This window comes from Burkholderia pyrrocinia (genome assembly GCF_003330765.1).
GTDB lineage: Bacteria > Pseudomonadota > Gammaproteobacteria > Burkholderiales > Burkholderiaceae > Burkholderia > Burkholderia pyrrocinia_B.
The window spans coordinates 624,689-736,391 of sequence record NZ_CP024902.1; the positions used below are offsets into that span (position 1 = coordinate 624,689).

At 67.6% G+C, this 111,703-nt stretch carries 108 protein-coding genes, 1 other RNA gene and 1 pseudogene (1 of these 110 only partly in view); 70 read left to right on the plus strand and 40 right to left on the minus strand.

Annotation, left to right across the window (positions count from 1 at the left end; all coding sequences use genetic code 11):
• Positions 1-64 precede the first annotated feature (64 nt).
• The 18 genes from mpl to CUJ89_RS03060 all read left to right on the plus strand — a co-directional run bounded on the left by mpl (position 65) and on the right by CUJ89_RS03060 (position 19,906).
• A complete protein-coding gene (mpl, locus tag CUJ89_RS02970) occupies positions 65-1,450 on the plus strand; it encodes a UDP-N-acetylmuramate:L-alanyl-gamma-D-glutamyl-meso-diaminopimelate ligase (RefSeq protein WP_114176059.1) in 1,386 nt (461 codons plus the stop codon).
• Positions 1,447-2,016: a YqiA/YcfP family alpha/beta fold hydrolase gene (locus CUJ89_RS02975; protein ID WP_114176060.1), complete on the plus strand. Its 570-nt coding sequence runs from the start codon at positions 1,447-1,449 to the stop codon at positions 2,014-2,016. Before mpl ends, CUJ89_RS02975 begins: the two co-directional genes overlap by 4 nt.
• Before the next feature lie 80 nt (positions 2,017-2,096).
• Positions 2,097-4,184: an RNB domain-containing ribonuclease gene (locus CUJ89_RS02980; protein WP_114176061.1), complete on the plus strand. Its 2,088-nt coding sequence runs from the start codon at positions 2,097-2,099 to the stop codon at positions 4,182-4,184.
• Positions 4,181-5,047 (plus strand): shikimate dehydrogenase, encoded by an 867-nt coding sequence (aroE, locus tag CUJ89_RS02985; protein ID WP_114176062.1) that lies wholly within the window; start codon positions 4,181-4,183, stop codon positions 5,045-5,047. Before CUJ89_RS02980 ends, aroE begins: the two co-directional genes overlap by 4 nt.
• A gap of 14 nt (positions 5,048-5,061) precedes the next feature.
• Entirely contained in the window at positions 5,062-5,799 is a 738-nt protein-coding gene (gene mtgA / locus CUJ89_RS02990; protein WP_114176063.1) for a monofunctional biosynthetic peptidoglycan transglycosylase, read from the plus strand.
• A gap of 426 nt (positions 5,800-6,225) precedes the next feature.
• Complete coding sequence (locus CUJ89_RS02995; RefSeq protein WP_201752262.1) at positions 6,226-7,836, plus strand: S10 family peptidase; 1,611 nt, start codon at positions 6,226-6,228, stop codon at positions 7,834-7,836.
• A gap of 84 nt (positions 7,837-7,920) precedes the next feature.
• Complete coding sequence (locus tag CUJ89_RS03000) at positions 7,921-8,319, plus strand: EF-hand domain-containing protein (protein ID WP_114176064.1); 399 nt, start codon at positions 7,921-7,923, stop codon at positions 8,317-8,319.
• A gap of 350 nt (positions 8,320-8,669) precedes the next feature.
• Positions 8,670-9,569 carry an IclR family transcriptional regulator gene (locus CUJ89_RS03010; RefSeq protein ID WP_114176066.1) on the plus strand — a complete coding sequence of 300 codons (900 nt, stop codon included), beginning with the start codon at positions 8,670-8,672 and terminating at the stop codon, positions 9,567-9,569.
• Positions 9,566-10,591, plus strand: a complete 1,026-nt coding sequence (locus CUJ89_RS03015) for a 2-dehydro-3-deoxygalactonokinase (protein ID WP_114176067.1) — start codon at positions 9,566-9,568, stop codon at positions 10,589-10,591. Before CUJ89_RS03010 ends, CUJ89_RS03015 begins: the two co-directional genes overlap by 4 nt.
• Before the next feature lie 23 nt (positions 10,592-10,614).
• Entirely contained in the window at positions 10,615-11,292 is a 678-nt protein-coding gene (locus tag CUJ89_RS03020) for a 2-dehydro-3-deoxy-6-phosphogalactonate aldolase (RefSeq protein ID WP_114176068.1), read from the plus strand.
• The gene (locus CUJ89_RS03025) at positions 11,292-12,071 is read left to right on the plus strand and encodes an SDR family oxidoreductase (protein ID WP_114176069.1); all 780 of its coding nucleotides are present in this window, start codon (positions 11,292-11,294) and stop codon (positions 12,069-12,071) included. Before CUJ89_RS03020 ends, CUJ89_RS03025 begins: the two co-directional genes overlap by 1 nt.
• Before the next feature lie 102 nt (positions 12,072-12,173).
• Positions 12,174-13,169, plus strand: a complete 996-nt coding sequence (locus tag CUJ89_RS03030; RefSeq protein WP_114176070.1) for an arabinose ABC transporter substrate-binding protein — start codon at positions 12,174-12,176, stop codon at positions 13,167-13,169.
• Between the two features lie 68 nt (positions 13,170-13,237).
• The gene (araG, locus tag CUJ89_RS03035) at positions 13,238-14,749 is read left to right on the plus strand and encodes an L-arabinose ABC transporter ATP-binding protein AraG (protein WP_114176071.1); all 1,512 of its coding nucleotides are present in this window, start codon (positions 13,238-13,240) and stop codon (positions 14,747-14,749) included.
• Between the two features lie 71 nt (positions 14,750-14,820).
• Positions 14,821-15,834, plus strand: a complete 1,014-nt coding sequence (gene araH / locus CUJ89_RS03040; RefSeq protein WP_114176072.1) for an L-arabinose ABC transporter permease AraH — start codon at positions 14,821-14,823, stop codon at positions 15,832-15,834.
• Between the two features lie 29 nt (positions 15,835-15,863).
• Positions 15,864-16,670 carry an SDR family NAD(P)-dependent oxidoreductase gene (locus CUJ89_RS03045; protein ID WP_114176073.1) on the plus strand — a complete coding sequence of 269 codons (807 nt, stop codon included), beginning with the start codon at positions 15,864-15,866 and terminating at the stop codon, positions 16,668-16,670.
• 51 nt (positions 16,671-16,721) lie between these two features.
• Positions 16,722-17,783, plus strand: coding sequence for an aldose 1-epimerase (locus CUJ89_RS03050; protein ID WP_114176074.1), 1,062 nt, complete (start codon positions 16,722-16,724; stop codon positions 17,781-17,783).
• Between the two features lie 39 nt (positions 17,784-17,822).
• Positions 17,823-18,650 carry an orotidine-5'-phosphate decarboxylase gene (gene pyrF, locus CUJ89_RS03055; RefSeq protein ID WP_114176075.1) on the plus strand — a complete coding sequence of 276 codons (828 nt, stop codon included), beginning with the start codon at positions 17,823-17,825 and terminating at the stop codon, positions 18,648-18,650.
• Between the two features lie 197 nt (positions 18,651-18,847).
• Positions 18,848-19,906: a haloacid dehalogenase-like hydrolase gene (locus CUJ89_RS03060; RefSeq protein ID WP_114176076.1), complete on the plus strand. Its 1,059-nt coding sequence runs from the start codon at positions 18,848-18,850 to the stop codon at positions 19,904-19,906.
• 32 nt (positions 19,907-19,938) lie between these two features.
• Here the strand turns inward: CUJ89_RS03060 and CUJ89_RS03065 are convergent, their stop codons facing one another.
• The 3 genes from CUJ89_RS03065 to thiL are packed head-to-tail and all read right to left on the minus strand — an operon-like array spanning position 19,939 to position 22,004.
• Positions 19,939-20,439: a CinA family protein gene (locus CUJ89_RS03065; RefSeq protein WP_034182697.1), complete on the minus strand. Its 501-nt coding sequence runs from the start codon at positions 20,437-20,439 to the stop codon at positions 19,939-19,941.
• Between the two features lie 31 nt (positions 20,440-20,470).
• Complete coding sequence (locus tag CUJ89_RS03070; protein ID WP_114176077.1) at positions 20,471-21,016, minus strand: phosphatidylglycerophosphatase A; 546 nt, start codon at positions 21,014-21,016, stop codon at positions 20,471-20,473.
• Positions 21,006-22,004 carry a thiamine-phosphate kinase gene (gene thiL / locus CUJ89_RS03075; RefSeq protein WP_114176078.1) on the minus strand — a complete coding sequence of 333 codons (999 nt, stop codon included), beginning with the start codon at positions 22,002-22,004 and terminating at the stop codon, positions 21,006-21,008. Before thiL ends, CUJ89_RS03070 begins: the two co-directional genes overlap by 11 nt.
• Positions 22,005-22,181: 177 nt before the next feature.
• Here thiL and CUJ89_RS03080 point away from each other — a divergent pair, with 177 nt between their 5' ends.
• From CUJ89_RS03080 to CUJ89_RS37960, 4 genes are all read left to right on the plus strand, one after another.
• Positions 22,182-24,479, plus strand: a complete 2,298-nt coding sequence (locus CUJ89_RS03080; protein WP_114176079.1) for an NADP-dependent malic enzyme — start codon at positions 22,182-22,184, stop codon at positions 24,477-24,479.
• 376 nt (positions 24,480-24,855) lie between these two features.
• Complete coding sequence (locus CUJ89_RS03085) at positions 24,856-25,287, plus strand: ribonuclease (protein WP_114176080.1); 432 nt, start codon at positions 24,856-24,858, stop codon at positions 25,285-25,287.
• A gap of 15 nt (positions 25,288-25,302) precedes the next feature.
• Positions 25,303-25,866: a barstar family protein gene (locus tag CUJ89_RS03090; RefSeq protein ID WP_114176081.1), complete on the plus strand. Its 564-nt coding sequence runs from the start codon at positions 25,303-25,305 to the stop codon at positions 25,864-25,866.
• 80 nt (positions 25,867-25,946) lie between these two features.
• Complete coding sequence (locus tag CUJ89_RS37960; RefSeq protein ID WP_201752322.1) at positions 25,947-26,096, plus strand: hypothetical protein; 150 nt, start codon at positions 25,947-25,949, stop codon at positions 26,094-26,096.
• A 107-nt stretch (positions 26,097-26,203) separates the two neighbouring features.
• On the opposite strand, the gene CUJ89_RS03095 is transcribed toward CUJ89_RS37960, so the two are convergent.
• The 3 genes from CUJ89_RS03095 to speE all read right to left on the minus strand — a co-directional run bounded on the left by CUJ89_RS03095 (position 26,204) and on the right by speE (position 28,580).
• Positions 26,204-26,971, minus strand: coding sequence for a 16S rRNA (uracil(1498)-N(3))-methyltransferase (locus CUJ89_RS03095; RefSeq protein WP_114178466.1), 768 nt, complete (start codon positions 26,969-26,971; stop codon positions 26,204-26,206).
• Positions 26,972-26,988: 17 nt separating this feature from the next.
• Positions 26,989-27,405 (minus strand): VOC family protein, encoded by a 417-nt coding sequence (locus CUJ89_RS03100; protein WP_114176082.1) that lies wholly within the window; start codon positions 27,403-27,405, stop codon positions 26,989-26,991.
• A gap of 317 nt (positions 27,406-27,722) precedes the next feature.
• Positions 27,723-28,580, minus strand: coding sequence for a polyamine aminopropyltransferase (gene speE / locus CUJ89_RS03115; RefSeq protein ID WP_114178467.1), 858 nt, complete (start codon positions 28,578-28,580; stop codon positions 27,723-27,725).
• 217 nt (positions 28,581-28,797) lie between these two features.
• On the opposite strand from speE, the gene tkt reads away from it, so the two are divergent.
• Both tkt and gap read left to right on the plus strand, forming a co-directional pair.
• Entirely contained in the window at positions 28,798-30,870 is a 2,073-nt protein-coding gene (gene tkt / locus CUJ89_RS03120; RefSeq protein WP_114176083.1) for a transketolase, read from the plus strand.
• Positions 30,871-30,957: 87 nt separating this feature from the next.
• Positions 30,958-31,968 carry a type I glyceraldehyde-3-phosphate dehydrogenase gene (gene gap, locus CUJ89_RS03125; protein WP_114176084.1) on the plus strand — a complete coding sequence of 337 codons (1,011 nt, stop codon included), beginning with the start codon at positions 30,958-30,960 and terminating at the stop codon, positions 31,966-31,968.
• 93 nt (positions 31,969-32,061) lie between these two features.
• Here gap and CUJ89_RS03130 read toward each other — a convergent pair whose 3' ends face one another.
• Positions 32,062-32,949, minus strand: coding sequence for a LysR family transcriptional regulator (locus CUJ89_RS03130; RefSeq protein ID WP_114176085.1), 888 nt, complete (start codon positions 32,947-32,949; stop codon positions 32,062-32,064).
• Between the two features lie 151 nt (positions 32,950-33,100).
• Here CUJ89_RS03130 and CUJ89_RS03135 point away from each other — a divergent pair, with 151 nt between their 5' ends.
• From CUJ89_RS03135 to CUJ89_RS03150, 4 genes are all read left to right on the plus strand, one after another.
• A complete protein-coding gene (locus CUJ89_RS03135) occupies positions 33,101-33,874 on the plus strand; it encodes an SDR family NAD(P)-dependent oxidoreductase (protein WP_114178468.1) in 774 nt (257 codons plus the stop codon).
• Between the two features lie 126 nt (positions 33,875-34,000).
• Positions 34,001-35,449, plus strand: coding sequence for an MFS transporter (locus CUJ89_RS03140; RefSeq protein WP_114176086.1), 1,449 nt, complete (start codon positions 34,001-34,003; stop codon positions 35,447-35,449).
• A gap of 69 nt (positions 35,450-35,518) precedes the next feature.
• Positions 35,519-36,475 (plus strand): 2-hydroxyacid dehydrogenase, encoded by a 957-nt coding sequence (locus tag CUJ89_RS03145; protein ID WP_114176087.1) that lies wholly within the window; start codon positions 35,519-35,521, stop codon positions 36,473-36,475.
• A 10-nt stretch (positions 36,476-36,485) separates the two neighbouring features.
• Positions 36,486-37,544 (plus strand): L-idonate 5-dehydrogenase, encoded by a 1,059-nt coding sequence (locus CUJ89_RS03150; protein WP_114176088.1) that lies wholly within the window; start codon positions 36,486-36,488, stop codon positions 37,542-37,544.
• 94 nt (positions 37,545-37,638) lie between these two features.
• On the opposite strand, the gene CUJ89_RS03155 is transcribed toward CUJ89_RS03150, so the two are convergent.
• Positions 37,639-38,838, minus strand: a complete 1,200-nt coding sequence (locus CUJ89_RS03155; protein WP_114176089.1) for an MFS transporter — start codon at positions 38,836-38,838, stop codon at positions 37,639-37,641.
• Between the two features lie 310 nt (positions 38,839-39,148).
• Here CUJ89_RS03155 and cynR point away from each other — a divergent pair, with 310 nt between their 5' ends.
• Positions 39,149-40,039 carry a transcriptional regulator CynR gene (gene cynR / locus CUJ89_RS03160; protein WP_114176090.1) on the plus strand — a complete coding sequence of 297 codons (891 nt, stop codon included), beginning with the start codon at positions 39,149-39,151 and terminating at the stop codon, positions 40,037-40,039.
• Positions 40,040-40,068: 29 nt separating this feature from the next.
• On the opposite strand, the gene CUJ89_RS03165 is transcribed toward cynR, so the two are convergent.
• A complete protein-coding gene (locus tag CUJ89_RS03165; RefSeq protein ID WP_114176091.1) occupies positions 40,069-40,791 on the minus strand; it encodes a FadR/GntR family transcriptional regulator in 723 nt (240 codons plus the stop codon).
• A 212-nt stretch (positions 40,792-41,003) separates the two neighbouring features.
• Between CUJ89_RS03165 and CUJ89_RS03170 the strand changes: the two genes are divergently transcribed.
• The 3 genes from CUJ89_RS03170 (at position 41,004) to CUJ89_RS03180 (ending at position 44,027) form a co-directional block, all read left to right on the plus strand.
• Positions 41,004-42,326, plus strand: a complete 1,323-nt coding sequence (locus tag CUJ89_RS03170; protein WP_114176092.1) for a C4-dicarboxylate transporter DctA — start codon at positions 41,004-41,006, stop codon at positions 42,324-42,326.
• A gap of 154 nt (positions 42,327-42,480) precedes the next feature.
• Positions 42,481-43,488 (plus strand): allantoicase, encoded by a 1,008-nt coding sequence (alc, locus tag CUJ89_RS03175; RefSeq protein ID WP_114176093.1) that lies wholly within the window; start codon positions 42,481-42,483, stop codon positions 43,486-43,488.
• 14 nt (positions 43,489-43,502) lie between these two features.
• Positions 43,503-44,027: an ureidoglycolate lyase gene (locus CUJ89_RS03180; protein WP_114178469.1), complete on the plus strand. Its 525-nt coding sequence runs from the start codon at positions 43,503-43,505 to the stop codon at positions 44,025-44,027.
• A gap of 155 nt (positions 44,028-44,182) precedes the next feature.
• Here CUJ89_RS03180 and fur read toward each other — a convergent pair whose 3' ends face one another.
• Positions 44,183-44,611, minus strand: coding sequence for a ferric iron uptake transcriptional regulator (gene fur / locus CUJ89_RS03185; protein ID WP_114176094.1), 429 nt, complete (start codon positions 44,609-44,611; stop codon positions 44,183-44,185).
• A 142-nt stretch (positions 44,612-44,753) separates the two neighbouring features.
• On the opposite strand from fur, the gene CUJ89_RS03190 reads away from it, so the two are divergent.
• The 9 genes from CUJ89_RS03190 (at position 44,754) to CUJ89_RS03230 (ending at position 54,029) form a co-directional block, all read left to right on the plus strand.
• Positions 44,754-45,572: an outer membrane protein assembly factor BamE gene (locus tag CUJ89_RS03190; RefSeq protein ID WP_114176095.1), complete on the plus strand. Its 819-nt coding sequence runs from the start codon at positions 44,754-44,756 to the stop codon at positions 45,570-45,572.
• A gap of 65 nt (positions 45,573-45,637) precedes the next feature.
• Positions 45,638-46,435 (plus strand): 4-hydroxy-tetrahydrodipicolinate reductase, encoded by a 798-nt coding sequence (gene dapB / locus CUJ89_RS03195; protein ID WP_114176096.1) that lies wholly within the window; start codon positions 45,638-45,640, stop codon positions 46,433-46,435.
• Between the two features lie 18 nt (positions 46,436-46,453).
• Complete coding sequence (locus CUJ89_RS03200; protein WP_114176097.1) at positions 46,454-47,122, plus strand: MotA/TolQ/ExbB proton channel family protein; 669 nt, start codon at positions 46,454-46,456, stop codon at positions 47,120-47,122.
• Positions 47,123-47,146: 24 nt separating this feature from the next.
• Positions 47,147-47,605, plus strand: coding sequence for an ExbD/TolR family protein (locus CUJ89_RS03205; RefSeq protein ID WP_114176098.1), 459 nt, complete (start codon positions 47,147-47,149; stop codon positions 47,603-47,605).
• 250 nt (positions 47,606-47,855) lie between these two features.
• Entirely contained in the window at positions 47,856-50,450 is a 2,595-nt protein-coding gene (gene leuS / locus CUJ89_RS03210) for a leucine--tRNA ligase (RefSeq protein ID WP_114176099.1), read from the plus strand.
• A gap of 38 nt (positions 50,451-50,488) precedes the next feature.
• Positions 50,489-51,040 (plus strand): LPS assembly lipoprotein LptE, encoded by a 552-nt coding sequence (gene lptE, locus CUJ89_RS03215; RefSeq protein WP_114176100.1) that lies wholly within the window; start codon positions 50,489-50,491, stop codon positions 51,038-51,040.
• An 18-nt stretch (positions 51,041-51,058) separates the two neighbouring features.
• Positions 51,059-52,153: a DNA polymerase III subunit delta gene (gene holA, locus CUJ89_RS03220; RefSeq protein WP_114176101.1), complete on the plus strand. Its 1,095-nt coding sequence runs from the start codon at positions 51,059-51,061 to the stop codon at positions 52,151-52,153.
• 164 nt (positions 52,154-52,317) lie between these two features.
• Positions 52,318-53,589: a glutamate-5-semialdehyde dehydrogenase gene (locus CUJ89_RS03225; RefSeq protein ID WP_114176102.1), complete on the plus strand. Its 1,272-nt coding sequence runs from the start codon at positions 52,318-52,320 to the stop codon at positions 53,587-53,589.
• Positions 53,590-53,606: 17 nt separating this feature from the next.
• Complete coding sequence (locus CUJ89_RS03230; protein WP_114176103.1) at positions 53,607-54,029, plus strand: CopD family protein; 423 nt, start codon at positions 53,607-53,609, stop codon at positions 54,027-54,029.
• Positions 54,030-54,146: 117 nt separating this feature from the next.
• Here CUJ89_RS03230 and CUJ89_RS03235 read toward each other — a convergent pair whose 3' ends face one another.
• On the minus strand, positions 54,147-54,995 hold the full coding sequence (locus CUJ89_RS03235; RefSeq protein ID WP_027783542.1) for a MurR/RpiR family transcriptional regulator: 849 nt from the start codon (positions 54,993-54,995) through the stop codon (positions 54,147-54,149).
• A gap of 294 nt (positions 54,996-55,289) precedes the next feature.
• Between CUJ89_RS03235 and edd the strand changes: the two genes are divergently transcribed.
• The 4 genes from edd to CUJ89_RS03265 all read left to right on the plus strand — a co-directional run bounded on the left by edd (position 55,290) and on the right by CUJ89_RS03265 (position 59,894).
• A complete protein-coding gene (gene edd, locus CUJ89_RS03245; RefSeq protein WP_114176104.1) occupies positions 55,290-57,146 on the plus strand; it encodes a phosphogluconate dehydratase in 1,857 nt (618 codons plus the stop codon).
• 19 nt (positions 57,147-57,165) lie between these two features.
• Entirely contained in the window at positions 57,166-57,792 is a 627-nt protein-coding gene (gene eda, locus CUJ89_RS03250; protein ID WP_114176105.1) for a bifunctional 4-hydroxy-2-oxoglutarate aldolase/2-dehydro-3-deoxy-phosphogluconate aldolase, read from the plus strand.
• Between the two features lie 223 nt (positions 57,793-58,015).
• Positions 58,016-59,377, plus strand: a complete 1,362-nt coding sequence (locus tag CUJ89_RS03260) for a GntP family permease (RefSeq protein WP_114176106.1) — start codon at positions 58,016-58,018, stop codon at positions 59,375-59,377.
• Positions 59,378-59,390: 13 nt separating this feature from the next.
• Positions 59,391-59,894, plus strand: coding sequence for a gluconokinase (locus CUJ89_RS03265; protein ID WP_114176107.1), 504 nt, complete (start codon positions 59,391-59,393; stop codon positions 59,892-59,894).
• Between the two features lie 72 nt (positions 59,895-59,966).
• On the opposite strand, the gene CUJ89_RS03270 is transcribed toward CUJ89_RS03265, so the two are convergent.
• A complete protein-coding gene (locus CUJ89_RS03270; RefSeq protein WP_114176108.1) occupies positions 59,967-60,614 on the minus strand; it encodes a TetR/AcrR family transcriptional regulator in 648 nt (215 codons plus the stop codon).
• 275 nt (positions 60,615-60,889) lie between these two features.
• On the opposite strand from CUJ89_RS03270, the gene CUJ89_RS03275 reads away from it, so the two are divergent.
• On the plus strand, positions 60,890-62,311 hold the full coding sequence (locus CUJ89_RS03275) for an NAD(P)/FAD-dependent oxidoreductase (RefSeq protein WP_114176109.1): 1,422 nt from the start codon (positions 60,890-60,892) through the stop codon (positions 62,309-62,311).
• Between the two features lie 68 nt (positions 62,312-62,379).
• Here CUJ89_RS03275 and purB read toward each other — a convergent pair whose 3' ends face one another.
• Positions 62,380-63,768 carry an adenylosuccinate lyase gene (gene purB, locus CUJ89_RS03280; RefSeq protein ID WP_114176110.1) on the minus strand — a complete coding sequence of 463 codons (1,389 nt, stop codon included), beginning with the start codon at positions 63,766-63,768 and terminating at the stop codon, positions 62,380-62,382.
• Between the two features lie 230 nt (positions 63,769-63,998).
• On the opposite strand from purB, the gene CUJ89_RS03285 reads away from it, so the two are divergent.
• From CUJ89_RS03285 to CUJ89_RS03310, 6 genes are all read left to right on the plus strand, one after another.
• Positions 63,999-64,952 carry a LysR substrate-binding domain-containing protein gene (locus tag CUJ89_RS03285; RefSeq protein ID WP_114176111.1) on the plus strand — a complete coding sequence of 318 codons (954 nt, stop codon included), beginning with the start codon at positions 63,999-64,001 and terminating at the stop codon, positions 64,950-64,952.
• 262 nt (positions 64,953-65,214) lie between these two features.
• The gene (locus CUJ89_RS03290; RefSeq protein WP_114176112.1) at positions 65,215-66,501 is read left to right on the plus strand and encodes a Glu/Leu/Phe/Val family dehydrogenase; all 1,287 of its coding nucleotides are present in this window, start codon (positions 65,215-65,217) and stop codon (positions 66,499-66,501) included.
• A gap of 219 nt (positions 66,502-66,720) precedes the next feature.
• Positions 66,721-67,614 carry a glutamate/aspartate ABC transporter substrate-binding protein gene (locus tag CUJ89_RS03295; RefSeq protein ID WP_201752264.1) on the plus strand — a complete coding sequence of 298 codons (894 nt, stop codon included), beginning with the start codon at positions 66,721-66,723 and terminating at the stop codon, positions 67,612-67,614.
• A gap of 84 nt (positions 67,615-67,698) precedes the next feature.
• Entirely contained in the window at positions 67,699-68,439 is a 741-nt protein-coding gene (locus CUJ89_RS03300) for an amino acid ABC transporter permease (RefSeq protein ID WP_114176114.1), read from the plus strand.
• Positions 68,439-69,116: a glutamate/aspartate ABC transporter permease GltK gene (gltK, locus tag CUJ89_RS03305; RefSeq protein WP_114176115.1), complete on the plus strand. Its 678-nt coding sequence runs from the start codon at positions 68,439-68,441 to the stop codon at positions 69,114-69,116. Before CUJ89_RS03300 ends, gltK begins: the two co-directional genes overlap by 1 nt.
• Entirely contained in the window at positions 69,113-69,838 is a 726-nt protein-coding gene (locus tag CUJ89_RS03310; RefSeq protein ID WP_114176116.1) for an amino acid ABC transporter ATP-binding protein, read from the plus strand. The genes gltK and CUJ89_RS03310 overlap by 4 nt, the downstream gene beginning before the upstream one ends.
• Before the next feature lie 136 nt (positions 69,839-69,974).
• On the opposite strand, the gene CUJ89_RS03315 is transcribed toward CUJ89_RS03310, so the two are convergent.
• Positions 69,975-70,886, minus strand: coding sequence for a class II glutamine amidotransferase (locus tag CUJ89_RS03315; RefSeq protein ID WP_114176117.1), 912 nt, complete (start codon positions 70,884-70,886; stop codon positions 69,975-69,977).
• Between the two features lie 203 nt (positions 70,887-71,089).
• On the opposite strand from CUJ89_RS03315, the gene pyrC reads away from it, so the two are divergent.
• Both pyrC and rnpB read left to right on the plus strand, forming a co-directional pair.
• Entirely contained in the window at positions 71,090-72,154 is a 1,065-nt protein-coding gene (gene pyrC / locus CUJ89_RS03320) for a dihydroorotase (RefSeq protein WP_114176118.1), read from the plus strand.
• A gap of 57 nt (positions 72,155-72,211) precedes the next feature.
• Positions 72,212-72,623, plus strand: an RNA gene (gene rnpB, locus CUJ89_RS03325) — RNase P RNA component class A.
• A 74-nt stretch (positions 72,624-72,697) separates the two neighbouring features.
• Here the strand turns inward: rnpB and CUJ89_RS03330 are convergent.
• Complete coding sequence (locus CUJ89_RS03330; protein WP_012492957.1) at positions 72,698-73,162, minus strand: OsmC family protein; 465 nt, start codon at positions 73,160-73,162, stop codon at positions 72,698-72,700.
• Positions 73,163-73,572: 410 nt separating this feature from the next.
• The gene (locus CUJ89_RS03335; RefSeq protein ID WP_114176119.1) at positions 73,573-73,878 is read right to left on the minus strand and encodes a DUF1090 family protein; all 306 of its coding nucleotides are present in this window, start codon (positions 73,876-73,878) and stop codon (positions 73,573-73,575) included.
• A gap of 311 nt (positions 73,879-74,189) precedes the next feature.
• On the opposite strand from CUJ89_RS03335, the gene rplM reads away from it, so the two are divergent.
• The 3 genes from rplM to erpA all read left to right on the plus strand — a co-directional run bounded on the left by rplM (position 74,190) and on the right by erpA (position 75,600).
• A complete protein-coding gene (gene rplM, locus CUJ89_RS03340; RefSeq protein WP_009687896.1) occupies positions 74,190-74,618 on the plus strand; it encodes a 50S ribosomal protein L13 in 429 nt (142 codons plus the stop codon).
• Between the two features lie 10 nt (positions 74,619-74,628).
• Complete coding sequence (gene rpsI / locus CUJ89_RS03345) at positions 74,629-75,021, plus strand: 30S ribosomal protein S9 (RefSeq protein ID WP_114176120.1); 393 nt, start codon at positions 74,629-74,631, stop codon at positions 75,019-75,021.
• Between the two features lie 207 nt (positions 75,022-75,228).
• Positions 75,229-75,600: an iron-sulfur cluster insertion protein ErpA gene (erpA, locus tag CUJ89_RS03350; RefSeq protein WP_072436314.1), complete on the plus strand. Its 372-nt coding sequence runs from the start codon at positions 75,229-75,231 to the stop codon at positions 75,598-75,600.
• A 101-nt stretch (positions 75,601-75,701) separates the two neighbouring features.
• Here the strand turns inward: erpA and CUJ89_RS03355 are convergent, their stop codons facing one another.
• Positions 75,702-76,850 carry an anhydro-N-acetylmuramic acid kinase gene (locus CUJ89_RS03355; RefSeq protein ID WP_114176121.1) on the minus strand — a complete coding sequence of 383 codons (1,149 nt, stop codon included), beginning with the start codon at positions 76,848-76,850 and terminating at the stop codon, positions 75,702-75,704.
• A gap of 142 nt (positions 76,851-76,992) precedes the next feature.
• Between CUJ89_RS03355 and tyrS the strand changes: the two genes are divergently transcribed.
• From tyrS to CUJ89_RS03370, 3 genes are read left to right on the plus strand one after another with little or no spacing between them, the layout of a single operon-like run.
• Positions 76,993-78,234, plus strand: a complete 1,242-nt coding sequence (tyrS, locus tag CUJ89_RS03360) for a tyrosine--tRNA ligase (RefSeq protein WP_114176122.1) — start codon at positions 76,993-76,995, stop codon at positions 78,232-78,234.
• Positions 78,231-78,689 carry a D-aminoacyl-tRNA deacylase gene (gene dtd / locus CUJ89_RS03365; RefSeq protein WP_114176123.1) on the plus strand — a complete coding sequence of 153 codons (459 nt, stop codon included), beginning with the start codon at positions 78,231-78,233 and terminating at the stop codon, positions 78,687-78,689. Before tyrS ends, dtd begins: the two co-directional genes overlap by 4 nt.
• 23 nt (positions 78,690-78,712) lie before the next feature.
• Positions 78,713-79,378, plus strand: coding sequence for a histidine phosphatase family protein (locus tag CUJ89_RS03370; protein WP_114176124.1), 666 nt, complete (start codon positions 78,713-78,715; stop codon positions 79,376-79,378).
• Positions 79,379-79,407: 29 nt separating this feature from the next.
• On the opposite strand, the gene CUJ89_RS03375 is transcribed toward CUJ89_RS03370, so the two are convergent.
• The 10 genes from CUJ89_RS03375 to CUJ89_RS03420 all read right to left on the minus strand — a co-directional run bounded on the left by CUJ89_RS03375 (position 79,408) and on the right by CUJ89_RS03420 (position 89,935).
• On the minus strand, positions 79,408-80,544 hold the full coding sequence (locus CUJ89_RS03375) for a ParB/Srx family N-terminal domain-containing protein (protein WP_415859033.1): 1,137 nt from the start codon (positions 80,542-80,544) through the stop codon (positions 79,408-79,410).
• Positions 80,545-80,687: 143 nt separating this feature from the next.
• Entirely contained in the window at positions 80,688-81,638 is a 951-nt protein-coding gene (locus CUJ89_RS03380) for an oxygenase MpaB family protein (protein ID WP_114176125.1), read from the minus strand.
• A 24-nt stretch (positions 81,639-81,662) separates the two neighbouring features.
• On the minus strand, positions 81,663-82,733 hold the full coding sequence (gene ruvB, locus CUJ89_RS03385) for a Holliday junction branch migration DNA helicase RuvB (protein WP_114176126.1): 1,071 nt from the start codon (positions 82,731-82,733) through the stop codon (positions 81,663-81,665).
• Positions 82,734-82,841: 108 nt separating this feature from the next.
• Positions 82,842-83,423, minus strand: a complete 582-nt coding sequence (gene ruvA / locus CUJ89_RS03390; RefSeq protein ID WP_114176127.1) for a Holliday junction branch migration protein RuvA — start codon at positions 83,421-83,423, stop codon at positions 82,842-82,844.
• Between the two features lie 157 nt (positions 83,424-83,580).
• Positions 83,581-84,123 (minus strand): crossover junction endodeoxyribonuclease RuvC, encoded by a 543-nt coding sequence (ruvC, locus tag CUJ89_RS03395; RefSeq protein WP_034182746.1) that lies wholly within the window; start codon positions 84,121-84,123, stop codon positions 83,581-83,583.
• Between the two features lie 142 nt (positions 84,124-84,265).
• The gene (gene purH / locus CUJ89_RS03400; protein WP_114176128.1) at positions 84,266-85,831 is read right to left on the minus strand and encodes a bifunctional phosphoribosylaminoimidazolecarboxamide formyltransferase/IMP cyclohydrolase; all 1,566 of its coding nucleotides are present in this window, start codon (positions 85,829-85,831) and stop codon (positions 84,266-84,268) included.
• A gap of 44 nt (positions 85,832-85,875) precedes the next feature.
• Positions 85,876-86,109: a Fis family transcriptional regulator gene (locus CUJ89_RS03405; RefSeq protein ID WP_006476892.1), complete on the minus strand. Its 234-nt coding sequence runs from the start codon at positions 86,107-86,109 to the stop codon at positions 85,876-85,878.
• Entirely contained in the window at positions 86,106-87,173 is a 1,068-nt protein-coding gene (gene dusB, locus CUJ89_RS03410) for a tRNA dihydrouridine synthase DusB (RefSeq protein WP_011350967.1), read from the minus strand. The genes CUJ89_RS03405 and dusB overlap by 4 nt, the downstream gene beginning before the upstream one ends.
• A 137-nt stretch (positions 87,174-87,310) precedes the next feature.
• The gene (locus CUJ89_RS03415; RefSeq protein ID WP_114176129.1) at positions 87,311-88,498 is read right to left on the minus strand and encodes a UbiH/UbiF/VisC/COQ6 family ubiquinone biosynthesis hydroxylase; all 1,188 of its coding nucleotides are present in this window, start codon (positions 88,496-88,498) and stop codon (positions 87,311-87,313) included.
• 51 nt (positions 88,499-88,549) lie between these two features.
• Positions 88,550-89,935 carry an aminopeptidase P N-terminal domain-containing protein gene (locus CUJ89_RS03420; protein WP_114176130.1) on the minus strand — a complete coding sequence of 462 codons (1,386 nt, stop codon included), beginning with the start codon at positions 89,933-89,935 and terminating at the stop codon, positions 88,550-88,552.
• 182 nt (positions 89,936-90,117) lie between these two features.
• Here CUJ89_RS03420 and CUJ89_RS03430 point away from each other — a divergent pair, with 182 nt between their 5' ends.
• Positions 90,118-90,732 carry a glutathione S-transferase family protein gene (locus tag CUJ89_RS03430; RefSeq protein ID WP_114176131.1) on the plus strand — a complete coding sequence of 205 codons (615 nt, stop codon included), beginning with the start codon at positions 90,118-90,120 and terminating at the stop codon, positions 90,730-90,732.
• A 96-nt stretch (positions 90,733-90,828) separates the two neighbouring features.
• Here the strand turns inward: CUJ89_RS03430 and CUJ89_RS03435 are convergent, their stop codons facing one another.
• The 3 genes from CUJ89_RS03435 to CUJ89_RS03445 all read right to left on the minus strand — a co-directional run bounded on the left by CUJ89_RS03435 (position 90,829) and on the right by CUJ89_RS03445 (position 94,212).
• A complete protein-coding gene (locus CUJ89_RS03435) occupies positions 90,829-92,448 on the minus strand; it encodes an FMN-binding glutamate synthase family protein (protein WP_114176132.1) in 1,620 nt (539 codons plus the stop codon).
• A 118-nt stretch (positions 92,449-92,566) separates the two neighbouring features.
• Positions 92,567-93,706, minus strand: coding sequence for a tRNA 2-thiouridine(34) synthase MnmA (gene mnmA, locus CUJ89_RS03440; RefSeq protein WP_114176133.1), 1,140 nt, complete (start codon positions 93,704-93,706; stop codon positions 92,567-92,569).
• A complete protein-coding gene (locus CUJ89_RS03445; RefSeq protein WP_114176134.1) occupies positions 93,703-94,212 on the minus strand; it encodes an NUDIX hydrolase in 510 nt (169 codons plus the stop codon). The genes mnmA and CUJ89_RS03445 overlap by 4 nt, the downstream gene beginning before the upstream one ends.
• 279 nt (positions 94,213-94,491) lie before the next feature.
• On the opposite strand from CUJ89_RS03445, the gene CUJ89_RS03450 reads away from it, so the two are divergent.
• The 3 genes from CUJ89_RS03450 to CUJ89_RS03460 are packed head-to-tail and all read left to right on the plus strand — an operon-like array spanning position 94,492 to position 97,411.
• Positions 94,492-95,631 carry a Re/Si-specific NAD(P)(+) transhydrogenase subunit alpha gene (locus tag CUJ89_RS03450; protein WP_114176135.1) on the plus strand — a complete coding sequence of 380 codons (1,140 nt, stop codon included), beginning with the start codon at positions 94,492-94,494 and terminating at the stop codon, positions 95,629-95,631.
• A gap of 11 nt (positions 95,632-95,642) precedes the next feature.
• Positions 95,643-95,960, plus strand: coding sequence for an NAD(P) transhydrogenase subunit alpha (locus tag CUJ89_RS03455; protein ID WP_069746178.1), 318 nt, complete (start codon positions 95,643-95,645; stop codon positions 95,958-95,960).
• Complete coding sequence (locus CUJ89_RS03460) at positions 95,957-97,411, plus strand: NAD(P)(+) transhydrogenase (Re/Si-specific) subunit beta (RefSeq protein ID WP_114176136.1); 1,455 nt, start codon at positions 95,957-95,959, stop codon at positions 97,409-97,411. The genes CUJ89_RS03455 and CUJ89_RS03460 overlap by 4 nt, the downstream gene beginning before the upstream one ends.
• Positions 97,412-97,498: 87 nt before the next feature.
• Here the strand turns inward: CUJ89_RS03460 and CUJ89_RS03465 are convergent.
• The 3 genes and pseudogenes from CUJ89_RS03465 to CUJ89_RS03475 all read right to left on the minus strand — a co-directional run.
• Positions 97,499-97,990, minus strand: a pseudogene (locus CUJ89_RS03465) (LysR substrate-binding domain-containing protein); the annotation flags it as partial.
• Positions 97,975-98,661 (minus strand): helix-turn-helix transcriptional regulator, encoded by a 687-nt coding sequence (locus CUJ89_RS03470; protein WP_114176137.1) that lies wholly within the window; start codon positions 98,659-98,661, stop codon positions 97,975-97,977. The gene CUJ89_RS03470 and the pseudogene CUJ89_RS03465, both read right to left, overlap by 16 nt.
• 73 nt (positions 98,662-98,734) lie before the next feature.
• Positions 98,735-99,139, minus strand: coding sequence for a VOC family protein (locus CUJ89_RS03475; RefSeq protein WP_027783582.1), 405 nt, complete (start codon positions 99,137-99,139; stop codon positions 98,735-98,737).
• 161 nt (positions 99,140-99,300) lie between these two features.
• Here CUJ89_RS03475 and CUJ89_RS03480 point away from each other — a divergent pair, with 161 nt between their 5' ends.
• Together CUJ89_RS03480 and CUJ89_RS03485 are read left to right on the plus strand one after the other, a co-directional pair.
• Positions 99,301-99,633 carry an ArsR/SmtB family transcription factor gene (locus CUJ89_RS03480; protein ID WP_114176138.1) on the plus strand — a complete coding sequence of 111 codons (333 nt, stop codon included), beginning with the start codon at positions 99,301-99,303 and terminating at the stop codon, positions 99,631-99,633.
• Positions 99,626-100,090, plus strand: coding sequence for an SRPBCC family protein (locus CUJ89_RS03485; protein ID WP_114176139.1), 465 nt, complete (start codon positions 99,626-99,628; stop codon positions 100,088-100,090). The genes CUJ89_RS03480 and CUJ89_RS03485 overlap by 8 nt, the downstream gene beginning before the upstream one ends.
• Before the next feature lie 60 nt (positions 100,091-100,150).
• Here the strand turns inward: CUJ89_RS03485 and CUJ89_RS03490 are convergent, their stop codons facing one another.
• The 6 genes from CUJ89_RS03490 to CUJ89_RS03520 form a co-directional block, all read right to left on the minus strand.
• Positions 100,151-101,449 carry a THUMP domain-containing class I SAM-dependent RNA methyltransferase gene (locus CUJ89_RS03490; RefSeq protein WP_114176140.1) on the minus strand — a complete coding sequence of 433 codons (1,299 nt, stop codon included), beginning with the start codon at positions 101,447-101,449 and terminating at the stop codon, positions 100,151-100,153.
• A gap of 156 nt (positions 101,450-101,605) precedes the next feature.
• Complete coding sequence (locus CUJ89_RS03495; RefSeq protein ID WP_114176141.1) at positions 101,606-103,729, minus strand: site-specific recombinase; 2,124 nt, start codon at positions 103,727-103,729, stop codon at positions 101,606-101,608.
• A gap of 471 nt (positions 103,730-104,200) precedes the next feature.
• Positions 104,201-104,926 (minus strand): membrane integrity-associated transporter subunit PqiC, encoded by a 726-nt coding sequence (locus tag CUJ89_RS03505; protein ID WP_114176142.1) that lies wholly within the window; start codon positions 104,924-104,926, stop codon positions 104,201-104,203.
• Positions 104,923-106,542: an intermembrane transport protein PqiB gene (locus tag CUJ89_RS03510; protein ID WP_114176143.1), complete on the minus strand. Its 1,620-nt coding sequence runs from the start codon at positions 106,540-106,542 to the stop codon at positions 104,923-104,925. Before CUJ89_RS03510 ends, CUJ89_RS03505 begins: the two co-directional genes overlap by 4 nt.
• The gene (locus tag CUJ89_RS03515; RefSeq protein ID WP_114176144.1) at positions 106,535-107,164 is read right to left on the minus strand and encodes a paraquat-inducible protein A; all 630 of its coding nucleotides are present in this window, start codon (positions 107,162-107,164) and stop codon (positions 106,535-106,537) included. Before CUJ89_RS03515 ends, CUJ89_RS03510 begins: the two co-directional genes overlap by 8 nt.
• The gene (locus tag CUJ89_RS03520) at positions 107,161-107,826 is read right to left on the minus strand and encodes a paraquat-inducible protein A (RefSeq protein WP_114176145.1); all 666 of its coding nucleotides are present in this window, start codon (positions 107,824-107,826) and stop codon (positions 107,161-107,163) included. Before CUJ89_RS03520 ends, CUJ89_RS03515 begins: the two co-directional genes overlap by 4 nt.
• 256 nt (positions 107,827-108,082) lie before the next feature.
• Here CUJ89_RS03520 and CUJ89_RS03525 point away from each other — a divergent pair, with 256 nt between their 5' ends.
• From CUJ89_RS03525 to CUJ89_RS03540, 4 genes are all read left to right on the plus strand, one after another.
• Positions 108,083-108,643, plus strand: a complete 561-nt coding sequence (locus CUJ89_RS03525; RefSeq protein WP_114176146.1) for a cytochrome b — start codon at positions 108,083-108,085, stop codon at positions 108,641-108,643.
• A gap of 8 nt (positions 108,644-108,651) precedes the next feature.
• Positions 108,652-109,212, plus strand: a complete 561-nt coding sequence (locus CUJ89_RS03530; protein ID WP_114178471.1) for a YceI family protein — start codon at positions 108,652-108,654, stop codon at positions 109,210-109,212.
• Between the two features lie 64 nt (positions 109,213-109,276).
• Positions 109,277-109,858, plus strand: a complete 582-nt coding sequence (locus tag CUJ89_RS03535) for a YceI family protein (RefSeq protein ID WP_114176147.1) — start codon at positions 109,277-109,279, stop codon at positions 109,856-109,858.
• A 186-nt stretch (positions 109,859-110,044) separates the two neighbouring features.
• Positions 110,045-111,322, plus strand: coding sequence for an MFS transporter (locus CUJ89_RS03540; RefSeq protein ID WP_114176148.1), 1,278 nt, complete (start codon positions 110,045-110,047; stop codon positions 111,320-111,322).
• Between the two features lie 15 nt (positions 111,323-111,337).
• Here CUJ89_RS03540 and CUJ89_RS03545 read toward each other — a convergent pair whose 3' ends face one another.
• Positions 111,338-111,703, minus strand: partial view of a S41 family peptidase gene (locus CUJ89_RS03545; protein WP_201752266.1) — the final stretch only. 1,200 nt of this gene lie beyond the right edge of the window; the window shows 366 of its 1,566 coding nt (coding positions 1,201-1,566); the start codon falls outside the window, past its right edge — the gene reads right to left on this strand; its stop codon occupies positions 111,338-111,340.

A 111,703-nucleotide genomic window follows, 5' to 3' on the forward strand; every position in this document is an offset into this window, starting at 1 on the left:
CCGGCGCGCCGCAGACGCATCTTTTCCGAATCGACGGCGCCCGGCGGCGCGAAAGCATTCATCTATGCACATCCACATTCTTGGCATCTGCGGCACCTTCATGGGCGGTCTCGCCGTACTCGCGCGCGAGGCGGGCCACACGGTGACGGGTTGCGACGCGGGCGTCTATCCGCCGATGAGCACGCAGCTCGAGGCGCAGGGCATCACCTTGATCGAAGGCTACGGCGCCGAACAGATCGACCTGAAACCGGACCTGTTCGTGATCGGCAACGTCGTCACGCGCGGCAATCCGCTGATGGAGGCGATCCTCGATCGCGGCCTGCCGTACGTGTCGGGCCCGCAGTGGCTCGGCGAGCACGTGCTGGCCGGCAAATGGGTACTGGCGGTCGCGGGCACGCACGGCAAGACGACCACGTCGTCGATGCTCGCGTGGCTGCTCGAGGACGCGGGCCTGAACCCGGGCTTCCTGATCGGCGGCGTGCCGCTGAACTTCGGCGTGTCGGCGCGGCTCACCGATTCGAGCTTCTTCGTGATCGAGGCCGACGAATACGATACGGCGTTCTTCGACAAGCGCTCGAAGTTCGTCCATTACCGGCCGCGCACCGCGGTGCTGAACAACCTTGAATTCGATCACGCCGACATCTTCCCGGATCTCGCTGCGATCGAGACGCAATTCCACCATCTCGTGCGCACCGTGCCCGGTGTCGGCCGGATCGTCACGAACGGCCGCTCGGACGCGCTCGAGCGCGTGCTGGCGCGCGGCTGCTGGAGCGAGGTCGAGCGATTCGGCGTCGACGGCGGCTGGCAGGCGCTGCCGGCCGAGGACGGCGTGCCGGTCGACGAGCGCTTCGCGGTGTATTCGCAAGCCGGGCGCGTCGGCGAAGTCGCGTGGCAGGTGCAGGGCGATCACAACCGGATGAACGCGCTCGCGGCGATCGCCGCCGCGTGCCACGTCGGCGTGCCGCCCGCGCAGGCCGCCGCTTCCCTCGCGTCGTTCCGCAACGTGAAGCGCCGCATGGAAGTGCGCGGCAGCGTGGACGGCGTGACCGTCTACGACGACTTCGCGCACCATCCGACGGCGATCGAAACCACGATCGCCGGCCTTCGCGCGCGCATCGGTCGCCAGCATGCCCGCATCCTCGCCGTGCTCGAGCCGCGCTCGAACACGATGAAGCTCGGCGTGATGAAGTCGCAATTGCCGGCGAGCCTGGCCGATGCCGATCTCGTGTTCGGCTACGGCGCGCCGGCGGGGCGCGATGCGCTCGGCTGGAATCTCGCCGAGGCGCTTGCGCCGCTCGGCGGCAACGCGCGCGCGTTCGGCGATCTCCACCTGCTGGTGAAGTCCGTCGTCGAGGCCGCGCGCCCGGGCGATCACGTGCTCGTGATGAGCAACGGCGGCTTCGGCGGCGTGCACCAGAAACTGCTCGATGCGCTCGGGAGCCGCACGTGATCCTGTATCTGCACGGCTTCCGGTCGTCGCCGGAATCGCAGAAGTCGCGGTTGCTTACCGCGCGCATGGCCGAACTCGGCCGCACCGACGAGTGGCGTTGCCCGTCGCTGTCGGTGTCGCCGCTCGACGCGATCGCCGTCGCGGAAGCCGAGGTCGCGGGCGCCCGCGACGTGACCGTCATCGGCAGCTCGCTCGGCGGCTATTACGCCACCTGGCTTGCCGAAAAGCACGGCTGGAAGGCCGTGCTGCTGAATCCCGCCATCGTGCCGCAGCGCGATCTCGAGCAGCATCTGGGCGAACAGCCGCTGTGGCACGGCGGCGGCACGATCGTCGTCGAGCGCCATCACCTGCATGAGCTCGACGCGCTGCGCGTGCCGGCGATCACGCGTGCCGAACGCTACTATCTGTTAGCGGCGACCGGCGACGAAGTGCTCGACTACCGCGAGATGCTTGCCCATTACCCGGGCGCGAAAACGCAAGTGATCGAAGGCAGCGATCACGGGATCAGCGAATTTGCCGACTATGTCGACGACGTTCTCGCGTTTTGCGACGGAAAAACGCGATAAACCGGCCGCGTGCCGATCGAATCCCCATCATCATGCGGCGCCGCCGATGCGGCGCCCGGCAGTCTGAACGAGAGTACTGAGTGAACGTTTTCTTCGAGGAATCGGGCAGTTTCAAGGCGGGCAGCGTGCTGTCGCGCCAGGGCGACGCATTTCAGGTCGAGTTGCCCGGCGGGCGGCGGGCGAAGGTGCGCGCGAAAGACGTGCTGATCGAATTCGACAAGCCGGCCGCGAGCGATCTGATGCAGGAGGCCGACACGGCCGCGCAGCAGATCGATCTGGATTTCCTGTGGGAATGCGCGCCGTCCGACGAGTTCGCGTATACGGCGCTGGCCGAGGAGTACTTCGGCGCGGCGTACGGCCCGGTCGAGCGCGCGGCGCTGGTGTTGCGGCTGCACGGCTCGCCCGTCTACTTCCGCCGCAAGGGGCGCGGCCAGTACCAGCGCGCGCCGGAAGAGCAGCTCAAGATGGCGCTCGCGGGGCTCGAGCGCAAGCGCCAGCAGGCACTGGTCCAGGTGCAGTATGAAGAGGAACTGAAGGCCGGCAAGCTGCCGGAAGCGTTCGCGGGCAAGGTGCTCGGGCTGCTGACGCGGCCGGACAAGAACGCGATCGAATACAAGGCGATGGAAGCGGCGGCCGGCGCGCGCGGCGTGTCGCCGGCGCGGCTGATGCTCGACTGCGGCGGCATCGCGTCGCCGCGTGCGCTGCACGAGGCGCGGTTCCTCGCGGAGTTCTTCCCGCACGGCACGGGCTTTCAGCCCGTTACGGTCGGCGCGCTGCCGGACGACCTGCCGCGCGCGGACGTCGAGGCCTTCTCGATCGACGACATCACGACCACCGAAATCGACGACGCGTTCTCGGTCGAGCACCTGTCCGACGGCCGGGTGCGGATCGGCGTGCACATCGCGGCGCCGGCGCTCGGCATCGTGCGCGGCGACGCGGTCGACGCGATCGCGCGCACGCGCCTGTCGACCGTCTACATGCCGGGCGACAAGATCACGATGCTGCCGGACGACGTCGTCGACGTGTTCACGCTGAAGGAAGGCGATTACCGTCCGGCGCTGTCGTTGTACATCATCGTCAACCGCGAAACGCAGGACATCGTCGCGAACGAGACGCGCGCCGAACTCGTGTTCGTGAAGAACAACCTGCGTCACAACACGCTCGACGAGCTCGTCAACGAAGAGACGCTCGCGGCCGGCACCGGCGACTATCCGCACAAGGACGACATCGCCGTGCTGTGGCCGCTCGCGCAGGCGCTGTTCGAGAAGCGCCAGCTCGCGCGCGCGGGCTACGGCCTGAAGCGCGAGGTGCAGCGCAACACCGACTACAACTTCTACGTCGAAGGCGAGCGCGTGTCGATCACGCCGCGCCGCCGCGGTTCGCCGCTCGACCTGATCGTGTCGGAGCTCGCGATCCTCGCGAACTCGACCTGGGGCGCGTTCCTGCACGACCACACGGTGCCCGGCATCTACCGCTCGCAGCGCGGCTTCGGCGCGCCGGGCCCGAAGCGCACGCGGATGCAGACGTCGGCCGCGCCGCACGAAGGCCTCGGCGTGCCGCAGTACGCGTGGAGCACGTCGCCGCTGCGCCGCTACGTCGACCTCGTGAACCAGTGGCAACTGCTCGCGTGCGTGCAACATGGCGTCACCGCGAAGCTCGCCGCGCCGTTCAAGCCGAAGGACGCCGACCTGTACGCGGTCGTGCAGGGCTTCGACGATACCTACACGGCCTACGCCGACTACCAGCGCCGGATGGAGTACTTCTGGTGCCTGCGCTGGCTCGCTCAGGAGCAGAAGAAGCAGGTCGTCGCGAGCGTCGTGAAGGGCGATCTCGTGCGCCTCGAGGAAATTCCGCTGCTGCTGCATGTGCCGGGGCTCGGCGTGCATGCACGCGGCACGCGCGTGCTGCTCGACGTGATGTCGCTCGACGAGCTGACGATCGAGGCGTCGGTGCGGTTGCTGAACGTGCTCGACGCGCCGACCGTGACGAGCGGCGATGCGGCCGAGGAAGAGGATGACGCCGAAGGCGGCGACGACACGCTGATCGACGCTGAAGACGCCACGGCGGAAACCGAGGCGGAAGCGCTGGCCGAAGCGGACGGTTCGGCAGCTGCCGCCGCCGGCGAAGCGGCGAACGACAACAACAGCGAAGAGGGGCGCGCATCATGAATGCGGTCGCGTCGACGAGCGGCGCCGACCGCTACGTGGTGTTCGGCAACCCGGTGGCGCACAGCAAGTCGCCGTTCATCCACGCGCAGTTCGCCGCGCAGACGGGCGAGTCGATCGCCTACGCGCACCGGCTCGCGCCGGTCGACGGCTTCGAGGCGGCCGTGCGGGCGTTCGTCGCCGAAGGCGGTCGCGGCGCGAACGTGACGGTGCCGTTCAAGCTCGAAGCGCATGCGCTCGCCGACACGCTGTCGCCGCGCGCGGCGGCGGCGGGCGCGGTGAACACGCTGCGCATCGACGCCGACGGCCGCATCCACGGCGACAACACCGATGGCGTCGGCCTCGTGCGCGACATCGAAGCGAATCTCGGCGTGTCGCTCGCGGGCGCGCGCATCCTGCTGCTCGGCGCGGGCGGCGCCGCGCGTGGCGTCGTGCTGCCGCTGCTCGACCGCGCGCCGCTGTCGATCACGATCGTGAACCGCACCGCGAGCAAGGCCGAGGCGCTCGTCGGCCAGTTCATGCAGGCCGCGCACGATGCGGGCTGCACGCTCGCGGGCGGCGGCCCCGACGTGGTGTGCGCGGAGCCGTACGACCTGATCGTCAATGCGACGGCCGGCAGCCTCGACGCCGCGCTGCCGGTGTGCGACGCGGCCGCGTTCGGCGCGGGCACGCTGGCGTACGACATGATGTACGGCGCGCAGCCGACCGTATTCATGCAGCATGCGGCGTCGCTCGGCGCGCGCACGGCCGACGGGCTCGGGATGCTCGTCGAGCAGGCGGCCGAATCGTTCTTCATCTGGCGCGGCGTGCGGCCGGACGGCGCACCCGTGCTTGCCGCGCTGCGCCAGGCGCTCGCGGCGAGCTGAACGGAGCGCGGCACGTGGTGGCGGTAAGCGGCACGCAGCGCACGCGGACGGTCAGCCCGGCCCGCTGGATCGTCTATGCGGGAGCGGTGTTCGCGGGCGCGTGGCTCGCGACGCAACTGTTCTATCTCGTGCAGATCGCGCTGTGGTCGTTCGTGAACCCGGGTTCGACCGCGTTCATGCGCACCGACGCGTGGTGGCTGTCGCGCGACAAGCCGCCCGCACAGATCCAGCATCAGTGGGTGCCGTACGACCAGATCTCGCGCAACCTGAAGCGCGCGCTGATCGCGTCGGAAGACTCGACCTTCGCGACCAACAACGGCTACGACGTCGACGCGATCCTGCAGGCGTGGGAGAAGAACAAGGCGCGCGGCCGGATCGTCGCGGGCGGTTCGACGATCACGCAGCAGCTTGCGCGCAACCTGTTCCTGTCGCGCGAGAAGAGCTACATCCGCAAGGGGCAGGAGCTCATCATCACGTGGATGCTCGAAACGGTGCTCGACAAGGAGCGGATCTTCGAGATCTACCTGAATTCCGTCGAATGGGGGCGCGGCGTGTACGGCGCCGAGGCGGCCGCGCGCTATTACTACAAGATCCCCGCGAGCCGGCTCGGCGCGTGGCAGTCGGCGCGGCTCGCGGTGATGCTGCCGAAGCCGCGCTGGTTCGATGCGCACCGCGGCTCGGCCTACCAGGCGCAGCGCGCGGCGGTTATCGCCCGTCGGATGGGCGCTGCCGCGCTGCCGCAATCGGAGTGAACGGCGCGCCCGCGCCGTCGCATTGGCCGTTCCGCCGCCCATGCGCCATTTGTGCGTCGCAGCGCGTTCGTGCCGCGCGCATGTCGGGCCATATCCTTTAGACGAATTCGTCTATTTCGCTTTGCTGAGCAATGCCGGCGGCCGCGCGATTTTGTTTGCCGATATGGCACGAAATTCGCGCTTTTTTAGTATTCCCGGATAAACGCGAAAGCCGGTGAAAGGCACGTGAAATGCAATGTTTCGCGAATCGCAGCATTCCTGAAAGGTGTGCGCTGCACCGGCCGCCGGCCAAATATTTCAAAATTTTTCAAAGCCGACGGGCTCGCGTATATTGGCCAGCGCCTCGGCTTATCGGCCGCAATCGAGGCGGGGGGCGGCTTATCCGGCTGCTCGACACAAAAAACTTCCGAGAGAAGGAAAGCAACGATGCCAGCGAGCAAAGCGAAGCTGTTGTTGGGGGTTGTGTTCTCTTCGCTGATTCTGACGGCCTGCAACGACGACGTGACGTCGTCCGCTGCCGCAAGCGCCGACAACTCAGCCGATCCCGCCAGCCAGGTGGACAGGGCGTACAACGATCCCAACAGTTATTCGTCGAGCGCGACCGCGTCGCTCGACGCGTCCGCCGCGGTCGAAAAGGCCGCCGTCACGCATCACCAGATCACGCTGAACGGCAAGACGATCCGTTACACGGCCACGGCCGGCCACCTCGTCGCGCGCAATCCGCAGACAGGCGCGCCCGAAGCGTCGTTCTTCTACGTCGCCTACACGGCCGACAACCAGCCGGCGGCGAAGCGGCCCGTCACATTCCTGTACAACGGCGGCCCCGGCTCGGCATCGGTGTGGCTGCACCTCGGCTCGTTCGGCCCGAGGCGGATCCAGACGGGCGACCCGAACGCGAACACGTCGACGTTCCCGTTCGTCGACAACCAGGAAAGCCTGCTCGACACGACCGACCTCGTGTTCGTCGATGCGATCGGCACCGGCTTCTCCGAAGCGATTGCGCCGAACACGAACCAGTCGTTCTGGGGCGTTGACCAGGACGGCGGCGCGTTCCGCGATTTCGTGGTCCGCTACCTGGCCGTGAACCAGCGCAACGATTCGCCGAAATACCTGTTCGGCGAGTCGTACGGCACGCCGCGCACCGACGTGCTCGCGAACCTGCTCGAGACGGCCGGCGTGAAGCTCGCCGGCATCGTGCTGCAGTCGTCGATCCTGAACTACAACACGAACTGCGACATGGCGAGCGACTATGTCGGCAACTCGAACAACGGGTCGAGCCCGGTGAGCTGCGCGGGCTTCGTGCCGTCCTACGGGACCGTCGGCGCGTACTACCAGCTCGACAATCCGAACCCGTCGGACCTGCCGCAGTATGCGGACCAGATGCGCCTGCTGACGGCCGGCAGCTACGCGCCTGCCGTGAACGCGTACCTGGCGAGCCACACGCCGCCGCCGCCGAATCTCGTCACGACGATGGCGAGCTCGACCGGCGTGAAGCAGGCGCTGTGGAACGCGAACTTCAACGTGATCCCGACCTTCTTCGACAACAGCTTCCAGCTGTCGCTGATCCCGGGCACGCTGATCGGCCGCTACGACGCGCGCGTGAACGTGCCGGTATCGAGCCCGCTTGCGTCGGACGGCGACCCGTCGAGCACGTTCATCACGCAGCCGTTCACCGACACGATCGGCCGCTACCTGCCGAACGAGCTGAAGTACACCGCGCAGACGGCCTATTCGTTGAGCAGCAATGCGATCAACACGTGGGACTGGACGCACGACGGCCTCGCGATGCCCGACACGATCCCCGATCTCGCCGCGGCGCTGACGCTGAATCCGTCGCTGAAGGTGCTGTCGCTGAACGGGTATCACGACATCGCGACGCCGTTCTACCAGACCGAGCTCGACCTCGCGCGGCTCGGGACGCAGCCGAACCTGACGATCAAGGACTATCAGGGCGGACACATGGTCTATCTCGACGATACGTCGCGTCCGCAGGAGAAAGCCGACCTCGTGACCTTCTACAACGCGGCCGCGCACTGATGCGATGCGCGAGGCCGGCGACGGGCGCCCCCGGTGGCGCCGCTCGCCGGCCGTCGACGACCTCATTCCAGACTGGAGCCTGATATGAAGAATCGTTTCATCGTCGTTGCCGCGGCGCTCGCATGCGCCGGCGCCGCAGCATCCGTATCCGCGTTCGCGCAGGCGAGCGATGCCGCCGCACCGGCGCGCGCGCGCCAGGCGCAACTCGGCGATCCGTACGTGCCGCCGGCCGCGCGCAAGCCGACCGCCGGCACGCAGACGACGGGCGCCGCGCTGCATGCGCAGGTGGTGCGCAAGCTCGCGGGGCAGTTCAACGCGGCCGATACGCAGAGCACGGGTTCGATCACCGAGGCGCAGGCGCGCGCGGCCGGCCTCGGCTATGTCGCGAACCACTTCCGGCAGATCGACTCGGGCGGCAACGGCCGTGTGTCGTTCGCCGACGTGCAGCGCTACATGCAGGCACGCAGCACGAGCCAGCAGTAAGCGCGACGCGTTGTGAACAAACGGGGGCGGAACCCGCGGCGCAGCGGGTTCCGCCCCCGTGCACATGGCGCCGCCGTTGCGTCGCGCCGCGCGGGCGCCTTCTGTTGAATTCTCATTATCTGGGCAACGCATTCAAATATTGGAGACGAGTGCGTGCGCTCCTACAATCCGAAGCACATCGACAGCTTCGGACCCACGCATCGCGCGGCGCCCGACGCACACGGAGACACATTCCATGAAGTTTGCCGGGCGCTTTCCTCGGTGCATCGACCGCCGCTTCGCCGCGACCCCGGACGCAGTTCCGGCGCCGTGCGAGCGGCTTCACCGATTCCGTTGAAGAAGCCCGCTCCATGACCAAGATGCCTGTATCCCTTGCCCTCGACGCCCGGCGCCCGACGCCGGACGATGCGTCGCTGACCGACAGCATCGGCGCGACCAGCACGCCGCTCGATCTCGCCGCGCAGCAGGCCGGCACGCAGACGCTGCTGCGCGGTCTCGCGATCCTCGAGGCGATCGCGAACGGCGCGCGCGACATGCGCGCGATCGGCGCGGCGCTCGGCACGACGCGCAGCACGACGCACCGCCTCGTCAGCAGCCTCGTGCAGGCGCGTTACCTGCGCCAGGTGCAGGGCGGCTACCTGCTCGGCCCGAAGCTGATCGAGCTCGGCACGATCGCGCTCGAGCAGATGCCGCTCACCGCGGTGGCGCGGCCGCATCTCGAAGCGCTCGCGGAAGCGACGCTCGACACGATCCATCTCGGCGTGCGCGACGGTGACGACGTGCTGTACATCGACAAGATTCCCGGCACGCGCGGCCTGGAGATGCGCTCGCGCGTCGGCCACCGGATGCCGCTCGCATCGACGGGCATCGGCAAGGCGATGATGCTCGACCTCGATCCCGACCTGTGGCGCTCGCTGTTCGAGGCCGCGCGGCGCGCGCTGGCCGGCGTCAATTTCAAGCCCGACAACCGGCCCGAGACGAGCGCGTTCCTGCAGCGCATGGCCCATTACGCGGCCGGCGGCTATACGTTCGACCTCGAGGAAAACGAGGCGTCGATCCGCTGCGTGGCCGCGCCGATCCGCGACGCATCGGGCGCGGTCGTCGCGGCCGTGTCGGTCGCGAGCACGATTCCGTACATGCCGCACGACCGGATGGACGAACTGATTCCGCTCGTGCAGCGCGAAGCGCGAGCCATTTCCGCGGAACTGGGCTGGAGCCCGCCGCAGGGTACCCGCAGGATCAAACGATGACGATTTCGACCCGGCCCGTTCCGGATGCCAGTTCCGCCTCCCCGTCGCTGATCGCGCTCGACTGGGGCACGACGTCGCTGCGCGCGTATCTGTACGACGCGCATGGCGCGCTGATCGACACGCGCAGCCGCGCGGCGGGCGTCATGCATGTGCCGGGTGGCGGCGCGCGCGCGTTCGACGCCGTGTTCGAGGAAGCGTGCGGCGACTGGCTCGACCGTACGCCCGGGTTGCCGGTGCTCGCCGCCGGGATGGTCGGCAGTGCGCAGGGCTGGCGCGAGGCGCCGTACGTCGCGGTGCCGGCCGGCGCCGACGCGCTCGTCGCGGGCCTTATCACGGTGACGACGTCGCGCGGCACGACGGTATCGATCGTGCCGGGCGTGATCGCGACGGGCGAATTGCCCGACGTGATGCGCGGCGAAGAAACGCAGATATTCGGTGCACTCGCAGGCGATCCCACGCTTGGCACCGATCGTTCAGGGGTACTGATCGGCTTGCCGGGCACCCACGCGAAATGGGCGTGGGTGAGGGGTGGGCTGATCGAGCGCTTCCAGACGTTCATGACGGGCGAGCTGTTCGCAGTGCTGCGCGACCACACGATCCTCGGCCGCACGATGCGCGCGGGCGCGTCGCCCGACCGCGCGGCGTTCATGCGCGGCGTGTCGGTCGCGCGCGGCGCGCAGCGCACCGGGCTGCTCGCGACGATCTTCAGCACCCGCACGCTCGGCCTGACCGACCGGCTCGCGCCTGATGCGCAGGGCGACTACCTGTCCGGCCTGCTGATCGGCCATGAGCTCAACGCGCTCGACGCGATGCTCGCGGAGCGCGGCATCGCGCTCGCGAACCAGCCGCTGCTGCTGATCGGCGACGACGGCCTGTGCACGCGCTACGTCGACGCGCTCCACGAATTCGGCCACACGCACGCGCAGGTCGTCGCGCATGCGACCGAGCGCGGCCTGTGGCGGATCGCATCGCGCGCCGGGCTCGTGCGCGCGGACGGCGAGCCTGCCTTCGCCGACCAATGAACCGATTGCAGAGGAACCCTGTCATGCCGTCCGACCTTACGTTGCCCGCACCGTACACGCCCCACGCCGCACTGATGCGAGCGTTCGATGCGTGCCCGCTGATCGCGATCCTGCGCGGGATCACGCCAGCCGAAGCGGCCGATCACGGCCATGCGCTTTACGAAGCCGGCTTCCGGATCGTCGAGGTGCCGCTCAACTCGCCGGATCCGTTCGGCAGCATCGCGGCGTTGCGACGCGCGCTGCCCGACGACGCGATCGTCGGCGCGGGCACCGTGCTGCGCGCCGAGTATGTCGATCGCGTGCAGGACGCGGGCGGCGCGCTGATCGTGATGCCGCACAGCGACGCGGCCGTGATCCGCCGTGCACGCGAGCGCGGCCTCGCGAGCGCACCGGGCGTCGCGACGCCGACCGAAGCGTTCTCGGCGCTCGCGAACAGCGCCGACGTGCTGAAGATGTTCCCGGCCGAGCAGCTAGGCCTGCCCGTCGTGAAGGCGTGGCGCGCGGTGATCGACCGCGCGGTGCCGCTGATTCCGGTCGGCGGAATCTCGCCCGACAACATGCAGCCATTCCTCGCGGCCGGCGCGAACGGTTTCGGGCTCGGCTCGGCGCTATACCGGCCCGGCCAGCCGGCCGACGCGACCGCGGCGAACGCGCGCGCGTTCCAGGCCGGATTGCGCGTCGCGCGCGGCGGAGCCGCATGATGGGCCGCCTCGCGGGCAAGGTCGCGATGGTGACGGGCGCGGGCCGCGGCATCGGCGCCGCGATCGCCCGTGCGTTCGTTCGCGAGGGCGCGGCCGTCGCGCTCGTCGATCTCGACTTCCCGCAGGCGCAGCACACGGCCGCCGCGATTGCGCACGACACCGACGGCGCGCGTGTGCTGCCGCTGCACGCGGACGTCGCGCGGCAGGATGCGGTGCGCGATGCGCTCGCGCAGACCGAGGCGGCATTCGGCCCGCTCGACGTACTCGTGAACAACGCGGGCATCAACGTGTTCGCCGATCCGCTGACGATGACCGACGACGACTGGCGCCGCTGCTTCGCGGTCGACCTCGACGGCGTGTGGCACGGCTGCCGCGCGGCGCTGGAGGGCATGGTCGAGCGCGGCCGCGGCAGCATCGTGAACATCGCGTCGACACACGCGTTCCGGATCATCCCGGGCTGCTTTCCATACCCGGTCGCGAAGCACGGCGTGCTGGGCCTCACGCGCGCGCTCGGCATCGAATACGCGGCGCGCAACGTACGCGTGAACGCGATCGCGCCGGGCTACATCGAGACGCAGCTCACGCGCGACTGGTGGGACGCGCAGCCCGATCCGGCCGCCGCGCGCGCCGAGACGCTCGCGCTGCAGCCGATGAAGCGGATCGGCCGGCCCGACGAGGTCGCGATGACGGCCGTGTTTCTGGCGTCCGACGAGGCGCCGTTCATCAATGCTGCGTGCATCACCGTCGACGGCGGGCGCGCGGCGCTGTATCACGACTGACGCAACGATTCGAAAGACCGCACGTGCGACGGCCGCGCGCACGCTGCGTCGAAACCAACAAGCGGCTGCATCCTGTTCGATGAAGACAAGGAGACACTGGAGATGAAACGCAGAACGTTCGTAACGCTGGCCGCCGCGGCAGCGGTGGTAATGGGAAGCCCGGTTGTGCACGCGGCCGACCCGGTCAAGATCGGCTTTCTGGTGAAGCAGCCGGAAGAGCCGTGGTTCCAGGACGAGTGGAAGTTCGCCGAGATGGCGGCGAAGGACAAGGGCTTCACGCTCGTGAAGATCGGCGCGCCGTCGGGCGAGAAGGTGATGAGCGCGATCGACAACCTGTCCGCGCAGAAGGTGCAGGGCTTCATCATCTGCACGCCCGACGTGAAGCTCGGGCCGGGCATCGTCGCGAAGGCGAAATCGCACAACCTGAAGATGATGACGGTCGACGATCGCCTCGTCGACGGCGCGGGCAAGCCGATCGAGTCGGTGCCGCACATGGGGATCTCCGCGTACAACATCGGCAAGCAGGTCGGCGATGGCATCGCGGCCGAGATCAAGAAGCGCGGCTGGAACATGAAGGACGTCGGCGCGATCGACATCACCTACGAGCAGCTGCCGACCGCGCACGACCGCACGAGCGGCGCGACCGACGCGCTGGTGGCTGCCGGCTTTCCGAAGGCGAACGTGATCGCGGCGCCGCAGGCGAAGACCGACACCGAAAACGCGTTCAACGCGGCGAACATCGCGCTCACGAAGAACCCGCAGTTCAAGCACTGGGTCGCGTACGGCCTGAACGACGAGGCCGTGCTCGGCGCGGTGCGCGCGGCCGAAGGGCGAGGCTTCAAGTCGGACAACATGATCGGCATCGGCATCGGCGGTTCCGATTCGGCGCTGAGCGAGTTCAAGAAGCCGCAGCCGACGGGCTTCTACGGCACCGTGATCATCAGCCCGAAACGCCACGGCGAGGAAACCTCGGACCTGATGTACGCGTGGATCACGCAGGGCAAGGCACCGCCGGCGCTGACGCTGACGACGGGCATGCTCGCGACGCGCGACAACGTGTCGAAGGTGCGCGAGGAGATGGGGCTCGCGTCGAAGTAAGCGGCCCGCCGGCTGCCGCGGCGATGCGGCGGCCGGCGGTCGATCGATTTCGGAAGTGGAGAGGCGACGTGTCAGCGGCACTGCGTTTTGACAATATCGGCAAGGTATTTCCCGGCGTGCGCGCACTCGACGGCATTTCGTTCGACGTGCATGCGGGCGAGGTGCATGGCCTGATGGGCGAGAACGGCGCGGGCAAGTCGACGCTGCTGAAGATTCTCGGCGGCGAATACCAGCCCGATGCGGGCAGCGTGCTGGTCGACGGCCAGCCCGTGCAGTTCGCGAGTGCGGCGGCGTCGATCGCGGCCGGCATCGCGGTGATTCACCAGGAGCTGCAGTACGTGCCCGACCTGACGGTCGCGGAAAACCTGCTGCTCGGCCGCCTGCCGAACGCGTTCGGCTGGGTGAGGAAGCGCGAGGCGAAGCGCCACGTGCGCGAGCGGCTCGCCGCGATGGGCGTCGATCTCGATCCCGACGCGAGGCTCGGGCGGCTGTCGATCGCGCAGCGGCAGATGGTCGAGATCTGCAAGGCGCTGATGCGCAATGCGCGCGTGATCGCGCTCGACGAACCGACGAGCTCGCTGTCGCATCGCGAGACCGAGGTGCTGTTCAAGCTCGTCGACGACCTGCGCGCGCAGGGCCGTGCGCTGATCTACATCTCGCACCGGATGGACGAGATCTACCGGCTGTGCGATGCCTGCACGATCTTCCGTGACGGGCGCAAGATCGCGTCGCACACGTCGCTCGACGACGTGCCGCGCGAACGGCTCGTCGCCGAGATGGTCGGGCGCGAGATTTCGGACATCTACCATTACGCGCCGCGCGCGCTCGGCGACGTGCGGTTCTCCGCCGAAGGTGTCGACGGCCCGGCGCTGCGCGAACCCGCGAGCTTCGCGGTGCGCGCGGGCGAGATCGTCGGCTTCTTCGGCCTCGTCGGCGCGGGTCGCAGCGAGTTGATGCGGCTCGTGTACGGTGCGGACCGCCGGCGCGCGGGCGTGCTGACGCTCGACGGCGCGCGCATCGACGTGAAGCGCACCGGCGACGCGATCCGCCACGGCATCGTGCTGTGCCCCGAGGACCGCAAGGAAGAAGGGATCATCGCGATCGCGTCGGTCGCGGAGAACATCAACATCAGTTGCCGCCGCCATTCGCTGCGCGCGGGGCTCTTCATCGACCGCAAGACCGAAAGCGAAACGGCCGACCGCTTCATCCAGCGGCTGAAGATCAAGACGCCGAACCGGCGGCAGAAGATCCGCTTCCTGTCGGGCGGCAACCAGCAGAAGGCGATCCTGTCGCGCTGGCTCGCGGAACCCGACCTGAAGGTCGTGATCCTCGACGAGCCGACGCGCGGGATCGACGTCGGCGCGAAGCACGAGATCTACGACGTGATCTACCGGCTCGCGGAGCGCGGCTGCGCGATCGTGATGGTGTCGTCGGAGCTGCCGGAAGTGCTCGGTGTATCCGACCGCATCGTCGTGATGCGCGAAGGCCGGATCGCGGGCGAGCTGCCGCGCGAACAGGCGAACGAGCACGCGGTGCTGAACCTCGCGTTGCCGCAGACGAGCGCCGTGCAGGCCGCCTGAGACGGCGCAATGGGATTCGATTCGATCATGCGCGGCGTGGGCCGCGCGATGCAGGAGCAGGAGACACAATCATGCAAGTCAGGGAAAACCTCGCCAGTGCTGCCGTGAAGTCATCGGCCGACGCGCTGGTACCGCAGAACGACCGCCAGAAGTGGTGGCAGCATCTGACCGAATACAGCCTCATCGCGATCTTCGTGGTGATGTTCGTCACGATGTCGCTGACGGTCGATCATTTCTTCTCGATCGACAACATGCTCGGCCTCGCGCTGTCGATCTCGCAGATCGGCATGGTCGCGTGCACGATGATGTTCTGTCTCGCGTCGCGCGACTTCGACCTGTCGATCGGCTCGACCGTCGCGTTTTCGGGCGTGCTGTGCGCGATGGTGCTGAACGCGACCGACAACACGTTCGTCGCGATCATCGCGGCGGTCGCGGCGGGCGCCGCGATCGGCTTCGTGAACGGCGCGGTGATCGCGTACCTGCGCATCAACGCGCTGATCACGACGCTCGCGACGATGGAGATCGTGCGCGGGCTCGGCTTCATCGTGTCGAAGGGGCAGGCGGTCGGCGTGTCGTCGGACACGTTCATCGCGCTCGGCGGGCTGTCGCTGTTCGGCGTGTCGCTGCCGATCTGGGTCACGCTGCTGTGCTTCATCGCGTTCGGCGTGCTGCTGAACCAGACCGTGTACGGCCGCAACACGCTCGCGATCGGCGGCAACCCCGAGGCGTCGCGGCTCGCGGGGATCAACGTCGAACGCACGCGCGTCTACATCTTCCTGATCCAGGGCGCGGTGACGGCGCTCGCGGGCGTGATCCTCGCGTCGCGCATCACGTCGGGCCAGCCGAATGCCGCGCAGGGCTTCGAGCTGAACGTGATCTCCGCGTGCGTGCTCGGCGGCGTGTCGCTGATGGGCGGTCGCGCGACGATCTCGGGCGTCGTGATCGGTGTGCTGATCATGGGCACCGTCGAGAACGTGATGAACCTGATGAACATCGACGCGTTCTACCAGTACCTCGTGCGCGGCGCGATCCTGCTCGCGGCCGTGCTGCTCGACCAGCTGAAGAACCGCGGCGTACGCGACTGACCTGATCTGCTTCCACGGAGACGAACCGCATGACCATCGACACTTCCGCGCATGACCCGCAAACCACGCGCTATGCACGGTACCCGAGCCTCGAGGATCGCGCAGTGCTGATCACGGGCGGCGCGACCGGCATCGGCGCGTCGTTCGTCGAGCACTTCGCGCAGCAGGGCGCGCGCGTCGCGTTCGTCGACCTCGACGCGGCCGCCGGCGCCGCGCTGGCGGACAGCCTCGCGCACGTGCCGCACGTGCGTCATGCACCGCTGTTCATCCAGTGCGACCTGACCGACATCGACGCGCTGCGCCATGCGATCGACGCGATCCGCGCGCGGATCGGCGCGATCGCGGTGCTCGTGAACAACGCGGCGAACGACACGCGCCACGCGATCGGCGACGTGACGCCCGCATCGTTCGACGCGGGCATCGCGGTGAACCTGCGCCATCAGTTCTTCGCCGCGCAGGCGGTGATCGACGACATGAAGCAGCAGGGCGGCGGCGCGATCGTCAATCTCGGCTCGATCAGCTGGATGCTGAAGAACGGCGGCTATCCCGTCTACGTGATGGCGAAGGCGGCCGTGCAGGGCCTGACGCGGGGTCTCGCGCGCGACCTCGGCCCGTTCGGCATCCGCGTGAATTCGCTGGTGCCCGGCTGGGTGATGACCGACAAGCAGCGCCGGCTGTGGCTCGACGACGCGGGCCGTGCGGAGATCAAGGCCGGCCAGTGCCTCGACGCCGAACTGCTGCCCGCCGACCTCGCGCGGATGGCGCTGTTCCTCGCGGCCGACGACAGCCGGATGATCACCGCGCAGGACGTGATCGTCGACGGCGGCTGGGTCTGACCGTTCGCACGACCTGCATCGTTTCTTCGACGAAGGAAAGGAGAGCTCATCATGACCGCCACGTCCGCGCGCGCATCGTCGTCCACCAACCAGTCGCGCCGTGCCCGTCTGGCCGCCGCCGCGCAGCCGGTCAGCCCCGGCCCGCAGACGGCCGCATTCGCGCAGGGCGTTGGCGCCGCGCACGCGGCGGTCGTCACGCTGTCGAACGCGTCGCTGCGGCTCGACGTGCTGCCGCACCTGGGCGGCGGCATCGCGCGCTTCGACTGGCGCGGCGACAACGGCGTGCTGATGCCGGTGTTCCGCCGCTGCGAGCACCCGGAGACGGCGACGGACCCGAACGAGCTCGCGTGCTACCCGCTGCTGCCTTACTCGAACCGGATCGGCGACGGGCGTTTCGAATGCGACGGGCGCCGCGTCGCGGTGCCGCGCAACCGCCGCGACGAGCCGCTGCCGATCCACGGCGACGGCTGGCTCGCGCCGTGGCAGGTGGACGACGCGACCGACACGTCGCTGCAACTGTCGCTCGATCGCACCGGCGGCGCGCCGTATGCGTTTCGCGCGATCCAGTCGTTCGAACTCGACGGCGCGACGCTGTCGATCGCGCTGACGATCGAGAACGCGGGGCGTGCCCGGCTGCCGTTCGGGCTCGGCGTGCATCCGTTCCTCGTGCGCGACGCGGTGACCGAGCTGGCCGCGGCGGCCGGCGGGCTGTGGCTGTCGGGCGCCGATTTCCTGCCGGTGCGGCACGTGAGCGTGCCGCCGGCCTGGCAGTTCGGCGTCGCGTATCCGCTGCCGGCTGTGCTCGTCAATCATGCGTTCACCGGCTGGGGCGGCCACGCGACGGTGAGCTGGCCGCGCCGCGGGCTTTCGCTGACCGTCGCGGCCGACACCGACGCGTACGTGCTCTATACGCCGCCCGGCGAGGATTTCTTCTGCTTCGAGCCGGTCGATCATCCGATCAATGCGATGAACCTGCCGGGCGGCGCGGCCGCGCACGGGATGACGCTGCTCGCGCCCGGCGAGCGGCTCACGCGACGTTTTGCGTTCACCGTCGAACGCGCCGATGCGCGCGGCAATGCCTCGGCACGCGAGGGACGCCGGCGACGCGGGTAAAATACGCGGTCTACCAACGGTTTGCCGCGAGTACCCGCCATGTCTTCCCCGCTTACTTTCATTGAATCGCTGCGCGCCGCGTGGCAGCGCACGAATTCGCTGCTGTGCGTCGGCCTCGATCCCGAGCCGTCGCGCTTTCCCGTGCAGTTCGACGGCCAGCCCGACGCGATCTTCGAATTCTGCCGGCAGATCGTCGACGCGACCGCGCAATACGCGAGCGCGTTCAAGCCGCAGATCGCCTACTTCGCCGCGCATCGCGCGGAAGACCAGCTCGAGCGGCTGATCGCGCACATCCACCTCCAGCATCCGGGCCTGCCCGTGATCCTCGACGCGAAGCGCGGCGACATCGGCAGCACGGCCGAGCAGTACGCGCGCGAAGCGTTCGAGCGCTATCGCGCGGACGCCGTCACGGTGAACCCGTACATGGGCTACGACTCGGTCGAGCCGTACTTCGAGCACGAAGGCCGTGGCGTGATCGTGCTGTGCCGCACGTCGAACCCGGGCGGCTCGGACCTGCAGTTCCTCGACACGAACGGCCGGCCGCTGTACCAGGTCGTCGCGGATCTCGCGGCGAACAAGTGGAACGCGAAGAACGGCCAGCTCGGCCTCGTGGTCGGCGCGACGTTCCCGAAGGAAATCGAGATCGTGCGCGGGATCGTCGGCGACATGCCGCTCCTGATCCCCGGCATCGGCGCGCAGGGCGGCGACGTGCAGGCGACCGTCAACGCGGGCCGCACGGCCGACGCGACGGGCATGATGATCAACTCGTCGCGCGCGATCCTGTACGCGAGCAAGGGCGAGGATTTCGCCGAAGCCGCGGCGCTCGCCGCGCAAAAGACCCGCGACACGATCAACGCATATCGCTGAAATGCGCAGGCCGCCCGCCCGGGCGGCCTTTTACCGCGCCCGCGCCCGCGGGCCGCGTCCCTGCTTCCGGCGCCAGCCGCATTGGCGCGCGCAAACAACTTCCCGTCGCTTCCGCACCGCATGCCCGCGCGGCAATCGAGCGATGCTGCCGCTTGTCATCGATCCGTAACCAAAATGTCAAGAAAGGGAGCGACGCCATGCCCAAGTTGTCCCGCCGTCTTCTGAGCGCGTTCGCCGCGTCGCTGTGCATGACGTTCGCCCATGCGGCGGATCTTGCGCACTGGCCGGCCGACAGCGCGAAGGCGCTGAACGCGATGATCGCCGAGCACGCGCACCGCGGCGACTACGCGGTGTTCGATGCCGACAACACGACCTACCGTTACGACCTCGAAGAATCGCTGCTGCCTTATCTCGAGAACCGCGGCGTGCTGACGCGCGACTCGCTCGACCCTGCGCTGAAGCTGATCCCGTTCAAGGATGCCGCCGACTACAAGGAATCGCTGACGAGCTACTACTACCGGCTGTGCGAGATCGACGATCTGGTCTGCTACCCGTGGATCGCGCAGGCGTTCGCGGGGCTGTCGCTCGCCGAGCTGAAGCGCCACATCGACGCGATGCTCGCCGGCGGCAAGCCGATCCCGATCCGCTACTGGCAGGGCGACAAGGTTGCCGACGGCACGGTCAACCCGCCGCGTTTCTTCCGCGGGATGCAGGAGCTGTACAACGCGCTGCGCGAGAACGGGATCGACGTCTACGTGATGACGGCCGCGCACGAGGAGCTTGCGCGGCTCGTGCTGTCCGACCCGAAGTACGGCTACAACGTGAAGCCGCAGAACGTGATCGGCGTGACGACGCTGCTGCGCAACCCGGCGACCGGTGCGCTGACGACGTCGCGGCTGCAGATCAAGGCCGGCAAGTACGACGAGGCGGCGAACCGCAATCTGGTGATCACGCCGTTCCTGATGAACCCGATGACGTGGTACGAAGGCAAGCTCGGTTCGATCGCCGGCTGGATCGACCAGTGGAAGAAGCCGGTGCTCGTCGCGGGCGACACGCCGGCGTCCGACGGCTACATGCTGCTGAACGCGACCGACGTCGCGCGCGGCGGCGTGCGCGTGTGGGTGAACAAGAAGGACAAGCAGATGGCGCAGATCCGCGCGTGGTCGGACGAATCGGCCGCGCGGCAGAAGTCGCTCGGCCTGCCGGTCACGGCGGACAAGAACTGGATCGTCGTCAAGCCCGACGCGATCCAGTAAGCGGCGGCGAGGGCGCCCGGATCGACGCTCGATCAGCCTTCGCGTTCGTCGAGCAGTTTCAGGAGCCCGCGCAGCGCATGCACGGCCGCCTGCGTGCGGATCTGCTCGCGGTCGCCCTTGAACACGAGCGTCTCGACGTCGGTATGCAGCCGGTTGCTCCATCCGAACGACACGGTGCCGACCGGCTTCTTCTCGCTGCCGCCCGCCGGGCCCGCGATGCCCGTGACGGACAGCGCGACCTGCGCGCGGCTGTTGCGCAGCGCACCTTCGGCCATCGCGCGCGCGACCGGCTCGCTGACGGCGCCGTGCTTGTCGATCAGGTCGGGCGGCACGCCGATCATGTCGATCTTGGCCTGGTTCGAGTACGTGACGAAGCCGCGCTCGAACCACTGGCTGCTGCCGGAGATGTCGGTGATCGCCGCGGCGATCATGCCGCCCGTGCAGGATTCGGCGGTGGCGAGCGTCAGGTGCTCGTCACGCAGCTTGTTGCCTGCGCGGATCGCAAGCTGGTGGACGACGGAATCGGTTGGCATGCGCGTCGGGAAACGGGAGTCGGGAAATCGGTCAGCCGACGACGGAGCGCCACAGGGCGATCACGAGCAGCGTCATGAACGCGGCGATCAGGTCGTCTGCCATGATGCCGAGCCCGCCTTTCAGGCGGCGCTCGAAATAGCGGATCGGCGGCGGCTTGAGCATGTCGAAGATGCGGAACGCGACGAACGTCCATAACTGGCCGACGAATGTCGCGGGCGTGACGAACAGCATCACGAGCCAGATCGCGACGATTTCGTCCCAGACGATGGGGCCCGGATCGGCCGTGCCCATCTTCCTCGCGGTGAAACCGGTGATCCACGTGCCCGCCACGAAGCCGGCCGCGATCAGCGCCCACCATTCGGGCACCGTCAGGTAGCGGCTGAGCACGACGAACGAGAGCCAGCCGAACAGCGAGCCGAACGTGCCGGGCATGAACGGCGCGAGCCCGCTGCCGAAGCCGAGCGACACGATGTGCGCCGGATGCGACAGCATGAAGCGCGCGGTCGCGCGCTGCGGCGCGTTCTGCGCGGCGCCGGGCTCGGGCGCGGCGTGCGCGGGCGTCGGGTCAGTCTGCATGGAAGTGGTCGAAGCCGTGCAACGTGAGAGCCAGGGGCGCGCCGGCGGTGTCGCGCCACGCGATCGCGGGCTGCTCCGACGGCGCGGACAACGCGCGTATTGTACCGATTCGCGTGACCGGAACGCCGGCCGTCGCGCCAGCCGCTTCGACCGCCGCGCGGGCCGCAGCCGGCGCAGTGAAGCACAGTTCGTAGTCGTCGCCGCCCGCCAGCGTACAGCGGCGCTGCACGTCGGGCGGCAGCGTCGCGAGCGCGGCCGAGCGCGGCACCGCGTCGGCGTCGATCTCGGCGCGCACGTTCGAGCGCGCCAGGATGTGCTGCAGGTCGCCGGCGAGGCCGTCCGAGATGTCGAGCGCCGCGTGCGCGACGCCCGCGAGCGCAAGGCCGAGCGCGATGCGCGGCTCGGGGCGCTCGAGCGCGCGCCGGAACGCGGCCGCTTCGTTCGCGCCGGCCGCCCATTCGCCGCGTGCGACGCCGAGGCCGGCGCGCGCGTCGCCGAGCGTGCCGGACACCCAGACGTCGTCGCCGTCGCGTGCGGCATCGCGCCGCAGCGCCGCGTCGGGCGCGACTTCGCCGAATACGGTCACGCACAGGTTCAGCGGCCCGCTCGTCGTGTCGCCGCCGATCAGCTCGCAGCCGAACCGCTCGGCGAGCGCGAACAGCCCGTTGCTGAACGCCTCGAGCCACGCCGCATCGGCGCGCGGCAGCGCGCACGCGAGCGTGAACGCGCGCGGCTCGGCGCCCATCGCCGCGAGGTCGGACAGGTTGACCGCGAGCGTCTTGTGGCCGAGCGCGTCGGGCGCGACGTCGGGGAAGAAGTGACGGCCTTCGACCAGCATGTCCGTCGAAATGGCCAGCAATTTCCCGGATCGGGGTGTAATCAGCGCGCAATCGTCGCCGATGCCGAGCGTCGACGCGCGTGCGCCCTGCGCGGCACGGCGCGTGAAGAAGCGTTCGATCAGCGAAAACTCGGAAAGGGCGGCTGGCACGGCGGATGGATCCGAAACGGTTGGAGGAACGGCATTGTACGAGGCGAACGGCGGCGTTCCCGCACCGTTCAGCCCATTTTTGTCGCGGCTGTCGCACCCGAATCGCCGGTCTGGCGGCCATCGATTGGCGCTACAATGCCGTCGAACAGTTATTCTAATCCGCACGTCACGAGACACATGTCCACCCAAGCCTCTTCCAAAGCCAAGCTCCGCGAAGCCGCGCTCGACTATCACGAATTCCCGACCCCCGGGAAGATCGCGATCGCTCCGACCAAGCAGATGATCAACCAGCGCGACCTCGCGCTCGCGTATTCGCCGGGCGTTGCGTATGCGTGCGAGGAGATCGTCGAGAATCCGCTGAACGCGGCGCGTTTCACCGCGCGCAGCAACCTGGTCGGCGTCGTCACGAACGGCACGGCGGTGCTCGGTCTCGGCAACATCGGCCCGCTCGCGTCGAAGCCGGTGATGGAAGGCAAGGCCGTACTGTTCAAGAAGTTCGCCGGTATCGACGTGTTCGACATCGAGCTGAACGAGTCGGATCCGCACAAGCTGGTCGACGTGATCGCCGCGCTGGAGCCCACCTTCGGCGGGATCAACCTGGAAGACATCAAGGCGCCGGACTGCTTCATCGTCGAGCGCGAAGCGCGCAAGCGGATGAAGATTCCGGTGTTCCACGACGATCAGCACGGCACCGCGATCGTCGTGGCCGCGGCCGTCACGAACGGCCTGAAGGTCGTCGGCAAGGACATCAAGAAGGTGAAGCTCGTCGCGTCCGGCGCGGGCGCGGCCGCGCTCGCGTGTCTCGACCTGCTGGTCGATATCGGGCTGCCGCTCGAAAACATCACGGTGACCGACCTGGCCGGCGTGGTCTACAAGGGCCGCGCCGAGCTGATGGATCCGGACAAGGAGCGTTTCGCACGCGAAACCGAAGCACGTACGCTGGCCGAAGTGATCGACGGCGCGGACATCTTCCTCGGCCTGTCGGCCGCCGGCGTGCTGAAGCAGGACATGGTGAAGGACATGGCCGAGCGCCCGCTGATCCTCGCGCTCGCGAACCCGACGCCGGAAATCCTGCCGGAACTCGCGCTCGAAGTGCGCCCGGACGCGGTGCTGGCCACGGGCCGCACGGATTACCCGAACCAGGTCAACAACGTGCTGTGCTTCCCGTTCATCTTTCGTGGCGCGCTCGACGTCGGCGCGACGACGATCACGCGTGAAATGGAGATCGCCGCAGTCAATGCGATCGCCGAACTCGCGCAGCAGGAGCAGAGCGACATCGTCACGACCGCGTACGGCATCCAGGACCTGTCGTTCGGGCCCGAATACCTGATTCCGAAGCCGTTCGATCCGCGCCTGATCGTGAAGATCGCGCCGGCCGTCGCGCAGGCTGCGATGGACGGCGGTGTTGCGACGCGCCCGATCGAGGACATGGAGGCGTACCGGGTTCACCTCCAGCAGTTCGTGTATCACAGCGGCACGACGATGAAGCCGATCTTCCAGATCGCGCGCGCCGCGCCGGAAGAGAAGAAGCGTGTTGTGTTCGCGGAAGGTGAAGAAGAGCGCGTGTTGCGCGCCGTTCAGATCATCGTCGACGAAAAACTTGCGAAGCCGATCCTGATCGGCCGCCCGTCGGTGATCGAGCACCGTATCCAGCGCTACGGCCTGCGCCTGAATCCGGGTGTCGACTTCACGGTCGTCAACACCGAACACGACGAGCGTTACCGCGACTTCTGGCAGACGTACTACAAGCTGATGGCGCGCAAGGGCATCAGCGAGCAGCTCGCGCGCGTCGAGATGCGCCGCCGTACGACGCTGATCGGCTCGATGCTGCTGAAGAAGGGCGAAGCGGACGGGATGATCTGCGGCACGATCAGCACCACGCACCGCCACCTGCACTTCATCGACCAGGTGATCGGCAAGCGCGCGGGCTGCAGCGTGTACGCGGCGATGAACGGCCTCGTGCTGCCGGGCCGCCAGATTTTCCTCGTCGACACGCACGTGAACGTCGATCCGACCCCGGAGCAACTGGCCGAGATCACGATCATGGCCGCGGAAGAAGTGCGCCGCTTCGGCATCGAGCCGAAGGTCGCGCTGCTGTCGCACTCGAATTTCGGCACGAGCAACGCGCCTTCGGCGAAGAAGATGCGCGATACGCTCGCGATCCTGCAGGAAACCGCGCCGGACCTGAAGGTCGACGGCGAGATGCACGGCGACGTCGCGCTGGATGCCGCGCTGCGCAAGGAGATCCTGCCGGAATCGACGCTGGAAGGCGAAGCCAACCTGCTGATCCTGCCGAACATCGATGCCGCGAACATCGCATACAACCTGCTGAAGACGGCCGCCGGCAACAACATCGCGATCGGGCCGATCCTGCTGGGCGCCGCGCAGCCGGTGCACGTGCTGACCGAATCGGCCACCGTGCGCCGGATCGTCAACATGGCGGCGCTGCTCGTCGCCGACGTGGCCGCGCGCTGAGCGGAAACGACGCGCCGGGCCGGCAGAATGCACGCGGCGCGTCGGACAAAATTGTAAACAAAAGCAAAAAGAGGCGTGCCCGCAATGGGCACGCCGCCGGGTATCGCGCGAATGCGCGCCCCGCAAGCAACAGCAGCATCTCTCCACTCCAGACGGCGAGCGTGGCAAGGAGGCAGGGTCTTGCCATTCGAGAGATGCTGCTTTTATTTTATCCTATGTAAGATAAATGTAGTGTAATTTCGGTAAGAAATGCGCGATTCGGCGTATCGTCGGCCTTTCGATTCCCAAACGGACATTGATTCGCGCGGCCAATAACGCTACGCTAACGCCTTTGCTGGTCGTCAACTACTTGATTTAACAGCGGGAACCCTGGTTCATGGCACGCAAGTGGCTCCGCAACGGCGCGCTCGCGTCCGTCTTCGCGATGTTCGCGATGGGTATCGTCGGCACGCCGACGGGCAGTCTGGTTTCCGCCGCCTACGCACGGCAGGCCGTTTCGGCCGACGTGGCCGCCAGCGGGCTCGATACGGTCCCGACCGCCCGTCTTCCACGCGAGGCCGTGACCACGCTGGGCCTGATCGGCGCCGGCGGCCCCTATCCGTACGAGAAAGACGGCGTCGTGTTCGGCAACCGCGAGCGGATCCTGCCGAAGGCGAAGCGCGGCTACTACCATGAATACACGGTGCCGACGCCGCGCGCACGCAATCGCGGCGCGCGACGGATCGTGTGCGGCGGGCCATTGCGGCGGATCGACAACTGTTATTTCACAGACGACCACTACAGCAGTTTTAAACGTATTGTTGAATGACTTCGGGATGAACGTATGAGCGACTCCATCTACGCGCACGACACGGCGGCGGCGGAACTGTTCGCGGCCGGCGACGGCAATCTGTTTCAGCGCGTGATCCAACTGCACGCGGCGGCACAGGCCGTCACCGCACCGGAACAGCAGGAAGCCGAGCCCGGGCTTTCATCGAACGAGGAGCCTATGAGCCTTTTCACGACCGTGCGACCCAATCTCGTGCAGTCGATCCGCGCGTTCCGCGTGCAGGATCTCGCCGACGAAGCCAGCCGGCTTGGCCAGCACTTCCTGTACGCGTATTGCGGCGCCGCGCAGTCGAAACAGGAAGTGATGGAAACGATCGCGACGTCGTTCCTGTTCCCGAAGCATTTCGGGAAGAACTACGACGCGCTGTACGACTGCCTGACCGACCTCGTCGCGAAGGCCGGCGCACAGCCCGGTTTCGTGATCGTCCTCGAAGGGCTGCCGATCGCGCAGAAATTCGACAAGGAAGGGCGCGAGACGCTGCTCGACGTGTTCCGCGAGGCGTCCGAGTTCTGGGCCGAGCGCAAGGTCGCGTTCCGCGTGTTCTACTCGTTCGCGTAAGCGCGAATCGGCCAGCGGCCGGTCCGGCGAAAAGCCCGCTTCGAGCGGGCTTTTTTGCGTCCGTGCGTTTCGCGATGCCGATGACGCGTCCCGTGACGGGCAAGATCGACCTTTACAGCCTGAACGGCGACTGGATGACTGGAAGCCCGCAAGACGTGTTGACGCCGGTCCTCGCCACGTTGTCCGATTCGATGCCGCACAAGGCGTCGCGAGACAAGCAGCAGCCCTGAAACGCGACGTATTCATGCGCGGATGCCGGCCGCGAGTCACGTCATGGCCGGACGCCGTGCGTGCTGCGAAGCGCCGTGCAGCCTGGTGCGGCGGCACGGCCGTGGCATCACCACCCGCCCCAGCGCGCCGCGAGCGCGGCGAGCACGGCCGCGCCGGCCGTCTCGGTGCGCAGCACGCGGGGCCCAAGCGACAGCGCGGTGAACCCGTGCGCGCGCGCCGCGTTTTCCTCGTCGGGCGACAGCCCGCCTTCAGGCCCGATCAGCAGCGTGACGGGTGCAGCGGGCGGCGTGTCGGGCAGCGACGCAAACGGGATGCTCGCACGCGGCGACAGCAGCAGCCGCAGTTCGCCGTCGGCCGGCGTGACCGGCAGCGCATCGAGCCACGCGTTGAAGCCGAGTACCGGCGCGACGTCGGGCACACGGTTGCGCCCGCATTGTTCGCACGACGCGCGCACGACGCCGCGCCAGTGCGCGACGCGCTTGTCCGCGCGTTCGCCCGCGAGCTTCACGACGCCGCGCGCGGTCGACAGCGGCACGACCGCCGCGACGCCGAGTTCGACGGCCTTCTCGATTACCCAGTCCATCTTGTCGCCGCCGGCGATCCCTTGCGCGAGCGTCACGCGGTAGGGCGGCTCGGCCTCGGCCGGTTCGAATGCGTCGATCTGCACGATCGCGCTGCGCTTGTCGATCTCGACGAGCCGTGCGCGGTACTGGCCGCCCGTGCCGTCGAACAGCGCGAGCACGTCGCCGGGCTGCAGGCGCAGCACCTGCACGTGGCGCGCGACGTCGGCCGGCAGCGCGAGCGTGGCGTCGGCGCGCAGTGCCGCGTCGACGAAAAAGCGCGGCACGGCCGCGGTGGTGGTGGCTTCGTTCATGCGTGTGGCGGTTTCGCTCATGTGTCGAGACGGCGCGCGAGCGCCCATCGGTAGCCGTCGAGATCCTCGATCTGCGCGAACCGGTCGCCCCAGAACTGGTCCTGCGGCGCGGTCAGCGATTTCGCGCCCGCGTCGAGCGCCCGCTGCCAGGTTGCGTCGACGTCGTCGACATACAGATAGAACGATTGCGGTGCGATGGCGTTCGCGCGCTTCGGCGTGAGCGCGGTCGAGCCGAACGCGCCCTCGGGCGCGAACATCACGATCAGCTGGCCGTGATAGGCCATTTCGACGTGCATGATCGCGCCGTCCTCGTCGTGCACGTCGCGCAGCTCGAAGCCGAATGCGGCCTTGAAGAAATCGATGGCCGCGCGCGCGTTGCGTACGGCCAGGTAGGGCGTCAACCAAGGCACGTTGGCCGGACGTGGATCGGTCATGAAAATCTCCTGTCGAACAGTGTTGGCGCTTTAGCGCTTACTCTGTTCCCATGCTTCGCGGTCGAACAGTGTTGGCGCTTTAGCGCTTACTCTGTTCCCATGCTTCGCGGTCGAACAGTGTTGGCGCTTTAGCGCTTACTCTGTTCCCATGCTTCGCGGTCGAACAGTGTTGGCGCTTCAGCGCTTGCTCTGATCCCGTGCATCGGCGTTCGTTCAGAGTGGCAGCGCTGCGTCCGGGGCGTTCCGGTCCCGCGCTTCGCACGACGAATCCTGCGAAGCCGCGATGGAAAACCGGAGCGATGCGGCCGCCCGGACGCTCAGCGGCGAACGCCCAGTGTATCGCGCAGTGCGTGCGGCAGGGCAAAGAGGGACGCATGCAGCCGCGCGTCGTAGTAGCGCAAGCCCTGGACGTGCCGGGCGGCGAGCCGTTCGTCGATGTCGTGCGCGAACAGCGCGGCCGCATCGAGCGTGTCGCTCGCGATCGCCATCAGCCACTGCGAGCCGTACAGCGGCACGTGTGCGGACAGCGGATCGACGACCGCGAAGCTCGCGCGCAGGTCGTCGAGCAGCGCGGCGATGCGCGATGCGTGGAACACCGGCGAGCCGAGGTGCAGCGAGATCGCGCCGCACGGCGTGAGAATCCGCTTGAGCCGCGCGTAGAACGCGCGCGTATAGAGGCCGGCCGCCGGCGAATCGGGCGGCGTGAGGTCGAATACGACGAGATCGAAATGCTCGACGGTCGACTCGACGAAATGCGCGGCGTCGCCGATCACGACCTCGACGCGCGGGTCGTCGAGCGCGCCCTGGTGCACGTCGTCGAGATAACGACGCGCCATCCCGATCACCTCGTCGTCGAGTTCCGCGACGACGATCCGCTCGATGCACGCGTGCTTGAGCAACTGGCGCGCCGCGCCGCCGTCGCCGCCGCCGAGCACGAGCGCCTTCCGGGGCGACGGATGCGCGAGCGCAGCCGGGTGCGTCATGCACTCGTGATAGACGTACTCGTCGCCGACCGACGTCATCGGTTGGCCGTCCAGCGTGAACAGGCGGCCGAGCTGCGGGGTTTCCCAGACTTCGATCTGCTGGTGCGGGGACGCGACGCGCGCCAGCCGCCGGGCATTCGGGAAGCCGTAAGTGGCGTCGGGAGTCGGGTGAAAAAGTAGCGTGGTGCTCACGGGGCGGGCCACGGAGGGCAGTCGGTTCTGACGTCTGAATTATAGGAGGCGCGCGGTTTGGCGGAAAACCGTGCCGGAACACGATGCGCCGACAAGGGAAATGTCGGCCCATCTGTTAAAATGACGAGCTTTGCAGCCCCGTCCGTAGGCTCCGTCCGCTTCGCGTCCGTCAGGCGCCGCATCGCGCGCCGGGAACGATTGACGCTCGAGCTTCCGGATGCCGCCGTGCCCCCGTTTCCTCGACTCGTTCTCCGGACTCGACATGACGACTTCGTCTCCCGCCTCTACCACCCTGATGGCCAACGCGATCCGTGCGCTCGCGATGGACGCCGTCCAGCAAGCGAATTCCGGCCACCCCGGCATGCCGATGGGCATGGCCGAAATCGGCGTCGCGCTCTGGTCGCGCCATCTGAAGCACAACCCGACGAACCCGCACTGGGCAGACCGCGACCGCTTCGTGCTGTCGAACGGCCATGGCTCGATGCTGCTGTATTCGCTGCTGCACCTGACCGGCTACGACCTGCCGATGGAAGAGCTGAAGCACTTCCGCCAGCTGCACTCGAAGACGCCGGGCCACCCGGAATACGGGATCACGCCGGGTGTCGAGACGACCACGGGCCCGCTTGGCCAGGGTCTCGCGAACGCGGTCGGCATGGCGCTCGGCGAAGCGCTGATGGCCGACGAGTTCAACCGTGACGGCGCGAAGATCGTCGATCACCACACGTACGTGTTCCTCGGCGACGGCTGCCTGATGGAAGGCATCTCGCACGAAGCCTGCTCGCTCGCCGGCACGCTGAAGCTGAACAAGCTGATCGCGCTGTACGACGACAACGGCATTTCGATCGACGGCGACGTCGTGAACTGGTTCCACGACGACACCCCGAAGCGCTTCGAGGCGTACGGCTGGAACGTGATCCCGAACGTGAACGGCCATGACGTCGACGCGGTCGACGCGGCGATCGCGAAGGCGAAGCTGTCGGACAAGCCGACGATGATTTGCTGCAAGACGGTGATCGGCAAGGGCGCGGCGACCAAGGCCGGCGGCCACGACGTGCACGGCGCGGCGCTCGGCGCGGAAGAAATCGCGAAGACGCGCGAAGCGCTCGGCTGGAAGTGGGAGCCGTTCGTGATTCCGCAGGAAGTCTATGCGGCATGGGATGCGAAGGAAGCCGGCAAGCGCGCCGAGTCCGATTGGGACGCGACGTTCGCGCAATATCGTGCGAAGTTCCCGGCGGAAGCGGCCGAATTCGAGCGCCGCATGGCCAACCAACTGCCGGCCGACTGGGCCCAGAAGGCTGCGGCGATCATCGCCGGCGCGAACGAGCGCGCCGAGACGGTCGCGACCCGCAAGGCGTCGCAGCAGGCGATCGAAGGGCTGGCCGCCGCGCTGCCCGAGCTGCTCGGCGGCTCGGCCGACCTGACCGGCTCGAACCTGACCAACTGGAAGGCCTCGAAGGCGGTCCGCGCGAATCCTGAAGGCGCGGGCGTGCTGCTCGGCAACCACATCAACTACGGCGTGCGCGAATTCGGCATGAGCGCCGCGATCAACGGCCTCGCGCTGCACGGCGGCCACAAGCCGTTCGGCGGCACGTTCCTGACGTTCTCCGACTACAGCCGCAACGCGCTGCGCGTGGCCGCGCTGATGAAGCTGCCGTCGATCTTCGTGTTCACGCACGACTCGATCGGTCTCGGCGAAGACGGCCCGACGCACCAGTCGGTCGAGCACGTGTCGAGCCTGCGCCTGATCCCGAACCACGACGTGTGGCGTCCGGCCGACACGGTCGAGACGGCCGTCGCGTGGACCCACGCGGTCGCAGCGGATCGTCCGTCGAGCCTGATCTTCAGCCGCCAGAACCTCGCGTTCAACCCGCGCACCGACTCGCAGATCGCCAACATCGAGAAGGGCGGCTACGTGCTGAAGGACTGGGACGAAGAGATCGTCGCGCGCAAGATCATCCTGATCGCGACGGGCTCGGAAGTCGAGCTCGCGATGAAGGCCGTCGAGCCGCTCGCGCAGCAGGGCATCGCGGCCCGCGTCGTGTCGATGCCGTCGACCAACGTGTTCGACCGCCAGGACGCCGAATACCGCGAACGCGTGCTGCCGCACGGCGTGCGCCGCGTCGCGATCGAAGCCGGCGTGACCGCCTTCTGGCACAAGTACGTCGGCCTCGAAGGCGGCGTCGTCGGGATCGACACGTTCGGCGAATCGGCGCCGGCCGGCGTGCTGTTCAAGTACTTCGGCTTCACCGTCGAGCACGTTGTCGAAACCGCGAAGGCCGTGCTGGCCTGAATGCATTCGCGACGCGCGCCACCCCTCGCGTGCGTCGCACCGTGAAGCTGCACGAAACGAATTTTTTCAGCCATCAGGAGATAGACCATGACGATTCGCGTCGCAATCAACGGCTACGGCCGCATCGGCCGCAACACGCTGCGCGCGTTCTATGAAAACGGCAAGAAGCACGATCTCGAGATCGTCGCGATCAACGACCTGGGCGATGCGAAGACCAACGCGCACCTGACCCAGTACGACACCGCGCACGGCAAGTTCCCGGGCGAAGTGACGGTCGACGGCGACTACCTCGTCGTGAACGGCGACAAGATCCGCGTGCTGGCCAACCGCAACCCGGCCGAACTGCCGTGGGGCGAGCTGGGTGTCGACGTCGTGATGGAATGCACGGGCTTCTTCACGACCAAGGAAAAGGCGAGCGCGCACCTGAAGGGCGGCGCGAAGAAGGTGATCATCTCGGCGCCGGGCGGCAAGGACGTCGACGCGACGATCGTCTACGGCGTGAACCACAACGTGCTGAAGGCCGAGCACACCGTCATCTCGAACGCATCGTGCACGACGAACTGCCTCGCGCCGCTCGTCAAGCCGCTGAACGACAAGATCGGCCTCGAAACCGGCCTGATGACGACGATCCACGCGTACACGAACGACCAGGTGCTGACGGACGTCTATCACGAAGACCTGCGTCGCGCGCGTTCGGCCACGCACAGCCAGATCCCGACGAAGACGGGCGCGGCTTCCGCCGTCGGCCTGGTGCTGCCGGCACTGAACGGCAAGCTCGACGGTTACGCGATCCGCGTCCCGACGATCAACGTGTCGATCGTCGACCTGTCGTTCATCGCCAAGCGCGACACGACGGTCGAGGAAGTCAACGCGATCATGAAGGAAGCGTCGGAAGGCGCGCTGAAGGGCATCCTCGGCTACAACGAGGCGCCGCTGGTGTCGATCGACTTCAACCACAATCCGGCTTCGTCGACGTTCGATGCGACGCTGACCAAGGTGTCGGGCCGCCTCGTCAAGGTGTCGAGCTGGTACGACAACGAGTGGGGTTTCTCGAACCGCATGCTGGATACGGCTGTCGCGTTCGCGAACGCGAAGTAATCCCGCACGTTGCGCGGCCGCCGCAAGGCGGCACGCGCGGCGAACGAGCCCGGCCCGGTTTTCCGGCCGGGCTTTTTTATTGTCCCGAATGCGTTATTGCCGGTCCGCCGTCACCTGTTCGAGCGCGTCGACGAATGCGCGCTTCAGCGGGCTGTCGAGGTCGGTCCATGCAAGGCCGATGCCGGTCCGGTGCCCGGCCAGGTCGAGCGGTCGCGCGAGCACGTTCGGCGGCAGCGCGCTGGCGGCTTCCGCCGGGATCAGCCCGATTCCCATGCCGGCAGCGACGAGCGCGAGCATCGTCGTGAATTCCCCGAACTCCTGCGCGATCTCGAGCGTCGTGCCCGCGCGGCTCAGCGCGAGCAGCATGTCGTCGTGAAAGCCGGGCGCGTAGCGGCGCGCGAGCACGAACGCAGGCTGGCCGCGCAGTGCGGCCGGCGGGATCGCGTCGTGGGCGGCGAGCGGATGATCGGGCGGCAGCGCGACGACGAAGCCTTCCTCGAGCACCACGCGCGTGTCGATGCCCGCATACGCGGCCGGCAGCCGGATCATCCCGAAATCGATCCGGCGGTCGCGCAGCGCGGCGATCTGGTCGGGCGTCGGCATGTCCTTCAGTTCGAGCGCGATCAGCGGATAGCGCTCGCGCATCATGCGCAGCACGGCCGGCAGCAGCGTGGGCAGCACCGACGACACGAATGCGATCCGCAGCGTGCCGATCTCGCCGCGGCTCGACAGCCGCGCCATCTGTTCCGCGCGCGCGGCCTGCTGCAGCGTGGCCCGCGCTTCGGGCAGGAGCACGCGCCCCGTGTCGCTCAGTTCGACCTTGTGTCGGTCGCGCTCGAACAGGCGCGCCCCCAGTTCCTCCTCGAGCGCCTTGATCTGCATGCTCAGCGCGGGCTGCACGATGAACAGGCGCTGCGCGGCGCGCCCGAAATGCAGCTCTTCCGCGAGCGTGACGAAGGCGCGCAATTGCTTGAGTTCCATGGGCGGCGGGCAGGCGAGATCGGTAATCATATTTCATGATAACCGGATCAAAAAAGACCATTGGCGCGGTGCCCGGCCGGAAGCCGAAGATACCGTCAACACGAGACCGGCCGCGACGGGCAGCCGGCTCCACTGGCACGAGGAGACATGCATGACGAACGCGCTTGACCGGTTCCGCCTCGACGGCCGCCGCGCATTGATCACGGGTTCCGGACGCGGGATCGGGCTGACGCTCGCCCGCGGGCTCGCGGAAGCCGGCGCGGCGATCGTCATCAACGATCGCAATGAGGAGAAGGCCGCGACGCTCGCGCGCCATTTCCGCGAGGAAGGCTTCGCGGCCGACCACGCGGTGTTCGACGTCGCCGAGCACGCGCAGGTACGCGCGGCGATCGACGATTTCGAGGCGCGCGTCGGCGCGATCGACATCCTCGTCAATAACGCGGGCATCCAGCGCCGCGCGCCGCTCGACGCATTCGAACCCGACGACTGGCATGCGCTGATGCGCGTGAATCTCGACGGCGTGTTCAACGTCGCGCAGGCCGTCGCGCGTCACATGATCGCGCGCGGCCACGGGAAGATCATCAACATCTGCTCGGTGCAGAGCGAGCTCGCGCGTCCGTCGATCGCGCCGTATGCGGCGACGAAGGGCGCGGTGCGGATGCTGACGAAAGGGATGTGCGCCGACTGGGCGCGCCACGGCATCCAGGCGAACGGCCTCGCGCCCGGCTATTTCGAGACCGAACTCAATCGCGCGCTGGTCGACGACGCGGCGTTCTCGGACTGGCTGTGCAAGCGCACGCCGGCCGGCCGCTGGGGGCGCGTCGACGAGCTGTGCGGCGCGGCGATCTTCCTCGCGTCGGCCGCGTCCGATTTCGTGAACGGCCAGACGCTGTTCGTCGACGGCGGGCTGACCAGCGCCGTCTGAGCGGCGGCGCGCCGCCGGCTTCGGCCGGCATCCGAATTCCCAGAAGAGCCCGCCGCACGAGCGGGCCAATGTCCCGGCGCGCATAGCGCCGGGTTCCGGAACGGAAGCAGGAGACAGGAGACAACGATGGATCGCACTTCCCCGCCGCTCGCGCGGCACGATGCAGTGTCCGGCGTGCCGGGCGAGACCGTCGAGCGCCGCGGCGTCGACACGAAGCAGCTCAACCGCGCGGCGTGGACCTGCTCGCTCGGCAGCGCGCTCGAATACTACGATTTCGCGTTGTACACGCTCGCATCGGCGCTGGTCTTCGGGCCGCTGTTCTTTCCCGGGCAAACCGCGGAGATGCGGCTGATCGCGAGCTTCGGCACGTACTTCGTCGGCTTCGCCGTGCGCCCGCTCGGCGGCGTCGTGTTCGGCGTGCTCGGCGACCGGATCGGCCGCAAGTTCGTGCTGACCGCGACGGTGCTGCTGATGGGCGTCGCCAGCACGCTGATCGGCGCGCTGCCGACCTTCGCGACGGCCGGCTACTGGGCGCCCGCGCTGCTCGTGCTGCTGCGCATCCTGCAGGGCCTCGGTGCCGGCGCGGAGCAGGCCGGCGCCGCGGTGCTGATGACCGAATACGCGCCGCCGGGCAAGCGCGGCTTCTATGCATCGCTGCCGTTTCTCGGCATCCAGCTCGGCACGGTGCTCGCGGCTGCCGTCTATTTCCTGCTGCTTGCGAACATCGACCGCGTCACTGACGGCTGGGGCTGGCGCGTGCCGTTCCTGCTCAGCGCGGTGATCGTCGCGGTCGGGTTCTACATGCGCGTGCGGCTGCACGAGTCGCCGACCTTCGTGCGGCTCGAGAAGCGCGCGCAGGTCTCGGCGAATCCGCTGAAGAGCGCGGTCCGGCATTCGAAGCGCACGCTGCTGATCGGCATCGGCCTGCGGATGGCAGAGAACGGCGGCTCGTCGATCTACCAGGCGCTCGCCGTCAGCTATCTCGCGGGCGTGATCGGGATGAAGGGGCCGATCGGCGCGCTCGCGCTGGTGTGCGCGGCGACCGTCGGCGCGTGCACGGTGCCGCTGGCGGGCCGGCTGAGCGACCGCTTCGGCCGCGTACGCGTGTATCGCACGTTCGCGTGGCTGCAACTCGCGCTCGCGTTCCCGGTGTGGTGGATCTTCAGCCAGGGGAACGTGGTCGCGAGCGTCGTTGCGATCTCGGTCGCGCAAGGCTTCGCGAACTGGGGGATGCTCGGCGCGCAGGCCGCGCTGCTGCCCGAGTTGTTCGGCGCGCGCCATCGCTACATGGGCGTGTCGTTCTCGCGCGAAGTGTCGGCCGTGCTCGCGGGCGGGATCGCGCCGCTGGTCGGCGCAACGATCATCGCGACCGTGATCGCGATGCACGGTGGCGACCACGCGGCCGGCGTGCGCGCATGGGTGCCGATCGCCGCGTATCTGGCGCTGCTGACGCTGATCACGCTGTTCACGACGTCGCGGATGCCGGAAACGCTGAACCGCGATCTCGACGACCCGCTCGATGCGGCGCAGGCGGCGCCGGCACCGGACGCCGATCCGCTCGCGCGGCACGCATGAACGGGCCGGGCAGCTGATGCGGCCCGGCACGCTTTCGCATTCAACTCACTTCGACAGGAGCAAGCGCAGATGGCGCACGAATCGACCCACCGGCCCGAGTTGCTGATGACGGGCCCTTACCAGCCGTGGGACGACGCATGGCTGTCGGCCGGCTACGACGTACACCGGCTATGGGAGGCCGCCGACCGCGCGGCGTTCCTCGCCGAACAGGGTGCCGGCGTGCGCGCGATCGCGACGCGCGGTGACCTCGGCGCCGATGCCACGCTGATTGCCGCGCTGCCGAAGCTCGAGATCATCGCGTGCTACGGCGTCGGCACCGATGCGATCGATCTCGCCGCCGCGCGCGAGCGCGGCATTCGCGTAACGAACACGCCCGACGTGCTGACCGGCGATGTCGCCGACCTCGGCGTCGGGCTCGCGCTCGCGATGATGCGCCGGATCGGCGCCGGCGACGCGTACGTGCGTTCGGGCGCGTGGCGCGACGGCGACATGCCGCTCGTCACGCGGCTCTACGGCAAGCGCGTCGGCGTGGTCGGTTTCGGCCGGATCGGTGCGACGCTCGCGCGCCGGCTGTCCGGCTTCGACGTCGAGCTCGGCTATTTCGACGTCGCGCCGCGCGCGGACAGCCCGCACCGCTTCTTCGGCGACCTGGCCGAGCTGGCCGGCTGGTGCGACCTGCTGATCGTCACGCTCGCGGGCGGGCCGTCGACGCGCCACCTGGTCGACGCGGCCGTGCTCGACGCGCTCGGGCCGCGTGGTTATCTCGTGAACGTGTCGCGCGGCACCACCGTCGACGAGCCCGCGCTTCTCGACGCGCTCGAACGTGGCGCGATCGCCGGCGCCGCGCTCGACGTGTTCTGGAACGAACCGCGCATCGACCCGCGTTTCCTCGCGTTGCCGAACGTGCTGCTGCAGCCGCATCATGCGAGCGGCACGATCGAGACGCGCGAGGCGATGGGCTGGCTCGTGCGCGGCAACCTGGCTGCGCACTTCGCCGGCGAGCTGCTGCTCACGCCGGTCGTTTGAGGAGGCTGTCATGCGTATGCGTTGCATGTGTGTCGTGATCCACGGGCCGAACGACCTGCGGCTCGAAGAGCAGGACGCGGGCGAGATCGGCCCGGGCCAGGTGCGCGTCGATGTCGCGATGGGCGGCATCTGCGGCTCCGACCTGCATTACTTCCGGCATGGCGGCTTCGGCGCGATCCGGCTGCAGCAGCCGATGGTGCTCGGCCACGAGGTTGCCGGCACGGTCGCGGCGGTCGCGCCGGGCGTGACCTCGGTGCAGGTCGGCGACCGCGTCGCGGTCAATCCGAGCCGGCCGTGCGGCGCGTGCCGCTACTGCCTCGAAGGCCTGCCGAACCAGTGTCTCGACATGCGCTTCTACGGCAGCGCGATGCGGATGCCGCACGTGCAGGGCGCGTTTCGCAATGCGCTCGTGTGCGACGCGGCGCAGTGTGTGACGGTCGCCGATCACGTGCCGCTGTCGCTCGCGGCGCTCGCCGAGCCGTTCGCGGTCGGGCTGCATGCGGTGTCGCGCGCGGGCCCGCTGATCGGCAAGCGCGTGCTCGTGTCGGGGTGCGGGCCGATCGGCGTGCTTGCGGTCGCGGCGGCGCGCGTGCACGGCGCGGCGGAGATCGTCGCGACCGACATCCTCGATGCGCCGCTGGACGTTGCCCGCGCGCTCGGCGCCGACCGCACGATCAATGCGGCGACCGATGCCGGATGGGTCGCGCGCTACGGCGCCGACAAGGGCACGTTCGACGTGATGATCGAGTGTTCGGGCAATGCGCGCGCGCTGCGCGACGGGCTGGACGTGATGCGTCCGCGCGGTGTCGTCGTGCAGCTCGGGCTCGGCGGCGACGTCAGCCTGCCGCAGAACGTCGTGGTCGCGAAGGAGTTGTCGATCTGCGGATCGTTCCGCTTCCATGCGGAATTCGCGCTCGCGGTGCAGCTGATCAACGCGGGGCGCGTCGACCTGCGGCCGGCCGTGACGCGCGTGTTCCCGATGCGCGACGCGAACCTGGCGTTCGAACTGGCCGGCGACCGGCAGCGCGCGATGAAGGTGCTGATCGATTTCGCGGGCGAGGCCGCCTGATCGTCAGGCGACACCGCACGACGGCGCAGGCAAGCAAGAAAGGCACGCCCGCGGTTCGCGCGGCGTGCCTTTTTCTTGGCGGCCCGGAAACGGATTACTGCGTGACCTGCCGCACGCCGACGCGCTGCGATGCGAGCCACAGCGCGATCAGCACGCCCGCGAGCGCCGCGCCTGCGACGCATACGCCGCGCCAGCCGTCGACGCCGTAGGCGACGCTCGCCGCGAACGACCCGAACGCACCGCCGATGAAGTAGCTCGTCAGGTAGATCGTCGTCACGCGGCTGCGCGCGTTGCCGGCCAGCGCATAGATCACGCTCTGGTTCGAGATGTGCATGCCCTGCACGCCGACGTCGAGCAGCAGGATGCCCGCGATCAGCGCCGCGAGCGAGTGCGCGCCGGTCGCGATCAGCGCGAACGACGCGAGCACGGCCGCTGCGAACAGCCCCGTCGCGGCATTGCCGTGCCCGCGATCGACCAGCCGGCCGGCCGATGTCGCCGCGAGTGCGCCCACCGCGCCGACGATGCCGAACAGGCCGATCTGCCCTTCGGAATAGCTGTACGGCGGCTGGCTCAGCAGGAACGTGAGGCCTGTCCACAGCAGGCTGAAGCAGGCGAACACGAGTGCGCCGTACGTGGAGCGCAGCGCGATCAGCGGTTGCGAGCGCACCAGCGCGACGAGCGACTTCATCAGCACCGCATAGTCGACGCGCGTGTCGCGGCGATCCTTCGGCAGCTTCACGGCGAGCACGCCGGTCAGCCCGAGCACCATCACCGCGGCGATGCCATACACCGCACGCCAGCCGAACCCGTCGGCGATCGCGCCGGCCGCGACGCGTGCGAGCAGGATGCCGAGCAGCAATCCGCTCATCACGGTGCCGACCGCGCGGCCGCGCGAGCGCGCGTCGGCGAGCGACGCCGCGAACGGCACGAGCAGCTGCGTCGAACACGTGACGAAGCCGACCGCGACGTTCGCGACGACGAACATCGTGAAGTTCGTGCTGAATGTGACCGCGACCAGCGCGACGACGTTGAGCATCAGCAGTCGCACGATCAGCGTATGGCGGTTGACCGCGTCGCCGAGCGGGACGATCAGCAGCAGGCTCGCCGCATAGCCGAGCTGCGTCAGCGTGACGAGATAGCCGAGCTCGGTCGGCGAGCGTCCGAAGCTGCGCGCGATCGCGGCGAGCAGCGGCTGCGCGTAATAGATGTTGCCGATGACGATGCCGCAAGCGCAGGCGAACAGCAGCGTCATGCCGCGGGTCAGGGGAGGATGGGTGTCGTGATGCGGCTTCATGATCGCGAAAAACAGCGGCGCCGACCGGCGGCATGGGGCCGTCGGCTGCGCGGGGTGACGGAAATCGGGGCCGGCGTCAACAGATCGGCGGTGAACCGATGCGCGCCGGGCGGATCGCGGCCGGCGCCAGGGTCGGGCGGGCGGCGGATCGTCGTGCGGCGGGCGGAGCAGGGCGGGCCCGGGCGTGCCGCTCCGGTGCGGCCAAGCGCGGTGTACCGGAACGGATGTGCGTATGATGCGGGAATCGAACCATAGCGTCCAAGACTGGGTTGTTATGGTATCCATTGGCAAAACCAATACGTTGGCCGCGATGCTTCTCCGCCATATCCGCTATTTCCTGGCCGTCGCCGAGCAGCGCAGTTTCACGCGCGCGGCCGACGCGCTGCACGTGTCGCAGCCAACGCTGTCGCAGCAGGTCCGCCAGCTCGAGGAAACGCTCGGCGTGCAGCTGTTCGATCGCTCGGGCCGCACGGTGCAGCTCACCGAATTCGGCGAGGTCTATGCGCGTCACGCGCGTGCCGCGCTGCACGAGCTCGACACGGGCCAGCGCGCGCTGCACGACGTCGCCGATCTCGGCAGCGGGTCGCTGCGGCTCGCGATGATGCCGACCTTTGCGGCCTACCTGAGCGGCTCGCTGATCGATGCGTTCCATGCCGATTATCCGAACGTCGCGCTGACGATCGACGCGATGCCGCAGGAGCGCATCGAGGCGCTGCTCGCCGACGACCGGCTCGACGCGGGCTTCGCGTTCGTGCCGCCGCGCGCGCCGGACATCGACGCGCTGCCGCTGTGGGACGAGCCGCTCGCGCTCGTGACGGGGCGCACGCATCGGCTCGCGCGGCGCCGCCGCGCGCTGACGCCGGCCGAACTCGGCGGCGAGCCGCTGGTGCTGCTGAGCCGCGCGTTCGCGACGCGCGAGAGCATCGACCGGTATTTCATCGAGCATGGCGCGCAGCCGAAGATCGCGATCGAAACGAATACGATCAGCGCGGTGCTGGAGCTCGTGCGATGCGGCCGGCTCGCGACGGTGCTGCCCGACGCGGTCGCGCGCGAGAGCGGCGATCTGTGCGCGCTGGAGATCGATCCGCCGCTGCCGACGCGCACGGCCGCGCTGCTGACGCGCAAGGGCGCCTATCGCAGCGTCGCGGCGCGCGCGTTCATCGAGCGCGCGCTTGCGTATCGCGATCCGTCGGGAGGTTGACCGGTACGACCGGGCGGCCGCCCGGACTGCTACGCGCCCGGTGTCGGGAAGAAGATGCCCGCGCGCTGCGCGGCGTTTGCGATGTGCGTTTCGATCGCCGTGCCCGCGGCGGCCGCATCGCGCGCGATCAGCGCGTCGACGATCGCGCGGTGCTCATGCCATGTGGACAGCAGCAGCTCGCGCCGGTAGAACGGCATGCGCTGGCTTTCCTTCATGATGTCCGCGCTGCTGCGCAGGACCGATTCGATCGCCGCGTTGCCGGCGAGATGGATGATCCGCATGTGGAAGTCGAAGTCGAGCTGCGATGCCTCGTCGAGCGCGCTCTCGGTCAGCGCGACGTGCAGCTCGGCGAGGTTATCCTCGAACCATGCGATGTCGGTGTCGCTGACGACGCGCGCGGCCATCCGCGCGGCGAACCCTTCCAGCGCGTAGCGCATCTGGTACGTGTCGGGCGGCGACGACTGCTCGGCGAACCGCCATGCGTGCGCGGCCGTTGCCTGCGCGCTTTCGACGTACACGCCCTTGCCCGCGCGGATGCGCAGCATCCCGAGCGCCTCGAGCGTCGACAGCGCCTCGCGCAGCGACGCGCGGCTGATCTCCAGCTCCTCGGAGAGCTGGCGCTGGGCCGGCAGCAGGCTGCCGACCGGATACACGCCTGCCTCGATCCGGTCGCGGATCGTCGCGATGGCGGCGTCGGTCACGGTATGCGGAACATTTTTCATGATGTGAACGATGGCCGGTCTGACCAGCATTGTAATCCGCACATGCGCGGTGCATGACCGCACTACGGGTAAGCCACGATCGGGCCCGGTTTCGGTGCCGCCGGACGCATGCGGAGGGGCGGGAAATCCCTATTTCGTTCGTCCTTGACGTCACTATATCGGCTTCCTACTATCCACCATAACATCACTGGTCTTACCAGTATGAACAGACGAAACTGCAACCGTTGGATCGGGAGAGCACCGTGTCGAAATTCCTCAATTCGCTGTTTGGCCGAGTAGTTGTCGCATTGATCCTGGGGGTCGCGCTAGGCGCGTTCTTCCCGCATTTCGCCGAGTCGTTGCGACCGCTCGGCGATGGCTTCCTGAAGCTCATCAAGATGGTCATCGGTCCGATCGTGTTCTGCGTCGTGGTCAGCGGGATGGCCAACGCGGGCGACCTGAAGAAGGTCGGCCGGGTCGGCCTGAAGGCCATCGTCTACTTCGAGGTGATGACGACGCTCGCGCTCGGCATCGGCCTTATCCTCGCGTGGCTCACGCGCCCGGGCGTCGGGATGAACATCGACCTGCGCTCGCTCGACGCGTCGTCGCTCGCGTCTTACGCGAAGAACGCCGAAAGCCTGAAGGACACGGCCGGCTACCTGATGAAGATCATCCCCGAGACCGCGATCGACGCGTTCGCGAAGGGCGACATCCTGCAGATCCTCGTGTTCGCGGTGCTGTTCGGTTCCGCGCTGTCGCTGCTCGGCGACAAGGCGCAGCGCGTCAACTCGCTGATCGAGGAACTGTCGCACGTGTTCTTCCGGATCATCGGCTTCATCATCAAGCTCGCGCCGCTCGGCGTGCTCGGCGCGATCGCGTTCACGACCGGCAAGTACGGCGTCTCGTCGCTCAAGCAGCTAGGCTACCTCGTCGCCGTGTTCTACCTGAGCTGCTTCGTGTTCGTCGCGGTCGTGCTCGGCGCGGTGATGCGGCTCGCGGGCTTCTCGGTGTTCAAGCTGATCCGCTACCTGCGCGAGGAACTGTCGATCGTGCTCGGCACGGCGTCGTCGGATGCGGTGCTGCCGCAGGTGATGCGCAAGCTCGAATACATGGGCATCAAGGATTCGACGGTCGGCCTCGTGATTCCGACCGGCTATTCGTTCAACCTCGACGGCTTCTCGATCTACCTGACGCTTGCCGTGCTGTTCATCGCGCAGGCCACCAACACGCCGCTGTCGACGCATGACCTGATCGTCGTGCTGCTCGTGTCGCTCGTCACGTCGAAGGGCGCGCACGGCATCCCGGGTTCGGCGATCGTGATCCTCGCGGCGACGCTGTCGGCGATCCCGGCGATTCCGGTGCTCGGCCTCGTGCTGATCCTGCCGGTCGACTGGTTCGTCGGCATCGCCCGCGCGGTGACCAACCTGATCGGCAACTGCGTTGCAACGGTGGTCGTGGCGGTGTGGGAGAACGACATCGACCGCGCCCGCGCGAAGCGCGTGCTGAACCGCGAGCTGCGCTACGTGCCGGCCGAAGAGGAAGGCAACGCGGCGCCGATCGCCGGCGACCAGGCCCACGCGCTCTGAGCGCGACCCCGCGCGGGACGGTTTTGCCCCGGCTGTTCCGCGCGATCGATCGACATGTGACCGGCGCCTCGATGCGCCGGTGCTTCATCACCAATTGCTTTGCATGGGATGGGAGTAAGCGCTAAAGCGCTAACTCCCATCGACAGGAGACAATATGGCAGCCCCCATTCTCGATCCGAACGCGCCGGCGTTTACGCGGCGCTACATGAACCTCGCCGACCCGCGCCTTGGCGCGCAGGCGCTCTTCGCCAGCGACGAATTCTTCGCGCCGAAGGAGCGCATGCTGAATCCCGAGCCGGCCGTGTTCATTCCCGGCAAGTACGACGACCACGGCAAGTGGATGGACGGCTGGGAAACGCGCCGCAAGCGCACGACCGGCCACGACTTCTGCGTGGTCCGGCTCGCGCGGCCGGGCGTGATCCACGGCGTCGATCTCGATACGAGCCACTTCACCGGCAACTTCCCGCCGGCCGCGTCGATCGACGCGTGCGTCGCCGACGGCGACACGCCGTCCGACGACGCCGAGTGGCGCACGATCGTCCCCGCGACGACGCTGCAGGGCAATTCGCATCACTACGTGAGCGTCGACGACGCGCAGCCGGTCACGCACCTGCGCGTGAACCTGTATCCGGACGGCGGGCTGGCGCGGCTGCGCGTATACGGCCAGCCGCAGCGCGACTGGCGCCACGTGCCGGCCGGCGAACTCGTCGATCTCGCGGCGATCGAGAACGGCGGCTATCTGGTGGCCGCGAACAACCAGCACTTCGGCCCGGCATCGCAGATGCTGATGCCGGGACGCGGCGCGAACATGGGCGACGGCTGGGAAACGCGGCGGCGCCGCGAGCCCGGCAACGACTGGGCGATCGTCGCGCTCGCGCGGCCGGGCATCATCCGGCGCGTCGAGGTCGATACGGCGTTCTTCAAGGGCAATTTCCCCGACCGCTGCTCGCTGCAGGCCGCGCGGGTCGCGGGCGGCACCGACGATTCGCTCGTCACGCAGGCGATGTTCTGGGCCGAACTGCTCGGCGAGCAGAAGCTGTCGATGGACCATGTCCATACGTTCGACCAGCTCGCGGCGCTCGGCCCCGTCACGCATGTGCGTTTCAACATCTTCCCGGACGGCGGCGTGTCGCGCCTGCGTCTGTGGGGCGAGCCGGCTTGAAGGAGGGCAATGGCATGAGCGGACCACACATCCTGCGCGTCGAGCGTCTGACCCGCGAAGCGTTCGCGCCGTTCGGCGACGTGATCGCGCTCGAAGGCGCGCGGCATTTCCCGATCAATGGCGGTACGACCGAGCGTTTCCACGATCTCGCGACGATCGACGTCTGCGCGGACGGCGGCCGGCCGCTCGTCAGCGTGTTTCGCGCGCAGCCGCGCGCGCTGCCGGTCGCGGTCACGCTGATGGAGCGCCATCCGCACGGCAGCCAGGCTTTCATCCCGCTCGCGGCCGTGTCGCGCTACGCGATCGTCGTCGCGCCGGCCGGCGAATTCCGGCCCGACGCGATGCGCGCGTTCCTGGCCGAAGGCTGGCAGGGCGTGAATTACGCGAAGGGCGTCTGGCACCATCCGCTGCTCGCGCTCGACGCGGTCAGCGATTTCGTGATCGTCGATCGCGGCGGCCCGCAGCCGAACTGCGACGAGATCCCGCTCGACCGCGCGTGGGCGCTCGAGTTCGAGCCAGCCTGCGCGAGCGAGGCCTGACGCGGCACCCGGCCGGCGTCCGGTTCGCGGCGCCGAAGGGCTTTCGTCGGCGTTCCGGCTGGCTCGCGCGCGGCGCGCGGCACGATCCCCAAAAAGAAGACGGCCCGGGCGGCGAGATGCCGGCCGGGCCGTGCTTCGTGCGCGGGTGGCGCGATTCAGTGCTTGCGGTGCGGGCAGTTCTCGGTCGTGCAGGAACCGTACATCGCGAGCGAGTGCTCCTGGAGCCGGAAGCCGCGCTCCTTCGCGATCGACTGCTGGCGGCCCTCGATCTCGGCGTCGAAGAATTCCTCGACGCGGCCGCAATCGAGGCACACGAGGTGGTCGTGGTGCGAGCCTTCGTTCAGTTCGAACACGGCCTTGCCGGATTCGAAGTTGCTGCGCGTGAGCAGGCCGGCCTGCTCGAACTGCGTGAGCACGCGGTAGACGGTGGCGAGCCCGATGTCGAGCTGCTCGTTGAGCAGGTTCCGGTAGACGTCTTCGGCCGTCAGGTGGCGCACCGGGCTTTGCTGGAAGATCTCGAGAATCTTGAGGCGCGGTAGGGTGGCCTTTAGCCCGATATTCTTGAGATCCGTCGGATTGGTCATGGCTAGGCGTCCCTAGAGTACAATGCAGGGCTTCAATGTTACCGGCTTTTCGCCGTTCCAGATACACGCGCGGCCCGCGAAGCGGGCCAGCACGGTGAAGGAAATGATCCCAGAATCGCTTTCGCACTTTCAGAGGAGTCGCATGCGGAGTGCCATCATCGCTGCCGCCGCCGTTGCCGCGCTGGCTGGTTGTTCGTCGTACGACAGCGTGACGCAGCGCATCGCGCAGAGCATCACGCCCTATCGGATCACCGTCGTGCAGGGCAACTTCGTGTCGCAGGAGAAAGCCGCGCAGCTGCAGGCCGGAATGACGCGCGAGCAGGTCCGCGCGCTGATCGGCACGCCGCTGCTCGCGGACATGTTCCACGCCGATCGCTGGGATTACCTCTTCTACTTCAAGCGCGGCTCGACGTCGATCGTCCAGCAGCGCGACCTCGTGCTGACCTTCTCGGGTGACCGCCTCGTGAGCTGGACGGGCGCCGACAACCTGCCTTCCGAGCTCGACCTGCTGGCCGACATCGACGGCGACCGTGGTGGCAGGAAGGCGAAGGCGGCCGCGGCGGCGAAGGCCGCTTCCGAGGCTGCTGCCGCGAGCGCCGCGCAAGCGGCGAGCGCGGCTGCGCCGGAGGCCGTCGCAAGCCCGTCCGTCGTGCCGGCGTCCGGCGCGGTGGTCGACCAGGATGCGAACGCGCAGGCCGCACGCGCGGCGAACCGCGCGACCAACCAGGTGTCGGGTCAGGGGTCGAACGCACGCCGGTTCGCGCCGTCCACGCAGGCTTCCGGCGGCGCGCCGGTGCCGGGCGGCCAGCCGCCGGGCGCGGCGCCGGCGATCCAGCCGCAATTCCAGTTCCATCGTCCGCCGCAGCCGAACGTGTCGAACGAGACGTCGCCGCCGGTCGGCCCGCAAGGCTCGGACACGCTGCAGAACCAGCCGCTCACCGTGCCGGCCCAGCCGCAGTAAGCGGCCGGCGTGCGGAAACAGGGCGGCATGCGCCGCCCGCCTTTAGACCTGTCGTGTAGAAAGCCATGAAGATTGCGATTGCCGGCGCATCGGGCCGAATGGGCCGGATGCTGATCGAAGCCGTTCTCAACGATTCCGACGCGCAGCTCGTCGGCGCGCTCGACCGCGCCGATTCGCCGTTCCTCGGCCAGGACGCCGGTGCGTTCCTCGGCAAGGAAACCGGGGTCAAGCTGACCGACGACCTCGATGCCGTGTTCGCGCAGGCCGACTACCTGATCGATTTCACGCGCCCGGAAGGCACGATCGCGCACATCGAGGCCGCGCTGCGCCACGACGTGAAGCTCGTGATCGGCACGACCGGCTTCACCGCCGAGCAGAAGGCCGAATTGCAGGCCGCTGCGGCCAGGATCGGCATCGTGTTCGCGGCCAACATGAGCGTCGGCGTGAACGTCACGCTGAAGCTGCTCGAATTCGCGGCGAAGCATTTCTCGCACGGCTACGACATCGAGATCATCGAGGCGCATCACCGCCACAAGGTCGACGCGCCGTCGGGCACCGCGCTGATGATGGGCGAAGCCGTCGCCGGCGCGCTCGGCCGCTCGCTCGACGATTGCGCGGTGTACGGCCGCCACGGCGTGACGGGCGAGCGCGATCCGTCCACGATCGGCTTTGCCGCGGTGCGCGGCGGCGACATCGTCGGCGACCACACCGTGCTGTTCGCCGGGATCGGCGAGCGCATCGAGATCACGCACAAGTCGTCGAGCCGCGTGTCGTACGCGCAGGGCGCGTTGCGCGCGGTCCGCTTCCTGTCGGCGCGCGGCGCCGGCCTGTTCGACATGCAGGACGTGCTCGGCCTGCGCTGACACAACGGGGAAACTCCGATGGCGATTCCCACCGGCGTTGTCCACTACCTCGAAAGCGGCGATGCGATCACGCATGCCGTCGCCTATGTGCTGCTGGCGATGTCCGTCGCCAGCTGGTGCTTCCTCTTCATGAAAGCCTGGCTGCTGGTCCGTGCGAAGCGGCAGGGGCCGCGCGCGCTCGCCGCGTTCTGGCGCGCGCCGTCGCTCGACGCGGGCATCGCCGCGCTCGCCGGCGCCGATCGCGAGCGCGTATTCGTGCCGCTCGCCGAAGCCGCGCGCGACGCGGCCGACGACCACGACCCGGCTGCGCTGGCCGCGCGCGTCGAGCGCAACGAACGCGTGCTGCGCGCGTTGCGTCACGCGATGCTGCGCTCGCAGCGGCGTCTCGAATTCGGCCAGGTGCTGCTCGCGTCGATCGGCAGCACCGCGCCGTTCGTCGGGCTGCTCGGCACCGTGTGGGGCATCTACCACGCGCTCGGCAGCATCGCCGCGAGCGGGCAGGCGCAGATCGAGAACGTCGCGGGGCCGGTCGGCGAGGCGTTGATCATGACCGCGTTCGGGCTCGTCGTCGCGATTCCCGCGGTGCTGGCCTACAACATCCTCGGGCGGCTCGTGCGACAGCTCGCCGAGGAACTCGACGGCTTCGCGCGCGACCTGCACGTGTTCGTGTGCGCGCAGGGCGCCTGACGGGCGCGTCCGGGAGGAACGAACATGGCATTCGGCGGGCTCGAGCACCACAAGACGTCCGCGCCGATGGCGGAGATCAACATGACGCCGCTGATCGACGTGATGCTCGTGCTGCTCGTCATTTTCATCATTACCGCGCCGCTGATGACGCACGCGATCCGGCTCGACCTGCCGAAGGTCGCGGCCAGCGTCGCGCGCGACATGCCGCAGTCCATCACGCTGTCGATCGACGATGCGGGCAAGCTGTACTGGGACGACGCACCCGTGGCGCTCGACGCGCTGCCCCGGCGCTTCCGGGCCGCCGCCGCGAGCGGCGCGCCGCCCGAGCTGCGGCTGCGCGCGTCGCGCGCGACCCGCTACGACGTGATCGCGCAGGTGATGGGCGCCGCGCAGGCCGCGGGCCTCACGCGGATCGGCTTCGTGACCGACATGCCGTCGCAGGCGGGCGCTGCCGCGCCGGCCGCCGCCGGCGCGAAGCCCTGACACGCCGTTGTTGCGGGCCCGGGCCCGCGAGACCGGCCGTGCGGGCCGGCGCGGGCGGTATAATCGACGTTTTGCCCGGTCGACAGGGTTTCCCTGGTCATCCGGAGCTTGTCCGGGCGTTCCGGGTCCATCCGGCAATCGCGGTCGGGCCTGGAAACGGCCAGCCTGTTGCTGCGCCGGGCAAGCGCGATTTCGATCCACTCCTGCGCGCGAGCCGTCGCGTTGCTTAAAGCCTAGTCCGAACCACACCATGCACGAGAGATACGTACCCGCCGACGTCGAAGCCGCCGCCCAGGGCGACTGGCGCGCAGCCGATGCCTACAAGACGAAGGAAGATTCGCAGAAGCCGAAGTTCTACTGCGTGTCGATGCTGCCGTACCCGTCCGGCAAGCTGCACATGGGTCACGTGCGCAATTACACGATCAACGACGTGATGTACCGCTATCTGCGGATGAACGGCTACAACACGCTGATGCCGATGGGCTGGGACGCGTTCGGGATGCCGGCCGAGAACGCCGCGATGGCGAACGGCGTGCCGCCCGCGAAGTGGACCTACGACAACATCGACTACATGAAGGGCCAGATGCAGTCGATGGGTCTCGCGATCGACTGGTCGCGCGAGATCGCGACGTGCAAGCCCGACTATTACAAGTGGAACCAGTGGCTGTTCCTGAAGATGCTCGAGAAGGGCATCGCGTACAAGAAGACGGGCACCGTGAACTGGGACCCGGTCGACCAGACCGTGCTCGCGAACGAGCAGGTGATCGACGGCCGCGGCTGGCGTTCGGGCGCGCTCGTCGAGAAGCGCGAGATCCCGATGTACTACCTGCGGATCACGCAGTACGCGGATGAGCTGCTGAACGATCTCGAGGGCCTCGGCTGGCCCGAGCGCGTGAAGATCATGCAGCAGAACTGGATCGGCAAGAGCTTCGGCGTGAACTTCGGCTTCCCGTACGAACTCGACGGCGAGAAGAAGCTGCTGCGCGTGTTCACGACGCGCGCCGACACGATCATGGGCGTCACGTTCTGCGCGGTCGCGGCCGAGCACCCGCTCGCCACGCGCCTCGCGCAGGACAAGCCCGAGCTGCTGGCGTTCATCGACGAATGCAAGCGCGGCGGCGTCGCCGAGGCTGACGTCGCGACGATGGAGAAGAAGGGCGTCGCGACGGGCTTCTCGGTCGCGCACCCGCTGACCGGCGAGCCGGTCGAGGTGTGGATCGGCAACTACGTGCTGATGAGCTATGGCGAAGGCGCGGTGATGGGCGTGCCGGGCCACGACGAGCGCGACTTCGCGTTCGCGAAGAAGTACGACCTGCCGATCAAGCAGGTGATCTCGGCCGAAGGCCAGGCTTATTCGCTCGACGCATGGCAGGAGTGGTACGGCGACAAGGAAGCCGCGGCCTGCGTCAACAGCGGCAAGTACGACGGCCTGCGCTACGCGGACGCGGTCGACGCGGTTGCCGCCGACCTGAACGCCGGCGGCTTCGGCGACAAGCAGGTCACGTGGCGCCTGCGCGACTGGGGCGTGTCGCGCCAGCGCTACTGGGGCACGCCGATCCCGATTATCCACTGCCCGTCGTGCGGCGACGTGCCGGTGCCCGAGCAGGATCTGCCCGTCGTGCTGCCGGAAGACCTCGTGCCGGACGGCTCGGGCAACCCGCTCGCGAAGTCGGAAGCGTTCCTGAACTGCGCGTGCCCGAAGTGCGGCGCGGCCGCGAAGCGCGAAACCGACACGATGGATACCTTCGTCGATTCGTCGTGGTACTTCTCGCGCTATACGGCGCCGGACGCCGAGACCATGGTCGACGCGCGCACCGACTACTGGATGCCGATGGATCAATACATCGGCGGCATCGAGCACGCGATCCTGCACCTGCTGTATTCGCGCTTCTGGACCAAGGTGATGCGCGATCTCGGCCTCGTGAAGTTCGGCGAGCCGGCGAAGAACCTGCTCACGCAGGGGATGGTGCTGAACGAAACGTTCTACCGCGAAGACGCATCGGGCAAGAAGACCTGGTACAACCCGGCCGACGTGACGGTCACGCACGACGACAAGGGCCGCCCGGTCGGCGCGACGCTGAACACCGACGGCCAGCCGGTCGTGCTCGGCGGTATCGAGAAGATGTCGAAGTCGAAGAACAACGGCGTCGATCCGCAGGTGCTGATCGACCTGCACGGCGCCGATACCGCGCGTCTCTTCACGATGTTCGCCGCGCCGCCCGAGCAGCAGCTCGAGTGGTCGGGCGCGGGCGTCGAGGGCGCGAGCCGCTTCCTGCGCCGCGTGTGGAGCTTCGGCTACGCGAACCGCGAAGCGCTCGCCGCGCGCGCGGGCTTCGACGCGGCCGCGCTCGGCGAAGCCGACAAGGCGCTGCGCCGCGAGATCTACAGCGTGCTGAAGCAGGCCGATTTCGACTACCAGCGCCTGCAGTACAACACGGTCGTATCGGCCGCGATGAAGATGCTGAACGCGATCGACGGCGCGAAGGGCGCGACGCCCGGCGTGCTGCGCGAGGTGTACGGCGTGCTGCTGCGCGTGCTGTACCCGGTCGTGCCGCACGTCACGTTCGAGCTGTGGAAGGCGCTCGGCTACGCGGACGAATTCGGGCCGCTGCTCGATGCGCCGTGGCCGAAGGTCGACGAGGCCGCGCTCGAGCAGGCCGAGATCGAGCTCGTGCTGCAGGTGAACGGCAAGGTGCGCGGCGCGCTGAAGATCGCGAAGGACGCGAGCCGCGAGGCGATCGAAGCCGCGGCGGTGGCCGATGACGCGTTCGCGAAGTTCAGCGACGGCAAGCCGGCGAAGAAGATCGTCGTCGTGCCGGGCCGCCTCGTGAACATCGTCGTCTGACGGCCGCCGGCCGTCGGACGTACACAGAAGGAGCAAAGGTGATCCGCAGATCGTTTTTGATGCTCGTCGGCAGCGCGGTCGCGCTGTCGGGATGCGGCTTCCAGTTGCGCGGCCAGCAGGACTACGCGTTCAAGCACCTGCTGGTGGCCGGTGCGCCCGCGCCCGTCGAGGCGCGGCTCACGCGCCTCGTCGAGGCCGGCAGCGACACGAAGATCGTCAAGTCGGCGGACGACGCCGACGCCGTGCTGCGTATGTGGGAGTCGCGTGGCCAGAACACGCTGACGCTCAACAAGTACGGCTCGGCGCAGGAATACGCGCTGTTCTATACGCTGAACTACACGCTGACGAGCAAGGACGGCACCGTGCTGATCCCGCCGAGCGCGATCGCGCTGAATCGCGCGATGACGTACAGCGACCAGTACACGAACGCGAAGGCGCAGGAAGCCGACATCCTGTACGGCGACATGCAGAACGACGCGGTCGACCAGCTGATGCGGCGTCTCGCGATCGTCCACTCGCTGACGCCGGCGCCGGAGGACGTGGTGCCGGGCGTCGCGCCGCGCGCGCCGCTGCCGCCGCCGCCGCTCTGATCGACGGCGCACGCACCGATGCAATTGCGACTTGATGCGCTGGAGCCGCACCTCGCGAAGGGGTTGGCCGGGCTCTATACCGTCTACGGCGACGAGCCGCTGCTCGCGCAGGAAGCGTGCGACCGCATTCGTGCGGCTGCGCGTGCGGCCGGCTTCACCGAGCGTTCGGTGCATACGGTCGAGCGCGGCTTCGACTGGAGCGTGCTGCTCGGCGCGACCCAGGCAATGTCGCTGTTCGGCGAGCGCCAGCTCATCGAGCTGCGCATTCCGTCGGGCAAACCCGGCAAGGAAGGCGCCGACGCGCTGAAGACGCTCGCGGCCACCCCCAACCCCGATGCGCTGATGCTCGTCACGTTGCCGCGCCTCGACGCGGCAACGCAGAAATCCGCATGGTTTACCGCGCTGCAGAACGGCGGCGTCGCGCTGAAGATCGATCCGGTCGACCGCGCGCAATTGCCGAACTGGATCGGCCAGCGTCTCGCGATGCAGGGCCAGCGCGCCGCGGCCGGTGACGACGGGCGGCGCGCGCTGCAGTTCATCGCCGAGCGTGTCGAAGGCAACCTGCTCGCCGCGCACCAGGAAATCCAGAAGCTCGGGCTGCTGTATCCGCAGGGCGCGCTGTCGTTCGAGCAGGTGCACGACGCGGTGCTGAACGTGGCGCGCTACGACGTGTTCAAGCTGAACGAAGCGATGCTCGCCGGCGACGCCGCGCGGCTCGCGCGGATGATCGACGGGCTGAAGGGCGAGGGCGAGGCGATCGTGCTCGTGATGTGGGCCGTCGTCGAGGAATTGCGCACGCTGTTGCGGATCAAGCGCGGCGCGAACGCCGGCAAGCCGCTGGCGACGCTGCTGCGCGAGAACCGCGTGTGGGGCCCGCGCGAGCGGCTGATCGGCCCCGCGCTGAACCGCGTGTCGGAACCCGTGCTCGAGAAGGCGCTCGCGTTTGCCGCGAAGCTCGACCGGCAGGTCAAGGGGCTCACGGCCGTCGTGCCGGGCCGCCGCACGCAGGACGAACCGCCGCCCGATCCGTGGGACGGGCTGTTCCAGCTCGCGATGACGGTGGCGGGCGCCCGTGGCGAGCGACCGCCGACCGCGGGTCGCGTGCGGCGTTAAGTCCCTCCGGGCCTTCAGCGCGCGCTGCGCAACCCGCTTACAATGCTTCGATAGCCGGTGCGGCCCTCTGGCCGCCGCGCACGGGTGGCTGCCCCACGGATGGCCGCCCCACGCTTCCCCACGAATTCATGCCGCCCAGCGCGGCTCGCTTCTCGAGTCACACGATGGATATCGATCAGTACATGACCGACCTGGGCCGTCGCGCCCGGCACGCTTCCCGCGCGATGGCGCGCGCCAGTACGGCCGCGAAGAACGCGGCGCTCGACGCCGTGGCCCGCGCGATCGAACGCGACGCGCAGGCGCTGAAGGATGCGAACGCGCGCGATGTCGCCCGCGCCCGTGAAAAGGGGCTCGATGCGGCGTTCGTCGACCGCCTGACGCTGTCGGACAAGGCGTTGAATACGATGATCGAGGGCCTGCGCCAGGTCGCGTCGCTGGCCGATCCGATCGGCGAGATCGGCAACCTCAAGTACCGCCCGAGCGGGATCCAGGTCGGCCAGATGCGCGTGCCGCTCGGCGTGATCGGCATCATCTACGAGTCGCGCCCGAACGTGACGATCGACGCGGCCGCGCTGTGCCTGAAGTCGGGCAACGCGACGATCCTGCGCGGCGGCTCCGAAGCGCTCGAATCGAACACGGCGCTCGCGAAGCTGATCGGCGAAGGGCTCGCGGCGGCCGGCCTGCCGCAGGACGCGGTGCAGGTCGTCGCGACGGCCGATCGCGCGGCGGTCGGCAAGCTGATCACGATGACCGAATACGTCGACGTGATCGTGCCGCGCGGCGGCAAGAGCCTGATCGAACGCCTGATCAACGAGGCGCGCGTGCCGATGATCAAGCACCTCGACGGCATCTGCCACGTGTATGTCGACGATCGCGCCGATCTCGACCGCGCGCTCACCGTCTGCGACAACGCGAAGACGCACCGCTACGGTACCTGCAACACGATGGAGACGCTGCTCGTCGCGAGCGGCGTCGCGGCGAAGCTGCTGCCGCCGCTCGGCAAGCTGTATCGCGACAAGCAGGTCGAACTGCGCGTCGATGCGGCCGCGCGCGCGGTGCTTGCCGATGCGGGCGTCGGTCCGCTCGTCGATGCGACCGAGGAAGACTGGCACACCGAATATCTCGCGCCGGTGCTCGCGATCAAGGTCGTCGACGGCCTCGACGCCGCGATCGAGCACATCAACCATTACGGCTCGCATCACACCGATGCGATCGTCACCGAGGATCACGACCGCGCGATGCGTTTCCTGCGCGAGGTCGATTCGGCGAGCGTGATGGTCAACGCGTCGACCCGCTTCGCGGACGGCTTCGAATTCGGCCTCGGCGCGGAAATCGGCATCTCGAACGACAAGCTGCACGCACGCGGCCCCGTCGGCCTGGAAGGGCTGACGTCGCTGAAGTACGTCGTGCTCGGACACGGCGAAGGCCGCCAGTAAAGCGAGGCGCACAATCGATGGCAATGCTATGGGTCAAGACGTTCCACATCGTTCTGATCGCCGCGTGGTTCGCGGGGCTTTTCTACCTGCCGCGCATCTACGTGAACCTGGCCATGGAGACCGATCCGGCCGCCGTGCGGCGCCTGCTGCTGATGGCGCGCAAGCTGTTTCGCTTCATGACGATGATCGCGGTGCCGGCGCTGGCCTGCGGGCTGTGGCTCTGGCTCGTGATCGGCATCGGGCAGGGGCAGGGCTGGATCCATGCGAAGGTGACGGTCGTGCTGCTGCTTGTCATCTATCACGCGTACTGCGGGCACCTGCTGCGGGTGTTCGAGCGCGGCGAGAACCACCGCACCGACAAGTGGTATCGCGTGTTCAACGAGCTGCCGGTGCTCGGCATGCTCGCGGCGGTCGCGCTGGTCGTGATCAAGCCGTTCTGAGCGGCGCGGCCGGCGCGGCTGCCGGCGGTTTTTGGCTGCGCATGCGTAACGGCGCCCTTCGGGGCGCCGTTTGTCGTTTACGCGCTGACGCACTGACGCACTGATGCGCGGCGTTGCCTAGTCTTTCGTGCCGTCGTCGATCCGGCGGCGCGTGATCGCTTCCTTCGCGCGGCCGACCCGTTCCATCAGCGCGGGGCCGCGCGACAGCGCGACGCCGACCGCGAGGATGTCGCCGATCGCGAGATGCGACATCCGCGACGTCATCGGCGAGAACACGTCCGTTTCCTCGGCGACGTTCGACGCGAGGCTCACCGTCGCGAGCTTCGCGAGCGGCGAATGGCTCTGCGTGATCGCGACGACCTTCGCGCCGCACGCGAGCGCGGAGCGCGCGGCGTCGACGATGTCGCGCGTGCGGCCGGTATTCGAGATCGCAACGACGACGTCGTGCGGCCCGAGCAGCGCCGACGACATCGAGAACGTGTGCGGATCCGAATACGCGACGCTCGGCACGCCGAGCCGAAAGAACTTGTGCTGGATGTCCTGCGCGGCGATGCCCGATCCTCCGGCGCCGTAGAACTCGATCCGCGACGCGTTCGACAGCAGCGCGATCGCATCGGCGACGCTGCCCGCGGACAGGCTGTTGCGCACTTCGATCAGCGCGCCGATGGTGCGGTCGAAGACCTTTCCGATGATGCCGGGCGCCGGTTCGTCGGGCTCGACGTCGCGATACACCGACGACACGCCCGGCGCGACGCTCTGCGCGAGCCGGATCTTGAATTCGCGAAAGCCGCTGCAGCCGAGCGCCTGGCAGAAGCGCGCGATCGTCGGCTGGCTGACGCCCGCGCGCGTCGACAGCTCGGTCATCGCGAGGTCGAGCACCTCGCGCGGCGCGGCGAGGATGTAGTCCGCAAGCTTGCGCTCGGACGGGCGCAGTTCGGCGCGGATGGCTTCGATGCGAGGCAGCATGAGGGCGGCGGATAGAAATCAGGTTCGGATGGGCGAGTGTATCGCAATCGAATTGTAGAAAATCTACATGGAAATGCTAGCCCTATAAGTGACATTCCGCATATGTCCCGATGGTGGGAATTAGGGTTTTCACTGATGAAAGCCTTACTGGTAGCGGGAATAAGGGTTGCGCGCGAATCAATCCGCATTGCGTGCTTGTAGTTTTTCTACTAGACTGACTTCGTTCTGTCGACGCAGTCGACCGTCCCCACGATTCCAACCGCCGGTGTCGGCCGGCATACAGGAGCGCCCAGCATGACGTCGCTGCACCCCACTCTGGCGAAGGTCACCGAACGCGTGATCGCCCGCAGCCAATCGACCCGTTCCGCCTATCTGCAGCGCATCGACGGCGCGCAGGGCAAGTTCCCGGCGCGCGGCGCGCTATCGTGCGCGAACCTCGCGCACGGCTTCGCGGGCCTCGAGGGCAGCGACAAGTTCGCGATCAAGACGATCCGCGAGCCGAACATCGGCATCGTGTCCTCGTACAACGAGATGCTGTCCGCGCATGCGCCGTACAAGGATTTCCCCGAGGTCATCAAGGTCGCCGCGCGCGAGAACGGCGGGGTCGCGCAGTTCGCGGGCGGCGTGCCGGCGATGTGCGACGGCGTCACGCAGGGCAACCCGGGGATGGAGCTGTCGCTGTTCTCTCGCGAAGCGATCGCGATGGGCACGGCGATCGCGCTCACGCACAACATGTTCGACGCGGCGCTGTGCCTCGGCATCTGCGACAAGATCGTGCCGGGTCTCCTGATCGGTGCGCTGCAGTTCGGCCACCTGCCGACGATCTTCGTGCCGGCCGGCCCGATGACGAGCGGCCTGTCGAACGACGACAAGGCGAAGATCCGCCAGCAGTTCGCGACCGGCCAGGTCGGCCGCGACGCGCTGCTCGAAGCCGAATCGGCCGCGTATCACGGCCACGGCACCTGCACGTTCTACGGCACCGCGAACAGCAACCAGATGCTGATGGAGCTGATGGGGCTGCACCTGCCCGGTTCGGCATTCGTCCATCCGCATACGCCGCTGCGCACTGCGCTGACGGCCGAGGCCGCGCGCCGCGTGCTCGACCTGACCGTCGAGCGAGGCCACTACACGCCGATCGGCCATGTGATCGACGAGAAGGCGATCGTCAACGGGATCGTCGCGCTGCTCGCGACGGGCGGCTCGACCAACCATACGCTGCACCTCGTCGCGATCGCGCGCGCGGCCGGCATCCTGATCGACTGGAACGATTTCGACGAGCTGTCGGCGGTCGTGCCGCTGCTCGCGAAGATCTACCCGAACGGCAAGGCCGACGTGAACCATTTCCACGCGGCGGGCGGCGTCGCGTTCCTGGTGCGCAACCTGCTCGAAGGCGGGCTGCTGCACGAGGACGTGACGACGGTCGCCGGCAAGGGGCTGTCGCACTACACGAAGGAGCCGAAGCTGATCGACGGCAAGCTGACGTGGGTCGACGGCGCGGCGGAAAGCCACGACACGAAGGTGCTGCGCGGCATTCGCGAGCCGTTCCAGCCGGACGGCGGCCTGCGCCTGATGCAGGGCCGGCTCGGCCGCGGCGTGATCAAGATCTCGGCGGTCGCGCCCGAGCACCGCAAGGTGACGGCGCCCGCGATCGTGTTCGATTCGCAGGAAGCCGTGCAGGCGGCGTTCGATCGCGGCGAGCTGAAGCGCGATTTCGTCGCGGTCGTGCGCTTCCAGGGCGCGCGCGCGAACGGGATGCCCGAGCTGCACCGTTTGACGCCGCTGCTCGGCGTGCTGCAGGATCAGGGCTTCCACGTCGCGCTGGTTACCGACGGCCGCATGTCGGGCGCATCGGGCAAGGTGCCGGCCGTGATCCACGTGTCGCCGGAAGCGCTGCTGGCCGGCCCGCTCGGCAAGGTGAAGACGGGCGATACGCTCGTGATCGACGCGGAAGCCGGCGTGCTCGACATCGAGGTCGACGAGGCCGAGTGGCATGCGCGCCCGGTCGCGCAGCCGCTGCACCAGGCCGACAACGAGGTCGGTTTCGGGCGCGAACTGTTCGGCGTGTTCCGCGCGGCCGCGGCGCCGGCCGAGCAGGGCGCATCGGTTTTCGGGACGCTGGTCGGCGAAACGGCCGTCCACGTCGTCGCATGAATTTCAAGGAGTGTTATCGATGAAGACGATTGGTGAAATCGTGAAGCTGGGCCCGGTCATTCCGGTGCTCGCATTCGACTCGGTCGAGCAGGGCGAACACGTGTCGCGCGCATTGCACGCGGGCGGCGTGAAGGTGCTCGAGATCACGCTGCGCACGCCGGCCGGCCTGGAGGCGATCCAGCGCGCAAGCCAGCTCGCGGACGACATCGTCGTCGGCGTCGGCACGATCACGAAGCCCGAGCATTGCGCGCAGGCGAAGCGCGCGGGCGCGAAGTTCGGCGTGTCGCCGGGCCTGACGAAGGACCTGCACCTCGCTTCGCTCGACGCGGGCCTGCCGCTGCTGCCGGGCGTGATGACGCCGAGCGACATCATCCAGGCACTCGAACTCGGCTACGAGATCGTGAAATTCTTCCCCGCGCAGCAGGCGGGCGGCGTGCCGATGCTGCAGGCGTTCCACGGCCCGTTCCCGGCGCTGAAGTTCTGCCCGACGGGCGGCATCACGGTCGAGAGCGCGCCGAATTTCCTGAAGCTGCCGAACGTCGTGTGCGTCGGCGGCTCGTGGCTCACGCCGAAGGCCGCGCTCGCCGCGCAGGACTGGGCCGAAGTCACGCGCCTCGCGCAAGCCGCGAGCCAGCTTCCCCGCTAAGACTTGTACGAAATGATGGTTTGACCCTCGGGTGACAGGCGCTTAGTGCTTGTTTTACCGAGGGTTTTTGCTGATGGAACCGGTTCTATCCGCGGGCCGCAAAGATAAGTAAAATTCAGCGTCCTGACGGCGGGTGGGGGACCTCCCGTGTTTCGGAGACCTGCATAGCCGGGCATACTCGCAACAACTCGCCCGGTTCGAACAATTCAAGGAGGAGTGCCACATGGGGGCTGTCCAAGGCAGCATGCTGCTCGTATTCACGCTGGTCGCGATTGCCGCGCTGATCCTGATGATCGCGCGCTTCAAGATCTACCCGTTCCTGGTGCTGATCATCGTTTCGCTCGGCCTCGGTCTCGTCGTCGGCATGCCGATGGACAAGATCGTCAAGTCGTTCGAGGCAGGCACCGGCGGCACGCTCGGTCACATCGCGATCGTCGTCGGCCTCGGCACGATGCTCGGCAAGATGATGGCCGAATCGGGCGGCGCCGAACGGATCGCGACCACGCTGATCGACTGGTTCGGTGAAAAGAACATCCACTGGGCGATGATGTTCGTCGCGATCATCGTCGGCCTGCCGGTGTTCTTCGAAGTCGGCTTCGTGCTGCTGATCCCGATCGCGTTCAACGTCGCGAAGCGCACCGGCAAGTCGCTGCTCGTCGTCGGCCTGCCGATGGTGGCCGGCCTGTCCGTCGTGCACGGGCTGATCCCGCCGCACCCGGCCGCGCTGCTGGCCGTCCAGCAATACGGCGCCGATATCGGCAAGACGATCGCGTTCGGCCTGATCGTCGGCGTGCCGACCGCGATCATCGCGGGCCCGCTGTTTGCGCTGACGATCTCGAAGTTCGTGAAGCTGCCGGAAAGCAACCCGCTCGCCGCGCAGTTCGTCGATTCGCACACGGACGGCCGCAAGCGCGAACTGCCGAGCTTCGGCATCACGCTGTTCACGATCCTGCTGCCCGTCGCGCTGATGCTCGTCGGCAGCTGGGCCGACCTGCTGTTCGCACCGAAGTCGCTGCCGAACAACCTGCTGCGCTTTGCCGGCAACTCGGACGTCGCGCTGCTGATCGCCGTGCTCGTGAGCTTCTTCACGTTCGGCAAGCTGCAGGGCTTCAACCGCGACCAGATCCAGAAGTTCTGCGGCGAGTGCCTGGCGCCGATCGCCGGGATCACGCTGATCGTCGGCGCGGGCGGCGGCTTCGGCGGTGTCCTGCGCGACAGCGGGATCTCGCAGCAGATCGTCGAGACCGCGAAGCACGCGCACCTGTCGCCGCTGCTGCTCGGCTGGTTCGTCGCGGCGCTGATGCGTCTCGCGACGGGTTCGGCGACGGTCGCGATGACGACGGCCTGCGGGATCGTCGCGCCGATCGCGGCGGCGGCCGGCACGACCGTCAGCCCGGAGTTGCTGGTGCTCGCAACGGGCTCGGGCTCGCTGATCTTCTCGCACGTGAACGACGGCGGTTTCTGGCTGATCAAGGAATACTTCGGGATGACGGTCGGTCAGACGTTCAAGACCTGGTCGTTGCTCGAAACCATCATCTCGGTGCTCGGCCTGGGCTTCACGTTGCTGCTGAGCATGGTTTTGTAACAAGGGGTAGTCAATGATTCTGATCGCAATGGGCGTGTCGGGCGCGGGCAAGTCGCGAATCGGCGAAATGCTGGCGGAACGCCTGTCGTGCAGCTATACCGACGGCGACGCGTTTCACAGCGCGGCGAACAAGGAAAAGATGCACCACGGCATTCCGCTGACCGACGACGACCGCTGGCCGTGGCTGCGCGCGATCCGCGCGGCCATCGAGGAAAAGCGGCACGCGGGCGAGACGGCCGTGTTCACCTGCTCGTCGCTGAAGCGGTCGTACCGCGACGTGCTGCGCGGCACCGACACCGACGTGCGGTTCGTGTATCTGCAGGGTTCGTTCGACGTGTTGCACGAACGCCTGAAGACCCGCACCGGCCACTTCTTCGATCCGTCGCTGCTGAAAAGCCAGCTCGAGACGCTCGAGGAGCCGGGCCCGGACGAAGCGATCGTGGTCAGCATCGAGCTGACGCCCGAGCAGATCGTCGATCAGGTGATGGTGAAGATCGGCAACGCGCAGCAGCACTGAGTGCGGTTCGCCGCAATCGTCATGAAAATGGCGCCCGAAGGGCGCCATTTTCGTTTGCGGCCCGCAAGCCGGTCAGGCTGCGGGCGCGCGCGCCGCGATGCCGTCGAGCAGCACGTCGAGCATCGTGTCGTGCACGGCCGCCGGATCGAGTTGCGCGTAGAGCAGAGCGGCCGATTTGACGAGCGGATGCTCGGTGTTGGACAGCGCGTTCATCTCCGCGAGCTCGACGTCGTTCGCGGCGCGCGTGAGGCCGCCGGCCTCGGCGGCGGCAAGCCCGATCACGCTCGCATACCAGCCGACGCACACGGCCGGCAGCGCCGCGCGCGGGATGCCGGCGTCGGCCAGCGCGCGATGCACGGCCTCGATGTGCGCGAGATCGGCCGGCCCCGTACTCATGTGGCGCTGCAGGAGCGCGAACGCGGCAGGGTGGCGCAGCGCGAGCGCGCGGTACTGGCGCGCGAGGTCGCGCAGCCGTTCGCGCCACGGCAGCGCGTCGTCGACCGGCACGAGCGAGCGCGACAGCGCGTTCGCGATCGCGCGGCTCAGGCCGTCCTTCGACTTGAAGTGGTACAGCACGCTCATCGGATCGCAGCCGACCGATTGTGCGAGCTTGCGCACGCTGAATGCGGCTTCGCCGACGTCTTCGAGCAGCGCGAGCGCTGCCGCGACGATCGCGTCCTTGTCGAGGCCGCGCGGGCCCTGGGCAGGTTTGTCTTTCATCGATGCGGCCTGGCGGCCGGTGCCGGCCCGGCTGTAAACTTGACGAAAGCTTATTCTACACTGTAGAATTATTTCTGCGGTGTAGAAATTGGGTGTCCCGGCACCTTTCAATACGTGCTTTTGCACAGTCCGGGATCCAGGCGGCACGAGCGTGCCAGCCGTCAACACGGGCCATCGCGCCTCTTTTCTCGTTGACACCCAAGTGGAACCGGCTGCCCCACCCGCGAAGCCAGAAGGCTCATCGACAGGCGGCCCAAGACCATGCAAGTGCAATCATGACTTCCAATCACCAACCCCTGATCCAGGGCGAATCGCGTTTCGCGCAAACGCAACTGAACATCGAAAAAGACAACTGGAACTGGTGCGACCCGGCCCGCCATGACGGCGAACACCCGGCCAACTGGTACGAGGCGTCGCTGTCGCGCCACGCAAACAGCGCGCCGCTCGCGCACGACGCCGTGTGCGACGTGCTCGTGATCGGCGCGGGGCTGCTCGGCGCGTCGGCCGCGCTGCATCTCGCGGAAGCGGGCGTCGACACGATCCTCGTCGACAAGCATCACGTCGGCTCGGCCGCATCGGGCCGCAACGGCGGGCAGCTCACGCCCGGCATCGCGCGCTGGGAAGCCGCCGACATGATCGACCACCTGTCGCACGACGATGCGAAGCGGCTGTGGCGCTTCGCATCGGCCGAATCGATGGAGCTGATCGACGCGATCGGCGCGCGTTACGCGCTCGATCTCGACCGCAAGCGCGGCCACATCACGGCGGCGGTCCACCCCGGCCACATGAGCGCACTGCTCGACGGTGCGGATGCGCGCCGTCACCTCGGCGACACGGGCGTGACGCTCGTCGGCCGCCATCAACTGCACGACGAATACGTGCGCTCGGGGCTGTACCACGGTGCGGCGATCGACGCGATCGGCGGGCAGATCCATCCGCTCGCGCTCGTGCGCGGCCTCGTGCACGGCTTCCGGCTGAACGGCGGCGCGCTGTTCGAGGGCACCGAGGTGCTCGAGCTCGACGACACGCCGGCAGGCGTCGTCGCGACGACGCCGGGCGGCACGATCACCGCGCGCAAGGGCGTCGTGCTTGCGCTGCACAACACGACGTTCCGGCTGCTCGACGACGGCGCCGCGACGACCGTGCCGTTTTTCACGTACGTGAGCGTGACGGCGCCGCTCGACGTCGACGTTGCGACGCTGATGCCGGCCGGCATGCCCGTGTACGACACGCAGTTCCAGATCGATTACTACCGGCCGGTGCGCGGCAACCGCCTGCTGTTCGGCGGGCAGGGCACCGGCAGCTGCTGGGCGCAGCCCGACGTCAACGCGTATCTGCTGACACGGTTGAACACGGTGTTTCCGCAGGTCGACGGCCAGTTCGCGCTCGACTACTGCTGGAGCGGCGTCAGCGACTTCACGCTGAACGGCGCCACCGACAGCCGCAAGACCGACGGTCGCGTGCCGATGTACATGGTGCAGGGCTGGAGCGGCCACGGCGTCGCGCAGACGGTGCGGATCGGCAAGGCGATCTGCGACGATTTCGTCGGACGCAACGACGATTTCTCGATGCTGACCGGCATCGATCACCGCGCGATTCCGCTCGGCCGGCAGTTGTCGCCGATCGCAATCCCGGCCGCGAAGGCCGCGATGAGCGTGATGAGCGCGCTCAACCCGGGCCGGATGATCTCGTTCTGAGCGTCTGAAAAGGAAAAAGCCCGATGCGATTGCTCGCATCGGGCTTTTGTACGTCTGGCGACGAGCGCTTACGCGATCCGCTTCGCGAGTTCGACGGCCTTGCCGATGTACGACGCAGGCGTCATCGCGAGCAGGCGGTCCTTCGCATCCTGCGGGATCGCGAGCGTGCCGACGAACTGCTGCAGCGCTTCGCGCGTGATGCCCTTGCCGCGCGTCAGTTCCTTCAGCTGCTCGTACGGGTTCTCGATGCCGAAGCGGCGCATCACCGTCTGCACCGGCTCGGCGAGCACTTCCCAGCAGTTGTCGAGATCTTCGTTCAGGCGCTGCGGGTTCACTTCGAGCTTGTCGAGGCCGCGGATCAGCGAGTCGTACGCGAGCAGCGAGTAGCCGAGCGCGACGCCCATGTTGCGCAGCACCGTCGAGTCGGTCAGGTCGCGCTGCCAGCGCGACACCGGCAGCTTGTCGGCGAGGTGGCGCAGCGTCGCGTTCGCGAGGCCGAGGTTGCCTTCCGAGTTCTCGAAATCGATCGGGTTGACCTTGTGCGGCATCGTCGACGAGCCGATTTCGCCGGCCTTCGTCTTCTGCTTGAAGTAGCCGACCGAGATGTAGCCCCACACGTCGCGGTCGAGGTCGAGCAGGATCGTGTTCGCGCGCGCGACCGCGTCGAACAGCTCGGCCATGTAGTCGTGCGGCTCGATCTGGATCGTGTACGGGTTGAACGTGAGCTTCAGGCGGTTTTCGATCACGTCGCGCGAGAACGCTTCCCAGTCGAATTCCGGATACGCGGAAAGATGCGCGTTGAAGTTGCCGACCGCGCCGTTCATCTTGCCGAGGATCTCGACCTTCTCGATGCGCGCGATTGCACGCGCGAGGCGCGCGGCGACGTTCGCGAGTTCCTTGCCGAGCGTCGTCGGGCTGGCCGGCTGGCCGTGCGTGCGCGACAGCATCGGCTGGTCGGCGAGCGCGTGCGAGAGCGCGACGAGGCGCTGGTGGACCGTGCGCAGCGCCGGCACGATCACGTGTTCGCGCGCGCCGGCGAGCATCATCCCGTGCGACGTGTTGTTGATGTCCTCGGACGTGCACGCGAAGTGGATGAATTCGCTGGCCTTCTCGAGTTCGGCCTGGCCCTTCACCGATTCCTTCAGCCAGTATTCGACGGCCTTCACGTCGTGGTTCGTCACGCGCTCGATTTCCTTGATGCGGGCGGCGTCGTGCGCGGTGAAGCGCTCGGCGAGCTGCAGCAGGAACTGCTCGGCGGCGTCGGAGAAGCGCGGGACTTCCGCGAAGCCGGCGCGCGACAGCGCGATCAGCCAGTGCACCTCGACGGTGACGCGGTGGCGCATGAAGGCGGCTTCGGAGAGCCAGTCGCGCAGCGCTTCGGTCTTGCTGGCGTAGCGGCCGTCGATGGGCGAGAGCGCGGTGAGGGCGAAAAGCGTATCGGGACGAGTGTCGGACATGATCGGGCGGGCCTTGGAGCCGGGGCGAGCGAGGGGAGGAGAATCCGGTATTTTACCATTGGCGCGGGGCGATCCCGGTCGCGCTCGGCCGGCGGGCGCCGCCGCGTGCAAACGCCGCGCCGGCGCCCGTCCGCAGCGGGTCGCCGGGCCGCTCGCAACGCCGCCGGCCGGGCCCGCCCGCCGGTAGAATGCAGGCTCCTTCCCGATCGCCGCCCGCCGCGCCCGCCTGCATGGAACTGAAATGGCTCGAAGACTTCGTCTCGCTCGCGGAAACGCGCAGCTTTAGTCGGTCCGCCGAACTGCGGCACGTGTCGCAGCCCGCGTTTTCGCGGCGCATCCAGGCGCTGGAGGCATGGCTCGCGACCGAACTGATCGATCGTTCGGTTTATCCGACGCGGCTCACGCAGGCCGGGCAGATCTTCTACGAACAGGCGCTGACGATGCTGTCGCAGGCGCACGAGGCGAGAACGCTGCTGCGCGGCCACGTCGGCGCGCTGGTGCCGACGATCGAGTTCGCGGTGCCGCACACGCTGTCGCTCACGTATTTCCCGCGCTGGCTGCAGCGGATCGAGGCGAAGATGGGCCAGGTCCACACGCGGCTGCGCGCGCTGAACGTGCACGACGCCGTGCTGTCGCTCGTCGAGGGCGGCTGCGATCTCGTGATGGGCTACCACCACCCGAGTCATCCGGTCGCGCTCGACCCGGCGCGCTACGACATGCTGATCCTCGGCAGCGAGCCGATCAGTGCGTTCTCGGCGCCCGGCCGCGCGGGCCGGCCGCGCTATACGCTGCCCGGCACGGCCGACGCGCGCGTGCCGTACCTGTCGTATACGCCGAACGCGTATCTCGGCCGGATGACCGAAGTCATCGTCGCGAACGCGCCGACGCCGCTGTTCCTCGATCGCGTGTATGAAACCGACATGGCCGAAGGGCTGAAGGCGATGGCGCTCGCGGGCCACGGCGTCGCGTTCCTGCCGCACAGCGCGGTCGAGGATGCGGTCGCGGGCGGCCGCCTGATCCGGCTCGACCGGTCGGCGCGCGGCGGCGCGCATCCGTTCACGCTGACGATGGAGATCCGGCTGTACTGCGACAAGCTCGCGCTGCAGGGCGACGATCCGCGGCAGAAGCTCGTGCGTGCGCTGTGGGACGTCGTGCGCGACGAACTGCGCGATACGGACGGTTGACTGCGCAACGATGATCGCGGCCGGCTGACGGCGAGCTTGCGGCGCCTGTCGGACGGCTTCCGGCGGCCTGCCCGCGCGCGGGCAACACGATTTTTCGCGGAGGCGATGCACGACCGATCGCGGCCGTTCTTGCGCAAATCGACCGCAGATTTGCGAAAAATCGCGATCATGCAAGAAACGCATAATCGAATAAGCAAACGGCATTGGATAAAAAAAACGGGTTTTTCGACAATGTGCGCACCTGTTGACCGTTGGAGCATCCATGTCTTCGCAATTGCAGTCCATCCCGTCCTACCTGCACGCCGACGATCTCGGCCCGTGGGGCAACTATCTTCAGCAAGTCGATCGCGTCGCGCCGTACCTCGGCTCGCTGTCGCGCTGGCTCGAAACGCTGAAGCGCCCGAAGCGCATCCTGATCGTCGATGTGCCCATCGAGCTCGACAACGGTACCGTCGCGCACTTCGAGGGCTATCGCGTGCAGCACAACGTGTCGCGCGGCCCGGGCAAGGGCGGCGTGCGCTACCACCAGGACGTGACGCTGTCGGAAGTGATGGCGCTGTCCGCATGGATGTCGGTGAAGAACGCGGCCGTGAACGTGCCGTACGGCGGCGCGAAGGGCGGTATCCGCGTCGATCCGCGCAAGCTGTCGCGTGGTGAGCTCGAGCGCGTGACGCGCCGCTACACCAGCGAAATCGGCATCATCATCGGCCCGAACACCGACATTCCGGCGCCGGACGTCAACACCAACGAACAGGTGATGGCGTGGATGATGGACACCTACTCGATGAACCAGGGCCAGACGTCCACCGGCGTCGTGACCGGCAAGCCGATCGCGCTCGGCGGTTCGCTCGGCCGCAAGGAAGCGACCGGCCGCGGCGTGTTCGTCGTCGGCTGCGAAGCGGCGAAGAAGAAGGGCCTCGAGATCGAAGGCGCGCGCATCGCGGTGCAGGGCTTCGGCAACGTCGGCGGGATCGCGGCGAAGCTGTTCCAGGAAGCGGGCTCGAAGGTGATCGCGGTTCAGGATCACACGGGCACGATCTACCAGCCGGCCGGCCTCGATTCGAACCGGCTGCTCGACCACGTGGCCCGCACGGGCGGCGTTGCAGGCTTCGAAGGCGCCGAGCCGATGCCGAACGACGAGTTCTGGACGGTCGAGACCGACATCCTGATCCCGGCGGCGCTGGAAAACCAGATCACCGAGAAGAACGCCGGCAAGATTCGCACGAAGATCATCGTCGAAGGCGCGAACGGCCCGACGACGACGGCGGCCGACGACATCCTGAGCGCGAACGGCGTGCTCGTGATCCCCGACGTGATCGCGAATGCGGGTGGCGTGACCGTGTCGTACTTCGAGTGGGTGCAGGATTTCTCGAGCTTCTTCTGGACGGAAGACGAGATCAACCATCGTCTCGAGCGCGTGATGCGCGAAGCGTTCGCCGGCGTGTGGGCGGTGTCGGAAGAGCACAAGGTATCGGTGCGCACGGCGGCCTTCATCGTCGCGTGCAAACGCATCCTGATGGCGCGCGAAATGCGCGGCCTCTACCCCTGATCGTTGAGTTCGATCAAGTCATGACGCAATCCACCCGATTGCGGATGTGAACCCTCGCGGGCGGTGCCGGATCCGGCACCGCCCGCGCGCGCATTCGGGGTGCCCGAAGCCGGGAGGAAGGCTTCGCGCAGGGCGATTCGTAGTTCGGTAAACAACCAGTACTTTCAAAAATATTACTTTGATACACTGGCGCGGGTTTAAGCCAAGGAGATGACCAAAATGAAATACCACAAGGCAGTCCTCATGGTCGCGGCGCTCTGCGCATTCGCAAGCGGCGCGCATGCCCAGGAGACGGGCACGCTGAAGAAGATCAAGGACACGGGCGTGATTGCGCTGGGGCACCGCGAATCGTCGATCCCGTTCTCCTACTATGACGAAAAACAGCAGGTGGTCGGCTATTCGCGCGAATTCCAGATGAAGGTGGTCGACGCGGTGAAGAAGAAGCTGAGCCTGCCGAACCTGCAGGTCAAGAACATTCCGGTTACGTCGCAGAACCGCATTCCGCTGGTGCAGAACGGCACGGTCGACATCGAGTGCGGCTCGACGACCAACAACGCCGAGCGTCAGCAACAGGCCGCATTCTCCGACACGATCTTCGTGATCGGCACGCGCCTGATGACGAAGAAGGATTCGGGCGTCAAGGATTTCGCCGACCTCAAGGGCAAGACGGTCGTGACGACCGCCGGCACGACGTCCGAGCGCCTGCTGCGCAAGATGAACAACGAGAAGCAGATGGGCATGAACATCATCAGCGCGAAGGATCACGGCGATTCGTTCAACACGCTGGAATCGGGCCGCGCCGTTGCGTTCATGATGGACGACGCGCTGCTCGCGGGCGAGCGCGCGAAGGCGAAGCAGCCGGGCGAGTGGGTGATCGTCGGCACGCCGCAATCGGAAGAAGCGTACGGCTGCATGATGCGCAAGGGCGACACGGACTTCAAGAAGGTGGTCGACGACGCGATCTCGCAAGTCGAGAAGTCGGGCGAAGCCGCGAAGATCTACGCGAAGTGGTTCGAGAACCCGATTCCGCCGAAGGGGCTGAACCTGAACTTCCCGCTGTCCGAGTCGATGAAGAAGCTGTACGCGAACCCGAACGACAAGGCGCTCGACTGACCACACGGCCGTTGATGCAGAAATGACGCTAATGAGACGGAAGAGGCCACGCTTCTTCCGTCTCTTTTTGCTGGAGTCTTGCCCATGTCTTACCACTGGAACTGGGGCATCTTCCTGAGCCCCGTGTCGACCGGCGAGCCGACGACTTACTTCGGATGGCTGATGTCCGGCTTCTGGGTGACGATCGAAGTGTCGCTCGCCGCCTGGGTCATCGCGCTGATCGTCGGTTCGCTGTTCGGCGTGCTGCGGACGGTGCCTAACAAATGGCTCTCCGCGCTCGGCACAGTGTATGTGTCGATCTTCCGGAACATTCCGCTGATCGTGCAGTTCTTCGTCTGGTATCTCGTGATACCCGAGCTGCTGCCGGCGTCGATCGGCACCTGGATCAAGCAGTTGCCGCCCACCACGCAGTTCTTTACCGCGTCGATCATCTGTCTCGGCCTGTTCACCGGCGCGCGCGTGTGCGAACAGGTGCGCTCGGGGATCAACGCGCTGCCGAAGGGCCAGCGTGCCGCCGGCCTCGCGATGGGCTTCACGCAATGGCAGACGTACCGCTATGTGCTGCTGCCCGTTGCGTACCGGATCATCGTGCCGCCGCTCACGTCGGAATTCCTGAATATCTTCAAGAACTCCGCCGTCGCGTCGACGATCGGCCTGCTCGACCTGTCCGCGCAGGCGCGCCAGCTCGTCGACTACACCGCGCAGACCTACGAGTCGTTCATCGCGGTCACGCTCGCGTACGTGCTGATCAACCTGGTCGTGATGGCGTTCATGCGCTGGATCGAAGGCCGTACGCGGCTGCCCGGCTATATCGGAGGCAAGTGATGCATCAGTTCGACTGGAGTAGTATTCCCGGCGCGCTGCCGACGCTGTGGACGGGTGCGATCGTCACGTTGCAGATCACGCTGATCGCGATCGTCATCGGGATCGTCTGGGGCACGCTGCTGGCCCTGATGCGGATGTCGGGCGTCAAGCCGCTCGCGTGGTTCGCACAGGCCTATGTGACGGTGTTCCGCTCGATCCCGCTCGTGATGGTGCTGCTGTGGTTCTTCCTGATCGTGCCGCAGTTGCTGCAGGGCGTGCTCGGGTTGTCGCCGACGATCGACATCCGCCTCGCATCGGCGATGGTCGCGTTCTCGCTGTTCGAAGCCGCGTATTATTCGGAGATCATCCGCGCCGGCATCCAGTCGGTGCCGCGCGGGCAGGTGAACGCCGCGTTTGCGCTCGGCATGAACTACGCGCAGGCGATGCGCCTCGTGATCCTGCCGCAGGCGTTCCGCGCGATGGTGCCGCTGCTGCTCACGCAGGCGATCGTCCTGTTCCAGGATACGTCGCTCGTGTACGTGATCAGTCTCGCGGACTTCTTCCGCACGGCCGCCAACATCGGCGATCGCGACGGCACGACCGTCGAGATGGTCCTGTTCGCCGGCGCATGTTATTTCGTGATTTGCTCGTTGGCGTCTGCTCTCGTCAAGGGTCTCCAGAAAAAGGTCACACGATGATTTCCATCAAGAACGTTTCGAAGTGGTACGGCCAGTTCAAGGTCCTTACCGACTGCACGACCGAGGTCAAGAAAGGCGAGGTAGTCGTCGTGTGCGGCCCGTCGGGCTCCGGCAAGTCGACGCTGATCAAGACCGTGAACGGCCTCGAGCCGTTCCAGCAGGGCGAGATCCTCGTGAACGGCCAGTCGGTCGGCGACAAGAAGACGAACCTGTCGAAGCTGCGCTCGAAGGTCGGGATGGTGTTCCAGCATTTCGAGCTGTTCCCGCACCTGTCGATCACCGAGAACCTGACGCTCGCGCAGATCAAGGTGCTCGGCCGCGGCAAGGACGAGGCGAACGAGAAGGGCATGAAGTTGCTCGATCGCGTCGGCCTGAAGGCGCATGCGCACAAGTTTCCGGGCCAGTTGTCGGGCGGCCAGCAGCAGCGTGTCGCGATCGCGCGCGCGCTGTCGATGGACCCGATCGCGATGCTGTTCGACGAACCGACCTCCGCGCTCGACCCCGAGATGATCAACGAGGTGCTCGACGTGATGGTCCAGCTCGCGAAGGAAGGGATGACGATGATGGTCGTCACGCACGAAATGGGCTTCGCGAAGAAGGTCGCCCATCGCGTGATCTTCATGGATCAGGGTGCGATCGTCGAGGACGACCGCAAGGAAGATTTCTTCGAGAATCCGAAGTCGGAGCGCGCGAAGGACTTCCTCGCGAAGATCCTGCACTGAGCGTTCGCGCACTTCGTGCGCGTCAATGCGAAAACCGCCCGGCCGAACGCCGGGCGGTTTTTTCGTCCGCCTTTTTTCGCCCGCCTTGTCGTACGGTGGCGGGGGAAGAGAAGAGGAGGGCGCCGGCGCGCCGGGCTCAGAAGTCGATCGCGTCGTCGGAATCGCCGTCGGCGGCCGTTGCGAGCGCCTCGCGTGCATCGCGCGGCGCCGACGCCGACGCGTCGAGTGCGGGATTTCGAAGCTTCTCGAGCACGCGCTCGGGCACCGGGATCTGCATCCGCGCGGCGACGTCGCCGCACTGGAACATGATCAGCTCGCCCGGCTCGAACGCGGTCCAGACCTCGTTGTCGGTGAGCGGCTGCGTCGCGATCACCGCGACGCGATCCTCGGGCGTCGTGTATTTCGCGAAGTCGATCGACAGGTCTTCGTCGACGAGATGCGCGGTCGAGAACGGCCAGCGCCGCACCAGGTAGTGCAGCCGCGTCGAGCAGTGCGCGAAGAGCGCCTGGCCGTTCGACATCAGGAAGTTGAACACGCCGTGATCGGTGATGCCGCGCGTCAGCTCGCCGACGCGCTCGAACAGTTCGGGCAGCGGCGGCTGCGCACCGGGGAATGCCTCGCGCAGCCCCTGCATCAGCACGCAGAACGCCTGTTCGCTGTCGGTCGTGCCGACCGGATGGTAGACGCTGCCGTCCATGTCCGGTGCGTAGTCCTGCAGGTCGCCGTTATGCGCGAAGATCCAGTGCCGGCCCCACAGCTCGCGCATGAACGGATGGCTGTTCTCGAGCAGGATGTGCCCTTGCGTCGCCTTGCGGATGTGCGCGATCGTGTTCTTGGACTTGATCGGGTAGCGCTTCACCATTTCGGCGATCGGCGAGGTGGCCGATGCCTGGTGATCGATGAACAGGCGGCAGGCCTTGTCTTCGAAGAACGCGATGCCCCAGCCGTCGGCATGGTGGTCGGTGAGCCCGCCCCGGGCCGCGAAACCGGTGAAGGAGAATGTGACGTCCGTCGGCGCGGCGCAGTTCATTCCTAAGAGTTGGCACATTTTACTTGGGGCGGCAGGCTGAGGCGGGGTAACGAACCGGGCGAACCCCGGTACAATGCGGCTTCTAGCATATCACCGAGCCCTGAGCGGTAAAAAGCGGATTCCGCCGGCCGAAGGCCTCGTGTTGCGGTTTGCCGTCAGTCGGCCCGCGCACGTGTGTTCCGGCCCCGCCGATGGCCAGCCCGTTCCTCACGACGCCTCCTATGACTGCCTCGAACGCTTCCTCTCCGGCGACGCTCTCGCTCGCCCGTCCCGACGACTGGCACCTGCACCTGCGAGACGGCGACATGCTGGCCGCCGTGCTGCCGCACACCGCGCGCCAGTTCGGCCGCGCGATCGTCATGCCGAACCTGAAGCCGCCGGTGACGACCACCGCGCACGCGCAGGCCTATCGCGAGCGCATCCTCGCTGCGCTGCCGGCCGCGATGACGTTCGAACCGCTGATGACGCTGTACCTGATCGACAACACGCCGCCCGACGAGATCCGCCGCGCGCGCGAAAGCGGCTTCGTGCACGGCGTGAAGCTGTATCCGGCCGGCGCGACGACGAATTCCGACCACGGCGTCACTGATCTCGCGAAATGCGCGAAGACGCTCGAGGCGATGCAGGAAACGGGCATGCCGCTGCTGGTGCACGGCGAGGTAACCGACGCGTCGATCGACCTGTTCGACCGCGAGAAGGTCTTCATCGACCGTGTGATGACGCCGCTGCGACGCGATTTCCCGGGCCTGAAGGTCGTGTTCGAGCACATCACGACGAAGGACGCGGCCGACTACGTGCGCGACGCCGACGCGGCGCCCGGCCTGCTCGGCGCGACGATCACCGCTCATCACCTGCTGTACAACCGCAACGCGCTCTTCGTCGGCGGGATTCGCCCGCATTACTACTGCCTGCCGGTGCTGAAGCGCGAGACGCATCGCGTCGCGCTGGTCGAGGCCGCGACGTCGGGCAACCCGCGCTTCTTCCTCGGCACCGACAGCGCGCCGCATGCGCGCGACGCGAAGGAAACCGCATGCGGCTGCGCAGGCTGCTACACGGCGCTGCACGCGCTCGAACTGTATGCGGAAGCGTTCGACCACGCCAGCGCGCTTGACAAGCTGGAAGGTTTCGCGAGCTTCTTCGGCGCCGATTTCTACGGGCTGCCGCGCAGCGCCGAGACGGTCACGCTGCGCCGCGAGCCGTGGGAACTGCCGCGCGAGATCTTCGCGGGCGATACGCCGGTCGTGCCGCTGCGCGGCGGCGAGACGATCGGCTGGAAACTCGCGTGACCGGCGCGCCGCTCGCGCGCTGCCGACGGCGGCGCGCAGTGTTAGAATGCGCGTCGCAAAGCAGGCCAGGCAGTCGCGGCCTCGCCGCCTTCGGGCGCGCGGGGGCGAGGAAAGTCCGGACTCCACAGGGCAGGGTGATGGCTAACGGCCATCCGTGGCGACACGCGGAACAGGGCAACAGAAAGCAAACCGCCGATGGCCCGGCGCAAGCCGGGATCAGGTAAGGGTGAAACGGTGCGGTAAGAGCGCACCGCGGCTGCGGCAACGTACGCCGGCACGGTAACCTCCACCCGGAGCAATTCCAAGTAGGCAGGCGCGCATTTTCGGATGCAGGACGGGGCCCCCGTCTCGTCTGCGGGTAGGAAGCTTGAGCGCGTCAGCAATGGCGCGCCTAGAGGAATGGCTGCCACGCGCTGTGCGCTTCGGCGCGCAGCGTGCACAGAATCCGGCTTATCGGCCTGCTTTGCCGTTCGAATGCGAAAGGGCCGGCGTCTCCTTGCGGAGCGCCGGCCCTTTTTTCTTTCATGTGCGCCCGCCGCGGGCTCAGGCCGCGACGATGTCGAACGAATGCGTGAGTTCGGCCGTCTTCGCGATCATGATCGACGCGGAGCAATACTTGTCGTGCGACAGGTTGATCGCGCGTTCGACCGTGGCCGGGTTCAGGTTGCGGCCGGTAACGGTGAAGTGGAAGTGCACCTTCGTGAACACCTTCGGATCTTCGCTCGCGCGCTCGGCCTTCAGCGTAACCGAGCAGCCGGTGACTTCCTGGCGGCTCTTCTTCAGGATCAGCACGACGTCGTAGGCCGTGCAGCCGCCGGTGCCGAGCAGCACCATTTCCATCGGGCGCGGCGCGAGGTTATGGCCGCCGCCTTCGGGTGCGCCATCCATCGTGACGAGATGCCCGCTGCCGGTCTCGGCGGAAAACGCCATGCCGTCCTGGCCCATCCAGCTTACTTTGCATTCCATGCTTGCACTCCAGCGTTGCCTGATTCGGATTCGATCCGGCATTGTAGCCCGCTGCGCAACGGCCGGCTGATGCACTGCACGACGTGCAACGCCGGCGCTGCGTGAGCGGCGTGCCGAACGGCAATTTCCCTTCTGATTTTAGGGGTTTTACTCTAGGTGAGGTCGATTTCCGATCACGCTGGATGATTGCAAGCAATTGATTTCATGTGGAAAATCAATTTTCTCGGCCGCTCACTCAAAATTTCGCATTATGGTGTTTGATTTCGCAATGCAAATTTTCTTGTGGTGTCGGCGACACGTTCGTATAATGCGTCTCATTGGTTGTCGCGCTGCGGCAACCTCCGCATGTCTCCTCCACCCTCCTCCTGAGGTGGATTAAGCCCGAACCAGCCGTTCGGGCTTTTTTTCGTCCCATGCAAACATCGGCGTGCGGCTTGCGCGCCCCGGCATCGTCACGCGGGCTGTTGTGCGGCCGGCTGCGATGTCGCGTCGGGCGGCGTGCCGCGCGAGCGTGCGCCGGGCGCCGGCGCGTGGGCGGCCGACGCATGGCCGTGGCCGCGTGCGCAGAAGTGGCGTACGCGTTCGCGCACCGCGCGCAGACGGGCGACGCGATCCTCGGCATGGGCGGTCCGGGCTTCGGCAATGCGTGCATCGAGCGTGTCGAGCTTGGCTTCGCAGCCGGCGCGGGCGGCGACGGCAGGCGCCGCGGCGGCCAGCAGCGCGGCCGCGAAGAAGGGCGTAAGTCGTTGTTTCATCATGCTTGTTTGTTGTTTTCCGTGTTCGGCCGGTCTGGCGCGGCAAGGTCATGTGCCGCGCGTCGATGGGTGCCTCCCCGGGCGCTCGGTTCGCCTGGCTTGTCGGGGCACGACCGGATTTTGGCCCATTTCGGGCGCGCCGGACACGGGGCGTGGAATCTCTTTGACCGCCGTGTGGCATTTCCTTTATAATTCAGGGCTTTTCCGCTTTTATGCCCACGGAAAAAGAACAGGGAGAGCCTGCACCGCGCCTCGAAGCGCACACAGACAAGCAGGAAGAACACATCGGGCAAAGCATTTTTTTTGGATCGATCATGAAGACGTTTTCCGCAAAAGCCCATGAGGTGACGCGCGAATGGTACGTGATTGACGCGACGGATAAGGTTCTCGGCCGTGTTGCCAGCGAAGTGGCACGCCGTCTGCGCGGCAAGCACAAGCCTGAGTTCACCCCGCACGTCGACACTGGTGATTTCATCATCATCATCAACGCGAGCAAGTTGAAGGTCACGGGCAACAAGACTCTGGACAAGAAGTACTACCGTCACTCGGGCTACCCGGGCGGTATCTATGAAACGACGTTCGGCAAGATGCAAGAACGCTTCCCGGGCCGCGCGCTCGAGAAAGCGGTCAAGGGCATGCTGCCGAAGGGCCCGCTCGGCTACGCGATGATCAAGAAGCTGAAGGTCTACGCAGAAGCGACGCATCCGCATTCGGCTCAACAGCCGAAGGCGCTCGAGATCTAAGGGGACCCACATGATCGGTAACTGGAACTACGGTACGGGCCGCCGCAAGAGCGCAGTCGCACGTGTCTTCATCAAGGCAGGCAAGGGCGACATCGTTGTCAACGGCAAGCCCATCGCTGACTACTTCTCGCGTGAAACGTCGCTGATGATCGTGCGTCAACCGCTGGAACTCACGAACCACGGCCAGACGTTCGACATCAAGGTGAACGTGACGGGCGGCGGTGAAACGGGTCAGGCAGGCGCAGTGCGCCACGGCATCACCCGTGCACTGATCGACTACGATGCGACGCTGAAGCCGTCGCTGTCGACCGCAGGCTTCGTCACGCGCGATGCACGTGAAGTCGAGCGTAAGAAGGTCGGTCTGCGCAAGGCACGCCGCGCCAAGCAGTTCTCGAAGCGTTAATTCCGCTTCATGGCCGCGCCGCTTTCGGGCGGCGTTTGCCGGAAAAACCGCCAGCTTTCGCACTGGCGGTTTTTTTTTGCCCGCGCGGCGGCGGCCCGCGCCGGGCGCGATTGACGATATCGACAAGAACCTGTTGATTTCATGGACTTCAGCACGATCTTCTGATCGGCCCTACAATAGCGGCTAAAGCTTCCTGGAGAGTTCGCAATGAACGCTGTTACCGAATCCGCAGCAACCACGACCGAAATGCCGTTACCGTTCGTCTTCACCGACGCCGCGGCCGACAAGGTCAAGCAACTGATCGACGAAGAGGGCAACCCCGACCTGAAGCTGCGTGTGTTCGTGCAGGGCGGCGGCTGCTCCGGCTTCCAGTATGGCTTCACGTTCGACGAGGAAGTCAACGAGGACGACACCGTGATGAACAAGAACGGCGTCCAGCTCCTGATCGACTCGATGAGCTACCAGTACCTGGTCGGCGCCGAGATCGACTACAAGGACGACCTCAACGGCGCCCAGTTCGTGATCAAGAACCCGAACGCGACCACCACCTGCGGGTGTGGCTCGTCGTTCTCGGTCTGAGCGCACGGCAGATCAGCGCCGGTTCGCCGGAATAAAAAACGGGGCTTCATGCCCCGTTTTTTTTACGTCTGTGCGTGGCACCGGCCGCGCCGCGCAGCCCTTCAGCGCGGATAGAGTGCGCCGAGCACGCGGTTGCCGGCCGCCCCGGTGACCGTCGCGAGATTGCCGGGCTGGCGCGCGGTGAAGCGGTACGCGAGCCACGCGAACGCAAGCGCCTCGACCTGCTGCGGCGGCACGCCGAGCGCAGCCGTTGTATCGACCGTGGCCGGCACGCCGGCCTCGCGCAGCGCGTGCCTGAGTGCGTCGAGCAGCACCGGATTGCGTGCGCCGCCACCACATACGAAGACGGCCTTGCAGCCCGGCGCGTGCTGCGCGATCTCGCGCGCGACCGAGACGGCGGTGAGCGCCGTGAGGGTCGCCTGCACGTCCTCCGGCGCGACCTGCGCGAACGCGGCGAGCTTCGCGTCGAGCCACGCGGGGTTGAACAGGTCGCGGCCGGTGCTTTTCGGCGGCGGCGCGGAGAAATACGGCTCGTCGAGCAGCGCGTCGAGCAGCGGTGCGTGCACGGTGCCGCGCGCGGCGAACTTGCCGCCGTCGTCGTACGGCTTGCCGAGATGGCGGGTCGCCCACGCGTCGATCAGCGCATTCGCGGGGCCGCAGTCGAAGCCGCGCACGTCGCCGTCTTCGCCGGGCAGGATCGTGATGTTGCTGATCCCGCCGAGATTGCAGACGACGCGCGTTTCGCCCGGCGCACCGAACACCGTTGCATGGAACGCCGGCGCGAGCGGCGCGCCGTGGCCGCCCGCGGCGACATCGCGGCTGCGGAAATCGGCGATCACGTCGGCATGGGTCAGCTCGGCGAGCAGTGCCGGGTTGTTGAGTTGCCGCGTATAGCCGCGCTCGGGGCGATGGCGCACCGTCTGGCCGTGCACGCCGATCGCGCGGATCTCGTCGCGCGACAGCCCGGCCGTGCGCTGCAATTCGTGGCAGCACACCGCATAGCGCGCGACGAGCGCATTCGCCGCGAGCGATTCGCGGTCGATCTCGTCGTCGCCGGGCTGCTGCAGTGCGAACAGCGCGTCGCGCAGCGATTGCGCGAAGCCGACGAACGCTTCCGCGAGCACGGCCGGCGCCTTGCCGGCCTCGAAACGCACGGCGACACCGTCGACGCCGTCCATGCTGGTTCCCGACATCAGCCCGAAGTAGATGCCGTCGGCCGGATGGGCGTTTTGCGGATGTCGTTGCGGCACGTTGGGTTCTCCTGGATCGTGCGGCGCGGGCCGGTGCCACGCGCCTTGCGCCCGATTATCCGCGCAACGTGACGTGTCGTTAAGCGATGCGCGCGCAAGTTATGGGAAAATCCCTGTCTTTGCGACATTCTTCCTGGCACCGATGAGCACCGAACCCAGTTCCAAGCCCGTTTTCCCGATCACCGACGAAGTCCGGCATGCGCTCGCCGTCACGAAGCGCGGCGTCGACGAGCTGCTGATCGAGGAAGAGTTCGCGCAGAAGCTCGCGCGCAGCGCGGCCACGGGCACGCCGCTTCGCATCAAGCTCGGCCTCGACCCGACCGCGCCTGACATCCACATCGGCCATACGGTCGTGCTGAACAAGATGCGTCAGCTTCAGGACCTTGGCCACACGGTGATCTTCCTGATCGGCGATTTCACGTCGCTGATCGGCGATCCGTCGGGCCGCAACGCGACGCGCCCGCCGCTCACGCGCGAGCAGATCGAGTCGAACGCGAAGACCTACTTCGAGCAGGCCGCGCTCGTGCTCGATCGCGAAAAGACCGAGATCCGCTACAACAGCGAATGGTCGATGCCGCTCGGCGCGGACGGGATGATCAAGCTCGCGTCGCGCTACACGGTCGCGCGGATCCTCGAACGCGAGGACTTCACGAAGCGCTTCCAGGGCGGCGTGCCGATCTCGATCCACGAATTCCTGTACCCGCTGATGCAGGGCTACGATTCGGTCGCGCTGAACGCCGATCTCGAACTTGGCGGTACCGACCAGAAGTTCAACCTGCTGGTCGGCCGCGAACTGCAGAAGCAGTACGGGCAGGAACAGCAGTGCATCCTGACGATGCCGCTGCTCGAAGGCCTCGACGGCGTCGAGAAGATGTCGAAGTCGAAGGGCAACTACGTCGGCATCAGCGAGAAGCCGACCGACATGTTCGGCAAGCTGATGAGCATCTCGGACGCGCTGATGTGGCGTTACTTCGAACTGCTGTCGTTCCGCAGCCTCGACGAGATCGCCGGCTTCAAGCGCGAGGCCGAAGGCGGCCGCAACCCGCGCGACTTCAAGGTGCTGCTCGCGCAGGAAATCGTCGCGCGGTTCCACTCGCAGCCTGATGCCGAGCGTGCGCTCGAGGACTTCAACCACCGCGCGAAGGGCGGCGTGCCGGACGACATTCCGTCGGTCACGCTCGCCGGCGCGCCGCTGGCGATCGGCCAGTTGCTGAAGCAGGCCGGCCTCGTGCCGTCGACGAGCGAGGCACTGCGCAACATCGAGCAGGGCGGCGTGAAGATCGACGGCGCGATCGTGTCGGACAAGGGCCTGAAGGTCGAGGCCGGCGAGTTCGTCGTGCAGGTCGGCAAGCGCCGCTTCGCGCGTGTCACGCTGACTGCATGATCGCGCTGATCCAGCGCGTGAAGCGCGCCGACGTGCGTGTCGGCGGCCGCACGACGGGCGAGATCGGCGCGGGGCTGCTCGCGCTCGTCTGCGCGGAGCGCGGCGATACGGAGGCGGCTGCCGACAAGCTGCTGGCGAAGATGCTCGGCTACCGCGTGTTCAGCGACGCAGCCGGCAAGATGAACCTCCCCGTGTCGAATATCGACGGGGAAGGGCGCGCGGGCGGCCTGCTGCTCGTGTCGCAGTTCACGCTGGCGGCCGATACCAACAGCGGGCTGCGCCCGAGCTTCACGCCGGCCGCGCCGCCCGACGAGGGCGCGCGGTTGTTCGACTATTTCGTCGTGGCCGCGCGTGCGCGCCATCCGGTCGTCGAGACGGGCGAGTTCGGCGCCGACATGCAGGTGTCGCTCGTCAACGACGGCCCCGTGACGTTCTGGCTGCAAGTGCGGCCCTGATTCTTTCCCGGAGACGCCCCGCGATGGCCACCACGCAGATTCTTTTCATCCGCCATGGCGAGACGGCCTGGAACCGCATCAAGCGCATCCAGGGACATATCGACATCCCGCTGGCCGACACGGGCCTCGCGCAGGCGCAGCGGCTGGCCGCGCGGCTCGCGCGCGATGCGCGTGACGGTGCGCGGCTCGACGCGGTCTATTCGAGCGACCTGATGCGCGCGCAGCAGACCGCGCAACCCTTTGCCGACGCGCTCGGGTTGCCGCTGCTGCTGCGCGAAGGGTTGCGCGAACGCTCATACGGCGCGTTCCAGGGGCACGACAGCACCGAGATCGAGGCGCTGTTTCCGGACGCGTACGCAGCCTGGCAGACGCGCGACCCGGGCTTCGCACCGGAAGGCGGTGAGTCGCAGCGCGCGTTCTATCACCGCGTGCTGCATGCGCTCGAGCCGATCGTCGCCGCGCATCCGGGCGGCCGGATCGCGTGCGTCGCGCACGGCGGCGTGCTCGATTGCGTGTATCGCTTCGCGAACGGCCTCGATCTGTCGGCGCCGCGCAACTATCAGCTGCTCAACACCAGCATCAACGTCGTCGATTACGTGGATGGCCGCGCGCAGGTCGTGCAGTGGGCCGACGTGTCCCACCTGAGCGCCGCGAGCGACGATGATGACGGGTACCGCAAGGTGCTCTGAGCACGCGGGCCCCGTCCTCTGCGTGAGGCTTACTGCTGCAGCCCGTGGCGCGTCTTATAGTCGAGCGCATAGGCGATCTTGCCGGGCTTGTCGGCCGTGATTGGCTGGCGCAGCTTGTCGAATTCCCCCTTGTTGTATTTCTTCCCGCCGTTGATCGCATCGGCGCGCCCGAGGTCGGCGCCCGTCTTGCCGTCGATCACGGGGTCCGTGGCCGCGACCATTCGCGTCGACATGTTCCACACCGCGTTCAGGTAGCCCGTATCGGCCTTCGCCGGATCGGGATCGGTCGCGCCGAGGCGCGTCAGGTCGTAGCTGGCGAGCGGGAACGTGCCCGGCTGCGCGCGCAGCCAGTCGGCCCAGTAGAACTCGAGGTAGTCGGTGGCTTGCGCGGGCTTGCTGTAGCCGATGTCGCGCGTGAAATAGACGAGCGACCGGTAGCGGTCATTCGTCATCCCGAGTTTCAGGCCGAGTCCGGTCGGCAGTTGCGCGACCGCGATCGGTTTGCCTTCGCCATTCTTGAGGCGCACATAGCCGCGGCTTTGCATCTGCTGCCAGAACGCGTCGCCCGAATAGTCGCTCAGGTTGTCCTTGACGACGACGTGCACATGCAGCGCCGGGCCGCCGTCGGGCGTCTCGTAGTAGGTCGACAGCCCGTGGTGGCCGTCGGTCAGGTACAGCGCATCGCCGTTCGGGCCGATCACGACCGGGTTCAGCACCGAGCGGTCGCGGGCGTTCGCGTCGGTTATCGCGCACGTGTAGCTCGCGGGCTCGCGCAGCGCCGACCTGGCCGTGTAGCCGCTCGATGCGACGCCACCGAGCCCTTCGTCCGCACAGAAGTCGTCGAATTTCTTGTCGGGCTGCAGTTCGTAGCGGCCGAGCTTGTAGTAGATCTGGTCGTAGCCAATCGCGCCCTGCGTCGGATGGAGATCGCCGAGCGTCACGTCGATCAGGTCGCCCGCGCGGGCGGCCTGCCACTTGCCCGGTTGCGGCGTGATGGTGGCGGGCGGCGTGGGGGCGGGCGTTGTCGTGGTGCCGCCCGTCGGCGTTTGCGCGTCCGTGTGCGCGACGGCGGCGACATCGTCGCCTCCGCAGGCGGTGAGGGCGAAGACGGCGGACAGGCTGGCGGCGAGGGCAAAACAGGTCGGCAGGCGTGGCATCGCGGGCATCGGGTGTCGGTCGGGTGGGCGGGACACCGCGCGGGTAACGGATGTGCGGGACGTGCAGGACGTGCGACCGTGCGCGGGTGCAAGCCTGTCAGCTTGCCACATGAATTTGACAGCAAATTGAAATGATCGGATGAAGCTAATCGTCAGGCGGGTGGGGCGCCGTCGGGCGGTGTCGCGGTCGCGCGACGGCGTGCACGCTTTGACGCGCCGTTGACGAGTGCCCAGCGCAGCACGGGGGCGACGGCCCGTACGCCGGGCCGGACCACCGCGCGTCGCAACGGCGCGAACGTCGACACGCCGAGCATGCGTTGCGCCCACGGCGGCAGCAGGTCGATCCCGGCATGCATCACCAGCGAGGCGGCTGGCCGCAGCGCGGGCGTCGCGACCGGTACATTCAGCAGGATGGACATCACTTCGAAGGTGTGCGGCCCGGCCTCGAGTTCGGGTTGCATGCGCGCGAGATACGCGGCCACCTCGGCGCGCGAGCGGGGAACCTCGTGTGCGCCGAGCAGTTCGGCGATCAATGCCGTTTCGGCGTAGTAGCGGTCCTGCAACTCGCCCGGCAGCGCCGGATTCACGTAGCACAGATGCGCGGCGAGGAAGCTCGACACTTCCGCGACATGCACCCAGGTCAGCAATGCCGGATCGTCGGCGCGGTACGGCCGGCCGTCGGGTGCGGTACCCGATACGCGCGCGTGGATCGCTTTCACGCGCTCGATCAGCGCGAGTGCGTCCGCGCGACTGCCGAACGTCGTACCTGTGATGAACGTGGCGGTGCGCCGCAAGCGGCCAAGGATGTCGGTGCGAAACGACGAGTGATCCCAGACGCCCGCGAGCGCGAGCGGATGGAGTGCCTGCAGCAGCAGTGCGGCGATGCCGCCTGTCATCATCGACGTGAAGTCGGCATGCACGCGCCAGCAGACGGCGTCGGGGCCGAACAGCCCCGGATCGCCAGGCGGTGAAGAGAGATCGAGCGACGGGCCGCCGCCCACCGTCAGGTGCGTGATGCCGGCCACCAGCCGCTTGCGGATCGGCTCGGCCCAGCGCGGGCCCGGTGCGGGTGCGGCGGGGTGGCGGCTATGCGGCGTCGTCATGGCTGGCGCGGCTCGGGCGGCGGGTTACTTCCCGTCGGGGGCATCCGACACGCCGCGTTCGGCGCGGCCGGTGTCGGGCGCGGAAAGCCCGAAGTGGCGATACGTGAGCAGCGTCGCGATACGCCCGCGTGGTGTGCGCTGCAGGAAGCCCTGCTGGATCAGGTACGGTTCGAGCACGTCCTCGATCGTGTCGCGTTCCTCGCCGATCGCCGCTGCGAGGTTGTCGATGCCGACCGGGCCGCCGTCAAACTTGTACAGGATCGCTTCGAGCAGCTTGCGATCCATCAGGTCGAAGCCGACCGGATCGACGTCGAGCATCGCGAGCGCGGCATCGGCAACGGCCGCGGTGATCTGGCCGTCGGCCTTCACTTCCGCGAAGTCACGCACGCGGCGCAGCAGGCGGTTCGCGATTCGTGGCGTGCCGCGCGCGCGCTTCGCGATTTCCAGTGCGCCGTTCGGATCGATCTGCGCGTTCAGCAGCGATGCCGAGCGTCGCACGATGCGCGACAGTTGATCGGCGTCGTAGAACTCGAGGCGCGCGACGATCCCGAAACGGTCGCGCAGCGGGTTGGTCAGCATCCCGGCACGGGTGGTCGCGCCGACGAGCGTGAACGGCTGCAGGTCGAGCTTCACGCTGCGCGCGGCCGGCCCTTCGCCGATCATGATGTCGATCTGGTAATCCTCGAGTGCCGGATACAGGATTTCCTCGACGACCGGCGACAGCCGGTGGATTTCGTCGATGAACAGCACGTCGTTCGCCTCGAGGTTCGTCAGCAGCGCGGCGAGATCGCCCGCGCGCTCGAGCACGGGGCCCGACGTCTGGCGCAGGTTCACGCCCATCTCGCGCGCAATGATGTGCGCGAGCGTCGTCTTGCCGAGACCCGGCGGCCCGAACAGCAGCACGTGGTCGAGCGGCTCGGAACGGCGCTTGGCAGCTTCGATGAAGATCTCGAGCTGGCCGCGCACCTTTTCCTGGCCGACGTAGTCGTCGAGCTGGCGCGGCCGCAGCGCACGTTCGAACACCTCCTCGTGCGACGAGGCAGGCGAGGCGGCGATGATCCGCTGCTCGGTGGCGAGTTTGTCGGTTTCAATCATGCGGCCATTGTACCGCGCGCCGCAGTCCGGCCCACCTGGCCGAACGGCCGACTGGCGAGCGCCGCGCGGCCGCGCGACACTGGTCTCGACGGACGCTCAGGCCGCGCGCTATGCCTTCGACAGCGCCTTCAGCGCGAGCTTGATGCCTTCGGACACGCCGGTGCCGGCCGGCACGTTCTTGATCGCGGCGAGGCCTTCCTTTTCGGAGTAGCCGAGCGCGAGCAGCGCGTTGAGGATGTCGGTCGCGTGGTCGGACGGCGATGCGGCGCCGGCGAGCGCACCAAGATCGGCGCCGAGCTTGCCCTTCAGTTCGAGCAACAGGCGCTCGGCCGTCTTCTTGCCGATGCCTGGCAGGCGTACGAGGCGCGCGGCGTCCTGCATCGTCACGGCCTGCGCGAGCTCCTGCACGCTCATGCCGGACAGCACGGCGAGCGCCATGCGCGCGCCGATGCCGGTGATCTTCAGCAGCTCGCGGAAGGTCATGCGCTCCTGCGGCGTCAGGAAGCCGTACAGCAGGTGCGCGTCCTCGCGGACGATCTGCTGCGTGAGCAGCACGACGCGCTCGCCCGTTTGCGGCAGGTTGTAGAAGGTGCTCATCGGCACGTCGATTTCGTAGCCGACGCCGTTGCAGTCGACGAGCAGGTGAGGCGGGTTCTTTTCGAGCAGGATGCCGGCGATGCGACCGATCATGGATGGCGGAATGCGAGGAAGAAAGCGCGAGTGTAGCGCACGCGCGGCGCAATGCCGATTGGATCGGCCGTCAGGCCGAAGCGATACGTGTCGTGTGTGCGCCGCGCGCGGTCAAAACGGTCGATCCGGGGTGCCGGGCGATGGCGTGCGCTCGGTGTCAGCCGACCAGCCGCCCGCGCCGCACGCGCAGCCCTTTCTTCGCGAGCGCCGGCGCGAGGCCGCCGAGCGTGCTGAGCGTATTGCCGCCGTGGGCGTGGCAGATCGCCATGCCGAGCGCGTCGGCCGCGTCGGAGCCCGGTTGTCCGGAGAGATTGAGCAATCGCGTGACCATTTCCTGCATCTGCGTCTTGGTCGCACGGCCGTAGCCGACGACGGCCTGCTTAAGCTGCAGCGCCGTGTATTCGGCGACGGGCAGGCCACCCGCGACGAGGCCGCAGATCGCGGCGCCGCGCGCCTGGCCGAGTAGCAGCGTCGATTGCGGGTTCACGTTGACGAACACCTTTTCGATCGCGGCCTGGTCGGGCGCATGTTCGCGCACGATCGTCGAGACGCCCTGGAAGATCGTGCCGAGCCGGGTGGCCAGGTCGGCAGTCGGCGTGCGGATCACGCCGCTCGTGACATAGGCGAGCCGGTGGCCGCTGACGTCGATGACGCCAAAGCCGGTGACGCGCAGGCCGGGGTCGATGCCGAGAATTCGCATGAGAGAGGAGAAATGCCTGATGCAGCGATACTACAACGAATGGTGCGGCGAGCCGGCCATATGGTCGCGCGCGAGGGCGCCGCGCAATAAAAAACCCGGCGGGTGCGATGCCGCCGGGTTTTCGTGTCGCGGCCGCGCGCGATCAGTGACGGAAGTGGCGCACGCCCGTCAGGATCATCGCGATGTTGTGCTCGTCGGCTGCCGCGATCACTTCGTCGTCGCGCATCGAGCCGCCCGGCTGGATCACGCAGGTCGCGCCGGCCGCAACGACGACGTCGAGGCCGTCGCGGAACGGGAAGAACGCATCCGACGCGACGGCCGAGCCGGCCAGCGTCAGGCCCGCGTTCTGCGCCTTGATGCTCGCGATGCGCGCGGAATCGACGCGGCTCATCTGGCCTGCGCCGACGCCGAGCGTCATGCCGTTGCCGCAGAACACGATCGCGTTCGACTTCACGTACTTCGCGACGCGCCATGCGAACAACAGGTCGTCCATTTCCTTCGGCGTCGGGTGGCGCTTCGTGACGACGCGCAGCTCGTGCGGCTGCACGTTCTTCGAATCGAGCGACTGCACCAGCAGGCCACCGCCCACGCGCTTCAGGTCGAATGCGTTGTGGCCGTCGCCGAGCGCGATCTCGAGAAGGCGCACGTTCTGCTTAGCCGCGAACACCTGCTTCGCGGCGTCGGAGAACGACGGCGCGATCAGCACTTCGACAAACTGCTTCGCGACGGCCTGAGCGGCCGCTTCGTCGACTTCGCGGTTGAACGCGATGATGCCGCCGAATGCCGACGTCGGGTCGGTCTGGAACGCTTTCGCGTAAGCGTCGGCCGAGTCGTTGCCGATCGCGACGCCGCACGGGTTCGCATGCTTGATGATCACGCAGGCCGGCGCGTCGAACGTCTTCACGCATTCCCACGCCGCGTCCGAATCCGCGATGTTGTTGTACGACAGTTCCTTGCCCTGCAGCTGGCGGTAGTTCGCCAGCGCGCCGGCCGGCGTCGCGAGGTCGCGGTAGAACGCCGCGCTCTGGTGCGGGTTCTCGCCGTAGCGCAGGTCCTGCACCTTGTCGAACGCCATGTTCAGCGTCGCCGGATACGCATTGCGCGACGCATGCTTCAGCTCGTCGGTCAGGCTCGTCAGGTAGTTCGTGATCGCGCCGTCGTATTGCGCGGTGTGCGCGAACACCTTCGTCGCGAGGCGGAAGTTGGTCGCATAGCCGACCGCATTGCCGTTCGCCTTCATCTCGTCGAGCACGACCGCGTAGTCGGCCGGATCGACGACGACCGTCACGTCGCGATGGTTCTTCGCGGCCGAGCGCAGCATCGTCGGGCCGCCGATGTCGATGTTCTCGATCGCGTCGGCGAGCGTGCAGTCGTCCTTCGCGATCGTCGCGACGAACGGATACAGGTTCACGACGAGCAGGTCGATCGTCGGGATGCCGTGCTGTTCCAGCGCCTGCATGTGCTCGGGCAGGTCGCGGCGGGCGAGGATGCCGCCGTGCACCTTCGGGTGGAGCGTCTTCACGCGCCCATCGAGCATTTCCGGAAAGCCCGTGTAGTCGGCCACTTCGGTAACGGGCAGGCCCGCGTCGGCGAGCAGTTTCGCGGTGCCGCCCGTCGACAGCAGCTTGACGCCGAGGTCGGACAGCGACTTCGCGAAGTCGACGATGCCGGTCTTGTCGGAAACGGAAATGAGCGCTTGCTTGATCATGATGGAACCACCAATAGCCAGGGAAACGGGGACGGGACGGCCGGCTACAGCAGGCCGTGCTGCTGCAGCTTCTTGCGCAGCGTATTGCGATTGATGCCGAGGTACTCCGCGGCGAGCGACTGGTTGCCGCCTGCCTGTACGAGCACGACCTCGAGCATCGGCTTTTCGACGCAGGACATCACCATTTCATAGACGTCGTGCGGATTGGAGCCGTCTAGATCCCGGAAATACACGTCCAGGCTCTCGCGGACACATTGTTCGATGTTGTGCTTGCTCATGCTGCTAACTGGTTATGGTCGTCCGACTCGCCCTGGCCGTTTTCCTCTTCGTCATCGACGTAGACGAGATGGTCCGACAGCGCCTTTTGCGCCTCGAAGAATGCATTGACGGCGGCGAGCTGCTCGCGGGAGGAATCGAGCGTGTTCATCCTGTGCCGGAACCCGTTGGCACCGGAAAGGCCGCGAGTGTACCAGCCGATGTGCTTGCGCGCAGTACGGACTCCCGTGAATTCACCATAGAAAGCGTAGTGGTCTTCCAGGTGTTCGTTCATCACGTGCTGGATCTCGTCGATCAGCGGCGGGGGCAGCAGCTCGCCGGTTTGCAGGAAATGATCGATTTCGCGGAACAGCCATGGCCGGCCTTGCGCGGCGCGACCGATCATCAGCGCGTCGGCGCCCGTGGCATCGAGCACGGCCTTCGCCTTCGCGGGCGACGTGATGTCGCCGTTCGCGACGACCGGAATCCGCACGGCCGCCTTCACGGCAGCGATGGTGTCGTATTCGGCGTCGCCGCGGTACAGGTCGGCGCGCGTGCGGCCGTGCACGGTGAGCATCGAGATGCCGGCGGCTTCGGCCAGGCGCGCGACCGTGATCGCGTTCTTGTGCTCGCGGTCCCAGCCCGTGCGGATCTTCAGCGTGACGGGCACCGCATCGGGCCCCGTGCCGACCGCCGCGACGACGGCCTCGACGATCCGCTGCACGAGCGGCTCGTTCTGCAGCAGCGCGGAGCCGGCCGCGACGTTGCAGACCTTCTTCGCCGGGCAGCCCATGTTGATGTCGATGATCTGCGCGCCGTTGTCGACGTTGTAGCGGGCCGCTTCGGCCATCATCGCCGGATCGGCGCCGGCGATTTGCACGGCGATCGGCTCCACCTCGCCTTCGTGGTTCGCGCGCCGCATCGTCTTCGCGCTTTTCCACAGCTGCGCGTTGGACGCGACCATCTCGGACACGGCGTAACCGGCCCCCAGCCGCTTGCAGAGCTGGCGGAACGGACGATCCGTCACGCCGGCCATCGGAGCGACGAACAGGTTGTTACGCAATACGTGAGGGCCGATAACGGGCATCGCAATGGCACCCGCCCGCGACCGGCGCGGGCAGGGAAAGGGCAGACGGAAACGAGCATTTTACCGTATTCCCGTGCCTCGCCGATTTGACCCGGTTTGCGTGGCCCGGCTGAGCGCACCGCGCGGTGCGCCGCGCGTCAGTTGCGCTGGCCGAACATCATCTGGCGAGCGATCGCTTTCTTGAGGGGCGGCACGAATTCGAGCGCGGTGAGCGCGGCGCCGCGCAGCAGCGGGAGTGGGCCCGAGTCGATCGTAAACAGCCGCGCAAGCGTGTCGGTCGCGCCGATCGTGAAGCGCCGGTCGAGCGCGCGGCGCGCGTTGAAGGTGGCGAGCGCGGTCGCGTCGAAGCCTTGCGCGGACAGTGTATCGACGAGCGTATGCGCATCGCGCAGCCCGAGGTTGAGCCCCTGGCCCGCGACGGGGTGCAGTGTTTGGGCGGCATTGCCGACGATCGCGACGCGGCCGCTGACGAGCGTCTGCGCGGCGTTCAGGCCGAGCGGGAACGACGCGCGGCCCGCGATCGCGACGAAGTGGCCCATGCGTTCGCCGAACGCGCTGCCGAGCTCGCGCAGAAACGCGTCGTCGGGCAGCGCCGCGCGCCGCGCCGCGTCGTCGGGCGTGCAGCACCAGACGAGCGCGTAGTCGGCCTGGCGCGGCCCGCCGAGCGGCAGCAGCGCGAGCGGACCTTCGTGCGTGAAGCGTTCCCATGCGACATTCGGGCGGGGCGCCGATACCGTGACCGTGCCGACGAGCGCGGTCTGCCCGTAGTCGCGGCGATGCTTGCCGGCGTCGGCCTGCTGTTCGTGGAACAGCCCGCCTTCGGCATTGATGACGATGCGCGCGCGCAGCGTGCGCTCGCCTGGCGGGCCGTCGAGCGTCAGCGTGACGCCGTCGGCGTCCTGTTGCGGCGTGCGCGCGCTGGTCGACGTGAGCCAGTCGACGCGCGTGCCGCGCACGGCGCCCGCGAGCGCCTGCACGAGCGAGCCGTAGCGCACGACATAGCCGAGCGCGGCGAGGTCGTGCTCGTCGCGGTCGATCAGCGTGCGGCCGAAATGGCCGCGCTGCGATACGTGGATATGTTCGATCGGGGTCGCGTCGGCGGGCCACGCGAGCGTGTCGAGCAGTACGTGGCTGCCATGCGAGACGGCGATCGCGCGCGGGTCGTTCGCGCTCGCGGCCGGTTCGCGCGCGTCGATCAACGCGATCGATGCATGCTGCGTGGCGCTGCGGCGCGCGAGCCAGCCGGCGAGCGCGAGCCCGACGGGGCCCGCACCGACGATGGCGAGGTCGTAGTCCGGCGTGGCCGGGGAGGAAGCGGTCGTCATCTTGATTCGTGAAACGGAGGTAACGGTTGACGGCGGCGCATGGCGGGCCGGTTACGCACCCGCGCGCATCAGCGCTTCGATCTCGATTGCCGCGACGGGCACGCCGCGCGTGATCAGTTCGCAGCCCTGCTCGCGCACGATCGCGTCGTCCTCGATGCGGATGCCGATGTTCCAGTATTCGGGCGGCACGTCGTCGGCTGCCCGCACATACAGGCCGGGCTCGACCGTCAGCGTCATGCCGGGCTTCAGCGTGCGCCACGGCAGCGTGCCGTTGCCGTCGCGCTCGGCGAGCCGCTCGCGGTAGTCGCCGCAATCGTGCACGTCCATCCCGATCCAGTGGCCCGTGCGGTGCATGTAGAAGCGCGTGTACGCGCGCTCGGCGATCACGTCGTCGACGTTCGAGAAGCGCGTTTTCGGGATGATGCCGGTGTCGAGCAGCCCCTGCGCGAGCACGCGCACGGCCGCATCGTGCGGCGCCTCGAACGGCACGCCCGCGCGCGTCGCGTCGATCGCGGCCTGCTGCGCGGCGAGCACGATGTCGTACAGCGTGCGCTGCGCGGGCGAAAAACGCCCGCTGGCCGGGAACGTGCGCGTGATGTCCGACGCGTAGCCGTCGAGTTCGCACGCGGCGTCGATCAGGATCAGGTCGCCGTCCTGCGCGACTGCGTTGCCGGCCGGGTAGTGCAGCACGCACGCGTTCGCGCCGGCCGCGACGATCGAGCCGTACGCGGGCGCCTGCGCGCCGTGCTTGCGGAACACATACAGCAGCTCGGCCTCGAGTTCGTATTCGCGGATGCCGGGGCGGCACACCTGCATCGCGCGGCGGTGCGCGAGCGCGGAGATGTGCGCGGCGCGCATCATGATCGCGAGTTCGTGCTCGTCCTTCACGAGCCGCATGTCGTCGAGCAGCGGCGTGAGGTCGAGCAGCGCGTCCGGCGCGGCGACGCCCGTGCGCGCCAACGCGCGCACCGCGTCGATCCAGCCCGCGAGCTGGCGGTCGAAGTCGGCCGATGCGCCGAACCGGTAGTGCACGGTGCCCGCGTCGGCGAGCAGGCGCGGCATCTCGGTGTCGATCACGTCGACCGCGAACGCCGCGTCGAAACCGAACGCGTCGCGCGCGGCTTCGGGCCCGTAGTGGAAGCCTTCCCAGATCTCGCGGTCGGCATTCTTGCCGCGACAGAACAGGATCGACTCCGGCGCGCCGTGCGGTGCGGCCGCATTCAGCACGAGCACGGCATCCGGCTCGGTGAAGCCCGTCAGGTAATGGAAGTAGCTGTCGTGCCGGTACGGGTAGGCCGTATCGCGGTTGCGCAGCAGTTCCGGCGCGGTGGTGACGATGGCGACGCCGCCGCCCGCGGCGCGCAGTGCGGCAAGCACGCGTTCACGGCGCTGGCGGTAGACGTCGACGGCGATGGCGGTATCGAGGGGCGCATTCATCGGGCAATTGTAGCGCCGCCGGCCGCCGCGCGTGAGAGGGCGGCGGCAAGCCGCGCCGGAAGGGCCGCACGGCGGTTGTTGCAAACCATCCACAGGCCGGACGGCCGATTTTCTACCCGGCCGCGCCTGCCGGTTATGATCGGCGACAACGTATACTCTCGGTGGTTCCCTTAAAAAGGCAGATGATGAAATTAATCGGTTCGCTCGGCAGCCCGTACGTCCGCAAGGCGCGGATCGTGCTTGCTGAAAAGAAGATCGACTATAAGCTGGAGCTCGAGAACGTGTGGAGCCCGGATACGAACATTCATGCGTCAAATCCGCTCGGCAAGGTGCCGTGTCTCGTGATGGAAGATGGCGCCGCGGTGTTCGATTCCCGCGTGATCTGCGAATACGTCGATACGCTGTCGCCGGTCGGCAAGCTGATCCCGCCTTCGGGCCGCGAGCGCGTCGAGGTGCGCTGCTGGGAAGCGTTGTGCGACGGCGTGCTCGACGCGTCGGTCGCGATCCGTCTCGAACACACGCTGCGCGACGAAGCGCAGCGCAGCGCGAGCTGGATCGCACGCCAGCAGCGCAAGATCGACGATGGCCTCGTCGCGATGTCGCAGGGCCTCGGTAGCAAGACGTGGTGTGTCGGTAATCATTACACGCTCGCCGACATCGCACTCGGCTGCACGCTCGGCTATCTCGACTTCCGGATGCCCGAACTCAACTGGCGCGAGCACCATCCGAACCTCGACAAGCATTTCGTGAAGCTGGCGCAGCGGCAACCGTTCGCCGATACGCTGCCGCAGGGCTGAGTCGCAACCGCCCGCGTCAATCCGCAGACGAAAGAAAAGCGCCCGGAGAGGCGCTTTTCTTTTGCGGGGCCGCCCGGCGAAGGGCGGCGCACTGCGTCATTCGATCGACGCGTACACGGCCTCGCCGAGCGTGAACGAATCGCTGCGCGCAATCGGCCACCACTTGTCGTACAGCGTAAAGCCGCAATGGTTGCCGTCGAGCAGCGCGCCGGGCTTCAGGTACTTCAGCAACTGCGACATCAGCCGGACCTCGTGCGGCGCGATGCGCTGCACGATGTGATGCGCGCGCAGCTCCGACGGATGCGACAGGCCGGCCGCCTGCACGAGCTCCTGCAGCGCGTGCAGCGTATTGCGGTGGAAGTTGTACACGCGGTCGGCCTTGTCGGGCACGACGAGCGCGCGCTGGCGTACCGGGTCCTGCGTCGCGACGCCGGTCGGGCAGCGGCCCGTGTGGCAGGTCTGCGCCTGGATGCAGCCGACCGCGAACATGAAGCCGCGCGCCGAGTTCACCCAGTCCGCGCCGATCGCGAGCGTGCGCGCGACGTCGAACGCGGTGATGATCTTGCCGCTTGCGCCGAGCTTCACGCGATCGCGCACGCCGATCCCGACGAGCGTGTTGTGCACGAGCAGCAGCCCTTCCTGCAGCGGCACGCCCACATGATCGGTGAATTCGAGCGGCGCCGCGCCGGTGCCGCCTTCCGCGCCGTCGACGACGATGAAGTCCGGCACGATGCCCGTCTCGACCATCGCCTTCGCGATCCCGAAGAATTCCCAAGGATGGCCGACGCACAGCTTGAAGCCGGTCGGCTTGCCGCCCGACAGCGTGCGCAGCCGTTCGACGAATTCGAGCAGCCCGCGCGGTGTCGAGAATTCCGAGTGCGTCGCGGGCGAGATGCAGTCCTTGCCCATCGGCACGCCGCGCGTCTCGGCGATCTCCGGCGTGATCTTCGCGGCCGGCAGCACGCCGCCGTGGCCGGGTTTCGCGCCCTGCGACAGCTTGATCTCGATCAGCTTGACCTGCGGATCGGCGGCCTGCTTCGCGAACTTGTCGGGGTTGAACGTGCCGTCGTCGTTGCGGCAGCCGAAGTAGCCCGACGCGATTTCCCAGATGATGTCGCCGCCGTTCTCGCGGTGGTACTTCGACAGCGAGCCTTCGCCGGTGTCGTGCGCGAAACCGCCTTTCTTTGCGCCGAGGTTCAGCGAACGGATCGCGTTCGCGGACAGCGAGCCGAAGCTCATCGCCGAGATGTTGAAGATCGAAATGTCGTACGGCAGCGCGCGATTCGCCCCGACGCGGATGCGGAAATCGTGGTTCGGCAGCTTCGTCGGCGCGAGCGAGTGGCTGATCCATTCGTGCGCGACGGCCTTCACGTTCAGCTCGGTGCCGTACGGGCGATTGTCGGCGACGTTCTTCGCGCGCTGGTAGACGAGGCTGCGCTGCGCGCGCGAGAACGGTTTCTCGTCGGTGTCGTCCTCGACGAAGTACTGGCGGATCTCGGGACGGATGAACTCGAACAGGAAGCGGAAGTGACCCCAGAGCGGGTAGTTGCGCAGGATCGCGTGACGGTCCTGCTTCAGGTCGTATACGCCGAGCGCGACCAGGGCGACGGGGATGACGATCCACAGCCAGGAGAGTGTGTGGATTGACGCGAGCGCGGCCGTCGCGACGAGCAGCAGGACAGCACACCACATCGCCAGATAGCGTCGTGAAAGCATGGGGACTCCGTAAGATTCTTGAAATGCCGCCATGCGTACGCTGCGCGGCGGCGCGCCGCCCGCGGCGGAATCGTGTTCCGCCGGGCGCGGCGTGCCGCAAGTCTAAACCGAATATGGGTCAGCGTGCGTCGGCAAGCGCCGGCGCGTGGCCCTCCGCGGGCGCCGCCTGGCCGGTTGCCGCGGACTCGATGATGCCGCCGCCGAGGCAGATCTCGCCGTCGTACAGCACGGCCGACTGGCCGGGCGTGACGGCCCACTGCGCGTCGTCGAACGCGAGCGAGAAGCGCTCGCCGTCGGCACGTGCGAACGTGCATGCCGCATCGGCCTGCCGGTAGCGCGTCTTCGCGCCGGACGCGAAGCCTTCGGCCGGCGGTTCGCCGGCAACCCAGCTCACGTTGCCGGCGACGAGCTGCCGCGACAGCAGCCACGGATGATCGTGGCCCTGCACGACGTATAGCGTGTTCGACGCGATGTCCTTCGCGGCGACGAACCACGGTTCGCCGCTGCCGTCCTTGCTGCCGCCGAGTCCGATGCCCTTGCGCTGGCCGAACGTATAGAACGCGAGGCCGATGTGCTCGCCGACGACCTTGCCGTCGGGCGTCTTCATCGGGCCGGGTTTCGTCGGAAGGTAGCGGTTCAGGAAATCGCGGAACGGCCGTTCGCCGATGAAGCAGATGCCCGTCGAATCCTTTTTCTTCGCGTTCGGCAGCCCGATCTGCGCGGCGATCTCGCGCACTTTGGTCTTCGGGATCTCGCCGAGCGGGAACATCGTCTTCGACAGTTGCGCCTGGTTCAGCCGGTGCAGGAAGTACGACTGGTCTTTCGTATGATCGAAGGCCTTCAGCAGTTCGAAACGCCCGTCGCGCTCGCGCACGCGCGCATAGTGGCCGGTCGCGATCATTTCCGCGTCGAGCGACATCGCGTGATCGAGGAACGCCTTGAACTTGATCTCCGCGTTGCACAGCACGTCGGGGTTCGGCGTGCGGCCGGCCGAGTATTCGCGCAGGAATTCGGCGAACACGCGGTCCTTGTATTCCGCCGCGAAGTTGACGGCTTCCACGTCGATGCCAATCAGGTCGGCCACCGACACGACGTCGATCCAGTCCTGGCGCGTCGAGCAGTATTCGCCGTCGTCGTCGTCTTCCCAGTTCTTCATGAACAGGCCGACCACGTCGTACCCTTGTTCCTTCAGCAGCCACGCGGTCACCGACGAATCGACGCCGCCCGACATGCCCACCACTACCCGGCGCTTGCTCATTTGTTGACCGCCTGACGTTCGAATGCTTCGGGACGCGGCGCGACCGAATGCGTGTGCACGAAATCGAGCGGAATGCGCCGCCCGGCGAGGTAGTCGTCGACGCAGCGCATCACCGCGGGCGAGCGGTGGCGCTCGCTGCACGCGCGCAGTTCGCCGGCCGTCATCCACAGCGTGCGGACGATGCCGTCGTCGAGTGCGTGGCCCGCTACCGGCTCGCCGGCCGTGCCGCAGAACGTGAAGCGCAGGTAGGTCGCGCCGGCGGTGCCGGGGCGGTCGTAGTGCGCGAGATAGACGCCGACGAGCGCGTCGGGCGTGAACGGGTGCGCGGTTTCCTCGAGCGTCTCGCGGATCACGGCGTCGGCCAGCGTCTCGCCGGCTTCGAGATGGCCTGCCGGCTGGTTGATGCGCAGGCCCGCCGAGGTTTCTTCCTCGATCACGAGAAAGCGGCCGGCGTGCTCGACAAGCGCCGCGACCGTCACATGCGGGGTCCAGATTTCGGGTTTCATGGTTCGGCATTTTACCGGTTGCGCCCGAACGCTGCCCGGCATCTGGTTAGACGAATCCGACCCTCGCCAATCGTCCGTCTCGCCGATGCGCGATGACGCGGGCCGGGCTAATGTCGCAATCTCGCACGATCGTGCGCAAAGTGCTGGCGCGGCCATCGCTTTCGGTTAAAGTGCAGCGTGAACGCCGTTGCCCGTGAGCCGGTAAGTCAGCCTGTCCGGCTCGTTGTGCAGTAGAAATCGCAAGAAAAGAAATACTGACAATGACTGGAGGAACTGAAGATGCATATTGGAGTGCCTGCTGAAACGCGGGCCAACGAGGCGCGTGTGGCTGCGACGCCGGAAACCGTGAAGAAATACGCGGCTGCCGGCCATCGCGTCAGTATCGCGAAAGGGGCCGGCATCGCAGCCAGTTATCCCGACGAGGCCTATGCGGCCGCCGGTGCCGAATTGACCGACCAGTCGGCTGCTTTTGATGCCGACATCGTGCTGAAGGTCCAGGCACCCACCGACACCGAACTGCCATCGCTCAAGCGCGGCTCCGTGCTGGTCGGCATGCTCGAGCCGTTCAACGGCGAGCAGGCGGCGACACTCGCCGCGGCCGGCGTGACCGGCTTCGCGCTCGAGGCCGCGCCGCGCACCACGCGCGCGCAGAGTCTCGACGTGCTGTCGTCGCAGGCGAACATCGCGGGCTACAAGGCCGTGCTGGTCGCTGCGGCGCTGTATCCGCGCTTCTTTCCGATGCTGATGACGGCCGCCGGCACCGTGAAGGCGGCGCGCGTGCTGATCCTCGGCGCGGGCGTCGCGGGGCTGCAGGCGATCGCGACCGCGAAGCGGCTGGGCGCGGTGATCGAGGCCTCCGACGTGCGGCCGGCCGTGAAGGAGCAGATCGAGTCGCTCGGCGCGAAATTCCTCGACGTCCCGTTCGAAACCGACGAAGAGCGCGATGCCGCGCAGGGTGTCGGCGGCTATGCGCGCCCGATGCCGCCGTCGTGGCTCGGCCGCCAGGCCGCGCTCGTGCACGAGCGCGCGAAGCAGGCCGACATCGTGATCACCACCGCGCTGATTCCCGGACGCCCGGCGCCGACGCTGATCTCGGTCGAAACTGCGCAGTCGATGAAGCCGGGCTCGGTGCTCGTCGATCTCGCGGCCGGCCGTGGCCCGGAATTCGACGGCAGGAAGAGCGGCAACTGCCCGTTGACGGTCGCCGACCAGGTGATCGTGCACAACGGCGTGACGATCGCCGGCTACACGAACCTGGCGGCGATGGTCGCGTCGGACGCGTCGGCGCTGTACGCGCGCAACCTGCTCGACTTCATGAAGCTGATCGTCACGAAGGAAGGCACGCTGAACATCGACCTGACCGACGACATCGTCGCCGCGACACTGCTGTGCCGCGACGGCGAAGTCACGCGCAAATAACGGAGGAGACCATGGAAGTCATCAATCACACGGTGATCAACGTGATCATCTTCGTGCTGGCGGTGTACGTCGGCTACCACGTCGTCTGGAACGTCACGCCGGCGCTGCATACGCCGCTGATGGCCGTGACCAACGCAATCTCGGCGATCGTGATCGTCGGCGCGATGCTGGCGGCGGCGCTCACCGTCGGCGTGACCGGCAAGTTCTTCGGCACGCTCGCCGTCGCGCTTGCGGCCGTCAACGTGTTCGGCGGCTTTCTCGTGACGAGGCGAATGCTCGAGATGTTCCGCAAGAAGGAGCCGAAGGCGGCGAAGGGGGGCGCGCGATGAGCATCAACATCGTTACGCTGCTGTACCTCGTCGCATCGGTGTGCTTCATCCAGGCGCTCAAGGGGTTGTCTAACCCGAAGAGCGCGCGGCGCGGCAACCTGTTCGGGATGGTCGGGATGGCCATCGCGATCCTCACGACGGTCGCGCTGATCGTCAAGCAGGCGGCCTGGCTCGGCGCGAACCTGCCGCTCGGCATCGCGCTGGTGCTCGGCGCGCTGATCGTCGGCGGTGGTGTCGGTGCCTTCGTCGCTGCGCGCGTCGAGATGACGAAGATGCCGGAACTCGTCGCGGCGATGCATTCGCTGATCGGTCTCGCGGCCGTGTGCATCGCGTACGCGGTGGTGTCGGAGCCGGAAGCGTTCGGGCTCGTGCCGCAGGACGCCGTCGCGGCGAACTTCATTCCGTACGGCAATCGCGTCGAGCTGTTCATCGGCACGTTCGTCGGCGCGATCACGTTCTCCGGTTCGGTGATCGCGTTCGGCAAGCTGTCGGGCAAGTACAAGTTCCGGCTGTTCCAGGGCGCGCCGGTCGTGTATGCGGGCCAGCACCTGATCAACCTGATGCTCGCGATCGCGATGCTCGGCTTCGGCATCCTGTTCGTCGTCACGCAGGCGTGGCTGCCGTTCATCATCATGACGGCGATCGCGTTCGTGCTCGGCGTGCTGATCATCATCCCGATCGGCGGCGCGGACATGCCGGTGGTCGTGTCGATGCTGAACTCGTACTCGGGGTGGGCGGCAGCAGGCATCGGCTTCTCGCTGAACAACGCGATGTTGATCATCGCAGGCTCCCTGGTCGGCTCGTCGGGTGCGATCCTGTCGTACATCATGTGCCATGCGATGAACCGCTCGTTCTTCAACGTGATCCTCGGCGGCTTCGGCGGTGAAGCGGTGGCCGGCGGCGCGGCGGGCGCGCAGGAGCAGCGCCCGGTGAAGTCGGGTTCGGCCGACGATGCGGCGTTCATGCTCGGCAATGCGGAATCGGTCGTGATCGTGCCGGGCTATGGCCTCGCCGTCGCCCGTGCGCAGCACGCGCTGAAGGAACTGACCGACAAGCTGATCGAGAAGGGCATCGACGTGCGCTACGCGATCCACCCGGTCGCGGGGCGGATGCCGGGCCACATGAACGTGCTGCTCGCGGAAGCGGAAGTGCCGTACGAGATCGTGCTCGAGATGGAGGACATCAACGGCGAGTTCGGCCAGGTCGACGTGGTGCTGGTGCTCGGCGCGAACGACGTGGTGAACCCGGCCGCGAAGAACGATCCGAAATCGCCGATCGCGGGGATGCCGATCATCGAGGCGTACAAGGCGCGCACCGTGATCGTCAACAAGCGCTCGATGGCGGCCGGCTACGCGGGCCTCGACAACGACCTGTTCTACATGGACAAGACGATGATGGTGTTCGGCGATGCGAAGAAGGTCATCGAGGAGATGGTGAAGGCGGTCGATTAACGCCCGCACCGGCAACGCGGCTGCCCGCTTCGATTCACGGGCGGCCCGACCCGAAAAGCCCGACCGGCGCAAGCTGGTCGGGCTTTTTCATGGCGCGACGATGTTCGCGATGCACGCGGCGATCGTGTCCCGCACGCGCACGATCGCCGGATCGCGCTGCGTGCTCGTGCGCCAGCCGATTTCCACCGGATAGCGCGGCAGGTCGACCGGGCACGCGAGCGCGCGCAGCGGCGTCGATTGCGCGATCGCGCGCGCCGCGTGCGCGGGAATCGTCGCCACCGCGTCGGAGCTGGCGAGCAGGTACGGCAACGCGGCGAAATGCGCGGTCGACGCAGCGACGCGCCGCTTGTGGCCGAGCGCGGCCAGCGCCTCGTCGACGATCCCGATCACGCCACCCGACGACACGAGCAGATGGTCGCGCCGCAGGAAATCGGCGAGCGTGAGCGTGCGCGGCGGCCGCGCGCGGGCGGCCGGATCGATCAGGCACGCATAGCCGCCCGTCGCGACCGCGCGGCGGCCCGGGGAATGAACGGCGGCGGCGGCGCGCCCGCCGTCGTGCCGCGTCAGCGCATCGGCGCTTCCGCGATCCGCATGTAGTCGGCGATCCGCCGTCCTTCCATGTCCGGAAACTGCTCGTGCACGGTGATGTCGCCCATCCGCGCGATATCGAAGGTGCGGAAATCGCCGCGCAGCTCGCACCACGCGCCGATCGTCCAGCGCCCGCCCCAGTAGACAAGCCCGAGCGGCCACACGCGGCGTTGCGAATGCGCGCCGAGCCGGTCGCGGTAGCCGAAGCTGACGACGTGGTGCGTGTCGACGGCCTGGTGGATCGCGTCGACCTTCGCGCAAAACGTTGCGTCGATATGGAACGACGGCGCGAACACGGGCAGGCGGTCGAGCGCCGTGCGCTTGTCGGCCGGCATCGCGGACGCGATCTTCGCGAGCGCCGAACGGGCGCCGCCCGCGAAGCGCGCACCGCCCCAGGTTTCGAGCATGCGCGCGCCGGTGGCGAGCGCCGCGAGCTCCTCGGCCGTGAATGTGAGCGGCGGCAGGCTCGCGTTGCGGTTCAGCCGGTAGCCGATGCCGGCTTCGCCTTCGATCGGCACCCCTGACAGTTGCAGGTCGCGCACGTCGCGATAGACCGTGCGCGGCGACACCGACAGCCAGTCGGCCAGCTGCTGCGCGGTCGTGAGACGCCGCCCGCGCAAGAGCTCGGCGATCTGGAACAGGCGGTCGGCACGGCGCGTCATGACAGCACCTCGATTCCAACGGCTACGGGGACTTCGCGATGATAGCGCCGCGCTGGCCCGATGGCTGATGCGCTCAGTGGCATTTCGGCGCGTGCAGGCCGACGCGGTTGCCTTCGGTATCGATCAGGTAGCCGACGTAGCCGTAGTTGTTCGGCAGCTCGACAACCGAGCCCTGCACGACGCCGCCCGCGCGCTTCGCGCGTTCGAGCGCCGCGACGACCGACTCGCCGGCGTTCAGGTAGACGAGCACGCCGTTCGCGCTCGGCTTCATCTGCTGCGGATCGAACACGATGCTGCCGCCCGTGCTCGACGCGTCGCGATCGAACGTGGCCATCGGCACGCCGCCGATGACTTCGCGCTGCAGCGTCGTTTGCAGCACGGTTTCGTAAAAGCGGATCGCCCGATCGAAATCGAGGGACGGAATGTCGAACCACGCGATCGCGCGCTCCAGGGTTGCGGTGGCAGTTGCGGACGTCATGACGAGCTCCTTGTTGTTTGGGTTCTGTATGGAAACCAGCCTTGCATTGCGCCGGGATTGCAGTGTGATCGCGGCCTGCTGACACCGTATTGTCAGTAGAGTTGTCACCCTTGACATGCAACCTTTTGGTTGCATAATAAAGTCATTGACCCGGGAGCGGCATGGATCTCGTTTTCAAGGCGCTGGCCGATGCCACGCGCCGTCAGTTGCTCGACCTGCTGCATGCGAAAAGCGGCCAGACATTGTCCGAGCTGTGCGACGGACTCGCGATGAGCCGGCAGGCCGTGAGCAAGCATCTGGCGCTGCTCGAGGCCGCGAACCTCGTCGCGACGGCGTGGCGCGGCAGGGAGAAGCTGCATTACCTGAATCCGGTGCCGATCCACGACATCGCGGAACGCTGGATCGGCAAGTTCGAGCGTCGGCGCCTGCAGGCGCTGGCGGATCTCAAGCGCGGGCTGGAAGCGGCCCGTGGTACAGGAGACGACGATGGGTAATCCCGCATTTGTGTACGTGACCTTCATTGCAGCGACGCCCGAGCGCGTGTTCGACGCGCTGACCAACGCCGAGCTGACGAAAGACTACTGGGTGCGGCATCGCAACGCGTCGCCCGACTGGCGGCCGGGCTCGCGGTGGGAGCATCAGGACTACGACGATCCGTCGCGTGTCGACATCGTCGGCGAAGTGGTCGAGAACGATCCGCCGCGCCGGCTGGTCGTCACGTGGCGTACGCCGTCAGGGGAGGGCGAGGAATCGCGCGTGACCTATCTCGTCGAGCCGCACGAGGGCGTCGTGAAGCTGACCGTCACGCACGACGGGCTGGTGGCCGGTTCGGAGATGGATCGCGGGATTCGCGGCGGCTGGCCGGTCGTGCTGTCGAGCCTGAAGACGCTGCTCGAGACGGGGCAGGCACTGCCGTTCACGATGGGGCGCTGGTCGAAGTCGAAGCACTGACGGGCGCCGGAGGCAGGCGCGCGCGGGCGCCGCGATGGCGGCCCCGCGCGATTTCGTTGCTTACGCGTCGCCTTCCGGCGTGGCCGGGCGCGCCCTCACGCTGCCGGCGATCAGGTCGAAGCGGAACAGCCGGCATTCGAGCGCGCCGTTGAACAGCGGCGTCTTCGCTGATTCGCGCAGCCGCAGCTGGCCCGGCAGCGAACGGTCGGACGTGAGCAGGAACGCCTGCCAGCCCGTGAAGCGCTGTTTCAGCGCATCGCCGAGCGCGTTGAAGAACTCGCTGTCCGGCGCGTCGGTGTGCGTGCGGCGGAACGCGTCGTCGTTGTCGCGGTTGCGGCCGGTCTCGCGCGCATCGCCGCGCGGGCCGCGGCCGCGCACTTCGATCCGCTCGCCGTACGGCGGGTTCGCGAGGATGATGCCCGGCCCGTCGCACGGCGGCGTCATCCCGCGCGCGTCGACCTGCTTGAGCCATACCGACGGCACGCCCGCTCGCTCGAGGTTCGCGCGCGCCTTTTCGAGCATGTCGCCGGAGATGTCGCTGCCGTACACGCCGAGCGCGTCGCGTTTGCCGCGCGCCGCGCGCTTCGCGTCCAGCGCCGGGACCTTCAGGCCCTGCCACGCGGTGATGTCGTACTGCTTGAGTTTCTCGAAGCCGAACCGGCGCTCGACGCCGGGCGCCACGCCGAGCGCGATCTGAGCGGCTTCCGCGAGGAACGTGCCGCTGCCGCACATCGGGTCGTACAGCGCCGTGCCGGGCGTCCAGCCCGTCAGGCGCAGGATGCCGGCCGCGAGGTTCTCGCGCAGCGGCGCCGCGCCCTTGTCGAGACGCCAGCCGCGCTTGAACAGCGGCTCGCCCGACGTGTCGAGGTACAGCGTGCACTCGTTGGCCGTCAGGAACGCGAACACGCGCACGTCGGGCGCACCCGTGTCGATGCTCGGGCGCGCACCGGTCTTGTCGCGCATCCGGTCGCAGATCGCGTCCTTCACGCGCAACGTCGCGAATTCGAGACTCTTCAGCGGCGACTTGATCGCGGTGATGTCGACGCGCAGCGTCTGGGTCGCCGCGAACCAGCGCTCCCACGGCTGCTCGAGCGCGAGCGCGTAGACATCCTGCTCGGTGCGGTACGCGCGGTGCGCGATCTTCAGCAGGACCCGGCTCGCGATCCGCGAATGGAGGTTGGCGGCCATGCCGGCGGCCCAGCCGCCGCTGAAATGGACGCCGCCCGGCACCTGCGCGCCCGCGGTGAACGGCGCGCCGTTCAGGTGGCGGCCGGCGATTTCGGCCAGCTCGGCGGCAAGCGCCGCTTCGAGGCCGCGCGGGCAGGGGGCGAAGAATTCGTACAGGGTGGGCGAGGACATTAGGCGGGTGAGGACGTGCAAAAGTCCACTATTGTACGCGGCGCGGGCGACCGGGGCCGGCGTTTCAGCGCGGCGACGGGGATGCGCCGGCCGTGCTCGCGTGCCGGGAGGCCGGCGCGGCGGTGCCCGGCCGGGCACCGCTACACCGCCGCAGGCTCAGTGCGTGCCCGGCTGGCCGGTGCGCGCGGCCTGGCCGCCGGCCGGCCAGAACAGCGCGAACGGATTCGACAGCACCGTGCGGACGATCGCGGCGACGAGCGCGCGCACCTTGGTCGGGCGCAGGCTGCGCGAGCGCACGGCCATCGTGAATGCGAGCGCGAAACTCACGAGCACGTTGAGAATCGCCATGCTGAGCACGCCGGCGCCGGCCCACCACAGTTCCGGTGTACCGAGCGCATCCTTGCCCAGCACGCCGAGCGCGATCCCGATCGAACCGGCCGACAGCGTCACGTGCCGTACCTCGAACGGGAACATGAACACGGTGACGATCGCCGGAATGAGGCCGAGCATCAGGCCGAGGCCGACGTTCGCGACCACGCCGGCGACGTTCGACCGGCAGAAGTGCGCGAGCTTCGCGGCGCCGGCCGCGCCGAGCGTGAGGCGCAGCCGGCGGTTGTACGTGAGCGCGTCGCCGACCCGGTGCAGCACGAACCAGTTGTCGGCCCAGCCCGCGAGCAGGCTCGACGCCCACAGCAGCACGCCCGTCAGCGCTGCGTAGAGCGGCGTCGGGCCGAGCAGCGAGAACGAGTGCAGCGTCGCGTGCGCCTTCTCCGGCGAGATCAGGTTCGCGTGCAGCACGTTGCCCGCGAACAGCTGCACGAGCAGGCACACGGGCAGCACGACGAGCACGTTGCCGGAAATCGCGGCCGCCTGCGTGCGGATCAGCGCGATCACCGATGCGACGAACGTCTTCACGCCTTCCTCGTGGCCAGTGTCGTCGAGCTCGCGCGCGAGCGTCGGCGCGGTCATCGCAGGTTGCTTGGTCGCGAGCGTGAAATGCAGGAAGTGCATCAGCATGAAGCTGGCCGCGTAGTTGACGCCCGCGAGCAGCCCTTCGAGCATCGACTGCAGGTGCGCGCCGGTGATCGCGAACTTCACGCACACGGTCACGACGGTGACGAGGCCGCCGCCTGCGGCCATCCGCAGCATCTTCAGGTACTCGGCGCGGCCGCGCGAGATGTAGTGCTCGCCGGTGTCCGCGTTGGTCTCGACGAGCTTGCGCGCGAACAGCGAGAAGTTGCTGCGCACGAGGTGCGTCACGCTCTGGCTGTTCTGGTTCGCGTCGACGAGCTCGGCCGTCAGGCGCGCCATCCCGCGCAGGTCGTCGCGCGCCATCCATGCGTTCAGCAGCGTTTCCGCGCGCAGGATGCGCATGCGCATCCGCTCGACCTGGAACACGATGTCGACCGACACGCCGTTGCGATACAGGTGCGAGAACACGTCGTCGACGGCGATCCGGCATTCGTCGAGCAGCACGCGCAGATAGTTCACCTCGTGCAGCAGCTTGCTCGGGTCGCCGCCGTCCTCGATGGCCGCGTGCGCGGTCTCGACCGCGAGCATCGCGCGCGTGAGGCGGTAGAACGGCTGCGTTTCGAGCGGCTTGCGCGCATCGTCGTCGGACAGCCGGCTGCGCACCGTCTGCGACAGGCCGGTCGAGCTGATCTGGCAGGTCAGGTTGTGCAGCGCGGCCAGCAGGTCGCGCGAGAACGAGCCCGGCTCGTGGCGCTCTTCGTCGGTGACGTCGAACGAGATCAGGTCGGCGAGGCGCGCGAGCAGGTCGTCGGGCAGCGCGTCGATCCATTGCGCTTCCTCGGGCGTCGGGAACATCAGCGTGAAGAGTGCCGACAACTCGCGACGGTTCGGCGCGGGCGGGATCAGCGACGAGTCGATCCGCTCGAACAGCGCGCCGAAGAAGCCCGAGTGCACGGGCATGCCGGCGTCGCACAGCAGCGAGATGCCGTCGCACTCGCGCAGGATGCCGCGCAGGATGCGCGCGGCGTGCGATTTCCATGCGGGGTTGCGATCGAGCACGTGGAACAGGTAGCGCAGCCGCGCATGGGCCGGATACGCACGTGCGTCGGCGTCGCGATCGGCCGGCGCGTCCGGCGTGGCCTGCATCGTGCCGTTGCGGCGCAGCCAGTGCGCGAGCTCGATCAGCCATTCGCTGCGCTCGGCGTACGGCGCATCGGCGTCGGCGTGCGCGAGCAGCGCATCGAGCTGGTGACCGGCATTGCGCGACGCGCGCCACTTCTTGATCAGGGTCGTCAGGGAACGAAACATAAACGGAATAGCGAAAGCCCTGGACGGGCGGGTTCGGGATGCCGGCCGGAGAAACGGCGCAGCGCCGGGGAGAACGGGTGAGACGGGGCCGGTTGCCGGACGATGCGCGGCGACCCGCGATGCGGCTGCCCCGCTGCGGTGCACGCCGATCGCGTGCGGGTGCCGGGAGGCTCGGCGGTCGGGCCGAACGCGGCCCGGCGCCGCTGGTTGGCGCGCACGACGAGCGGCGCGGCCCTGAAAGTGCGTAGGATCGTCAATCGGGCCGGAAAACGCAAGCCGACCGCATGGGATGGCGCCGGTTCCGGCCGACTTTGACAAACAATGCAAACTAGCCGTTCGTCCGATGAAGGCGGTGCGAGGCCGGCTGCGGCCGGGTCATGCCGACAGCTGCCGGCGATCGCCGGCGGACGCGCCGCGCCGGACGAAGCCAGGCAGGCGAACGCATCGGGCGTTCGCCTGCGCGCCGCATGCTTATGTGCCGGACTTGCCCGTCGCGCCGGCGTCGCCGCCCGACGTCGGGTTGGCCGGGCACGGCACGACCGGCGCGGCGGCCATCTTGCTGCCGGCCGCGGGCGCAGGCGCGGCCGTTGCGCCGCGGCGTGCGGCCATCGCGCGCACGCCGGCCGCGGCTTGCGCGGCAATCACGTCGAGCGCGCGCCGGTGGCCGGCGACGAGCGCGTCGTAGCCGTCGGCGACCGGTTCCGCGACGCTCGTGCGGCAGGTCATCACGACCTGCGTGCCGAGCGCACGCACGCTCCACACGGCGTCGACCGCCGCGCGCTTGCCGGGCCATGATTCGAAGCGTTGCACGTTCACGCTGACGCGATACACGGGCACGCCCGGCGGATACGCGGAATTCGCGACGTCGATCGTGCCGAGCTGCGCGGCGAGATCGTCCGACAGTGCGCGGCGAATCTCGTCGGCGGGCGGCGCTGCCCAGCGTTCCTGCTCGAGCACGTCGACCTGCGCGGCGTTCTTCTGCACGACCAGCTGGTTCTTCGCGACCTGCTCGGGCACGCCGACGGACGGCACCTCGATCAGGAACGCCGGGTTGGCCGGCGCGGTGCGCACCGGGGCCGCGGCGTCGGCCGGGCTGAGCGTGTAGAACCGCGCGGGCGGCGAGCTGCACGCGGCGAGCGCGAGTGCGGCGAAGGCCGCCGCCGCGCCGCTCGCGAAACCGTTCACGCGTGTCGTCATTGTTTATCTCCTGGCTTGCCCTTGAGCAGCGATTCGGGGTGACGCTCCAGATAGTCGGCGAGCGCGTTCAGCGACTGCAGCGTGCGCGTGAGTTCCTTCAGCGCACCGCGCACGTCGGACTGCAGCGGCGAATCCTGCTGCAGCGTCGCTTCGGCGGTCGAGAAGGTCTGCTTCGCGGCCGACAGCGTGTCGCGCGCTTCCGGCGCGACCTGCGTATCGAGCTGCTTGAACAGCTTGTCGGCGTTCGACAGCGCGCTGTTCAGGTTCGCGCCGATCTGGTCGAACGGTACCTTGTCGAGCTTCTTCGCGATGTCGGCGACCTGCAGCTGCAGTTCGTCGAGCGTGTTCGGCACGGTCGGCAGCTCGAGCGGCTGGCGCGACGTGTCGATCTTCACGACCGGCGCCTTCGGGAAGAAGTCGAGCGCGACGTACAACTGGCTCGTCAGCAGGTTGCCGGTGCGCAGCTGGCCGCGCAGCCCGTGCTGGACGAGCCGCTCGACGATCTCGCGGCGGGCCGGTTCGCCCTGGCTCGCGATCGTCTCGCGGAAGCGCCGGCCGAGGCGCTCCGGATACACGTTCATTGTCACCGGCATCGTGAAGTTCTTCGCCTTCGGATCGTAGTCGATGCCGATGTTCGTCACTTCGCCGAGCACGATGCCGCGGAAGTCGACCGTCGCGCCGACGGCGAGCCCGCGCAACGACTGGTTGAAGTTCATCACGACCTGCAGCGGCTGGCCGTCCGGATCGCGCATCGCGTCGCCCTCGTCGGAGGCCAGGCGGAACGTCGTGTTGTTCGGCGCCGTCGAGCCGCTGCCCTGGTTCGGCGGCGTCTGGAACGCGATGCCGCCGAGGATCACCGTCGCGAGCGACTGCGTGTTCAGCTTCAGGCCGCTCGAATCGAGCCGCAGGTCGACGCCGCTTGCCTGCCACCAGCGCGAGTTCACGCCGACATACTGGTCGTACGGCGCATTGACGAATACGTTGAATGTCACGCCCGTGCCGTCCTTGTCGAGCGAGAAACCGACCACCTGGCCGACCTGCACGCGGCGGTAGTAGACGGGCGAGCCGATGTCGACCGAGCCGAGCGAATCGCCGCGCAGCACGTATTGCGTGCCTTTCTGGTCGCCCGTGACGGCGGGCGGCGTCTCGAGGCCCGTGAAGTCGGTCAGCGTATCCTCCCCACGGCCGGCGTCGACGCCGATATACGCGCCGGACAGCAGCGTGCCGAGCCCCGACACGCCGGTCGCGCCGATGCGCGGCCGCACGATCCAGAAGCGCGAGCCCTTGACCGCGAAGTCCTCGGTTTCCTTCTTGAGCTGCACCTGGACGAGCACGCGCGACAGGTCTTTCGACAGCTTGATCGTCTTGACCATGCCGATCTCGACGTCCTTGTACTTGACCTGGGTCTTGCCGGGCTCGAGCCCTTCGGCGCTATGGAAGCTGATCGTGATTTCCGGGCCGCGCTCGCGCACGGACTTGATCACGAGGCCGATGCCGATCAGCGCGGCGATCAGCGGCACGAGCCAGACGAGCGACGGCAGCCAGCCGCTTTTCGTCGAGATCGTCGGATCGGGCGGCCGGGGCGCGTCGTGCTGCGGGCCTTGTGGACTATTCATGGTGATTCCCTGAGGTTTCTACTGGATCCCAGATCAGGCGGGGATCGAATTGCATCGACGCGAGCATCGTCAGGATCACGACCGAGCCGAACGCGAGCGCGCCGGGGCCGGCCGTGATGACGGCGAGCGAACGGAAATGGACGAGCGCGACGGTAAGCGTCACGACGAAGATGTCGAGCATCGACCAGCGGCCGATGCGCTCGACGATCCGGAACAGGCGCGTGCGCTGCAGCGGCCGCCATGCGGTGCGGCGCTGCGCGCTGATCACGAGGATCAGCAGCACGCTGAGCTTGAGCATCGGCACGAGGATGCTCGCGACGAACACGACGACGGCGAGCGGCCAGTCGCCGGATATCCAGAAATAGATGACGCCGCTCATGATCGTGTCTTGCTGCGAACCGACGATCGACGCAGTGCGCATGATCGGCAGCAGGTTCGCCGGAATGTAGAGGATCGCGGCCGCGATCAGCAGCGCCCACGTGCGCATCAGGCTGTTCGGCGTACGGAAATGGAGTGTGCTGCCGCAGCGCGCGCAGTGCGCGTGCGGATGGTCGAGCGTCTGCACGAGCCCGCACGCGTGGCAGCTTGCATAGCCCTCGCGGGCGGCGGTCGGGATCGTCATCGGCGGGCGGTTTCCGGCAGCGGTGCGGCGTCGTCGGGCCGGGCGCCCGCCCGCGCGGCGCGCAAGTCGTCAGCCATGTCCCACAGCGTGCGCGGATCGAACATCAGCACGACGGCGATCATCAGCGTGAGCGCGGCGAACGCGAACAGCGCGGCATCGGGAACGACTCTTGCGAGACTCACCATCTTCACGATCGTCACGAGGATCCCGAGCATGAACACCTCGATCATCCCCCATGGCCGCACGAGCTCGATTGCGCGCAACACCAGGTTGAAACCGGGCGGCACGACGCCGCGCCGCATCGGCAGCAGCAGGTACAGCAGCGCGGCCATTTCGACGAGCGGGAACAGCACGGTCGAGCAGAACACCATCACGCCGACGATCGCCATGTCCTGGCGCCACAGCGAATCGATCGCGCCGATCAGCGTCGTCTGCACGCGGTTGCCGTTCACGTCCATTTCGAGGATCGGGAACGCCTGTGCGATCGTGAACGTGATCAGCGCCGCGAGCGCGAGCGCGCAGATCCGCTCGATCTGCGCGGCGCTGTTGCGATAAAGCAGCGCGTCGCAGCGGGGGCAGCGGGCGGTTTCGCGCCCGCTGAGGCGCGGTTTGTGCAACAGTGCGTCGCACTCGTGACAGGCAATCAGGTCGTTTCGTTGCATGGAAAAGGCAGTTGTGCGACGGCGGGAGGACGCGTCGACGGGGCCGGAACCCGCGCCAATCTTACCAAAACGCCTTTTTCGACGCGTCAACGATCGTGTGTTGAGTGACCGAGCGGTAACATGACGGGAAGCCGTCAGCCGGCTGACACGCCTGTCCTCAGAGTCCGCGCGCGTCAAAAGGTTGCGGTAGCATGGCGCCCTTGACAAGCGTCGGACCAAGACCGGCGCGGCTGTTCGCTGAACTGAGGAATCCAAGATGGCATCGAATTCGCTGCCGGCCAGGCCGGTACGCTATACGCAGACCGCGATCGCGCTGCACTGGCTGATCGCACTGCTGATTGTCTGGGGCTTCGCGCTGGGCTGGGTGATGACGGACATCCCCGGCTTCACGCCGACGAAGCTGAAGTACTTCTCGTGGCACAAGTGGATCGGCGTGACGGTGTTCGCGCTGGCCGTCGTGCGCGTGCTGTGGCGCGCGACCCACGTGCCGCCGTCGCTGCCGGGCGGCATGCCGGCGTGGCAGCGTCTGGGTTCTCACGGCGTGCACATCCTGCTGTACGTGCTGACGATCGTGATTCCGATCACGGGCTACCTGTACAGCTCGGCGTCGAACATTCCGGTCGTCTACCTCGGCATCGTGCCGCTGCCGCGGCTGATCGACCCCGATCCGGTGTTGAAGGAAACCCTCAAGACGCTTCACGCGTCTTTGAATTACATTCTGCTTGCGCTCGTCTCGCTGCACGTGCTCGCGGCGATCAAGCACCAGTTGTTGGACCGCGACGGCCTGCTGTCGCGGATGCTTCCCTTTGCCAAATGAAGGATCCCATGAAAGTGTCTTTCTCCCGCTCCATGCTGACCGCGCTCGCCGCGGTGTCACTTGTCGCGTCGGGCGCGGCGCTCGCCGATGTCGATCTCGCGAAGAGCAAGGTGTCCGCCGTGTCGAAGCAGATGAACGTGCCGACCGAGGGCGCGTTCAAGAAGTTTTCCGCGCAGGTGAAGTTCGACCCGGCGAAAGCCGCGCAGGGCAGCGCCCAGATGACGATCGACATCGCGAGCTATGACCTCGGCGACAAGATGTACAACGACCAGGTCGCGGGCAAGGACTGGTTCGATGCGAAGACGTATCCGCAGGCCACGTTCGTGTCGTCGGCGATCGCGCCGGCGGGCGGCAACAAGTACAACGTGACCGGCAAGCTGACGATCAAGGGCAAGTCCGAGACCATCACGGTGCCCGTCACGGTCGCGCAGAGCGGCGCGACGCAGACGTTCGACGGCGTGCTGCCGATCAAGCGTTCGACGTTCAACGTCGGCACCGGCGAATGGAAGGACACGTCGGTCGTCGCGGACGAAGTGCAGATCAAGTTCCATCTCGTCGCCACGAAGTAAGCGGCGGCCTGTCGCCTCACCCGAATGCCGCGCAAGGGCGCGGCGCCGTTCCAAGGAGAAAGAGTTGAAAAAGCATCTGATGATCGCCGCGGGCGCACTGGCAGCGTCGCTGTCGTTCTCGGCATTCGCCGACAGCGCGACGTACCAGTTCGACCCGGCCCACACGTACCCGAGCTTCGAGGCCGACCACTTCGGCGGCCTGTCGGTCTGGCGCGGCAAGTTCGACAAGTCGAGCGGCACCGTGACGCTCGACCGCGCGGCGAAGACGGGCACGGTCGACGTGACGACCGACATCGCGTCGATCCACACGGGCAGCACGAAGCTCGACGAGCACCTGCAGACGAACGAATTCTTCGACGCGGCCAAGTTTCCGCAGGCGAACTACAAGGGCACGATCAAGTTCGACGGCGACAAGCCGGTGTCGGTGGTCGGCAACCTGACGCTGCATGGCGTCACGAAGCCGCTGACGCTGAAGATCGATTCGCTCAAGTGCATGCCGCACCCGATGCTCAAGCGTGAAGTGTGCGGCGTCGACGCGGTCGGCGAATTCAGCCGCGACGATTTCGGCCTCGATTACGGCAAGCAGTACGGCTTCAAGATGAAGACCAAGCTGCTGATCTCCGCCGAAGCCGTCAAGCAGCAGTAACGCGCGCAGCCGGGCCCGCCGACGGCCGGCCCGCCACGCACGAACCGCCGCGCGCTCCGTTACCGGGGCGCGCGGCGGTTTTTTTGCGCGCCTATAATCGCCCGAGCGCCGCTCGCGGCGCCGGGCGGGCCGACGGCGCGAGAGCGGCCGCCTCGAACAGAACATACAACGACAAGGAGATCGCCGATGCATGCCGTCACGCAGTCCCGTTCCATTGCCTCGTCGCCGCGCGTGTGGCGCGCGGTGGTCGCCGCGTCGATCGGCAACGCGCTCGAGTGGTTCGATCTTGTCGTCTATGGCTTCTTCGCGGTGACGATCGCGAAGCTGTTCTTTCCGGCCGGCAACGACACCGTGTCGCTGCTGCTCACGCTCGGCACGTTCGGCGTGTCGTTCTTCATGCGGCCGCTCGGCGCGATCGTGCTCGGCGCCTATGCAGACCGCGCGGGCCGCAAGGCCGCGCTCACGCTGTCGATCCTGCTGATGATGGTCGGCACGCTGATCATCGCGGTGCTGCCGACCTACGAGACGATCGGCGTCGCCGCGCCGGTGATCCTCGTCGCCGCGCGGCTGATGCAGGGCTTCTCGGCCGGAGGCGAGTTCGGCAGCGCGACCGCGTTCCTCGCCGAACACGTACCGGGCCGGCGCGGCTTCTTCGCGAGCTGGCAGGTCGCGAGCCAGGGGCTCACGACGCTGCTCGCCGCCGGCTTCGGCACCGTGCTGAACGCGCAGCTCACGGCCGCGCAGATGGCCGCGTGGGGCTGGCGCGTGCCGTTCTTCTTCGGCCTGCTGCTCGGGCCCGTCGCGTACTACATCCGCACGAAGGTCGACGAGACGCCCGAATTCCTCGCGGCCGAAGGCACCGCGAACCCGCTGCGCGACACGTTCGCGTCGCACAAGGCGCGCCTGGTCGCCGCGATGGGCGTGGTCGTGCTCGGCACCGTCGCGACTTATCTCGTGCTGTTCATGCCGACCTACGGCGTGAAGCAACTCGGCCTCGCGCCGTCCGCCGCGTTCGCGGCGATCCTGGTCGTCGGCGTGATCCAGATGGCGTTCGCGCCGCTCGTCGGCCACTGGTCGGACCGTTACGGCCGGGTGCGCGTGATGGTCGCGCCGGCCATCGGCATCCTCGTGCTGATCTATCCGGCGTTCGCATATCTCGTCGCGCATCCGGGCTTCGGCACGCTGATCGCGCTGCAGGTGTTGCTCGCATTCCTGATGACCGGCTACTTCGCGGCGCTGCCGGGCCTGCTGTCCGAGGTGTTTCCGGTGCAGACGCGCACGACGGGGATGTCGCTCGCCTATAACGTCGCGGTGACGATCTTCGGCGGCTTCGGGCCGTTCATCATCGCGTGGCTGATCCGCGCGACCGGAATGAAGACCGCGCCGAGCTTCTACCTGATGTTCGCGGCCGTGCTGAGCCTCGCGGCGCTGGTGGTGCTGCGCAAGCGGTTCGGGTTTCGGTGAACGCGGGCCGCCGCGTCAGCCCGCGTCGCGCTGGCAGACGGGCTGCGCCGGCATCAGTCGCGATGGCGCGTCGACGGTCCGCACGGAGCGCCCCGCGAGCGCGTTGAGCGCCTGCCGGAGTTGCCAGTCGCCGGCTGTGTCGAACGCGCGCTGCGGCAGCGCTGCGCTTTTCGCCGTATCGACCTTCGCGAACGCACGCTGCTCGCGCAGCTTCTGCCGATCCTTGCGCACGCGCGCGAACGGGTCGGGCGCCTGCCGGTCCGCATACGGCGCGCGGGCGAGATCGACTTCCCGATACCACAGCAGCACGCCGTCGACGTCCGAATCGCGGCGCGGCGGCACGAGCCAGTCCGGCACGATGCCGTAGCCGTCCATCGGGCA

Excerpts from the sequence above, each read along its gene's own strand:
- tyrS (WP_114176122.1), top strand. The coding sequence starts at position 76,993 with ATGAGCACCGAACCCAGTTCCAAGCCCGTTTTCCCGATCACCGACGAA.
- CUJ89_RS03000 (WP_114176064.1), top strand. The coding sequence starts at position 7,921 with ATGAAGAATCGTTTCATCGTCGTTGCCGCGGCGCTCGCATGCGCCGGC.
- CUJ89_RS03025 (WP_114176069.1), top strand. The coding sequence starts at position 11,292 with ATGGGCCGCCTCGCGGGCAAGGTCGCGATGGTGACGGGCGCGGGCCGC.
- CUJ89_RS02995 (WP_201752262.1), top strand. The coding sequence starts at position 6,226 with ATGCCAGCGAGCAAAGCGAAGCTGTTGTTGGGGGTTGTGTTCTCTTCG.
- ruvC (WP_034182746.1), bottom strand. The coding sequence starts at position 84,123 with ATGCGAATTCTCGGCATCGACCCCGGCCTGCGCGTCACCGGCTTTGGC.
- CUJ89_RS03460 (WP_114176136.1), top strand. The coding sequence starts at position 95,957 with ATGAGCATCAACATCGTTACGCTGCTGTACCTCGTCGCATCGGTGTGC.
- alc (WP_114176093.1), top strand. The coding sequence starts at position 42,481 with ATGGCAGCCCCCATTCTCGATCCGAACGCGCCGGCGTTTACGCGGCGC.
- CUJ89_RS03045 (WP_114176073.1), top strand. The coding sequence starts at position 15,864 with ATGACCATCGACACTTCCGCGCATGACCCGCAAACCACGCGCTATGCA.
- tkt (WP_114176083.1), top strand. The coding sequence starts at position 28,798 with ATGCCGCCGTGCCCCCGTTTCCTCGACTCGTTCTCCGGACTCGACATG.
- CUJ89_RS03435 (WP_114176132.1), bottom strand. The coding sequence starts at position 92,448 with ATGCTTTCACGACGCTATCTGGCGATGTGGTGTGCTGTCCTGCTGCTC.
- CUJ89_RS03015 (WP_114176067.1), top strand. The coding sequence starts at position 9,566 with ATGACGATTTCGACCCGGCCCGTTCCGGATGCCAGTTCCGCCTCCCCG.
- CUJ89_RS03235 (WP_027783542.1), bottom strand. The coding sequence starts at position 54,995 with ATGCTGCCTCGCATCGAAGCCATCCGCGCCGAACTGCGCCCGTCCGAG.
- pyrF (WP_114176075.1), top strand. The coding sequence starts at position 17,823 with ATGTCTTCCCCGCTTACTTTCATTGAATCGCTGCGCGCCGCGTGGCAG.
- CUJ89_RS03300 (WP_114176114.1), top strand. The coding sequence starts at position 67,699 with ATGTCTTACCACTGGAACTGGGGCATCTTCCTGAGCCCCGTGTCGACC.
- CUJ89_RS03285 (WP_114176111.1), top strand. The coding sequence starts at position 63,999 with ATGGAACTGAAATGGCTCGAAGACTTCGTCTCGCTCGCGGAAACGCGC.
- CUJ89_RS03480 (WP_114176138.1), top strand. The coding sequence starts at position 99,301 with ATGGATCTCGTTTTCAAGGCGCTGGCCGATGCCACGCGCCGTCAGTTG.
- CUJ89_RS03510 (WP_114176143.1), bottom strand. The coding sequence starts at position 106,542 with ATGAATAGTCCACAAGGCCCGCAGCACGACGCGCCCCGGCCGCCCGAT.
- CUJ89_RS03375 (WP_415859033.1), bottom strand. The coding sequence starts at position 80,544 with ATGCCCGCGATGCCACGCCTGCCGACCTGTTTTGCCCTCGCCGCCAGC.
- gltK (WP_114176115.1), top strand. The coding sequence starts at position 68,439 with ATGCATCAGTTCGACTGGAGTAGTATTCCCGGCGCGCTGCCGACGCTG.
- CUJ89_RS03080 (WP_114176079.1), top strand. The coding sequence starts at position 22,182 with ATGTCCACCCAAGCCTCTTCCAAAGCCAAGCTCCGCGAAGCCGCGCTC.
- CUJ89_RS03525 (WP_114176146.1), top strand. The coding sequence starts at position 108,083 with ATGGCATCGAATTCGCTGCCGGCCAGGCCGGTACGCTATACGCAGACC.
- ruvB (WP_114176126.1), bottom strand. The coding sequence starts at position 82,733 with ATGATTGAAACCGACAAACTCGCCACCGAGCAGCGGATCATCGCCGCC.
- CUJ89_RS03295 (WP_201752264.1), top strand. The coding sequence starts at position 66,721 with ATGAAATACCACAAGGCAGTCCTCATGGTCGCGGCGCTCTGCGCATTC.
- CUJ89_RS03275 (WP_114176109.1), top strand. The coding sequence starts at position 60,890 with ATGACTTCCAATCACCAACCCCTGATCCAGGGCGAATCGCGTTTCGCG.
- CUJ89_RS03420 (WP_114176130.1), bottom strand. The coding sequence starts at position 89,935 with ATGAATGCGCCCCTCGATACCGCCATCGCCGTCGACGTCTACCGCCAG.
- pyrC (WP_114176118.1), top strand. The coding sequence starts at position 71,090 with ATGACTGCCTCGAACGCTTCCTCTCCGGCGACGCTCTCGCTCGCCCGT.
- CUJ89_RS03330 (WP_012492957.1), bottom strand. The coding sequence starts at position 73,162 with ATGCCGGATCGAATCCGAATCAGGCAACGCTGGAGTGCAAGCATGGAA.
- cynR (WP_114176090.1), top strand. The coding sequence starts at position 39,149 with ATGCTTCTCCGCCATATCCGCTATTTCCTGGCCGTCGCCGAGCAGCGC.
- CUJ89_RS03190 (WP_114176095.1), top strand. The coding sequence starts at position 44,754 with ATGCGGAGTGCCATCATCGCTGCCGCCGCCGTTGCCGCGCTGGCTGGT.
- CUJ89_RS03230 (WP_114176103.1), top strand. The coding sequence starts at position 53,607 with ATGGCAATGCTATGGGTCAAGACGTTCCACATCGTTCTGATCGCCGCG.
- CUJ89_RS03405 (WP_006476892.1), bottom strand. The coding sequence starts at position 86,109 with ATGAGCAAGCACAACATCGAACAATGTGTCCGCGAGAGCCTGGACGTG.
- CUJ89_RS03475 (WP_027783582.1), bottom strand. The coding sequence starts at position 99,139 with ATGACGTCCGCAACTGCCACCGCAACCCTGGAGCGCGCGATCGCGTGG.
- CUJ89_RS03030 (WP_114176070.1), top strand. The coding sequence starts at position 12,174 with ATGAAACGCAGAACGTTCGTAACGCTGGCCGCCGCGGCAGCGGTGGTA.
- erpA (WP_072436314.1), top strand. The coding sequence starts at position 75,229 with ATGAACGCTGTTACCGAATCCGCAGCAACCACGACCGAAATGCCGTTA.
- CUJ89_RS03520 (WP_114176145.1), bottom strand. The coding sequence starts at position 107,826 with ATGCAACGAAACGACCTGATTGCCTGTCACGAGTGCGACGCACTGTTG.
- gap (WP_114176084.1), top strand. The coding sequence starts at position 30,958 with ATGACGATTCGCGTCGCAATCAACGGCTACGGCCGCATCGGCCGCAAC.
- CUJ89_RS03515 (WP_114176144.1), bottom strand. The coding sequence starts at position 107,164 with ATGACGATCCCGACCGCCGCCCGCGAGGGCTATGCAAGCTGCCACGCG.
- CUJ89_RS03540 (WP_114176148.1), top strand. The coding sequence starts at position 110,045 with ATGCATGCCGTCACGCAGTCCCGTTCCATTGCCTCGTCGCCGCGCGTG.
- CUJ89_RS03290 (WP_114176112.1), top strand. The coding sequence starts at position 65,215 with ATGTCTTCGCAATTGCAGTCCATCCCGTCCTACCTGCACGCCGACGAT.
- purH (WP_114176128.1), bottom strand. The coding sequence starts at position 85,831 with ATGATCAAGCAAGCGCTCATTTCCGTTTCCGACAAGACCGGCATCGTC.
- CUJ89_RS03370 (WP_114176124.1), top strand. The coding sequence starts at position 78,713 with ATGGCCACCACGCAGATTCTTTTCATCCGCCATGGCGAGACGGCCTGG.
- CUJ89_RS03505 (WP_114176142.1), bottom strand. The coding sequence starts at position 104,926 with ATGACGACACGCGTGAACGGTTTCGCGAGCGGCGCGGCGGCGGCCTTC.
- CUJ89_RS03380 (WP_114176125.1), bottom strand. The coding sequence starts at position 81,638 with ATGACGACGCCGCATAGCCGCCACCCCGCCGCACCCGCACCGGGCCCG.
- CUJ89_RS03430 (WP_114176131.1), top strand. The coding sequence starts at position 90,118 with ATGATGAAATTAATCGGTTCGCTCGGCAGCCCGTACGTCCGCAAGGCG.
- CUJ89_RS03180 (WP_114178469.1), top strand. The coding sequence starts at position 43,503 with ATGAGCGGACCACACATCCTGCGCGTCGAGCGTCTGACCCGCGAAGCG.
- CUJ89_RS03455 (WP_069746178.1), top strand. The coding sequence starts at position 95,643 with ATGGAAGTCATCAATCACACGGTGATCAACGTGATCATCTTCGTGCTG.
- CUJ89_RS03090 (WP_114176081.1), top strand. The coding sequence starts at position 25,303 with ATGAGCGACTCCATCTACGCGCACGACACGGCGGCGGCGGAACTGTTC.
- CUJ89_RS03310 (WP_114176116.1), top strand. The coding sequence starts at position 69,113 with ATGATTTCCATCAAGAACGTTTCGAAGTGGTACGGCCAGTTCAAGGTC.
- CUJ89_RS03150 (WP_114176088.1), top strand. The coding sequence starts at position 36,486 with ATGCGTATGCGTTGCATGTGTGTCGTGATCCACGGGCCGAACGACCTG.
- edd (WP_114176104.1), top strand. The coding sequence starts at position 55,290 with ATGACGTCGCTGCACCCCACTCTGGCGAAGGTCACCGAACGCGTGATC.
- CUJ89_RS03010 (WP_114176066.1), top strand. The coding sequence starts at position 8,670 with ATGACCAAGATGCCTGTATCCCTTGCCCTCGACGCCCGGCGCCCGACG.
- CUJ89_RS03065 (WP_034182697.1), bottom strand. The coding sequence starts at position 20,439 with ATGCCAACCGATTCCGTCGTCCACCAGCTTGCGATCCGCGCAGGCAAC.
- CUJ89_RS03020 (WP_114176068.1), top strand. The coding sequence starts at position 10,615 with ATGCCGTCCGACCTTACGTTGCCCGCACCGTACACGCCCCACGCCGCA.
- CUJ89_RS03095 (WP_114178466.1), bottom strand. The coding sequence starts at position 26,971 with ATGAACGAAGCCACCACCACCGCGGCCGTGCCGCGCTTTTTCGTCGAC.
- CUJ89_RS03100 (WP_114176082.1), bottom strand. The coding sequence starts at position 27,405 with ATGACCGATCCACGTCCGGCCAACGTGCCTTGGTTGACGCCCTACCTG.
- CUJ89_RS03415 (WP_114176129.1), bottom strand. The coding sequence starts at position 88,498 with ATGACGACCGCTTCCTCCCCGGCCACGCCGGACTACGACCTCGCCATC.
- CUJ89_RS03050 (WP_114176074.1), top strand. The coding sequence starts at position 16,722 with ATGACCGCCACGTCCGCGCGCGCATCGTCGTCCACCAACCAGTCGCGC.
- CUJ89_RS03205 (WP_114176098.1), top strand. The coding sequence starts at position 47,147 with ATGGCATTCGGCGGGCTCGAGCACCACAAGACGTCCGCGCCGATGGCG.
- mpl (WP_114176059.1), top strand. The coding sequence starts at position 65 with ATGCACATCCACATTCTTGGCATCTGCGGCACCTTCATGGGCGGTCTC.
- ruvA (WP_114176127.1), bottom strand. The coding sequence starts at position 83,423 with ATGATCGGTCGCATCGCCGGCATCCTGCTCGAAAAGAACCCGCCTCAC.
- CUJ89_RS03450 (WP_114176135.1), top strand. The coding sequence starts at position 94,492 with ATGCATATTGGAGTGCCTGCTGAAACGCGGGCCAACGAGGCGCGTGTG.
- CUJ89_RS03070 (WP_114176077.1), bottom strand. The coding sequence starts at position 21,016 with ATGCAGACTGACCCGACGCCCGCGCACGCCGCGCCCGAGCCCGGCGCC.
- CUJ89_RS37960 (WP_201752322.1), top strand. The coding sequence starts at position 25,947 with ATGACGCGTCCCGTGACGGGCAAGATCGACCTTTACAGCCTGAACGGC.
- CUJ89_RS03485 (WP_114176139.1), top strand. The coding sequence starts at position 99,626 with ATGGGTAATCCCGCATTTGTGTACGTGACCTTCATTGCAGCGACGCCC.
- CUJ89_RS03155 (WP_114176089.1), bottom strand. The coding sequence starts at position 38,838 with ATGAAGCCGCATCACGACACCCATCCTCCCCTGACCCGCGGCATGACG.
- holA (WP_114176101.1), top strand. The coding sequence starts at position 51,059 with ATGCAATTGCGACTTGATGCGCTGGAGCCGCACCTCGCGAAGGGGTTG.
- dapB (WP_114176096.1), top strand. The coding sequence starts at position 45,638 with ATGAAGATTGCGATTGCCGGCGCATCGGGCCGAATGGGCCGGATGCTG.
- dusB (WP_011350967.1), bottom strand. The coding sequence starts at position 87,173 with ATGCCCGTTATCGGCCCTCACGTATTGCGTAACAACCTGTTCGTCGCT.
- dtd (WP_114176123.1), top strand. The coding sequence starts at position 78,231 with ATGATCGCGCTGATCCAGCGCGTGAAGCGCGCCGACGTGCGTGTCGGC.
- CUJ89_RS03135 (WP_114178468.1), top strand. The coding sequence starts at position 33,101 with ATGACGAACGCGCTTGACCGGTTCCGCCTCGACGGCCGCCGCGCATTG.
- CUJ89_RS03530 (WP_114178471.1), top strand. The coding sequence starts at position 108,652 with ATGAAAGTGTCTTTCTCCCGCTCCATGCTGACCGCGCTCGCCGCGGTG.
- eda (WP_114176105.1), top strand. The coding sequence starts at position 57,166 with ATGAAGACGATTGGTGAAATCGTGAAGCTGGGCCCGGTCATTCCGGTG.
- rpsI (WP_114176120.1), top strand. The coding sequence starts at position 74,629 with ATGATCGGTAACTGGAACTACGGTACGGGCCGCCGCAAGAGCGCAGTC.
- CUJ89_RS03085 (WP_114176080.1), top strand. The coding sequence starts at position 24,856 with ATGGCACGCAAGTGGCTCCGCAACGGCGCGCTCGCGTCCGTCTTCGCG.
- CUJ89_RS03495 (WP_114176141.1), bottom strand. The coding sequence starts at position 103,729 with ATGTTTCGTTCCCTGACGACCCTGATCAAGAAGTGGCGCGCGTCGCGC.
- mnmA (WP_114176133.1), bottom strand. The coding sequence starts at position 93,706 with ATGAGCAAGCGCCGGGTAGTGGTGGGCATGTCGGGCGGCGTCGATTCG.
- CUJ89_RS03490 (WP_114176140.1), bottom strand. The coding sequence starts at position 101,449 with ATGTCCTCGCCCACCCTGTACGAATTCTTCGCCCCCTGCCCGCGCGGC.
- CUJ89_RS03315 (WP_114176117.1), bottom strand. The coding sequence starts at position 70,886 with ATGTGCCAACTCTTAGGAATGAACTGCGCCGCGCCGACGGACGTCACA.
- CUJ89_RS03445 (WP_114176134.1), bottom strand. The coding sequence starts at position 94,212 with ATGAAACCCGAAATCTGGACCCCGCATGTGACGGTCGCGGCGCTTGTC.
- CUJ89_RS03270 (WP_114176108.1), bottom strand. The coding sequence starts at position 60,614 with ATGAAAGACAAACCTGCCCAGGGCCCGCGCGGCCTCGACAAGGACGCG.
- CUJ89_RS03200 (WP_114176097.1), top strand. The coding sequence starts at position 46,454 with ATGGCGATTCCCACCGGCGTTGTCCACTACCTCGAAAGCGGCGATGCG.
- CUJ89_RS03470 (WP_114176137.1), bottom strand. The coding sequence starts at position 98,661 with ATGACGCGCCGTGCCGACCGCCTGTTCCAGATCGCCGAGCTCTTGCGC.
- CUJ89_RS03225 (WP_114176102.1), top strand. The coding sequence starts at position 52,318 with ATGGATATCGATCAGTACATGACCGACCTGGGCCGTCGCGCCCGGCAC.
- fur (WP_114176094.1), bottom strand. The coding sequence starts at position 44,611 with ATGACCAATCCGACGGATCTCAAGAATATCGGGCTAAAGGCCACCCTA.
- leuS (WP_114176099.1), top strand. The coding sequence starts at position 47,856 with ATGCACGAGAGATACGTACCCGCCGACGTCGAAGCCGCCGCCCAGGGC.
- CUJ89_RS03335 (WP_114176119.1), bottom strand. The coding sequence starts at position 73,878 with ATGATGAAACAACGACTTACGCCCTTCTTCGCGGCCGCGCTGCTGGCC.
- CUJ89_RS03060 (WP_114176076.1), top strand. The coding sequence starts at position 18,848 with ATGCCCAAGTTGTCCCGCCGTCTTCTGAGCGCGTTCGCCGCGTCGCTG.
- CUJ89_RS03145 (WP_114176087.1), top strand. The coding sequence starts at position 35,519 with ATGGCGCACGAATCGACCCACCGGCCCGAGTTGCTGATGACGGGCCCT.
- rplM (WP_009687896.1), top strand. The coding sequence starts at position 74,190 with ATGAAGACGTTTTCCGCAAAAGCCCATGAGGTGACGCGCGAATGGTAC.
- araH (WP_114176072.1), top strand. The coding sequence starts at position 14,821 with ATGCAAGTCAGGGAAAACCTCGCCAGTGCTGCCGTGAAGTCATCGGCC.
- CUJ89_RS03140 (WP_114176086.1), top strand. The coding sequence starts at position 34,001 with ATGGATCGCACTTCCCCGCCGCTCGCGCGGCACGATGCAGTGTCCGGC.
- CUJ89_RS03265 (WP_114176107.1), top strand. The coding sequence starts at position 59,391 with ATGATTCTGATCGCAATGGGCGTGTCGGGCGCGGGCAAGTCGCGAATC.
- CUJ89_RS03130 (WP_114176085.1), bottom strand. The coding sequence starts at position 32,949 with ATGGAACTCAAGCAATTGCGCGCCTTCGTCACGCTCGCGGAAGAGCTG.
- CUJ89_RS03165 (WP_114176091.1), bottom strand. The coding sequence starts at position 40,791 with ATGCTGGTCAGACCGGCCATCGTTCACATCATGAAAAATGTTCCGCAT.
- aroE (WP_114176062.1), top strand. The coding sequence starts at position 4,181 with ATGAATGCGGTCGCGTCGACGAGCGGCGCCGACCGCTACGTGGTGTTC.
- purB (WP_114176110.1), bottom strand. The coding sequence starts at position 63,768 with ATGTCCGACACTCGTCCCGATACGCTTTTCGCCCTCACCGCGCTCTCG.
- CUJ89_RS03260 (WP_114176106.1), top strand. The coding sequence starts at position 58,016 with ATGGGGGCTGTCCAAGGCAGCATGCTGCTCGTATTCACGCTGGTCGCG.